90 protein-coding genes and 2 tRNA genes (1 of these 92 running past the window's edge) are annotated in these 115,343 nt (G+C 64.1%); 49 read left to right on the forward strand and 43 right to left on the reverse strand.

Going from position 1 to position 115,343, the window contains the following annotated elements:
• The first annotated feature begins 222 nt into the window (after positions 1 to 222).
• Complete coding sequence (locus V6M50_RS12380; protein ID WP_332818875.1) at positions 223 to 1,026, forward strand: enoyl-CoA hydratase-related protein; 804 nt, start codon at positions 223 to 225, stop codon at positions 1,024 to 1,026.
• Between the two features lie 93 nt (positions 1,027 to 1,119).
• On the opposite strand, the gene V6M50_RS12385 is transcribed toward V6M50_RS12380, so the two are convergent.
• From V6M50_RS12385 to V6M50_RS12395, 3 genes are read right to left on the reverse strand one after another with little or no spacing between them, the layout of a single operon-like run.
• A complete protein-coding gene (locus V6M50_RS12385) occupies positions 1,120 to 1,722 on the reverse strand; it encodes an HD domain-containing protein (protein WP_332818876.1) in 603 nt (200 codons plus the stop codon).
• Between the two features lie 33 nt (positions 1,723 to 1,755).
• Complete coding sequence (locus tag V6M50_RS12390; protein WP_332818877.1) at positions 1,756 to 2,445, reverse strand: hypothetical protein; 690 nt, start codon at positions 2,443 to 2,445, stop codon at positions 1,756 to 1,758.
• 10 nt (positions 2,446 to 2,455) lie between these two features.
• On the reverse strand, positions 2,456 to 3,016 hold the full coding sequence (locus tag V6M50_RS12395) for a hypothetical protein (protein ID WP_332818878.1): 561 nt from the start codon (positions 3,014 to 3,016) through the stop codon (positions 2,456 to 2,458).
• A gap of 148 nt (positions 3,017 to 3,164) precedes the next feature.
• Between V6M50_RS12395 and V6M50_RS12400 the strand changes: the two genes are divergently transcribed.
• The gene (locus V6M50_RS12400) at positions 3,165 to 3,611 is read left to right on the forward strand and encodes an RrF2 family transcriptional regulator (protein WP_056369487.1); all 447 of its coding nucleotides are present in this window, start codon (positions 3,165 to 3,167) and stop codon (positions 3,609 to 3,611) included.
• A gap of 56 nt (positions 3,612 to 3,667) precedes the next feature.
• Here the strand turns inward: V6M50_RS12400 and V6M50_RS12405 are convergent.
• Together V6M50_RS12405 and V6M50_RS12410 are read right to left on the reverse strand one after the other, a co-directional pair.
• Positions 3,668 to 3,743, reverse strand: a tRNA-Ala gene (locus V6M50_RS12405).
• A 121-nt stretch (positions 3,744 to 3,864) separates the two neighbouring features.
• The gene (locus V6M50_RS12410) at positions 3,865 to 4,188 is read right to left on the reverse strand and encodes a TIGR02300 family protein (protein ID WP_332818879.1); all 324 of its coding nucleotides are present in this window, start codon (positions 4,186 to 4,188) and stop codon (positions 3,865 to 3,867) included.
• A gap of 124 nt (positions 4,189 to 4,312) precedes the next feature.
• On the opposite strand from V6M50_RS12410, the gene aroA reads away from it, so the two are divergent.
• From aroA to V6M50_RS12435, 5 genes are all read left to right on the forward strand, one after another.
• Entirely contained in the window at positions 4,313 to 5,641 is a 1,329-nt protein-coding gene (gene aroA, locus V6M50_RS12415) for a 3-phosphoshikimate 1-carboxyvinyltransferase (RefSeq protein WP_332818880.1), read from the forward strand.
• Positions 5,638 to 6,174 (forward strand): hypothetical protein, encoded by a 537-nt coding sequence (locus V6M50_RS12420; protein WP_332818881.1) that lies wholly within the window; start codon positions 5,638 to 5,640, stop codon positions 6,172 to 6,174. The genes aroA and V6M50_RS12420 overlap by 4 nt, the downstream gene beginning before the upstream one ends.
• On the forward strand, positions 6,174 to 6,803 hold the full coding sequence (locus V6M50_RS12425; protein ID WP_332818882.1) for a (d)CMP kinase: 630 nt from the start codon (positions 6,174 to 6,176) through the stop codon (positions 6,801 to 6,803). Before V6M50_RS12420 ends, V6M50_RS12425 begins: the two co-directional genes overlap by 1 nt.
• 275 nt (positions 6,804 to 7,078) lie before the next feature.
• Positions 7,079 to 8,791, forward strand: coding sequence for a 30S ribosomal protein S1 (rpsA, locus tag V6M50_RS12430; RefSeq protein WP_332818883.1), 1,713 nt, complete (start codon positions 7,079 to 7,081; stop codon positions 8,789 to 8,791).
• A gap of 204 nt (positions 8,792 to 8,995) precedes the next feature.
• Positions 8,996 to 9,274 carry an integration host factor subunit beta gene (locus V6M50_RS12435; RefSeq protein ID WP_332818884.1) on the forward strand — a complete coding sequence of 93 codons (279 nt, stop codon included), beginning with the start codon at positions 8,996 to 8,998 and terminating at the stop codon, positions 9,272 to 9,274.
• Between the two features lie 41 nt (positions 9,275 to 9,315).
• On the opposite strand, the gene V6M50_RS12440 is transcribed toward V6M50_RS12435, so the two are convergent.
• Positions 9,316 to 10,083, reverse strand: coding sequence for an ABC transporter permease (locus V6M50_RS12440; RefSeq protein WP_332818885.1), 768 nt, complete (start codon positions 10,081 to 10,083; stop codon positions 9,316 to 9,318).
• On the reverse strand, positions 10,080 to 11,042 hold the full coding sequence (locus V6M50_RS12445; RefSeq protein WP_332818886.1) for an ABC transporter ATP-binding protein: 963 nt from the start codon (positions 11,040 to 11,042) through the stop codon (positions 10,080 to 10,082). The genes V6M50_RS12440 and V6M50_RS12445 overlap by 4 nt, the downstream gene beginning before the upstream one ends.
• Before the next feature lie 91 nt (positions 11,043 to 11,133).
• On the opposite strand from V6M50_RS12445, the gene V6M50_RS12450 reads away from it, so the two are divergent.
• Positions 11,134 to 11,219, forward strand: a tRNA-Leu gene (locus V6M50_RS12450).
• Between the two features lie 5 nt (positions 11,220 to 11,224).
• On the opposite strand, the gene V6M50_RS12455 is transcribed toward V6M50_RS12450, so the two are convergent.
• The 3 genes from V6M50_RS12455 to V6M50_RS12465 are packed head-to-tail and all read right to left on the reverse strand — an operon-like array spanning position 11,225 to position 12,818.
• Positions 11,225 to 11,632, reverse strand: a complete 408-nt coding sequence (locus V6M50_RS12455; protein ID WP_332818887.1) for a GFA family protein — start codon at positions 11,630 to 11,632, stop codon at positions 11,225 to 11,227.
• A gap of 32 nt (positions 11,633 to 11,664) precedes the next feature.
• On the reverse strand, positions 11,665 to 12,060 hold the full coding sequence (locus V6M50_RS12460; protein ID WP_332818888.1) for a RidA family protein: 396 nt from the start codon (positions 12,058 to 12,060) through the stop codon (positions 11,665 to 11,667).
• Positions 12,061 to 12,101: 41 nt separating this feature from the next.
• Complete coding sequence (locus V6M50_RS12465) at positions 12,102 to 12,818, reverse strand: TolB family protein (RefSeq protein WP_332818889.1); 717 nt, start codon at positions 12,816 to 12,818, stop codon at positions 12,102 to 12,104.
• Positions 12,819 to 13,044: 226 nt separating this feature from the next.
• Here V6M50_RS12465 and V6M50_RS12470 point away from each other — a divergent pair, with 226 nt between their 5' ends.
• From V6M50_RS12470 to paoC, 7 genes are all read left to right on the forward strand, one after another.
• A complete protein-coding gene (locus V6M50_RS12470; protein WP_332818890.1) occupies positions 13,045 to 13,914 on the forward strand; it encodes a LysR substrate-binding domain-containing protein in 870 nt (289 codons plus the stop codon).
• A 61-nt stretch (positions 13,915 to 13,975) separates the two neighbouring features.
• On the forward strand, positions 13,976 to 15,484 hold the full coding sequence (locus V6M50_RS12475) for an ABC transporter substrate-binding protein (protein ID WP_332818891.1): 1,509 nt from the start codon (positions 13,976 to 13,978) through the stop codon (positions 15,482 to 15,484).
• Between the two features lie 41 nt (positions 15,485 to 15,525).
• On the forward strand, positions 15,526 to 15,948 hold the full coding sequence (locus V6M50_RS12480) for a DUF4112 domain-containing protein (protein WP_332818892.1): 423 nt from the start codon (positions 15,526 to 15,528) through the stop codon (positions 15,946 to 15,948).
• Between the two features lie 75 nt (positions 15,949 to 16,023).
• Entirely contained in the window at positions 16,024 to 18,138 is a 2,115-nt protein-coding gene (locus V6M50_RS12485; protein ID WP_332818893.1) for a prolyl oligopeptidase family serine peptidase, read from the forward strand.
• Positions 18,139 to 18,338: 200 nt separating this feature from the next.
• Positions 18,339 to 18,980: an aldehyde dehydrogenase iron-sulfur subunit PaoA gene (paoA, locus tag V6M50_RS12490; protein ID WP_332818894.1), complete on the forward strand. Its 642-nt coding sequence runs from the start codon at positions 18,339 to 18,341 to the stop codon at positions 18,978 to 18,980.
• A complete protein-coding gene (locus V6M50_RS12495; RefSeq protein WP_332818895.1) occupies positions 18,977 to 19,927 on the forward strand; it encodes an FAD binding domain-containing protein in 951 nt (316 codons plus the stop codon). Before paoA ends, V6M50_RS12495 begins: the two co-directional genes overlap by 4 nt.
• Positions 19,928 to 19,930: 3 nt before the next feature.
• A complete protein-coding gene (paoC, locus tag V6M50_RS12500; protein WP_332818896.1) occupies positions 19,931 to 22,138 on the forward strand; it encodes an aldehyde oxidoreductase molybdenum-binding subunit PaoC in 2,208 nt (735 codons plus the stop codon).
• A gap of 24 nt (positions 22,139 to 22,162) precedes the next feature.
• Here paoC and V6M50_RS12505 read toward each other — a convergent pair whose 3' ends face one another.
• Positions 22,163 to 22,741 (reverse strand): nucleotidyltransferase family protein, encoded by a 579-nt coding sequence (locus V6M50_RS12505; protein ID WP_332818897.1) that lies wholly within the window; start codon positions 22,739 to 22,741, stop codon positions 22,163 to 22,165.
• A gap of 60 nt (positions 22,742 to 22,801) precedes the next feature.
• On the opposite strand from V6M50_RS12505, the gene V6M50_RS12510 reads away from it, so the two are divergent.
• The 11 genes from V6M50_RS12510 to V6M50_RS12560 all read left to right on the forward strand — a co-directional run bounded on the left by V6M50_RS12510 (position 22,802) and on the right by V6M50_RS12560 (position 37,640).
• Positions 22,802 to 23,845, forward strand: coding sequence for an XdhC family protein (locus V6M50_RS12510; protein ID WP_332818898.1), 1,044 nt, complete (start codon positions 22,802 to 22,804; stop codon positions 23,843 to 23,845).
• Positions 23,846 to 23,909: 64 nt separating this feature from the next.
• Positions 23,910 to 26,132, forward strand: a complete 2,223-nt coding sequence (locus tag V6M50_RS12515; protein ID WP_332818899.1) for a chondroitinase-B domain-containing protein — start codon at positions 23,910 to 23,912, stop codon at positions 26,130 to 26,132.
• Positions 26,129 to 28,291 (forward strand): heparinase II/III domain-containing protein, encoded by a 2,163-nt coding sequence (locus V6M50_RS12520; protein ID WP_332818900.1) that lies wholly within the window; start codon positions 26,129 to 26,131, stop codon positions 28,289 to 28,291. Before V6M50_RS12515 ends, V6M50_RS12520 begins: the two co-directional genes overlap by 4 nt.
• On the forward strand, positions 28,288 to 29,571 hold the full coding sequence (locus tag V6M50_RS12525; protein ID WP_332818901.1) for an MFS transporter: 1,284 nt from the start codon (positions 28,288 to 28,290) through the stop codon (positions 29,569 to 29,571). The genes V6M50_RS12520 and V6M50_RS12525 overlap by 4 nt, the downstream gene beginning before the upstream one ends.
• A 13-nt stretch (positions 29,572 to 29,584) precedes the next feature.
• Positions 29,585 to 30,337, forward strand: a complete 753-nt coding sequence (locus tag V6M50_RS12530) for an SDR family NAD(P)-dependent oxidoreductase (protein ID WP_332818902.1) — start codon at positions 29,585 to 29,587, stop codon at positions 30,335 to 30,337.
• Positions 30,338 to 30,359: 22 nt separating this feature from the next.
• The gene (locus V6M50_RS12535; protein ID WP_332818903.1) at positions 30,360 to 31,199 is read left to right on the forward strand and encodes a rhamnogalacturonan acetylesterase; all 840 of its coding nucleotides are present in this window, start codon (positions 30,360 to 30,362) and stop codon (positions 31,197 to 31,199) included.
• A 115-nt stretch (positions 31,200 to 31,314) separates the two neighbouring features.
• Positions 31,315 to 34,173: a TonB-dependent receptor gene (locus tag V6M50_RS12540; protein ID WP_332818904.1), complete on the forward strand. Its 2,859-nt coding sequence runs from the start codon at positions 31,315 to 31,317 to the stop codon at positions 34,171 to 34,173.
• An 82-nt stretch (positions 34,174 to 34,255) separates the two neighbouring features.
• Positions 34,256 to 35,002, forward strand: a complete 747-nt coding sequence (locus tag V6M50_RS12545; protein ID WP_332818905.1) for a FadR/GntR family transcriptional regulator — start codon at positions 34,256 to 34,258, stop codon at positions 35,000 to 35,002.
• Between the two features lie 19 nt (positions 35,003 to 35,021).
• A complete protein-coding gene (locus tag V6M50_RS12550; protein WP_332818906.1) occupies positions 35,022 to 35,813 on the forward strand; it encodes a 2-keto-4-pentenoate hydratase in 792 nt (263 codons plus the stop codon).
• Positions 35,810 to 36,829 carry a sugar kinase gene (locus V6M50_RS12555; RefSeq protein ID WP_332818907.1) on the forward strand — a complete coding sequence of 340 codons (1,020 nt, stop codon included), beginning with the start codon at positions 35,810 to 35,812 and terminating at the stop codon, positions 36,827 to 36,829. Before V6M50_RS12550 ends, V6M50_RS12555 begins: the two co-directional genes overlap by 4 nt.
• A gap of 55 nt (positions 36,830 to 36,884) precedes the next feature.
• Positions 36,885 to 37,640, forward strand: coding sequence for a helix-turn-helix transcriptional regulator (locus V6M50_RS12560; RefSeq protein ID WP_332818908.1), 756 nt, complete (start codon positions 36,885 to 36,887; stop codon positions 37,638 to 37,640).
• Between the two features lie 551 nt (positions 37,641 to 38,191).
• Here V6M50_RS12560 and V6M50_RS12565 read toward each other — a convergent pair.
• The 7 genes from V6M50_RS12565 to V6M50_RS12595 all read right to left on the reverse strand — a co-directional run bounded on the left by V6M50_RS12565 (position 38,192) and on the right by V6M50_RS12595 (position 49,484).
• Entirely contained in the window at positions 38,192 to 39,484 is a 1,293-nt protein-coding gene (locus V6M50_RS12565) for an Nramp family divalent metal transporter (RefSeq protein WP_332818909.1), read from the reverse strand.
• 87 nt (positions 39,485 to 39,571) lie between these two features.
• Positions 39,572 to 40,405, reverse strand: a complete 834-nt coding sequence (locus V6M50_RS12570) for a sulfite exporter TauE/SafE family protein (RefSeq protein ID WP_332818910.1) — start codon at positions 40,403 to 40,405, stop codon at positions 39,572 to 39,574.
• Entirely contained in the window at positions 40,366 to 41,946 is a 1,581-nt protein-coding gene (locus tag V6M50_RS12575) for a TIGR01244 family sulfur transferase (RefSeq protein WP_332818911.1), read from the reverse strand. Before V6M50_RS12575 ends, V6M50_RS12570 begins: the two co-directional genes overlap by 40 nt.
• 40 nt (positions 41,947 to 41,986) lie before the next feature.
• Positions 41,987 to 42,916, reverse strand: a complete 930-nt coding sequence (locus V6M50_RS12580; RefSeq protein WP_332818912.1) for an MBL fold metallo-hydrolase — start codon at positions 42,914 to 42,916, stop codon at positions 41,987 to 41,989.
• A gap of 99 nt (positions 42,917 to 43,015) precedes the next feature.
• Positions 43,016 to 45,799 carry a M14 family metallopeptidase gene (locus tag V6M50_RS12585; protein WP_332818913.1) on the reverse strand — a complete coding sequence of 928 codons (2,784 nt, stop codon included), beginning with the start codon at positions 45,797 to 45,799 and terminating at the stop codon, positions 43,016 to 43,018.
• A 189-nt stretch (positions 45,800 to 45,988) separates the two neighbouring features.
• Complete coding sequence (locus tag V6M50_RS12590) at positions 45,989 to 47,443, reverse strand: amidohydrolase family protein (RefSeq protein WP_332818914.1); 1,455 nt, start codon at positions 47,441 to 47,443, stop codon at positions 45,989 to 45,991.
• A 241-nt stretch (positions 47,444 to 47,684) separates the two neighbouring features.
• Positions 47,685 to 49,484 (reverse strand): amidohydrolase family protein, encoded by a 1,800-nt coding sequence (locus V6M50_RS12595; RefSeq protein WP_332818915.1) that lies wholly within the window; start codon positions 49,482 to 49,484, stop codon positions 47,685 to 47,687.
• Positions 49,485 to 49,685: 201 nt separating this feature from the next.
• Here V6M50_RS12595 and V6M50_RS12600 point away from each other — a divergent pair, with 201 nt between their 5' ends.
• From V6M50_RS12600 to V6M50_RS12620, 5 genes are all read left to right on the forward strand, one after another.
• Positions 49,686 to 50,972, forward strand: a complete 1,287-nt coding sequence (locus V6M50_RS12600) for a dicarboxylate/amino acid:cation symporter (RefSeq protein WP_332818916.1) — start codon at positions 49,686 to 49,688, stop codon at positions 50,970 to 50,972.
• A 2-nt stretch (positions 50,973 to 50,974) separates the two neighbouring features.
• Entirely contained in the window at positions 50,975 to 51,439 is a 465-nt protein-coding gene (locus tag V6M50_RS12605) for a RidA family protein (RefSeq protein WP_332818917.1), read from the forward strand.
• A gap of 199 nt (positions 51,440 to 51,638) precedes the next feature.
• Positions 51,639 to 54,725, forward strand: coding sequence for a TonB-dependent receptor domain-containing protein (locus V6M50_RS12610; RefSeq protein WP_332818918.1), 3,087 nt, complete (start codon positions 51,639 to 51,641; stop codon positions 54,723 to 54,725).
• Positions 54,726 to 54,816: 91 nt separating this feature from the next.
• A complete protein-coding gene (locus tag V6M50_RS12615; RefSeq protein WP_443030512.1) occupies positions 54,817 to 56,271 on the forward strand; it encodes an amidohydrolase in 1,455 nt (484 codons plus the stop codon).
• A gap of 1 nt (position 56,272) precedes the next feature.
• Entirely contained in the window at positions 56,273 to 57,520 is a 1,248-nt protein-coding gene (locus tag V6M50_RS12620) for an amidohydrolase family protein (RefSeq protein ID WP_332818920.1), read from the forward strand.
• Between the two features lie 28 nt (positions 57,521 to 57,548).
• Here V6M50_RS12620 and V6M50_RS12625 read toward each other — a convergent pair whose 3' ends face one another.
• Both V6M50_RS12625 and V6M50_RS12630 read right to left on the reverse strand, forming a co-directional pair.
• Positions 57,549 to 58,028: an Lrp/AsnC family transcriptional regulator gene (locus tag V6M50_RS12625; RefSeq protein ID WP_187139518.1), complete on the reverse strand. Its 480-nt coding sequence runs from the start codon at positions 58,026 to 58,028 to the stop codon at positions 57,549 to 57,551.
• Positions 58,025 to 59,356, reverse strand: a complete 1,332-nt coding sequence (locus tag V6M50_RS12630; RefSeq protein ID WP_332818921.1) for a dicarboxylate/amino acid:cation symporter — start codon at positions 59,354 to 59,356, stop codon at positions 58,025 to 58,027. The genes V6M50_RS12625 and V6M50_RS12630 overlap by 4 nt, the downstream gene beginning before the upstream one ends.
• 316 nt (positions 59,357 to 59,672) lie before the next feature.
• Between V6M50_RS12630 and V6M50_RS12635 the strand changes: the two genes are divergently transcribed.
• The 4 genes from V6M50_RS12635 to V6M50_RS12650 all read left to right on the forward strand — a co-directional run bounded on the left by V6M50_RS12635 (position 59,673) and on the right by V6M50_RS12650 (position 65,657).
• Complete coding sequence (locus V6M50_RS12635) at positions 59,673 to 60,368, forward strand: RNA polymerase sigma factor (protein ID WP_332818922.1); 696 nt, start codon at positions 59,673 to 59,675, stop codon at positions 60,366 to 60,368.
• 14 nt (positions 60,369 to 60,382) lie between these two features.
• Entirely contained in the window at positions 60,383 to 61,588 is a 1,206-nt protein-coding gene (metC, locus tag V6M50_RS12640; protein WP_332818923.1) for a cystathionine beta-lyase, read from the forward strand.
• Positions 61,589 to 61,664: 76 nt separating this feature from the next.
• Positions 61,665 to 64,139, forward strand: a complete 2,475-nt coding sequence (locus V6M50_RS12645) for a TonB-dependent receptor plug domain-containing protein (protein ID WP_332818924.1) — start codon at positions 61,665 to 61,667, stop codon at positions 64,137 to 64,139.
• Between the two features lie 27 nt (positions 64,140 to 64,166).
• Positions 64,167 to 65,657 (forward strand): CRTAC1 family protein, encoded by a 1,491-nt coding sequence (locus tag V6M50_RS12650; protein WP_332818925.1) that lies wholly within the window; start codon positions 64,167 to 64,169, stop codon positions 65,655 to 65,657.
• A gap of 118 nt (positions 65,658 to 65,775) precedes the next feature.
• On the opposite strand, the gene V6M50_RS12655 is transcribed toward V6M50_RS12650, so the two are convergent.
• The gene (locus V6M50_RS12655) at positions 65,776 to 66,579 is read right to left on the reverse strand and encodes an AraC family transcriptional regulator (protein WP_332818926.1); all 804 of its coding nucleotides are present in this window, start codon (positions 66,577 to 66,579) and stop codon (positions 65,776 to 65,778) included.
• 369 nt (positions 66,580 to 66,948) lie between these two features.
• Between V6M50_RS12655 and V6M50_RS12660 the strand changes: the two genes are divergently transcribed.
• Together V6M50_RS12660 and V6M50_RS12665 are read left to right on the forward strand one after the other, a co-directional pair.
• Positions 66,949 to 67,800, forward strand: a complete 852-nt coding sequence (locus V6M50_RS12660; protein ID WP_332818927.1) for a VOC family protein — start codon at positions 66,949 to 66,951, stop codon at positions 67,798 to 67,800.
• 30 nt (positions 67,801 to 67,830) lie between these two features.
• Complete coding sequence (locus tag V6M50_RS12665; RefSeq protein ID WP_332818928.1) at positions 67,831 to 68,274, forward strand: putative quinol monooxygenase; 444 nt, start codon at positions 67,831 to 67,833, stop codon at positions 68,272 to 68,274.
• Between the two features lie 521 nt (positions 68,275 to 68,795).
• Here V6M50_RS12665 and V6M50_RS12670 read toward each other — a convergent pair.
• On the reverse strand, positions 68,796 to 69,197 hold the full coding sequence (locus V6M50_RS12670; RefSeq protein ID WP_332818929.1) for a nuclear transport factor 2 family protein: 402 nt from the start codon (positions 69,195 to 69,197) through the stop codon (positions 68,796 to 68,798).
• Between the two features lie 90 nt (positions 69,198 to 69,287).
• The gene (locus V6M50_RS12675; protein ID WP_332818930.1) at positions 69,288 to 70,340 is read right to left on the reverse strand and encodes an SDR family oxidoreductase; all 1,053 of its coding nucleotides are present in this window, start codon (positions 70,338 to 70,340) and stop codon (positions 69,288 to 69,290) included.
• 110 nt (positions 70,341 to 70,450) lie between these two features.
• On the opposite strand from V6M50_RS12675, the gene V6M50_RS12680 reads away from it, so the two are divergent.
• Both V6M50_RS12680 and V6M50_RS12685 read left to right on the forward strand, forming a co-directional pair.
• Positions 70,451 to 71,041 carry a TetR/AcrR family transcriptional regulator gene (locus V6M50_RS12680; RefSeq protein WP_332818931.1) on the forward strand — a complete coding sequence of 197 codons (591 nt, stop codon included), beginning with the start codon at positions 70,451 to 70,453 and terminating at the stop codon, positions 71,039 to 71,041.
• Between the two features lie 749 nt (positions 71,042 to 71,790).
• Positions 71,791 to 72,819 carry a LacI family DNA-binding transcriptional regulator gene (locus tag V6M50_RS12685; protein WP_332818932.1) on the forward strand — a complete coding sequence of 343 codons (1,029 nt, stop codon included), beginning with the start codon at positions 71,791 to 71,793 and terminating at the stop codon, positions 72,817 to 72,819.
• Between the two features lie 117 nt (positions 72,820 to 72,936).
• On the opposite strand, the gene V6M50_RS12690 is transcribed toward V6M50_RS12685, so the two are convergent.
• Positions 72,937 to 75,867 (reverse strand): TonB-dependent receptor, encoded by a 2,931-nt coding sequence (locus tag V6M50_RS12690; protein ID WP_332818933.1) that lies wholly within the window; start codon positions 75,865 to 75,867, stop codon positions 72,937 to 72,939.
• Between the two features lie 332 nt (positions 75,868 to 76,199).
• Between V6M50_RS12690 and V6M50_RS12695 the strand changes: the two genes are divergently transcribed.
• A complete protein-coding gene (locus V6M50_RS12695; protein ID WP_332818934.1) occupies positions 76,200 to 78,725 on the forward strand; it encodes a glycoside hydrolase family 3 protein in 2,526 nt (841 codons plus the stop codon).
• A 233-nt stretch (positions 78,726 to 78,958) separates the two neighbouring features.
• Here the strand turns inward: V6M50_RS12695 and V6M50_RS12700 are convergent, their stop codons facing one another.
• From V6M50_RS12700 to V6M50_RS12710, 3 genes are read right to left on the reverse strand one after another with little or no spacing between them, the layout of a single operon-like run.
• Positions 78,959 to 79,417: a cupin domain-containing protein gene (locus tag V6M50_RS12700; protein ID WP_332818935.1), complete on the reverse strand. Its 459-nt coding sequence runs from the start codon at positions 79,415 to 79,417 to the stop codon at positions 78,959 to 78,961.
• A 51-nt stretch (positions 79,418 to 79,468) separates the two neighbouring features.
• Positions 79,469 to 81,058 (reverse strand): aldehyde dehydrogenase (NADP(+)), encoded by a 1,590-nt coding sequence (locus V6M50_RS12705; protein WP_332818936.1) that lies wholly within the window; start codon positions 81,056 to 81,058, stop codon positions 79,469 to 79,471.
• Between the two features lie 13 nt (positions 81,059 to 81,071).
• Positions 81,072 to 83,894: a TonB-dependent receptor gene (locus tag V6M50_RS12710; RefSeq protein WP_332818937.1), complete on the reverse strand. Its 2,823-nt coding sequence runs from the start codon at positions 83,892 to 83,894 to the stop codon at positions 81,072 to 81,074.
• Positions 83,895 to 84,167: 273 nt separating this feature from the next.
• On the opposite strand from V6M50_RS12710, the gene V6M50_RS12715 reads away from it, so the two are divergent.
• On the forward strand, positions 84,168 to 85,481 hold the full coding sequence (locus tag V6M50_RS12715) for an MFS transporter (protein WP_332818938.1): 1,314 nt from the start codon (positions 84,168 to 84,170) through the stop codon (positions 85,479 to 85,481).
• Between the two features lie 101 nt (positions 85,482 to 85,582).
• Complete coding sequence (locus V6M50_RS12720; protein ID WP_332818939.1) at positions 85,583 to 87,307, forward strand: hypothetical protein; 1,725 nt, start codon at positions 85,583 to 85,585, stop codon at positions 87,305 to 87,307.
• A 3-nt stretch (positions 87,308 to 87,310) separates the two neighbouring features.
• On the opposite strand, the gene V6M50_RS12725 is transcribed toward V6M50_RS12720, so the two are convergent.
• The 3 genes from V6M50_RS12725 to kdgD are packed head-to-tail and all read right to left on the reverse strand — an operon-like array spanning position 87,311 to position 90,698.
• Complete coding sequence (locus tag V6M50_RS12725) at positions 87,311 to 88,864, reverse strand: carboxylesterase/lipase family protein (RefSeq protein ID WP_332818940.1); 1,554 nt, start codon at positions 88,862 to 88,864, stop codon at positions 87,311 to 87,313.
• On the reverse strand, positions 88,861 to 89,751 hold the full coding sequence (locus tag V6M50_RS12730) for a LysR substrate-binding domain-containing protein (protein ID WP_332818941.1): 891 nt from the start codon (positions 89,749 to 89,751) through the stop codon (positions 88,861 to 88,863). Before V6M50_RS12730 ends, V6M50_RS12725 begins: the two co-directional genes overlap by 4 nt.
• Before the next feature lie 17 nt (positions 89,752 to 89,768).
• Entirely contained in the window at positions 89,769 to 90,698 is a 930-nt protein-coding gene (gene kdgD, locus V6M50_RS12735; protein ID WP_332818942.1) for a 5-dehydro-4-deoxyglucarate dehydratase, read from the reverse strand.
• 65 nt (positions 90,699 to 90,763) lie between these two features.
• Here kdgD and V6M50_RS12740 point away from each other — a divergent pair, with 65 nt between their 5' ends.
• Positions 90,764 to 90,886, forward strand: a complete 123-nt coding sequence (locus tag V6M50_RS12740; RefSeq protein ID WP_332818943.1) for a hypothetical protein — start codon at positions 90,764 to 90,766, stop codon at positions 90,884 to 90,886.
• Between the two features lie 215 nt (positions 90,887 to 91,101).
• Positions 91,102 to 91,650, forward strand: coding sequence for an AAA family ATPase (locus tag V6M50_RS12745; protein WP_332818944.1), 549 nt, complete (start codon positions 91,102 to 91,104; stop codon positions 91,648 to 91,650).
• Between the two features lie 62 nt (positions 91,651 to 91,712).
• On the opposite strand, the gene V6M50_RS12750 is transcribed toward V6M50_RS12745, so the two are convergent.
• Complete coding sequence (locus tag V6M50_RS12750; RefSeq protein ID WP_332818945.1) at positions 91,713 to 92,066, reverse strand: excalibur calcium-binding domain-containing protein; 354 nt, start codon at positions 92,064 to 92,066, stop codon at positions 91,713 to 91,715.
• A gap of 126 nt (positions 92,067 to 92,192) precedes the next feature.
• Entirely contained in the window at positions 92,193 to 92,549 is a 357-nt protein-coding gene (locus V6M50_RS12755) for a hypothetical protein (protein WP_332818946.1), read from the reverse strand.
• A 727-nt stretch (positions 92,550 to 93,276) separates the two neighbouring features.
• Here V6M50_RS12755 and V6M50_RS12760 point away from each other — a divergent pair.
• Complete coding sequence (locus V6M50_RS12760) at positions 93,277 to 94,206, forward strand: CPBP family intramembrane glutamic endopeptidase (RefSeq protein ID WP_332818947.1); 930 nt, start codon at positions 93,277 to 93,279, stop codon at positions 94,204 to 94,206.
• A 480-nt stretch (positions 94,207 to 94,686) separates the two neighbouring features.
• Here the strand turns inward: V6M50_RS12760 and V6M50_RS12765 are convergent, their stop codons facing one another.
• The 4 genes from V6M50_RS12765 to V6M50_RS12780 form a co-directional block, all read right to left on the reverse strand.
• Entirely contained in the window at positions 94,687 to 97,653 is a 2,967-nt protein-coding gene (locus V6M50_RS12765; RefSeq protein WP_332818948.1) for a TonB-dependent receptor, read from the reverse strand.
• Positions 97,654 to 98,101: 448 nt separating this feature from the next.
• Complete coding sequence (locus V6M50_RS12770) at positions 98,102 to 99,616, reverse strand: glycoside hydrolase family 27 protein (protein WP_332818949.1); 1,515 nt, start codon at positions 99,614 to 99,616, stop codon at positions 98,102 to 98,104.
• A 34-nt stretch (positions 99,617 to 99,650) separates the two neighbouring features.
• Complete coding sequence (locus V6M50_RS12775; protein ID WP_332818950.1) at positions 99,651 to 100,301, reverse strand: GntR family transcriptional regulator; 651 nt, start codon at positions 100,299 to 100,301, stop codon at positions 99,651 to 99,653.
• Positions 100,302 to 100,409: 108 nt separating this feature from the next.
• Complete coding sequence (locus V6M50_RS12780; RefSeq protein WP_332818951.1) at positions 100,410 to 101,324, reverse strand: dihydrodipicolinate synthase family protein; 915 nt, start codon at positions 101,322 to 101,324, stop codon at positions 100,410 to 100,412.
• Between the two features lie 132 nt (positions 101,325 to 101,456).
• Here V6M50_RS12780 and V6M50_RS12785 point away from each other — a divergent pair, with 132 nt between their 5' ends.
• On the forward strand, positions 101,457 to 102,326 hold the full coding sequence (locus tag V6M50_RS12785; RefSeq protein WP_332818952.1) for a glycoside hydrolase: 870 nt from the start codon (positions 101,457 to 101,459) through the stop codon (positions 102,324 to 102,326).
• Positions 102,327 to 102,344: 18 nt separating this feature from the next.
• Here the strand turns inward: V6M50_RS12785 and V6M50_RS12790 are convergent, their stop codons facing one another.
• The 6 genes from V6M50_RS12790 to V6M50_RS12815 form a co-directional block, all read right to left on the reverse strand.
• Complete coding sequence (locus tag V6M50_RS12790) at positions 102,345 to 103,910, reverse strand: family 43 glycosylhydrolase (protein WP_332818953.1); 1,566 nt, start codon at positions 103,908 to 103,910, stop codon at positions 102,345 to 102,347.
• A 1-nt stretch (position 103,911) separates the two neighbouring features.
• Entirely contained in the window at positions 103,912 to 105,627 is a 1,716-nt protein-coding gene (locus V6M50_RS12795) for a DUF885 domain-containing protein (protein WP_332818954.1), read from the reverse strand.
• A gap of 87 nt (positions 105,628 to 105,714) precedes the next feature.
• Positions 105,715 to 108,099 (reverse strand): glycoside hydrolase family 127 protein, encoded by a 2,385-nt coding sequence (locus tag V6M50_RS12800; RefSeq protein WP_332818955.1) that lies wholly within the window; start codon positions 108,097 to 108,099, stop codon positions 105,715 to 105,717.
• 48 nt (positions 108,100 to 108,147) lie between these two features.
• A complete protein-coding gene (locus V6M50_RS12805) occupies positions 108,148 to 109,071 on the reverse strand; it encodes a Gfo/Idh/MocA family protein (RefSeq protein ID WP_332818956.1) in 924 nt (307 codons plus the stop codon).
• Positions 109,072 to 110,052, reverse strand: coding sequence for an AraD1 family protein (araD1, locus tag V6M50_RS12810; RefSeq protein ID WP_332818957.1), 981 nt, complete (start codon positions 110,050 to 110,052; stop codon positions 109,072 to 109,074).
• A 33-nt stretch (positions 110,053 to 110,085) separates the two neighbouring features.
• Positions 110,086 to 111,663 carry an aldehyde dehydrogenase (NADP(+)) gene (locus V6M50_RS12815; RefSeq protein ID WP_332818958.1) on the reverse strand — a complete coding sequence of 526 codons (1,578 nt, stop codon included), beginning with the start codon at positions 111,661 to 111,663 and terminating at the stop codon, positions 110,086 to 110,088.
• 74 nt (positions 111,664 to 111,737) lie between these two features.
• Here V6M50_RS12815 and V6M50_RS12820 point away from each other — a divergent pair, with 74 nt between their 5' ends.
• On the forward strand, positions 111,738 to 112,610 hold the full coding sequence (locus V6M50_RS12820) for an SMP-30/gluconolactonase/LRE family protein (RefSeq protein ID WP_332818959.1): 873 nt from the start codon (positions 111,738 to 111,740) through the stop codon (positions 112,608 to 112,610).
• Positions 112,611 to 112,616: 6 nt separating this feature from the next.
• Here V6M50_RS12820 and V6M50_RS12825 read toward each other — a convergent pair whose 3' ends face one another.
• On the reverse strand, positions 112,617 to 113,957 hold the full coding sequence (locus V6M50_RS12825; protein WP_332818960.1) for a sugar MFS transporter: 1,341 nt from the start codon (positions 113,955 to 113,957) through the stop codon (positions 112,617 to 112,619).
• A gap of 102 nt (positions 113,958 to 114,059) precedes the next feature.
• Here V6M50_RS12825 and V6M50_RS12830 point away from each other — a divergent pair, with 102 nt between their 5' ends.
• Both V6M50_RS12830 and V6M50_RS12835 read left to right on the forward strand, forming a co-directional pair.
• A complete protein-coding gene (locus V6M50_RS12830) occupies positions 114,060 to 115,223 on the forward strand; it encodes an aldose epimerase family protein (RefSeq protein ID WP_443030509.1) in 1,164 nt (387 codons plus the stop codon).
• A 19-nt stretch (positions 115,224 to 115,242) separates the two neighbouring features.
• On the forward strand, positions 115,243 to 115,343 hold the start of the coding sequence (locus V6M50_RS12835; protein ID WP_443030510.1) for an IlvD/Edd family dehydratase. Its footprint extends 1,699 nt past the window's final position; only the first 101 of its 1,800 coding nucleotides appear in the window; the start codon lies at positions 115,243 to 115,245; the stop codon falls past the right edge of the window.

Raw genomic sequence — 115,343 nt, forward strand, 5'->3', positions numbered from 1 at the left:
ATCGCCATCGTCGCGCTGAGCGAATTCGAGACAAGTTCTTCAGTGCGCATAGTCGCTTCCCCTTCAGGAACAGCCCCGCTTTAGCATTAGCTTGGTTGGCGCGGCAACGTCCGCAATCGGTCGTTAGCCGTCCTGCGCCCAAGCCTCTTGCGCTCGCTCGCCAAATGAGTCACAACTTTACGTGAACGTAAAGGTAAAGTTACCGCGAGAGGATTCTTCCCCATGACCGACATCCCGACCTTCGACACGATCAAGCTCGACGTCGCCGACAATGTCGCGACGATCACGCTTAACCGGCCCGACCGGCTCAATTCGATGCCGCCCGCGATGGCCGACGATATTCGGTCGGCGCTCGACTATCTGCCGCTGCTCGGTGCGCGCGCGCTGCTGATCACCGGCGAAGGTCGCGGCTTCTGCTCGGGCGCCGACCTCGGCGGCGATCGCACATCCTCGGCGGTTGGCGGCGGCGCAAACAGCCGCAAGGCGCTTCGCAACCATTACAACCCGATGCTGCTCGCGCTCGCGAACCTCGACATCCCGGTGGTCACCGCGGTCAACGGCCCCGCCGCCGGGGTCGGGTGCAGCTTTGCGCTGTCGGGCGATTTCACGATCGCGGGCAAGAGCGCCTATTTCCTCCAGGCCTTCGTCAACATCGGCCTCGTCCCCGACGGCGGCTCGTCATGGCTGCTGCCGCGCCTGATCGGCGTGCCGCGCGCGACGCAGATGATGATGCTGGGCGAGAAGATTTCGGGCGAACAGGCCGCCGACTGGGGCATGGTCTATAAATGCGTCGACGACGCCGACCTGCTGACCGAGGCGAAGGCGCTCGCGGCGCGGCTCGCGAACGGGCCGACGGTGTCGCTCGGCACGATGCGAAAAATCCTGCGCGACGGCCTCTCGCAAAGCTATTCGGACACGCTCGACGCAGAGGCGAAGGGCCAGTTCATCGCGGCCAACAGCGCCGACGCGGTCGAAGGGATCATGGCCTTCGTTCAGAAACGCAAGGTGGAGTTCAAGGGGAAGTAGGCGCCCCTACCTTTGTTCGTCGTCCCGGCGAAGGCCGGGATCTCCACGGTGAGACCCCGGCCTTCGCCGGGGTGACGAATAAAACGTGGAAAACTACTCCGCCGCCTCCTCGACCATCACCTTCTTGTAGATGCTCGTGCGCGGATAGGCGCAGAGGCGCAGCACCATCGGTTCGAAAAACTCGAGCGGTTCGCTGTCATAATCGGGATCGAACGCCGGCGCGTCATATTTTTCGCAGAATTCGGCGCACGCCGCATAATGCGGGCTGTCGCGAAACTGGTCGCGCATGTCGCGGTCGAGCCCGAGATAGTGGAAGAAATAATGGCCCTGGAAAATCCCGTGGTGCTGGACGATCCACAGATTCTCTTCAGACAGGAAAGGCTTCAGGATCGCCGCGGCGACATCGGGATGGTTGAACGCGCCCAGCGTGTCGCCGATGTCGTGGAGCAGCGCCATCACGACATATTCCTCGTCGCGACCATCCCTGTGCGCCCGGGTCGCGGTCTGCAGGCAATGCTCGAGGCGGTCGACCGGAAACCCGCCATAATCGCCGCCGAGCAGCTTCAGATGATCGAGGATGCGCTTGCCGTTGTTCGGCGCGAACTCCTTTTGCTCGCGCGCGATAATGTCCCAATCTTCCTGCGTCCCGTCGATCATCGAGCGGAATTTGGCGTGATCGTGCGTCATCTCGTTCATGGCAGCCTCTCCTATTTTGGGAGGAAGACTATCCTATTCGTTGTTATTTGCAACGTTATAGCTTTTGACCTCGGCCTGCGTCAGGCACCTTCGCGTCGACTTGTCGTCGGCATTGGCGAGCGCCTTTTGCTGGTACATGACTTCGGTCAACAGCTTGCGCGACACCCCCATGCGAATCAGGAAATCATTGTCCTCGCTCGCCAGCAAGGCGGCATCTTGCTCAATGTCGCCGATCAGCTCGCGCGTCGCGTCGGTCCCCATCGCGACGCTCATGTCGATCGAGCTGCGGTCGCCGGTGCGCGTGAACATATGGACGACGAACAGCCCGCCCGGATCGATCACGCGCGGCTGCCCGCCCATGAAGATGAAATTGCACGCGCTGAAACAGGCCCAGCCTGCGGGGATGCGCGTCGTCAGGCCAAAGTTCGACCGGATGATACGCCCCGCAGCATTGCCCGCGCGTGCATCGCCGCCGGGCGAGCGCAGCCACACCTCGCCGATGTCGGGATTGGCCGCCAGCGCCGCCTTCAGCCGCTCGGGCAGCCCCGCGTCGATCCGCCCTTCGGCGAGCAGCACCTTGGTGCCGCCCTTGACCACCGGGGTCAGCTGCATCGTTGCATTGGTCGACCAGTCGGGCGTCAGCGGGCAGGTCGGGTTCGCGGGGTCCATCCTGACCTTCGCGGCGCCGGTCAGGCTCGCCAGCAGGCCCGCCGCCAGCGCCACGCGAACGATCCTAGGCGGCAAGGACATAGCGCGAGGCACCCGGTCCCTTGCACATCCGCTTGCTGACGCGCGTTTCCTCGCCCTCGACGATGACGATGTCGGTGACGTTCATGCAGCGCGTTCCATCGGCCAGATCGCTCTTCGCCGCCACGGTCGACGATCCGCTCACCTCGGGGCGCGTCGCACTGGTCCAGTTGGATGTCGCGCCGACCGCTTCGCCGCGCGTGACTTCCTCGGTCGCGGCCGCCGCCTGCACCTGTTCGGCAGGGTCGAGCTTGCACGCGATCGCGTTGGTCAACGTCCCGCTGACCTCCGAAATCGGCACATAGCTGTAGACGCCGGCCTTGCTCGCCGCACTGCCGATCGCTTCGTTCAGCACGCCGCCGAGGATGCCTCGGCCGACGCTGCTGCCCTTTTTCCCCTTGGGACAGCCGCCATTATCGTCTTCGCTCGGCTTTGGCGCCGGCGTCGTCACCTTGCGAAGCAGCCCGCCGAACTGCGCCTGCGCCGGCGTGATCGCGAGCATGCACGCGGCCAGCACCGCCGGGGCACCCAAAATTTTACGCATCATCCGCTCCACCCCAAATCGTCGCCAAAACCAGCGCCGCGCGGCCCTTATAGGCCGCGTTCATGCCACCCGCTGTGATTTTCATCAACTCCGCAAGATATGTCATCCAGACAGGTTGAATTAAGGCTGAATATGTCACAGTAACGCCGCCATGCTCTCGCAAAAGACCCGCTATACCATTCGCGCGTTCCAGCACCTTGCCGACCATTGGGGCAAGGGGCAGGTCCAGCTCGCGGATATTGCGGAGGCGCAGAATATCCCGCCCAAATTCCTGACCGTGATCCTGTCGGAAATGGCGCGCGAGGGCCTGCTCATTTCGCAGCGCGGCCGCGACGGCGGTTATCAGCTCGCGCTGCCGCCGATCGACATCAGCTATGGCGACCTTGTCCGGCTGACGCGCGGTTCGCTCGCGCTGGTCCCCTGCGCGGCGCGCAACGCGCACGAACATTGCAAGAATTGCCTGCCCGAATCCGAATGCCGGCTGCGCAGTCTGATGCTCAAGGTCCGCGACGATACCGCGTCGATCCTCGACCGCATCACGCTCGCCGACCCGATCGCGCTCGAACCCGTGTTCGAGAAGGACGAGGCGGCCGAATAGCGGGCGGCCCCGCTGAGCAACAAAAAAGGCCCGCTTTCGCGGGCCTTTTTTGTAAATGGTGGAGCCTAGCGGGATCGAACCGCTGACCTCCTGCATGCCATGCAGGCGCTCTCCCAGCTGAGCTAAGGCCCCGTGCCATTTCTTCGCGTCGCCCTGAGGGGTGCGACCGGGACGCCGCCTTTAGCAGCGCCATCGAGTGATGCAAGGGGCCAAATCATCTTGCGATGCCTTTTTTGGCCCCTCACAAAAATTATCAGGTTTCGACGTCGTCGTCATCCGCAGTCGCGACGCCGAGGTCGTCGTCGCCGCCAAGGTCGACGTCATTGTCCGGCGAATCATTGTCCTCGTCGACATCGACGTCCAGATCCAGATCCTCGTCGACGACGACCTCTTCCTTGACGACCTTGCCGGGCTTTTCGACTTCGAACGGCATCGGCTGCTTCGATTTCAGCACCGATTCCGGGATCCAGTTGTAACCGCAATTGATGCAGTTGATCGGATCATCCTTGGTCAAATCATAGAATCGGGTGGCGCATTTCGGGCAGCTGCGTTTCGTGCCCCATTCAGCCTTTACCATATATGCCTCGTAACCTTCTGGAAACAAAATAAAATTTTTGGAAAGCGACGTCTGCCTGCGCGGCATCCATCAAATCGGCGTGCGCCTTGCCAGATTGCAAGGCCGCTGTCAAAAGCCGCACGCCATGACCGATCAAACCACCACGCCGCGCAGCTTTTCCGCGTCCCTTCCGCTCAAAGGCAAGATCGCGATTCCCGGCGACAAGAGCATCTCGCACCGCTCGCTGATGCTCTCGGCGCTTGCCGTCGGCGAAAGCCGCGTCACCGGGCTCCTCGAGGGGCACGACGTGCTCGCCACCGCCGCCGCGATGCGCGCGATGGGCGCGACGATCGAACGGCGCGAGGACGCCGAATGGCGCATCCACGGCGTCGGCGTCGGCGGATTGCTCCAACCGCAGGAGGCCCTCGACATGGGCAACAGCGGCACCTCGACGCGCCTGCTGATGGGGCTGGTCGCGAGTCACCCGATCACCGCGACTTTCGTCGGCGACGCCAGCCTGTCGGGCCGTCCGATGGGGCGCGTGATCGATCCGTTGAGCGAGATGGGCGCCGACATCAGCGCTTCGCCCGGGGGCCGCCTGCCGCTGATGGTGCGCGGCCTCGCCCCTGCCATCCCGCTTTCCTACCGCCTCCCCGTCGCCTCGGCGCAGGTGAAGAGCGCGGTCTTGCTCGCGGGCCTCAACACCCCGGGCATCACCGAGGTCATCGAACCCGTCCCGACGCGCGACCATAGCGAGCGGATGCTCAAGGGCTTTGGCGCCGACCTCAGCGTCGAATTGGGCGCCGACGGCACGCGCCATATTCGCATTGTCGGCGAGGCCGAGCTGAAACCGCAGACGATCGTCGTCCCCGGCGACCCCTCGTCCGCCGCCTTCTTTATCGTCGCCGCCTTACTCGTCCCCGGTTCCGACATCGTGATCGCCAATGTCGGCCTCAATCCGACACGCGCGGGCCTCGTCGAGATCCTCCAACAGATGGGCGGCGACATCGAACTGCTCGAGCCCCGCGAAGTCGGCGGCGAACCCGTCGCCGACCTTCGCGTCCGCCACAGCGCGCTGCGCGGAATCGACGTCGATCCCGCCGTCGCCCCCAGCATGATCGACGAATTCCCGATCCTCTTCGTCGCCGCCGCGCTCGCAGAGGGCCGAACGACCACTTCCGGCCTCGACGAACTGCGCGTCAAGGAAAGCGACCGCATCGCGGTGATGGCCACCGGCCTCGCGGCGATCGGCGCGCGTGCCCGGGAAAGCGAGGACGGCCTCGTCATCGACGGCACCGGCGGCGATCCACTGCCCGGCGGCGCGACCATCGCCGGCCACCTCGACCACCGCATCTGCATGAGCTTCGCTATCGCGGGGCTCGTCAGCAAGGCGCCGGTGACGATCGACGACATAGCCCCGGTCGCGACCAGCTTCCCCAATTTCGAAGCCTTGCTGAAGGGATTGCAACAATGACGATTTCTCTGAAATCCGCGACAGCGGCCAGCGCCGCGCTGCTTCTTGCGCTTTGCGGCGCGATCGCGCACGCCGACGAACGCATTGCCGACCCCTTCGACCGCGCCGACGCCAGCTTCTCGCGCTATCCGCTCAATCTGCCGAGCACGCCGCAGGCGATCGGGCGGCTGACCAACGGCGACGTCTGCGACGATGAAGGCATTTCCTGCGAATGGCAGGATGAAGCAGGCGTCGTTCATATTTTCAGCGGTGACGTCCTGGCGATCAAGCTGGTCGACGTCGGCGCCGCCGGGACGCACAACCTGGGCGCGCTCGGTATCGGCACCAGCCGGACCCGCAAAGACGTCCTCGCCAAGGTGCGCGCTCTCCTCCCCGAAATCGAAATCGACTGCCTCGAACCCGGCGAAGCCGGTGAAGGCGAAGGCATCGCCTCATGCGGCGGCGCGTTCGAAAACGGCGGCTGGATCAAATTGCTGTTCGGCGCCGACAACCGGCTGACGAGCGCGCGTATCGACGCGTTCCAGATAAACTGATGATCATCGCGGTCGACGGCCCTACCGCATCGGGCAAGGGCACCATCGCCAAGGCGCTCGGCGAACATTTCGGCCTGCCCGTGCTCGACACCGGGCTGCTGTATCGCGCGGTCGGCTATCAGACGCAGCTGAACCATGGCGACGCCGACAATGCCGCCGACGCCTTGGCTGCCTGCGACTTTCCCGACAGCCTGCTTGCCGATCCCGCGCTGCGTTACGAAACCACCGGCGGCCTCGCCAGCCGGGTGTCGATCCACCCACAGGTGCGTGCGGCGCTGTTCCGGCGGCAGGTCGATTTCGCCAACCAGCCCGGCGGCGCGGTGCTCGACGGGCGCGACATCGGCACCGTCATCGCGCCCCACGCCGATGCCAAGCTGTTCGTGACCGCCACCCCGGAAGAACGCGCCCGCCGCCGCCATGCCGAAATGCGCGCGCGGGGGGTCGACGTGGGATTTGAGGCGGTACTCGCCGACGTACACGCCCGCGATGCGCGCGACACCGGCCGCACCGATGCGCCGTTGCGGCGCGCCGCCGACGCGATGCTGCTCGACAACACGCATATGGATCGCGATGCCGCGCTCGCAGCGGCCATCGCCTTTGTCGAAGAGCGCCGGAAGAGCCGCGCCTAGCCCGGCTTTCTGCCTTGCCTTTGCGGGGGCCGCGGACTATATGCGCGCCGTCCGACGGGCTTTTTTGCAGGTCGAGGCATGGACAGACCGCCGCTCAAACCCGAGCGTCGGGCGTGATGGGATGCACCCGTCGCGCCCATTTTGCTTTGCCCATGGCTTGCCGGCAGGAGGTTCGAAGGATGCCGCGCTCCGCATCCGGCGGGCATGGCAGATCGGCCACAAGACCAGCGGAACCAACCGCTTGGCCGGAACAAATGAAGTAAGGAATATCATCTATGGCCACTACGGCTTTCCCGACGCGCGACGATTTCGCCGCGATGCTCGATGAATCGCTTGGTGGTGCCGACGGCGGCTTTGAAGGCCGCGTCGTCAAGGGCACCGTCACCGCGATCGAAAACGACCTGGCAGTTATCGACATTGGCCTGAAGAGCGAAGGCCGCGTGCCGCTTCGCGAATTCGCCATGCCGGGCCAGAAGGCCGACATCAACGTCGGTGACGAAGTCGAAGTCTATGTCGACCGCGTCGAAAACGCCAATGGCGAAACCATGCTGTCCCGCGATCGCGCCCGCCGCGAAGCCGCCTGGGACCGCCTGGAAGAAGAATTCAACAAGGAAGCGCGCGTCGAAGGCGTCATCTTCGGCCGCGTCAAGGGCGGCTTCACCGTCGACCTCGGCGGCGCCGTGGCGTTCCTTCCCGGTTCGCAGGTCGACATCCGCCCCGTGCGCGACGTCGGCCCGCTGATGGACCTGCCGCAGCCCTTCCAGATCCTGAAGATGGATCGCCGCCGCGGCAATATCGTCGTGTCGCGCCGCGCCATTCTCGAAGAAACGCGCGCCGAACAGCGCTCGGGCCTGATCCAGAACCTGGAAGAAGGCCAGATCATCGAAGGCGCCGTCAAGAACATCACCGACTATGGTGCGTTCGTCGACCTCGGCGGCATCGACGGCCTGCTCCATGTCACCGACATGAGCTACAAGCGCGTCAACCACCCGAGCGAAGTCATCAACATCGGTGACAATGTCCGCGTCCAGATCATCCGCATCAACCGCGACACGCAGCGCATCAGCCTTGGCATGAAGCAGCTCGAAAGCGATCCGTGGGAAGGCGTCGCCGCCAAATACCCCGTCGGCGCGAAGCTGTCGGGTACGGTCACGAACATCACCGACTATGGTGCGTTCGTCGAACTCGAAGCCGGCATCGAAGGCCTGGTCCACGTCAGCGAAATGTCGTGGGTCAAGAAGAACGTCCACCCCGGCAAGATCGTTTCGACGAGCCAGGAAGTCGACGTCATCGTCCTCGAAGTCGACAGCGACAAGCGCCGCATCTCGCTCGGCCTCAAGCAGGCCCAGTCGAACCCCTGGGGCGCGTTTGCTGAAACGCATCCGGTCGGTTCGGTCGTCGAAGGCGAAGTCAAGAACGCGACCGAATTCGGTCTGTTTGTCGGCCTGCCGGGCGACGTCGACGGCATGGTTCACATGTCGGACATCGCTTGGGGCATCTCGGGCGAAGAAGCGCTGCACCTCCACCGCAAGGGCGAGGCCGTGCAGGTCGTCGTTCTCGACGTCGACGTCGAGAAGGAACGCATCAGCCTCGGCATCAAGCAGCTTGAAAAGGGTGCTCCTGCCGTTGGCGGCGGCACCGCCGCTGCTGGCTCGGTGAAGAAGAACGACGTCATCACCGTCACCGTCCTCGAAGTCCGCGACAATGGCCTCGAAGTCCAGGCCGGCGACGATGGCGCCACCGGCTTCATCAAGCGCGCCGACCTCGGCCGCGACCGCGACGAACAGCGCGCCGAGCGTTACCAGGTCGGCCAAAAGTTCGATGCGATGGTCATCGGCTTCGACCGCTCGAAAAAGCCGAACTTCTCGGTCAAGGCGATGCAGATCGCCGAAGAGAAGCAGGCCGTTGCGCAGTACGGCTCGTCGGACTCGGGTGCCTCGCTCGGCGACATCCTCGGCGAAGCGCTGAAGGCCGGCAAGAAGGACTGATCCTCCTTCCGCCGCCAGGCAAAAGAAAAGGCCCGCAGAGTGTCCCTCTGCGGGCCTTTTTCTTTCGGTGATATATTTTTGACCGAACCGTGATTCATGATACCTTCCCCGCGCGTTGGGAGGGGTCTCGCGCATAATGGACCGGCAACGACCGGGCGCCTGCTTCGGCGGGAGAAGCGTGATGTATAATAGGGGAAGCAGCACATGATCCGGTCAGAACTGGTTCAAAAGATCGCGAACGAAAACAGCGATTTGCGGCTCGAGGAAGTCGAGCGCATCGTCGATGTCTTTTTCGATTCCATTGTGGACCAGCTTGCCGCGGGTGGCCGTGTCGAACTGCGCGGATTCGGGGCGTTCTCGACCCGTTCGCGCGAATCGCGCACCGGCCGCAATCCGCGCACGGGCGCCTCGGTCGACGTGAAAGCGAAAAACGTGCCCTATTTCAAACCGGGCAAGGAAATGCGCGAGCGTCTGAACGATTGATACCGTGCGCCGTCAGGGACCGGCTGGGGTCGTAACCGACCCTAGTTTTTCAGCCGGTATCCCGTCCGGAACATCCAGAAGATCACGCCCAGGCACAGCGCCAGGAAGAGCGTTACTGCGCCCATGCTGACCTCGATCGCGACATCGCCCTTTCCAAAGAAGGTCCAGCGGAATCCGCTGATCAGGTAAACCACCGGGTTGAACAACGTGACCGTCCGCCACGCGGCCGGCAGCATGTCGAGCGAGTAGAAGGCGCCGCCAAGGAAGGTCAGCGGATAGACGACGAGCAGCGGGATCACCTGCAGCTGTTCGAAGCTCTGCGCCCATATTCCGATGATGAAACCGAACAGGCAGAAGGTCACCGCCATCAGGATCATGAAGGCGACCATCAACAGCGGATGCGCGACCTGGACGTCGACGAACAGGTGCGCCGTTGCAAAAATGATCGTCCCGATGATCACCGACTTCGTCGCCGCGGCACCGACATAGGCGATCACCGTCTCGAGCGGCGATAGCGGCGCCGACAGCATCTCATAGATCGTGCCCGTCCATTTCGGCATATAGATGCCGAAGCTCGCGTTGCTGATGCTTTCGGTGAACATCGTCAGCATCATCAGACCGGGCACGATGAAGGCGCCATAGGGAACGTTGCTGACCTCGGTCATCCGGCTGCCGATCGCCGATCCGAAGACGACGAAATAGAGCGCGGTGGTGATCACCGGCAGCATCAGGCTGGTCCAGAAGGTGCGTCCGAAGCGCGCCATTTCGAAGAGGTAGATCGAGCGGATACCACGGAAGTTCGAAATCATGCCGCCTGCTCCCCTGCGCCGATACTCTCATGGGCGTTGTTCTCGTGGACAAGGCCGACGAAAATATCCTCGAGCGAGCTTTGCTTCGTATGCAGGTCCTTGAAGGCGACCCCGATGTCGCTCATCCGCCGCAGCAGCGACGGCACGCCGGTCGCCTCGGCCTGGCTGTCGAATTCATAGACGAGTTCGTGCCCGTCGCCCGCAAGCTCGAGCTTCCAGTCCGCCAGCTCCGCCGGCACGGCGTCCAGCGGCTCGGCCAGATTGAGCGTCAGCGTCTTGCGCCCCAGTTTCTTGATCAGCGCATGTTTCTCTTCGACCAGGATCAACTGCCCCTTGCTGATCACGCCGACGCGGTCGGCCATTTCCTCGGCCTCCTCGATATAATGGGTGGTCAGGATGATCGTGACGCCGCGCTCGCGCAGCCCGTGCACCATCTGCCACATATCGCGGCGAAGCTCGACATCGACGCCCGCGGTCGGTTCGTCGAGGAACAGGATTTCGGGTTCGTGGGAAAGCGCCTTGGCGATCATCACGCGGCGCTTCATGCCGCCCGACAATTCCATGATCTTCGAATCGCGTTTGTCCCACAGCGACAGGTCGCGCAGCAATCGCTCGATGAACGCGGGGTCGCGCGGCTTGCCGAACAACCCGCGCGAGAAGCTCACCGTCGCCATCACCGTCTCGAACGCATCGGTGTGCAATTCCTGCGGCACCAGCCCGATCATCTTCCGCGCCGCGCGATAGTCGCGGGCATGGTCGTGGCCGGCGACGGTCACCGTGCCCGCGCTGGCGGTCACGATTCCGCAGACGATGCTGATCAGCGTCGTCTTGCCCGCACCATTGGGGCCGAGCAGTGCGAAGATTTCGCCCTTGTTGATGGTCAGGTCGACATCGCTCAACGCTTTGTGACCGCTTTTATATGTTTTTCCGAGGCCGGAAATTTCGAGGACGGCTGTCATGGCATGCCGTCTAGCCGAGTGGCCCGATGACGTGAAGCGCCAAACATCGCTTGACCTCCATGGACCCATCGGCTTGACCGGCTGCGGTTAGGCGGACGTGGCGAAATCGGTAGACGCAGCAGACTTAAAATCTGCCGTCCTAGTGACATGCGGGTTCAAGTCCCGCCGTCCGCACCAACCTTTTACAAGTGCCGGATCTCCTCGGGCGGGTTCCACCAATTGTCATTGAGCCCGTCGCAATAGGTCACCGGCGCTTCGATCAGTTCCGCCACCGGCAAATCGTCGAGCGCCGCGACCCGCACGCCGACATAGTCGCCGCCCATCGCGTCGATCCGGCCATGCCCGTGCGTCGCGGTGCCGCATTCGCGGCAAAAGCGGTGGTGCGTTTCGAACCCTTCGCCGCTGCGCGCATAATCGCCCAGATGCTCTTCGCCCGTCAGCAGCCGGAAATCGCCGGGCTTCATGCCCGCGACGTTCCAGTTGCGCTGCTTCCAGCAATAGCTGCAATTGCATTTGCTGCTGCTGGCGAAATCCATGTCGACCTCGAACTGGACGCGCCCGCAATGACAGCTTCCATGATAGGTTTTCATCACTAAGCCTTTCTCTTCCCTCACGACTTTTGTCACGCGCAGGCGATGACATCAATCTCCAGCAGCCACGCCTCGTCAAAGATTTCCGCGATGATGATCGTGATCGCGGGCGAATGGCCGCCCAGCACCTCGTGCCGGATTACGGTGTTCGCGGCGCGATAATCGCGGCTCGACAGGAAGATATGGACCTTGGCGATGTCGGTCAGCGCCATGCCGGCATCGGCCAGCCGGCGCGCGATATTCGCCCACACCAGCCGGCATTGGGCGTCGAAGCCCTCGGGAACCTTCCCGGCTTCGTCGGCCGGAACCTGCCCGCTGACGAACAGGAGGCGTTGCGGCTGTGTGACCAGATACGCCTGCGAATAGGAGGAACCGCTGGGTTCGAACGCCTCTCCCCGCGGCGCGGCCTCGCCTTTTGAGGGCATCATCGTTGCTCCTGCCACGCCGGCCGCCGAAAATTCGCGCCGCGTCAGCATTTCGGCGGCCAGTCCTCGGTGCTTTGCGGCACCAGCGCGGTCAAGAAAAACTCGCCGGACCGTGCGTCATCGGCCTGCGAGAAGAGGAGTTTCTCGGCACGCGGCGACAGCAGCGGCCCGACCTGGAACACGTCGCCCCGCGCCGCGATGCGCCCCTTTGCCGCCCACGCCCCACCTTCGCGGACAAAGCGATAGAGGTGCGAGCGCCCCTCGCGATCGGACACCAGGATCAACGTGCGGCCGTCGCGCGAGATTTCGGCCTCATATTCATTGGCGCTCGAACTCACCGGCGGCGCCACCGGCTCGACGCGCCAACGCCCGTCCGCATCGCGCGCGGCTACATAAATATCGCCCTGCCCCAGCCCGCCCGGCCGCGCCGACCCGAAATAGAGGTGCCCCGCCAGATCGGCGCGCGGCAGCAGCTCGGCCTGCGGCGAATTGACCGGCTCGGGCAACCGCTCGGCCTCGCCCCAGCGCCCGTCCGCATCCCGCGCGACATGATAGATGTCGAAATCCTCGTTCGCCGGATCGTGCCGCGCCGAGATGAAATAGAGGCCCTTGCCGTCGGGCGTGAAACCCGGATCGGCTTCGATTACCGGCGCGGGCGCGGCAAAGGACGGCGGCCGCGGCGCCGACCAGGCGCCACGCTCGCAAACCGAGCGCAGCAGGCGCCAACCGGCAAAGCCGCTGTCCGCCGACAGATAGATCATCTCGGTGCCATCCGGTGAAAAGCTCGGAGCAGCCTCGTAACCGGCGGTCGCGATGGCGGCAGGGGTCCATCTTGCGGGCGTATCGGCAGACGGCGCCGATGATGCACCACAGAGCCAACTCGTTATTGCGATTATGAGGAGAGGTCTTTTCATTCCCGCGATCTACGGGCTGGATGCACGCTCGCAAAACAATGCGATTGCATGTCCATTTAAAGCTCGGCTTAATATGAACATGCCGGCCCGCCTGCCTTCGCTCGACACGCTTCGCATCTTCGACGCCTGCGCGCGGCATGGCAATTTCTCGCGCGCGGCGAGCGAGCTTTGCATCACGCCGGCCGCGGTCAGCCAGCGCATCCGGTCGCTCGAAACCGAGCTCGGCAAGCCGCTGTTCGCGCGCAACGGCCCGCACATTCGCCTCAACGGCGACGGCGAAAGCCTGTTTCGCCGGACGCGCGAAATCATGGCGCTGGCGCGCGCCGCAATCGACGAATTGCAGACGTTCCAGACCCTCCGGCTCACCGTGACGCCGACCTTTGCTTCGCGCTGGCTGGCGATTCACCTGCCCGGGTTCGAGGCACGGCATCCCGACATCGGAATCGAGATCGATGTATCCGCCGATGTCCGGCGCCCCGGCCGCTATGACCTCGCGATTCGCAGCGGCGAGGGTGGCTGGTCCGATGCCGATGCGACCCCCTTGTTCGCGGTCGAGGCGACGCCGATGCTCTGCCCACAACTGCTGGAGGGCCGAACCTTGACCGCACCGGCCGATCTGGCCGCTTTCCCGATGGTCCCCAGTTCCGACTGGCCGCGCTGGTTTGCCGCGCAGCACCTGCCCGTGCCCGACGCGCGCGCCGCGCGGCGCGCCACCTATCCGTCGCAGGACCTCGCCGCGCAGGCGGCGCTCGAGGGAAAGGGCGTCGCGCTGCTTTCGCCGCGCCTGTTCGCGGCCGAACTGGCAAACCGCCGGCTCGTCCAGCCCTTTTCCTTCACCCTGTCGGGGCCCGATCTTTACTGGCTGGTCGAACCCAAAGCGGACCGAACATCCGCCGCCGGCTCGTTCCGCGACTGGCTGTTCGAAAGGATCGAGGGCGGATGATCGAGGCTTGCCGCCCGGATGCCCACTTCCGGTTTCGCGCGGCATCTCTATGATGGCGCCGATGCCGCCGATACACGACAGACAAAATGCCAGGAAACGGATCGGAGCCGCTGCCAGCCTGCTGCTGCTCGGCCTTGCCAGTTGCGGCCTGTTCGGCACGCGCGGCCCGGTGACCGTCGCCGCCATCGGCCCACTCAACGCCGCCGCCAGCCCGCTGAACGGCGAACTCTCGGCCGCCAACGCCGCGCTGCTCGATGTGACCTCGCAAGGGCTCGTCAGCTACGACGGCGAGGGGCAGATCGACACCGGCCTCGCCGACCGCTGGACCGTCACCACCGACGGGCGAAGCTATATCTTCCGCCTCCGCGAAGCCAAATGGAGCGATGGCCGCAAGGTCAATGCCGAAGAGGTCGCGGCGATCCTGCGATCCTATCTCGCTCCCGCCAGCCGCCACGTCCTGAAGGGCGACTTCCCTGAGGTCGAGACGATCAAGGCGATGACCGACACGGTGATCGAGATCCGCCTGTCGGTGCCGCAGCCCGCGATCCTCGAACTGCTCGCGCAGCCGTCGATGGCGATCGTCAACAAGGGGATGCGTTGGGGCCCGATGCGCGCGCGCAAGATCGGCAAAGCAATGTTGCTCTCGCCGGTCCCCGATCCGCTCGCCGAAGATCAGGAGGCCGCCGAAGCCGCCGCCAACGACCCGGCGGCCTCGATCGAACTCGTCGGCGCTTCGCCCGCCGGGGCGCTCGCGCGCTTCAAGAACGGCTATGCCGATGGCGTGATCGGCGGCCGCTTTTCGACCCTGCCCTATTTCGTCGCATCGAACATCGGCCGCTCGCGCCTCGTCGTCGATCCGGTCCCCGGCCTGTTCGGCCTGTCGTTCGTCCGCGCCGAGGGTTTCCTTGCCACCGATACCAATCGCGACGCGCTCGTGCGCGCGATCCGGCGCGAGCGGCTGGTCGAAGCGTTCGGGCTCTCGGAATGGCAGCCGCAGGTCGCGCTGCGCCCCGCGCTCTACGCCCGCGACGGCGGGCCCGCGCCGTTGATCCCCGCCTGGGCCGAATATGACGAGGCATCGCGGGTCGCGCAGGCAAAGCGCGTTGTCGATGCGTGGCGCGGCGCGGGGCGCGAGATCGAACCGCTGCGTATCGCCGTCCCCGATTCGCCCGGCGGGCGCATTCTCTTCGCCTATATCTCGGCCGATTTCACCGCGATCGGCGTGCCGAGCCGCCGCGTCGCCATGGCATCCGCCGCCGACCTCCGGCTGATCGACGAGGTGGCGCCCAATGACGATGCGCTCTGGGCGCTCCGCCGCCTGTCGTGCCGGCGCGATACGCTCTGCAACCGCGAGGCGCAGGAACTGATCGACCAGGCAATGCGCAACATCGACGTCGGCCAGCGCGCGCAGCAGGTGAGCGAGGCCGAGGCGGTTCTGTCGCGCTACGCACCCTTCATCCCGCTCGCAACGCCGCTGCGCTGGTCGGTCGCGTCGCAGCGTCTGACCGGTCTTCGCGCCAACGGCCGTGCGCAACACCCATTGAATCGCCTGATCGCCGCCCCCAATTAATAGCCGGCGCTTCGCCTTCGAGCGCTTTTGAAAGGACCCAGATGGCCCCTTCGCCCCCCAATCCCGACGCAATCTTCGACGCCCTGATCCCCAATCGGAGCGACCCCGCGGCGCTGCGCAAGCGCGTCGAGACGTTGGAAATCCTGCTCGAACGCAGCTTTGTCATTCCCGGCATCAACCGTCCGGTCGGCCTCGACGCGATCGTCGGGCTCGTCCCTGTCGTCGGCGACATCATCGCCGCGACGATGGGGGCCTATCTGATCTGGGAAGCGCGCAACCTCGGCATGCCGAAGTGGAAAATCTGGCGGATGGTCGGCAATCTTGGCGTCGACACCGCGCTCGGCGCCGTCCCGCTCGTCGGCGACGCCTTCGACTTTTTCTTCCGGTCGAACACGCGGAACCTCAAGATCATCAAGAAGCATCTCGACAAGCATCATCCCGGCACGATCATCATCGACCAATAGGCGTTTCGCCTGCTTCCCTTGGGGTGTCTAATGCTGCTAGCACAGCGCCACCATACCCCAGGGGAGACTTCCACGATGATCCGCGCCAGCCTTGCCGCGCTTGCCCTCAGCTGTTCCTTCGCCGCCGTGACGGCAGCCGCTGCCGAGGACAAGGATCCCTATCTCTGGCTCGAGGAGATCGAAGGCAAGAAGGCGCTCGACTGGGTCAAAAAGGAAAATGCCGCGACCGACAAGTTGATCGTCGGCCGCCCCGGGTTCGAGGCCGACCGCAAGCGCGCGCGCGCCATCCTCGACGACGAACGCCAGATTGCCGAGCCCGGCGAAGTGATGGGCGAAACCATCACCAATTTCTGGCGCGACGCCGCCAACCCCCGCGGCCTGTGGCGGCAAAGCCCGCTCGACGCCTTTCTCGCGGGCAAACCCGTCTGGACGACGCTGATCGACGTCGATGCGCTCGGCAAGACCGAAAAACAAAGCTGGGTCTGGCACGGCGCCGACTGCCTCGCCCCCGACTACACGCGCTGCCTCGTCTCGCTCAGCCCCGGCGGCACCGATGCCGACATCGTCCGCGAATGGGACCGCGCGACCAAAAGCTTCGTCGACGGCGGCTTCACGCTGCCGCAAGCCAAGAGCAGTGTGACGTGGGAAAATGCCGACACCTTGCTCGTCGCGACCGACTATGGCGCGGGCAGCATGACCGCGTCGGGCTATCCGCGCATCGTGAAACGCTGGAAACGCGGCACGCCGCTGGCATCGGCCGAAACCGTTGCCGAGGGTGAGCATGAGGATGTCGGCATGAACGTCTTCGCCCTCGTCGATGGCGACAAACGCTGGCCGATGATCAGCCGCGGCACGACCTTCTACACCACCAAATATCTCATTCGCGGCGTCAGCGGCGAAAGCTATCATTCGACGATCATTCCCGAAAGCGCCAGCCTCCGCGATGTCCTCGACGGGCAGGCGATCGTCTTTCTGAACGAGGACTTCGGCACTGGTTTTCCGGCGGGTTCGCTGATTTCGCTGTCGCTCGAAGACATGTCGGCGGACAGCCAGGTGGCGATCATTCCCGTGATGACGCCAACGAAGGCGCAGGCGATCGAGAATGTCTCGGCGACCGACAATGTCCTGTGGGTGAAGGCACTCGACGATGTCGAGGGCAAGCTGTTCGCGCTGCGCCGCGATCCGGCGACCGGCAACTGGAGCCAGAAGGAAGTTCCGCTCGCCGCCAATGCCACGGTGCAAATCGCAGGCACCGTCGGCAAGCGCGACATCGCCCTTGCGACCGCCGAGACGATGCTGATGCCGCCGACGCTTTACGCGGTGTCCGAAAACAAGGCGCCGCAAGCCGTGCAGAGCCTGCCCGCAACCTTCGACGCCAAGGAAATGAGCGTCGAAAAGCGGTTCGCAACGTCGAAGGACGGCACGCAAATCCCTTACTTCCTCGCCCGCAAGAAGGGCGCGACCGGCCCCGTCCCCGCGCTCATCCACGCCTATGGCGGTTTCCGCGCCGCGCAGACGCCGGGCTATCTCACTGGCCAGCCCTATCGCGCCGGTCCGCTCGGCCTGTTCTGGGTCGAGGACGGCAATGCCTATGTCCTCGCCAATATCCGCGGCGGCGGCGAATATGGCCCCGCCTGGCACCAGGCAGCGCTGCGTGAAAAGCGCCAGAACAGCTTCGACGACCTCCACGCGATCGCCGAGGATCTGGTGAAGACGGGGGTCAGCGCCAAGGGCAAGATCGCCATCTCGGGCCGCTCGAACGGCGGCGTGCTCGTCGGCGCGGCGATGACGCAACGCCCCGACCTCTATGGCGCGGTCATCTCGGGCTCACCGATCAAGGACATGCGCCGTTATGACAAGATGCTCGCGGGTGCGTCATGGGTCGCCGAATATGGCGACCCCGACGTGCCCGAGGACTGGGCGTTCCTGTCGAAATATTCGCCCTATCAAAGCCTCCGGAAGAGCGTGACATATCCGCCGATCTTCCTCTATCTCTCAACCAAGGACGACCGCGTCCATCCCGGCCACGCGCGCAAATATGCGGCACGGCTCAAGGAGTTCGGCAACACCGTCTATTATCACGAATATATCGAGGGCGGCCATTCGGTCGGCGCCGACCATGCCGAGGATGCCGTGCGCGCCGCGATGCTCCACGCCTTCCTGCTGAGGGAATTGGTCGAGAAAAAATAACGCGCAACGCCGTTCCGGCTTGGGGCTCAGCGACGCGACGCGCTTCGCTGTTCGCCGGCCGTTCGATATGGTAGCTTGCGCCGAATCCGAATTTTTCTGCGCCGACGCGGCAAGGATAATAGCCGCGCGGCATTGACTGCCTGTACTGCCCCGCGGGCATCTGCCCGTCGGCAATCAGAATAGAGAATCGGGGACACGCGATGCAGACTCCTGGAGATTTCGACCTGTCGCGGCGCGGCGTGCTCGCCGGCGGCGCCGCATCGATTGCGGCGGTGACAATTGTGCCGACCGAGCCCGCCGCGGCCCGGAGCAAGCCCGCGCCCGCGCCGCCGGCCGCCAAGGTGGCGTTCGAGGTCAACGGCACGCGCCGCGAACTCGAACTCGACACGCGGACCTCGCTGCTCGATGCGCTGCGCGAACATCTGCACCTGACCGGCACCAAGAAGGGCTGCGACCATGGCCAGTGCGGCGCCTGCACGGTCATCGTCGACGGCCGGCGTATCAACAGCTGCCTCAGCCTTGCGGTGATGCACGACGGCGACAAGATCACCACGATCGAGGGACTGGGCACGCCCGACAAGATGCACGCGATGCAGACGGCTTTCGTCGAGCATGACGGCTATCAATGCGGCTATTGCACCCCCGGGCAGATTTGCTCGGCGGTCGCGGTGCTCGACGAAATCAAGGCCGGTATCCCCAGCCATGTTACCGCCGACCTGACCGCGCCACCGCAAGTCACCGCGCTCGAACTGCGCGAGCGGATGAGCGGCAATATCTGCCGCTGCGGCGCCTATTCCAACATCATCGATGCGATTTCGGACGTGGCGGGAGTGAAGGCATGAAAAGCTTTACCTACGAACGTGTCGACACGCCTGCGGCGGCGACCGCCGCCTTCGCGCGCTCGAAGGACGCCCGTTTCATCGCAGGCGGCACCAACCTGCTCGACCTGATGAAGCTGGAGATCGAGACACCGGCGCACCTGATCGACGTCAGCCGCCTCGCGCTCGACAAGATCGAGGCTACGACCGCGGGCGGGCTGCGCATCGGCGCGATGGTTCGCAACACCGATCTGGCATCCGACGAACGCGTACGGCGCGATTATGGCCTGCTGTCGCGCGCGCTGGTCGCGGGCGCGTCGGGCCAGCTGCGCAACAAGGCGACGACCGCGGGAAATTTGCTTCAGCGCACCCGCTGCCCCTATTTTTACGATACCAACCAGCCGTGCAACAAGCGCCAGCCGGGTAGCGGGTGCGCCGCAATCGGCGGTTTCAGCCGCCTGCACGCCGTGATCGGCGCGAGCGAGGCGTGCATTGCCACCCACCCCAGCGACATGGCGGTCGCGATGCGCGCGCTCGACGCGACGATCGAAACCGTCGATGCGGCGGGCAAGGAGCGCACGATCGCCATCGCCGACTTCTACCGCGCGCCGGGCAAGACTCCGCATCTCGAGACCGCGCTCGCGCCGGGCGAGCTGGTCACCGCGGTCACGCTGCCCAAGCCGGTGGGCGGGACGCATGTCTATCACAAGGTCCGCGATCGGGCCTCCTATGCCTTTGCGCTGATCGCGGTCGGCGCGATCGTCCAGCGCGACGGGTCGGGCCGCGTCGCGCTCGGTGGAGTCGGCTATAAGCCATGGCGCGTCGAGGCCGCCGAGGCCGAGTTGCCGCGCGGCGCCAAGGCGGTCACCGCCAAGCTGCTGGCCGGCGCGAAGCCAAGCCATGAAAATGCCTATAAGCTGCCACTGGTCGAGCGCACGCTCGCCGGCGTGCTGGCGCAAGCGAGGGGCTGAGCCATGAAGTTCGAAACGCCCGCCACCACCAACCCGATCGACCAGCTGAAGATCATCGGCAAACCCACCAACCGCATCGACGGTCCGCTCAAGACGACGGGCACCGCGCCCTATGCCTACGAACGGCACGATGTCGCGGCGAACCAGGCCTATGGCTATATCGTCGGGTCGGCGATCGCCAAGGGGCGGATCGCGTCGATGAATCTCGACGAGGCGCGCGCCGCGCCGGGCGTCATCGCGATCGTCACCGCCGACACTGCCGGCAAGCTCGCCAAGGGCGATTTCAATACCGCCAAGCTGCTCGGCGGCCCCGCGGTCGATCATTATCATCAGGCGATCGCGCTCGTCGTCGCCGAAAGCTTTGAACAGGCGCGTGCCGCCGCGTCGCTCGTCCGCGTCGAATATGCGCGCGGCAAGGGAAAGTTCGAGCTTGCCGCGGCGCTGGACACCGCGATCACTCCGCCGACGGTCTTCGGTACGGTTGCCGATACCAGTGTCGGCGATTTCGCCGCGGCCTTCGCTGCCGCGCCGGTGCAACTCGACGCGCGATATACGACGCCCGACCATACCCATGCGATGATGGAACCCCATGCGTCGATCGCCGCGTGGGCAGGCGACAAGCTGACCCTGTGGACCTCGAACCAGATGATCGCCTGGTCGGTCGGCGACATGGCCAAGACGCTCGGCATTCCGAAGGAAAATATCCGCCTCGACTCGCCCTATATCGGCGGCGGCTTTGGCGGGAAATTGTTCAACCGCGCCGACGCGCTGCTTGCCGCGCTCGGCGCCAAAGCCGCGGGCCGGCCGGTCAAGGTCGCGCTGCCCCGCCCGTTCATGACCAACAACACGACGCACCGGCCAGCCACGATCCAGCGCATCCGCCTCGGCGCGACCGCCGACGGCAAGATCACCGCGATCGGCCATGAAAGCTGGTCGGGCGACCTGCCCGGCGGCGGACCCGAGGTTGCGGTGGCGCAGACGCGCCTGCTGTACGCGGGCGCGAACCGCATGACCGCGATGCGCCTTGCCGTGCTCGACCTGCCCGAAGGCAATGCGATGCGCGCGCCCGGCGAGGCGCCGGGGTTGATGGCGCTCGAGATCGCGATGGACGAGATGGCCGAAAAACTGGGCCTCGACCCGATCGAATTTCGCGTCATCAACGACACGCAGGTCGACCCCGAAAAACCCAGCCGGCCCTTCTCACAGCGTCGCCTCAACGAATGCCTGCAAACCGGCGCCGCCAAATTCGGCTGGAGCAAGCGCAATGCAAAGGCGGGACAAACGCGCGACGGGCGCTGGCTGGTCGGCATGGGCGTTGCCGCCGCGTTCCGGAACAATCTCAACGCCACGTCGGCGGCGCGTGTCCGGCTCGATAAATCGGGCGTCGTGACGGTCGAAACCGACATGACCGACATCGGCACCGGCAGCTATACGATCATCGCGCAGACTGCGGCCGAAATGATGGGTGTGCCGCTCGACAAGGTCGTCGTGAAGCTGGGTGATTCGGCCTTCCCCGTTTCGGCCGGATCGGGCGGGCAATGGGGAGCGAACAGTTCGACCGCCGGCGTCTACGCCGCGTGCGCGAAACTGCGCGAGGCTGTGGCACAAAAGCTTGGCTTCAACGCCGCCGATACCGTTTTCGCGGGCGGCAAGGTCAAATCGGGCCGGCGCAGCGTGGTGCTCGGCGAGGCCGCCAGCGACGGCGAACTCGTCGCCGAAGACATGATGGAATATGGCGACCTCGCCGAAAAATATCAGCAATCGACCTTTGGTGCGCATTTCGTCGAGGTTGGCGTCCATGCCGCGACCGGCGAAATCCGTGTCCGGCGCATGCTGGCGGTGTGCGCGGCCGGGCGCATCCTCAATCCCAAGGCGGCGCGCAGCCAGGTGATCGGCGCGATGACGATGGGCGCGGGCGCGGCGTTGATGGAGGAGCTCGCGGTCGACAAGCGGTTCGGCTTTTTCGTCAACCACGACCTCGCGGGCTATGAAGTGCCGGTCCACGCCGACATCCCGCACCAGGATGTGATCTTCCTCGACGAGACCGATCCGACGACGTCGCCGATGAAGGCAAAAGGTGTCGGTGAACTTGGCATTTGCGGCGTCGCCGCTGCGGTCGCCAATGCAGTCTATAACGCGACGGGGGTGCGCGTGCGCAACTATCCCGTCACGCTCGACAAGCTGATCGACAAGCTGCCGGACATCGCATGACCGCGGCGGGATATTGCGGCGGGTTCAGTATCGGCGAAAATCTTCGGGCTGGTCGATGTCGGCCAGTTCGCCGGCATCGGCGGCAACAAGCGCGGCGCCGGTGAGCAAGCCCCTGCCCCCACGATCGCCCCGAGCGGCCTGCAGGCGATCGAACAGCGATCGGCCAAACAGCACGGGCGGCATCGCCGCTTCGCCATTGGTCGACGCCACCGCCGGCGCATCCGAAGGATCGAACCGCGACAGCAGGCTCTGCAGGTGGCCGATGCTGACGAAGGGCATGTCGGCCAGGCAGACCAGCGCCGCCGCCTCAAGACCGCAGGCCGCCGCCGCGATGCCATATGACAGCGATTGCGACAGCCCCCGGTCGGTGTGGGGATTTGCCACGATCTCGAAACCCAGCCCTGCCAGCTGCCGCGCAAGCGTGCCGTCGGCTTCGCGGCAAACCGCGATCCGGCGCCGCGGCGCCAGTTCGACGATCCGCCGCGCCGCGTGCAGCGCCAGCGGTTCGCCGCCGAGCGGAGCGAGCAGCTTGTCGTCGGTGCCGAACCGCAACGACTGCCCCGCGGCGAGCAGGATGGCAGCGGTGTCCCCGGCATCGATCATCGCGGCTCTTCTCCTCGTCGGTCGCCGTCATGCGAGCGCCAGCCACAGCGCAAAACGGGCATGATAGCAACCGCACCTTCCGACATTTTGCGTTTCGCGCTCGACCGGAGCGACGAAGGGCTGGCGACGGTGCTCGTGACCCTCACCGGCATTCACGGCACGTCGCCCCGCGCACTCGGCGCCCAGATGGCGGTCGCGGCGGACGGCCGTTACGCGGGATCCTTCTCGGGCGGCTGCATCGAGGCGGCCGTCGTAGCCGAGGCGATCGGCACTCTCGCCGATGGCCGGGCAAAGCTCGTCCGGTTCGGCGCGGGGTCGCCCTATCTCGACATTCGCCTGCCCTGTGGCGGCGGGATCGACCTGCTTTTCAACGCGCATCCGGACCGTTCTGCGATTGCGCACGCCTTGTCCCGCCTCGACCGGCGCGCGTCGGCGGCGCTGCATTTATCGATGGACGGCGTGCAACCCGCCGACGCCACCGGGGAGGTATCGCCAATCGGCTGGAAGCAGGATCGATTCCTGCTTCGCCTGGCGCCGTCGCTTCGCATCGTCGCGATCGGGCAAGGCGAGGAGCTGACCGCACTGGCGCGCCTCGCGCACGCCTTCGGCGCCGACGTCCACGCGCTTTCGCCCGACCGGGAGAGGCTCGACGACCTTGCGCGACAGGGCATCGACACGACCGAACTGGCAACGCGCACCGCTTTGCCGCCAACGCTCTCGGACCCGTGGACGGCGATCCTCTTCCTCTTTCACGATCGCGATTGGGAGGAGCATCTGTTGCCCGCGGCGCTCAAACTTCCGGGCTTCTATTTCGGTGCAGTGGGAAGCCAGCGCACACAGGAAATCCGGCTCGAGGCGTTGCGCGCTGCCGGGATCCCCGACCAACTCTGCCAATTGCTGCGAACCTCGGTCGGCCTTATTCCCGCGACGCGCGACCCCGCGACACTCGCGCTTTCGGCCTTGTCGCAGATTGTACAAGAATATCACCGCATCGGCGACGCCAGCCGGGCTGCGCAAGAAGATGGCACGGACCCTCTTCATGGCGATGGTCCCGCGAATGATCGCGAGCGCCCAAATTGGTTTGGAGCATCGTCAACCAAATAGGGTTGAAATCGTCATACCACTTATGTAGACCAATGTTCGATAAGACAACATTGGGAGGACGGATATGATGCTGCTGCGGGCCGCTTTGACGGTAGCGATCGGCATTTCGGCGGCGCAGCCCGGCCTCGCGCGCGACATAAAAGTCACCGATCAACTGCAGTTCAAGGCGGCGGTGAAGGCGGCACAGCCCGGCGACTCGATCGTCCTTGGCGACGGCGAATGGCGCGACTTCCAGATCGTCTTCACCGGAACCGGCACCGCCGACAAGCCGATCACCCTCACCGCACAGACCAAGGGCAAGGTTTTGCTGACCGGCCAGTCGAACCTCCGCCTCGGCGGCCGCCACCTCATCGTATCGGGGCTCGTCTTCAAGGGCGGCGCCAGCCCCACCGATCAGGTCATCAGTTTCCGCCGCGATTCGAAAACGCTCGCGCACGACAGCCGCGTTACCGAGGTGGTGATCGACGGCTACAGCAAGCCCGACCGCCGCGCCGAGGACATCTGGGTCGCGCTCTACGGCACCGGCAATCGCGTCGACCATTCGCATTTCGAGGGCAAGACCAACAGCGGCGTCACCCTCGCGGTCATCCGCCGCGCGGGCGATCCGCTCGATAACCGCCACCGCATCGATCATGTTTATTTCGGCCCGCGCCCGCCACTGGGCTCGAACGGCGGCGAAACGATCCGCATCGGAACCAGCGAGGAATCGCTCTCGAACAGCCACACGATCGTCGAACGCAACATCTTCGACCGCACCAGCGGCGAGGTCGAGATCGTCTCGGTCAAGTCGGGCGGCAATATCGTGCGCGAGAATCTGGTCCTCTCGTCGCAGGGCGCCTTCGTGCTCCGCCACGGCAACGGCAATCTCGTCGAGCGCAACATCTTCTTTGGCAAACATGTCCCCGACAGCGGCGGCGTACGCGTCATCAACCGCGATCAGACCGTCCGCTTCAACTATTTCGAGGGGCTGGCGGGCAAGGATTTGAAGAGCGCGATCAGCGTGATGAGCGGCGTCCCGAACTCGGTCATCAACCGCTATCATCAGGTTGCGAACGCCCTGATCGAGCGCAATTCGATCATCGACAGCGCGCGCATCACCTTCGCCGCGGGCGCCGATGCCGAACGCTCGGCGCCGCCGATCGACAGCAAGTTCGAACGCAACCTGGTCCGCGGCGCGGACGGCGCCGACCCTTTCCACGCCGACGGCGAGATCGCGGGAATCGCGCTCGCGGGCAATGTCGAGGTGAAAGTCGCGAAACCGCTGCTGACCAGCGGCGTCGAACAGCGCGCGATCAAGCTCGAGCGCGCGGCCAACGGCCTGCTCTACCCCACCGACCCCGCGCTCACCGACGTCGGCGCGCCGCGCGATCTGGTGCCGGTGAAGCGCGAGGAGGTCGGCGCGTCCTGGTATCGCTCGCCGGCACCCGAAGCCGCGTTCGGCACCGGGCGCACGCTGTCGCTGCAGCCCGATGCGTCGCTTGCCGAGGCGGTCGGCAACGCGCAGGCCGGCGACATCCTCAGCCTCGCGCCGGGCGCCTATGACGTTGCCGCGCCGCTTGTCCTGCGTCACTGGCTGACCATCGCGGGCAAGAAGGGCGCCGCGCCGGTGCTCCGCCTGACCGGCGGTGGGCTGGCACGGATCGATGGCGGCGGCGGACTGCGGCTCGAAAATGTCGAGATCGATGCGCGCACGCTCACCGCCGATGCGGCGCTGATCGCGGTGGGCGCCGGTGCCGCGCCCAATTACGGCATCGCGCTGAATGGCATTGCGGTGCGCGGTCCCGGCAAGGCGGCGCGGCTCGACGGCATCGTCATCGCGCCCGGCACCTTCGCCGACGCGATCGAGATCGAGGGCAGCCGCTTTTCCGATATGGGCGTTGTCGTCGCCGGTGCGGGCGAGCAGGACGCAAAGGGCTGGTATCCGGTCGAACGGCTGACCATCGCGGGCAGCCGGTTCGACCGCGTCGCGATGGTCGCCGACCTGCTGCGCAAAGGGACCGACGAAAGCACCTTCGGCCCGTGGTTCGCGATGAGCGGATCGAATGTTGCCGACAGCGGCGAAAACGGCGCGTCGTTACGCTTGTCGGGCGTTCAGCATGCCGCGATTTCGGGCAATGATTTCACCCGCTCGGCGCCGGTCGTCGTGATCCATTCGGTCGGCACCCCCGACACGCGGATCGCCGGCAATCGTTTCGTCGCCACCCTCGCGCCGCGGATCGAGGAACTCGCCTATAAGGGTCCGCAGCGCGCGGTGCTCGCGGGCAATGCCGTGGAGGCCCGCCCGTGACCCGCACGCTCGCCCTGCTGCTCGCCGCGGCCACGCTTCCCGCTGTCCCGGTGGTCGCCCAGCCGGCACCCGCCGCGTCCGCGCAAACCTACGCGCCGCTCTTCGCCGCCGAAGTCGACCGCGCCAAGCGCGATGTCGACGCCTCGATCCGCGCGGGCGTCAATGTGCCGGTACCCAAGGATCCCGGCGGCGGCTTTACCCACGAGCAGCATAAGCGCAATTATCGTACGATCTTCGAGGGCGGGCAGCTCTACCGGCTGACCGGCGAGCGCCGCTATCTCGACCATGTTCGCGATCTGCTGCTGGCCTACGCCGATCTTTATCCCGGCCTTGGGCCGCATCCGGCCGCCGCCAACCAGGTACCGGGCCGCCTGTTCTGGCAAAGCCTCAACGACAGCGTTTTCCTCGTCAACGCGGTGCAGGGCTATGGCGCGATCCGCGACGCGCTCGCCCCCGCCGACCGCAAGCGCATCGATGACAATGTGATCCGCCCGATGGCGCGCTTCCTGTCGGACGGATCGCCCGAGGTAATCGGCCGTATCCACAATCATGCGACCTGGGCCTGCGCCGGGGTCGGGCTCGCGGGTTATCTGCTCGGCGACCGCGACCTCGTCGACAAGGCACTGAAAGGCCTCGACAAGAGCGGCAAGACGGGCTTCCTGCGCCAGCTCGACCTGCTCTTCTCGCCCGACGGCTATTATGCCGAAGGCCCCTATTATCAACGCTATGCGCTGCAACCCTTCGTCGTCTTCGCCGCCGCGATCGATGCCAACGAGCCCGAGCGCAGGATCTTCGAGTACCGCGACGGCATTGTGCTGAAAGCGGTGCGGACCGCGATCGACGTGACGCACGACGGCTTTTTCCTGCCGCTCAACGACGCGATGCGCGACAAGAGCCTGCGCACCGAGGAACTCTATCACGCCGTCGCCATCGCCTATGGCGCGACGAAGGATCCGGCTTTCCTGTCGATCGCCGGCTGGCAAGGCCACACCGTGCTCACACCTGCGGGCGAAACGGTCGCCACCGAACTTGCGGCGGGTAAGCAAAAACCTTGGCCCTTCGCCTCACGCCTCCTCGGCGACGGCCCCGACGGCAAGCAGGGCGCGCTCGTTCTGCTCCGCAGCAAGGCCGACGCCAGCGGACCGCTGCTCGTGGCAAAGAACAGCGTGCAGGGCATGGGGCACGGCCATTTCGATCGGCTGAATTGGCTCTATTATGACGAAACCGGCGCCGTCGTGACCGACTATGGCGCGGCGCGTTTCCTGAATGTCGAGGCGAAGCGCGGCGGGCGCTATCTTCCCGAAAACGACAGCTGGGCGAGCGCGACAGTCGCGCACAACACGCTCGTCGTCGACGAACAAAGCCATTTCGCGGGCGACTGGAAAGCCGGCGAAAAGGTGCCGACGCGGCAGCTTGCGGCGGCGCTCGACGGCCCGACGCGCTATTCGATCGCCGAAATCGCGGGCGCGTACAAGGACGTGACCTTCCGCCGCGCGCTGCTGATGCTCGAGGTCGACGGCCTCGCCAATCCGCTCATTCTCGATATCCTCCGTGGAACTGGCGGCGGCAGGCATCGCTATGACCTGCCGCTGCATTTTTCGGGGCATATCATCGACAGCGACATCGCGTTCGACCGCAAGCTCGCCGAGCGGCCGGTACTCGGCAAGGCGAACGGCTACCAGCATCTGTGGGTCGACGGCGAAGGGACAAAGGCAGGCAAGGCGCGGCTGACGTGGATGCAGGGCAGCCGTTTCTACAGCTATCATATGGCGCCGCCCGCGGGCACGCGCTTCATCGTGACCGAAAGCGGCGCGAACGATCCCGAATTCAACCTGCGCCGCGAACCCGCGCTGATCCAGCGCGTCGATGGCGCCGCCGATGCCACCTTCGTCAGCCTGCTCGAACCGCATGGCGAATATGACGCGTCGGCCGAAACCACCGTCGCGAGCAGCGCGCGCGTCACCGCGCTCGAGCATCGCCGCGAGGGCGATGCCGCGCTTGTGCTCATCACCCTGATCGACGGGAGCCGCATCGCGGTCGTCGTCGCCGACGATGTCGCGGCGGCCGCGAAACATAGCGTGACGGTCGACGGCCGCGCGCTCGCATGGACCGGCCCCGTCGGTCGCTTCGACCTCGCCAGAACCGGAGCGAAGAAATGAACAATATCAAGGGTCGCTTCCGCTGGTGCGTCATCGGCCTGATCGGCCTTGCCACCGTGATCAACTATATCGACCGCAACGCGCTCGCCGTGATGTGGCCCGAAGTGTCGAAGGACATCGGCGCGACCAAGGAAGATTATGCGCTGCTGGTGACGATCTTCATGATCTTCTACGCCTTCGGCCAGTCGCTGTTCGGGCGCGTGTTCGACGCGATCGGCACGCGCTTGGGCTTCACCATTTCGATTGTCGTGTGGTCGCTGTCGATCGCGGCGCATTCGCTCGTGCGCTCGCTGCCCTTGCTCGGGGTGCTGCGCGCGACGCTCGGAATCAGCGAGGCGGGCAACTGGCCCGGCGCGGCCAAGGCCAACGCGCTGTGGTTCCCCTCGCGCGAACGTGCACTGGCGCAGGGCATTTTCAACGCCGGCGCGTCCTTGGGCGGCATCATCTCGGCGCCGCTCGTCGCCCTGCTTTTCGTCTACTTCGGCTGGCGCGGGACCTTCCTCGTCGTGGGCATCTTGGGCTTCCTCTGGCTCGTCCCGTGGCTCTGGTTCTACAAGGCCGATCCCGAGACGCATCCCCGGCTCAGCGAGGAAGAGCGCGACTATATCCTGACCGGCCGCACCGAGGCGGGCCGCGACGAGGGGCGCCGCATCCAGCTCGGCGAGCTGCTGCGCTATCGCCAGAGCTGGGGCGTCATCCTGTCGCGCTTCTTCCTCGACCCCGTCTGGTGGCTCTTCGTATCGTGGCTGCCGATCTACCTGGCCGAAACCTTCGGCTTCGACGTCAAGCAGATCGGGCTGTTCGCCTGGGTGCCTTTCGTAGGCGCGATGCTCGGCAGCCTGTTCGGCGGCTGGCTGTCGGGGCGGATCATCACCGCGGGCGGCGGGGTGCACAAGGCGCGCACGCTGACGATCGCAATCGGCTGCGCGATCATGCTACCCGCGCTCCTCTTCACCATCGGCGCCAGCGAGCCGCTGACCGCAGTGCTGCTGATCGCGTGCATCCTCTTCGGCTTCCAGATGGCGATCGGCAATATCCAGACATTGCCGAGCGACTATTTCGGCGGCGGCGCGGTCGGCAGCCTCGCGGGGATCAGCGGCACCGCCGCGGTCGCGGGCACGCTGATCACGACGTGGCTCGTGCCCGTGCTCACCAAGACAAGCTACGCACCGATCTTTGCATTGAGCGCGGCGATCGTGCCGATCTCCTTCCTCTGTTTCTGGCTGATCGGCGGACGCGTCGAACCCGTCGTCACCCAACCCCGCAACACCCAAGAATAAGGAAACAAACCACATGTCTCTCCAAGGGAAAACCGCGCTTGTCACCGGCGGCGGCCGCGACATCGGCCGATCGGTCTCGATCGCCCTCGCCCGCGCCGGCGTGCGCGTCGCGATCAATTACAACAGCGGGCACGAAGCCGCCGAAGACACGCTGAAAACCATCAAGGACGCGGGCGGCGACGCCTTTCTGATCCAGGCCGACGTCACCGACAGCAACGCCGTGAAGGCGATGCTCGACGAGGTCGGCATTGCGTTCAGCGGCCGGCTCGACATCCTCGTCAACCTTGCCGGCGGCATGATCGCGCGCAAGACGCTGAGCGAGATGGACGAGGCCTTCTTCGACCAGGTCATGACGCTCAACCTGAAATCGGTCTTCCTCGTCCTGCAGGCGGCGCAGCCCTTCCTTGGCGAAGGATCGGCGGTGGTGAATGTGTCGTCGCTCGCCGGCCGCGACGGCGGCGGCCCCGGCGCTTCGGTCTATGCGACCGCGAAGGGCGCGCTGATGACCTACACCCGTTCGATGGCCAAGGAACTGGGGCCGCAGGGCATCCGCGTCAACGCCGTGTGCCCCGGCCTGATCGGCACCAGCTTCCACGATATTTTCTCGAAGCCCGAAGGACGCGCGGCGACCGCGGGCAACACCCCGCTGCGCCGCGAAGGCCATCCCGACGAGGTCGCCGAAACGATCGTCTACCTGGCCTCCCCCGCCGCGAGCTTCCTCGCCGGGGTGTGCCTCGACGTGAACGGCGGGTTGTTCTTTTCCTGACGACCAAGAAGCGGAGATCGATATGCGTTGGATTGTCGCAGGGATCATGGCGGCGGCGCTCGCCGGCGGAGCGCAGGCACAGGAGCGCGAGCGCAGCGATGCGCCGCCGCTCTCGCCATACAAGATCATCCTTGTCGGCGATTCGACGATGGCGCCGCACAGCGGCTGGGGCGGCGCCTTTTGCGCGAAGCATGTCAAATCGTCGGTCGCGTGCCTGAACGTCGGCCGCGGCGGCCGCAGCACGCGCAGCTATCGCCAGGAAGGATCGTGGGACATCGCGCTCGCCGAAGCAGCGGTCAAAGGATACGGCGCGACCTATGTCCTCATCCAGTTCGCGCATAACGACCAGTCGAGCAAGTCCGAACGCTGGACCGACGAGACGACCGAATTCCCTGCGAACCTCAAGCGTTTCGTCGAAGAGGTGCGCGCGGCGGGTGCGACGCCGGTGCTCGTCACCCCGCTGACGCGGCGCGAGTTCAAGGACGGCAAGCTCAGGAACACGCTGGCAAGCTGGTCCGACCAGGTGCGCGGCGTCGCCAAGGCGACGGGCGTCCCGCTTGTCGATCTCAACGCGCTGAGCGCGGCGCAGACGCAGGAGATGGGCGCCGAAATGGCAACCAAGCTCGCGCAGGAACCGCCGACCGCCGAAGAGCTTGCCGCCGCGAAGGCGGGGACGACACTGACCCCGCGCCCCGCGCCGCCCGAGCCTAAGCCGATCGAAGGCACCGGCGCGCGCGGACAGGTAACGCGCAAGTTCGACTACACCCATTTGGGCGACATCGGCGCCGAAATCGTAGCGCGGCAGGTCGCACAGGCGCTCGCGCAGGCCGTGCCGGGGCTGCGGAGCCAGCTCGTTCGCTGACGCCTGCTTTGGACTGCAAATTGGTAAGGCCAGTTCGGTTTACACAATGGTTGACAATACTGCCGAAATGTCCGACCACATTGGTCATAACAGAATCGACCAAGGGAGAGAGATTGTGAATTCTCACACGCAGACCCGGCTGCGCACGCTGCGCGCCGCCTTCATGACTGGTGCAGGGTCGGCTCTGCTGACGATCGCCATGCCCGCCGCCGCGCAGGACACCCCGGCCCCGCAGGCCGAGGGAGAGGAAGACGCAATCATCGTCACGGGCATCCGCGAGACGATCCAGAATTCGATCAACACCAAGCGCGCGGAAACCGCGATCGTCGACGCACTGTCGTCCGACGACATCGGCGACATCCCGGCGATCTCGGTCGGACAGGCGATCCAGACGATCACCGGCGCGACGACGCACCGCGAAAAGGGCGACGCGTCCGAAATCGCGCTGCGCGGGCTTGGCCCCTTCCTGTCGAACGCGACCTTCAACGGCCGCGACGCAACGAACGGCAGCGGCGACCGCTCGGTCAACTTCAACCAATTCCCGTCGGAACTGGTGAACAATATCAAGATCTACAAGACGCAGCAGGCGAGCCTGGTCGAAGGCGGTGTCGCCGGCACGATCGAAATCGGCACGCTGCGCCCGCTCGATTTCGGCAAGCGCCGCCTGCAGGGCGAGATCAAGGCGCAGTACAACCCCTATGGCGACCGCATCACCGGCCGCGAAGGCGGCGTCGGCTGGCGCGGGACGCTGAGCTATGTCGACCAGTTCGCGAACGACACGATCGGCATTGCGATCGGCGTCCAGCGCAACGATACGAACAACCCCGAAGAAACCTACGCCGCATCGACCACCTGGACCGCCTGCCAGGCCTCGCCCGTCATCGCGAACAACAATTGCGACGAATATACACGCGCCGAATATGCGCAGAACCGGCCCTTTTATCTCGTCCCCAACGCCTACACCTTCCGCCAGATCAGCGAGAGCGACAAGCGCGACGCGGTGTTCGGATCGATCCAGTGGCGGCCGTCGGACCAGTTCAACATCAACCTCGACGTCCAATATTCGGACCGTACCTTCGTCGAGAGCCGCCGCGACCTCAACCTGTCGGAGGGCCGGTTTGGCCTGACCAACGTCGTCTATGATGAAAATGGCATCGTCCAGAGCCTCAATGGCATCAGCTCGCTCGAATCGAACGGATCCGAACTGTCGCGGTCGGAGGAATATCTGGGCGGCGGGCTGTCGGTCGAATGGCAGCCGAGCGACCGGCTGACCGTCACGCTCGACGGCAGCTATTCGCGCACGATCCGCAAGGAGATCGAACGCAATGTCCGCCTGCGCACCGACCCGACCGACGTCAACGGCGTGCGCACCGTGTTCAACAATATGCGCATTCCCTATACCTATTCGATCACGCCGGGCAGCTTCGTGCCGACGATCACGATCGACCCGCGCTTCGACCTAAACAATCACAATCTCTTCTGGGACGACGCGCGCTTCCGCCGCGACGAGAGCAAGCGCCACAACGAAATCTACGCCGGGCGCTTTGACGTCGCTTACGAGATGGACGGCTTCCTCAGCAAAATCTCCGCCGGCGGCCGCTGGTCCGAGCTGACCTTCCGCGATTATGACATCCGCAACGGCGACTTTAACCTCAATCCCGCGATCGCCGAGGATCGCCGCATCAACAATCTGTGCCGCCAGGCCTTTCCGCAAACCGATTTCCTGTCGGCGGCCAAGGGCAACAGCATCAACAGCTGGGCAACCTTCGACGTCGACTGCCTGTTCCGCGAATATATGGGCGCCGAGGACCCGGGGCTTCCCGCCGACACGCGCTCGGTCGCCAACCGCGACGTCACCGAACGCACGCTCGCCGGCTATGTGATGGCCGAATATGATGCCGATCTGGGCAATATGCCGGTGCGCGGCAATTTTGGTGTCCGTGTCGTCAAAACCGACGTCACCTCCGATGGCCTGCGCAGCGACCTCAGCATCGTCACCAATCCCGACGGCACGATCCGCCTCGTCACCTCGGGCGATTTCGACACCGTGACGATCAAGAGCCGGAACACGCGCATCCTGCCCAGCATCAACGCGATCTTCGAGGTCGCGCCGAACACGCTGATCCGCGCCGCGGGCTATCGCGCGATGTCGCGGCCCAATCCGAGCGCGCTCGGCGCCGGACGCACGATCCTGCTCGAGGATGGCACCAGCTTCACCTCGATCGAGGATGCGATCCGCAACATCACCGCCAACGGCAGCCCGCGGCTCAAGCCGTTGATGTCGTGGAACGCCGACCTTGCGTTCGAATGGTATCCGAACAAGGACAGCCTCCTCTCGGCCACTGTCTATTACAAGCAGTTCTCCGGCGGCTTCCAGCCGGTGGTCTTCAACGAGGATTTCACGATCGACGGCCAGACCGTGTCGATCCCGGTGACCCAGACGCGCAACAGCCCCGACAAGTCGCGCATCTATGGCCTCGAACTGACCGCGGCGACGCGCTTCAGCTTCCTGCCCAAGCCGCTCGACGGTTTGGGCGTCAAGGTCAGCTACAATTACGCCAACTCCAACTTCAAGACGCAGGATATTCGGCTCGGCGACGTCTATGATCCCGTAACCGACACGGTGACCCCCGGCATCATCCCGCCGGCGAACCTCTCGGGCTATTCGAAGCATGTGCTGTCGGCACAGGCCTATTATGAACTCGGGCCGGTGTCGCTGCAGGCGATCTACAATTATCGCTCGAGCTATTTCCAGGATTTCGTCGGCGGCAACAGCCAGCTGCGCTATGTCGGGCCCAGCGAAACCGTCGATTTCCGCGCATCGCTCGACCTGATGCCCGGCGTGTCACTGCGTTTCGAAGCGCTCAATATCTTCAACGAGCCGAAGGCGACCTATATGCCGGTCTATGGCAGCAGCCGTCAGTATCATTATTATGGCGCGAAATATTTCGTCGGCATCCGGGCGCGAATCTAGACTAAGTTCGGTCATGGGCTTCAAACTTGTCATACCGGATTGTATGGACTCCATAGCGATCACGCGGGGAGAAGATTGAACCATGGCCGAACGACGCCTTTTCGAAGATGTCGCCGACACGATTCGGCGCCTGATCCTGGACGGAACCTATCCGCCGGGAACGCGGCTGCCCGGCGAGCGCGAACTGTCCGAACGCTTCGAGGTCAGCCGCGTCACGATCCGCGAAGCCGAAATCGCGCTGCAGGCGACCGGGTGGATCCACATCCGCACCGGCGCCGGCGCCTATGTCGAGGCGCAGCTTCCCGGCGCCAATGCGATCCTGCCGCAGGTCAGCGCCTTCGAACTGACCGAGGCGCGCTCGCTGTTCGAGGCCGAGGCCGCGGCGCTCGCCGCCCCGACCATCTCGTCCGAAACGCTCGAAAAGCTCGAGGGCCTGCTGAATGCGATGGCCGACGAAAAGGCCAGCGAGGATGAGATCAGCGCGATCGACCGCGAATTCCACCTGACCATCGCCGCCGCGTCGAACAACAAGGCGATCATCCATGTGATCGAAACGCTGTGGCGGATGCGGATGGAATTGCCCGAAGTGCGGACCAGCCATTCGATGGTGTGCCGCAAGGACAGCAGCGCGCGCCAGGCCGAACATGCCGATGTCGTCGAGGCGCTGCGCAGGCGCGACGCGGCCGGTGCGCGGCTGGCGATGCGGCTCCATTTCAACCGTCTGCTCGAATCGATGCTCGACGAGACCGAAGAGCGCGCGCTTGTCGAGCTGCGCCAGCGCTCGGCCGAGAGCCGCGAACGCTACCTGCTCAGCGCCAAGCTCGCCTGATGGTCCGCGGTCCGCAGCCATGAGCGCGCCGCTGGACGCGCGGGACGCGGTCGCCGCCCTCCTTGAAGCCCGATTGTCCGGCCATGCGCTGACGGGTTTCCCCGCGCCGGTGCCCGCAACGCTCGCCGACGCCTATCGGGTCCAGCGCGCGCTCTGCGCCGCGCTGGGCAGCCCAGTGCTCGGCTGGAAAGTCGGCCGCATCCCGCCTCCCCTGATCGATGCCCTCGGCGCCGAGCGACTCGCCGGTCCGGTCCTGCGCTGCACCGAGCTGACAGGCGAAACGCCGGGCGACGCGCGCGTCTTTGCCGGCAGCGCGGGCGCGGTCGAGGCCGAGGTGATGCTGCGCCTCTCCGCCGTTCCCGGCCATCGCCTCGGCCCTGACGACGACGCGCGCCCCTATGTCGACGACATCCGCGCGGGGTTCGAGATTGCGAGCTCGCCCGCCCCCGACGTCCATGATCAAGCGCCCTTCGGCATCATCGCCGATATTGGCATCAACAACGGCCTGCTCCTCGGTCCGCGCCTCGACCCCGCCGACTTCGACCGGCTCGACGTCGCGACCGAAATCGACGGCGTACAGGTCGGCACCGGACGCCCGTGCGACGTCCTCGACGGCCCCTGGGGCTCGCTGCGCTTTCTCGTCGACCTGCACCATGACGGCGTCATCGGGCTCGAGCCGGGCCAATGGATTTCGGCGGGCGCGGTGACGGGCGTTCACCCGATCGTCCCCGGCCAGTCGGCAAGCGCGCGCTTCGGCGACGCCGTCCGCATCGCTTGCACCGCAATTCCAGAGCCTGGATTCGGATCATGATCGCCTCCGGCAAGACGATCGCCTGCTTTGGCGAAATCGTCATGCGGCTGAGCGTTCCGCACGGCGAACGGCCGCTGCAATCGGCGCGCTTCGATTCCTATGTGGGCGGGGCCGAAGCCAATGTCGCGGTCGCGTTGTCGGCGCTGGGCCACCCTGTCGCGATGATCGGCGCTGTCCCCGCGGGAGCGGTCGGCGACGCTGTTGTCGACCGCATGCGCAGCCACGGCGTCGATACGGCGAATATCTCGCGGCCCGCCGGCCGGATGGGTCTTTATTACCACCTGCCCGGCGGCCCGATGCGGCCCGACGAAGTCGTGTACGACCGCGCCGATTCGGCCTTTGCCACCATGTCTCCCGCCGAATGGGACTGGGATCGCCTGCTGTCGGGTGTCGGCTGGCTCCATGTCTCGGGCGTCACCCCCGCGCTGGGCCAGCGCAGCGCCGACGCGACGCTGGCGGCGGTCCGCGCCGCGCGGGCGGCGGGGATCGGCATATCGTTCGACGGCAATTGGCGCGGCCGATTATGGGAGCGCTGGCATAAGGATCCGGCGGCCATATTGCGGCCGATCGTTGCCGAGGCGACGGTGCTGTTCGGCAACCACCGCGATGCCTCATTGCTCCTCGGCCGCGAATTTTCGGGCGAAGGCGCCGATCGCCGACGCGACGCCGCGCTCGCGATGCTCGAAGCGTTCCCGGCGCTCGAATTCATCGCATCGACCGCGCGCCATATCGTCGACCCGGCGAGGCACGAGCTCGCCGCGCGGATCGATGGCCGCGACGAGCATGCCCAGACAGCGACGGCGCTGATCGCCCCGGTCATCGACCGGATCGGAACCGGCGATGCCTTCGCCGCCGGCATATTGGACGCCCTGTTCGCGAAAGGGACAATGGCGGCGGTGGCGCAAAATGGCCTCGCCGCCGCGGCGCTTGCGCACGGCATGCGCGGCGACTTCGCGCCGCTTTCGCGCGCCCTTCTCAAAGGCGCCTCGCCCACCGCGGGCGATGTGACGCGCTAGCTCGTTTTCGGCATTCCCGCGTGCGGGGCAGAGCGCGGGTGTCTATAGTCACGCCATGAACAGCAAACGCTCCGTCGTCATATCCCCCGAATTTACGAGTTTCGTCGGGCGCGGCCCTTGCGATCTCGCCAGCCTGCCATCGGATGCGGTGCTCCTCGGCTTCGGCGACATCGGCGAGCCGGCGGTCATGATGCTCGCCCATGACGACCTCGGCGACGGCGCCATCGACCATCTGGTCGTGTTCGCGATCAGCCGCGAGGCGTGCCGCCGCCTGTTCGATAGGCTGCCCAAGGCGGAAGGTCGCTGGTATCTGCCCGCCGACCTGCGCGGCCTCGGCCGCGCCGTGGTCGCCGTCGATGGAGACGGCCCCGCGCCGACCATGCTCCGCGCCGCGCGCAGCATGGAATTATTGTGCCAGCTTTTTGCCGCGCTCGAAGCGGATCGCATGGTCGAAGTCGGCGGCGCGACGACGCTGAGCGAACAGGATATTGCGCGCGTCGCGGCGGCCCATCAACTGGTGAACGAGCGCTGGCAGGAGAAGTTGACCGTCAGTACCGTCGCGCGCCGGTGCGGCCTGAGCAAGGTCAAATTGACCCACGGCTTCCGCCAGCTGTACCAGTGCACCGTTCCCGAGGCGGTCAGCGCGCGCCGGCTGGAACATGCGAAGCAGCTTCTTGCCCAGAGCGACCTCCCGATCTCCACCATCGGCTATCGCTGCGGCTATTTGAGCAACGCCAGTTTCACCCGGGCCTTTGCGCGCCGCTTTGGCATGGCACCGACCGAAATGCGGCGCCTCGAAATGACGGCCTGAGGCGCGGCCGGGCCGAAGAAACCGATCTTTTCCGGGGTATTTATCGCCCCTGAAGGCGGTGGTGGACAGGGCTGGATTCGAACCCGTCTGCATCGCTTGTCGATGCGGGCCAGCGAAAAGAAGCTGGTTCGACACGCGATCTTGGAAATGGTGGCAGGGCTTGTATCGAACCCATATATTAAATCATTGATTTTGAATTATTTTTATTTCCAGGAAGAATTCCTGTCCCCACACTCACCCCCACATTTCTGACGGTCTAACGCTTGTTCGATTAACAAAAAAGATAAGCTGGATCTGGTTTGGGGTAAGCCTTGGCCGGCCCAGGCAGGCATTTTCGGGCACAGCGATTGAAGGCTCGGCCCCAAAATCGGGCCGCCTTCAATCCATTCCGCATCGCTCGTTCGCCACCTATTCCGATGGAATGTCGGAAGCGACGAATTGCCGATCAGCACGCCCTCCGAACTCGCCGGGTTGACCGGGCCTAAGAAAACCAGCCGGCGCATCGCTGCGCCTCCTACCCGTGTCCATTGCCCTCCCTCATCCGAAGACGGCTAAAGCATCGACCAAATCTGATGCACGCAAAGGACAACGAACAAGATCGAGGCAAGCGCAAGCAGCAGGTTCGAGAGCCAGCCCGACCGCCACTCACGCGGCACCGCGCGGCCATTGAGGAGCCAGACGAGCGTCAGCGCGAGGAACGGCATGAAGAAGGCGCCGAAGGCGCCATAGGCGATGATGAGCGCGAACGGCTGGCCGAGCGTGAGCAAGATCATCGGCGGGAACGTCAGCCACAGCACGTAAAAGCGGAAGGCGGGGCTCGTCTCAAGGTCGGTGCGGTCCCCCGCCGCATGGGTTCCCCGCAAGTTGCGCACGAAATCGGCGAACAGCAGCGAAACGCCCTGCCATACACCGAGGATCGAAGAAAAGGTCGTCGCGACGAAGCCGATGAGGAAGATGGTCGCCACTCGCGGCCCGAAGCGGTCGGCGAGCACTGCCTCGAAATCGAGCAGGCCGCGGTCGCCGCTCGCGAGGCTGATCTGCGCCGCGTGCAGCAGTTCGGCACCGACAATAAGCATCGCGACGACGAAGATACCGGTGACGATGTAGGCGATGCGGTTGTCGAAGCGCATCATGCCCATCCAGGCAGGCGTATCCCAGCCCTTGGCGTTGACCCAATAGCCATAGGCGGCGAGCGTGATCGTGCCGCCAACGCCGCCGATCAGGCCGAGCGTATAAATGACCGATCCGTCGGGCAGACGCGGCACCAGCCCGTCGATTGCCGCGCCGACATCGGGAACGACGAGGATAGCGAGGCCGACGACGACAACGAACATGATACCGATGAAGAGCTTCATCGCCGCTTCGAAAATCGCATAGCGATTGAGCAGTACGAAGGCGGCGCCGAGCAGGCCGGACAGCCCGCCCCACACCCAGAAAGGCAGCAAGCCCGGAAACAGCGCCGACAGCGGCAGCGCCGTCGCACTCATCGCGGTACCGCCGTACACGAAACCCCAGAGGATGATATAGATGCCGAAATACCAGCTCGTCCACCGGCCGAGCGAGCGCCAGCCTTCGAGGATCGTGGAGCCGGTCGCGAGATGATAGCGGCCCGTCGCCTCGGCAAGCGCGATCTTGACGATGCAGCCGATGACCGCCGCCCAGAGCAGCGCATATCCGAAGCGCGCACCCGCGACGAGCGTCGCGACGAGATCGCCCGCTCCCACACCTGTTGCAGCGACCACGATGCCGGGTCCGACGAGTTTCCAGCGCGCAAGGCCGCGTGGCGGTGCGTCGCGTCCGCTGCCCCAATCGGGCGCGGCAGAGTCAGGGTGGGGCACGGTCATGACAAGGCCTCTCCGTCGTCCGAATGTCGGGGCTGCACGCCTCTACCGCGAAGGCGAGGTGCGGCATGGCGCCGGACCGGTGGGACATCAACCGCCCGTACCGGCAAGAAGCGCACTTGCGCTGCGAAAGAGCATATAGGCCGCGACCGCGAAGATCAGTCCGGCGAAGATCGCGGTCAGCGAGCCGCGGCTCGACAGCGTGCGGGCGGCGCGCGCGCCCGCGATGCCTCCGACGAGCCCGCCGGCGATGAAAACCCCTGCGAGCGTCCAGTCGATCAGCCCCGATACGGCGTAGCTGAGTGCCGTGGTGAGACCGAAGGCGGTCACCGCCACGAGGCTGGTGCCGACGGCGTTGAGGATCGGCATCCGCGTCGATGCGATGAGCCCGGGCACGATCAGAAATCCGCCGCCGATCCCGAAGAAGCCCGAAAATCCCCCTGTGCCGAGACCGTAGCCGAGCACCTTGGGCGCATTGTGACGATTGCAGGCCGCCCCTTCCACCCCGGGATTATTGCGTCTGCGCAGCATCAGCACGCCGACGCCGAGCATCAGCAGCGCGAAGAGGAAGAGCAGCTTCTGACCGTCGATCGCCTTGCCGATCGTCGACCCGGCCACCGCGCCGACAATGCCGCTCCCCGCATAGAGGAAGCCGCAGCGCCATTTGACCGTGCCGGCGCGCGCGTGCTGCGCGAGCCCCGAGGCGGCGTTGGCGGCGACGGCAAGCGCGCTCGTTCCGATCGCCACATGGGGGCTGGCGACGCCGACGAGATAGACCATCAGCGGTACCGCGAGGATCGAGCCGCCGCCGCCGACGAGGCCGAGCGTGAAACCGACGATGCCGCCCGACAGGCCGCCGAGCAAATATTGGAGCGTATCGAGCGTCACCCGCCCGAACCGATCGGCCGCGGCGCCGCGAGCCATTCGCGGCCGCGCAGCATGCCGTGCCAGTAGACGGGCGGCAGGATCTTCGCCTTCAGAAGCCAGGAAAGGCGCGAAGGCCGCGTCCCCTCAATCAGCCATTTGGGGAAGGTCGGGAGCAATTTGCCGCCATAGCCGAATTCGGCAAGCACGATCCGCCCGGCCTCGACGGTAAGCGGGCAACTCCCATAGCCGTCGTAGGCGGCCACCGGCCCCGCGCCGTCGAGCGACGCGAGCACGTTGAGCGCGGCGACCGGCGCCTGCTTGCGCGCCGCCGCCGCGGTCTTGGCGTTGGTGGTCGCCGCGACGTCGCCAAGCGCGAAGACGTTCGCAAAGACGGGGTGACGGAGCGTTGCCTCATCGACCGCAACGAAGCCCGAGGGCCCCGCTAGCGGACTCGATGCGATGAATTCGGGTGCGACCTGCGGCGGCACGACATGGATCATGTCGAAGCGTTCCTCAACGCGGCGAACCGCGTCGCCGCGGCGCTGTTCGAACAGCGCTACCTTCGCTGCGCCATCAATCGCCACGAGCCGCGATTCGAGCTGCAGGTCGATACCATAGCGCGCAATATAGCCCTTGAGCGCCGGCACATAGGCGGCCACGCCGAACAGCGACGGCGTCGCGGTATGGAATTGCACATCGGCCTGCCCGAGCAACCCGGCGCGCTCCCAGCGATGACACGAGAGATACATCGCCTTTTGGGGCGCACCTGCGCATTTGATCGGCATCGGCGGTTGGGTGAAAAGCGCCCTGCCCCCGCGGAACCGGCGCACGAGACGGTCGGTGTAGGGGGCCAGATCATAACGATAGTTGGACGTCACGCCGTCAGCGCCGAGCGCTTGGGCGAGCCCCGGGATGGCTTCCCAGTCGAGCTTGAGGCCTGGGCAGACGACGAGCGCACGGTAGCCGATCACTCGACCGCCGGCGAGCGTGACCCGATCCAGGACGGGGTCGAAGGCGGTCGCTTCATCGCGGATCCATTCGGCGCCCTTGGGGATCAGCCCCGCCTCGCCGCGCCGCGTCGCCTCAGCGGCGAAAATGCCGCCGCCGACCATGGTGAAGCCCGGCTGGTAAAAATGCTCCTCGCTCGGCTCGACGATCGCGAGCGACACGCCTGGACGACGGCGCAGGATGCTCGCGGCCGTCGCGAGCCCTGCGCTGCCGCCGCCTATCACGACGACATCGTAGCGGGCGACCTGGCCGTCCGCGCCACGCGCCGCCGCCATGTCAGCGAGCTGTTCGGAGCGCGCGCCCGAGCGGCAGTAGGCGAGCACCGGCCCCGGAAGCTCGGCGAGCGCGCGCGCCATCGCGGCCGCATCGGTCTCGCCCATGCGGCCCGGCACGACGGGGATGTGCGAGAAGCGAAGACCATGCGCCTCGGCCGCAGCGGCGATGTCGGCGGCCACCGGCTGGCCCGCTTCCTCGCCGTCGGGGCGATTGCAGACGATCGAGCGGACGCCCGACGCGGCGAGCCCGGCGACATCGGCGGGGTCGATCTGCGGCGACACACGAAGCATCGGATTCAGGGTCCTGATAGTCATAATCTCTCCGTTCGCCGGGGTCATGGGGGGCCGCCGGCGCTTACAGCCGATCGACCGGTATCTTGAGATAGGCGACGCCATTGTCCTCGGCGGGCGGCAGACGCCCGGCGCGCATATTGACCTGTACCGCGGGCAGCAGCAGTGCGGGCATCGACAAGCTGGCGTCGCGCGCGCGACGCCGCTCGACGAAGTCCGCTTCGGAAATACCGTCGCGCGCATGGACATTGGCGCTGCGCTGCTCGGCAACGCTGGTTTCCCAGCGATGCTCGGTGCGGGTGGAGGTCAGATAGTCATGGCAGAGGTAGAGTCGCGTCTCGTCGGGAAGTTCGAGGATGCGCCGGAGCGAGCGGAAAAGCTGCGCCGCGTCACCGCCCGGAAAATCGGCGCGTGCTGAGCCGTAGTCGGGCATGAACATCGTGTCGCCGACGAAGACGACGTCGCCGATCGCATAGGCGACGCACGCTGGGGTGTGCCCCGGGACGTGGAGCACGGTGACCGGGAGCTGGCCGATCGCAAAGCGCTCGCCGTCCGCCCAGAGTCTCCCGAAGTCCGACCCGTCGCGGCGGAACTCGGGGCCGGCGTTGAAAATATCGCCGAACACCGTCTGGACGTCGCGGATATGCTCGCCGATCGCGATCGTGCCGCCGAGAATCTTCGCGAGCCAAGGCGCCGCCGAGAGATGGTCGGCATGCGCATGGGTCTCCAGGAGCCAGTCGATCGCGATGCCGGTCTCGCACACATAAGCGACGATCGCTTCGGCCGACGCCGTCGAGGTCCGCCCGGAGGCTGCATCATAGTCGAGGACGCTGTCGATCACTGCGCCGCGCATCGTCGCGGGATCGTGAACGACATAGGAGATGGTCGAGGTCGCGGGATCGAAGAAGCCGCGCACCGCGGCGGCGCCCTTCGCCCCGCCCGATATCTGCTCCCGCGCCGCCGCGAGCGCGAGGTCTGAAACCCGATCGCTCATGACGCTTGCGGCCCGAGATGCGGGCGCGCCGGATCGCAGCGCCCGCGACCGCGGGCGGCGGAGACACCTCCCTCGTCCATCCGTACGCCGGTTGTCGCCTCAACGTGCGCCATGGCTCGCGCCCAGATAGATGGCGTTGAACGGGAACTTGAACGCGCCATGCGTCTGCGCGCGGAGCGCAACCTCGGGGCCGATAAGCACAATCCGGCCCTTGCCGCGATCGACCTCTACGATGGCGGCCGCACCGTCGAGGCGGTCAAGCCCGTGCGCCCAGCCGCTCTTGAGTTTCGGCACGCCCGCGAAGCGCACGGGTACCTGCACGCCTGCCGCGCCAGGCTTCAGCTTCCACACCGGGCTGTCGTCGAAGAAGAGATCGACCTTGTCGGGCATGCCGTAAGCGAAGGGCGAGGCGCGATCGACCAAAGCCTCGACGAGCGCTCCCGGGACATAGAATTTGCTGCGCGGAGGGCGCGCCGTTTTGCCGTCGACCGTCTCGGCGACCGCATCCTCGACCGGCAGGTCCATCGCCTGCGCGAGCGCCTGCGCCGCGCCGCCCATCGCGATCAGCGAGCCGCCATCCTCGACAAAGGTTTTCAGCGCCGGGATCGTCTTATCGGGGGTCACCGTACCGAGCCAAGCGCGGTATTCCGAGGGAATTTCCTCGGGCTTCGGTTGCTTGTCGTCGCCGCGGCCGCGGAACATGCCGTCGCCGCTCGCGCGCGCGGCCTGAAGCTGGAAGGCCGCGTGCGGGAGAATGACGACGTCGAAATCCTTGCGAAGCTTTCCGGCGTCGAGCTGCTTGGGATACACGATCGTGAAGGGAAATTCATGCTGGTCGAAAATCCAGCGCATCCAGCCCGTCGGCATCAGTCCGCCATAGAGATCGACGAGCGCGATCCGCGGCCGCTTCATCGCGTCGCGCTCGCCAGTCGGCGCCGATGCCGCGCGTTCGACATTCAGCCCGAGTTCGGTCGCTGCCGCCTCGACGATGCGGGTCGCCGCCGGGCTCACGGGCACCCAGAGCGCGCCGGGTTCGGCCGCGGCGCCTGCAACGGCCACCGGCTGCGACAACCAGGAGACGGACTGCCCGGCCTTCAGCAGGCGGTTCGAAAGAATGAAGCTGTTGTTCGCGCCATGTCCGACGAGATATCCCGCCTTCCCGTCGCCGACGATCCGTCCGGGGCTAGCCGAGAGCAGAGTCGAAATGCGCTCGGATGGGACATCGAGCGGATCGAGCACGCGCTCGAAACCGACCCCCATCTGGAAGGCGGGGGTATAGCCGGTAGCATCGGCGGGCGGGATCGGCGGGCCGCCAGGATATTCGAAATTCTCCGGATAATCCTGCGGCTCGAACATATCGAGGATATGGGGGCGGTAGGCCTGCGCGGTGCGCACGAAATAGGTGCCAGCGGGCCAGGACTTGCCGTTGGCGGCGAACGGCGCGCTCGCGCGATCGACGTCGACCCCGAGCTTGATCAGCGCGTTGAGGAAGCGGATCGCGGTGGGATAGTCGCGCTGACCGGGATCGATGACATAGGCGCGCGCATCGCGGTTCGCCGGATTCTTCATCACCGCGTCGTAGAAACGGGGATCAATCGAGCTGCTGCCGCGGGTACGCGTCGCGACGGGCTTGGCGCCGGTCGCGGCGGAGGCGGCATGCATTTCGGCGATCCGCGTCGGGGTCATCGTCCAGCTGTCCACGCTGCCGCGCGCGATGGCGTTCGCGCCCATGCGATAGATGTTGAAGAGCAGCTTTTCGCGGTTCGCGGCGGCATAGCTCAGCACCGCGCGGTTGATCGTCATGCTGTATTCGAGCGACTGGCCGATATGCCATTTCTGCGGCGCGATCGGCGCCGGCTGATTGTTGCCCGGCAGCTGGCGCTCGGGGACGAGTTCGATGTCGATCGGCACCGGTTTGCCGATCGTCTCGGTAAGGATACCGATTGCATTGTGGAAATAGGAGATCGAGCGGAGGTTGCCGTTGTACCAGGTGTCGTAATGCGCGCCGTCGCGCGAGGTGCCGCCGCGCTTGCCCTCGGCGAGGAGGCGTGACTGCATCGCCGCCCCGACCTCTTCGAGGCTCGTCATCACGAGCGGATCGAAGTTGAAGTTGAACGGGTCACGGAACGGCGGAATGAAGACGACGGTGCCGGCGGGGCCAGTCTGGTGCTGGTTGAGCACGACCTGCGGGCGCCAGTCGCGAAAGAGGACGCGCGTGATATTCTGCGTCTCGGGCATCTCGGCCATGTAGAAGTCACGGTTGTTATCGTGGCCGACATAAGGGTGATAAAGTTTGGGCAGGCTTTCGAAGCCCGCCTCGCGCTTGGCCGGATCCTTGATCCGCATATACCAGTTGGCAACGAGCTCCTGCCCGTCGGGATTGTTCGCGACGAAGAGCATGATGACATTGTCTCGGATGCGCTTCGCCTCGGCGTCGTCGCTGTTCACAAGGTCGTAGACCTGCTGGATGATCGCCGAATGGGTGAGCGTCTCGCTCGCGTGGATACCGCCATCGACCCAGATCACGGCCTTGCCCTCGGCGGAGAGCGTGCGCGCCTGTTCGTCGGTCAGCCCCTCGGCGCGACCAAGCCGCTCCGAGATATCCTTATACTTATCGAGCATTGCGAGAGTTTCGGGCGAGGAAACGATAGCCATGAGCTGGCGCCGCTTTTCAACGGTCGGGCCGATATCGACGAGCTTGATCCGATCGCTGACCTCGGCGAGCCGCTTCCAGTAGGTCGCTGTCTCGCTATAGCTCGCGACATAGCGGTCTTCGCCCATGTCGTGTCCGAGCACCTCCTTCGGCGTCGGGACGGGGCCCGCGATCGCGGCGCTCGTCGTCGTCAGCCACGCGAAGGCGGCGGCGGCGGCCAGTCGTTTCATAAGTCGGGACCCTCTTGGTTGATTGTCGGCGGCCAGCGATCAAGCGCGGTGGCCTGATCGGGGGCTTTCAGTCGAAGCAGAAAGACGCGCGCGGTCTCGTAAAGCGCCAGTTCGAACCGGCCAGCGTGAGCCTCGGAAGCATCCTTCGCGCGCGCCTCCGCCAGACTGCCGGAAGGGAGAAGCGGCGTATCACTTCACCTCCGCCGGGGGCGAGGGCTTGACCAGCGGGGTCGAGACATGGCGCGGGACAACGAGCACGCCGTCCCGGATCAGCCACTGTCCATTCTTGATGACCTGCTCAACCGTCGCGAGATCGTCGAGATTCTCGTCGGGACGTCCGCCCACGATAATGATGTCTGCAAGCTTGCCGGGTTCGATGCTGCCGAGCTCGTCGCCCATGTCGAGGAGGCGGGCGTTAACGATCGTTCCCGCCTTCAGGGCGTCGGTCACCGAATAGCCACCGCGCACGAACCATTTGAGTTCGGCGATATAGCTGTTCGGAACCATCAGGCTCGCATCGCCGATCGTGTCGGTGCCGACGCCCATGATGATGCCCGCGGCCTTCATCTTCTTGAACTCGTCGAAATTGCCCTGGCTGGTCATGGTGAAGCGGCGCGAAGTCGAACCATAGAAGCCGCCGGCGCGGTCGAGCAGATTTTGGTACACCTGCAAGGTCGGCACCGCGGCGATCTTCTTCTTCGCCATCTTGGCGATCGCGGCGTCCGAGCGCGGCAGCGGATGCTCGATCATGTCGATGCCCGCGTCGACCGCCATCTCGGTGTAGATGGTCTCGCAGTCGCAGGTGACCTTGAGCCCGAGCAGATGCGCTTCCTCGATTCCAGCGCGCACCTCGTCGGGTGCAAAATGGCTCGCGATCTTGATGACGCTCGCGCCTTCCTTGAATGCCTTGCGCACCATGCCGCGCCAGGCGTCGGGACCATCGACCTCCTTCGCATAATCGGGGCCATGGCTGGGGATCACGGGCCGCTCGGTCGCGTGGCCTCCTGTCCCCGTGATGATCCAACCCGCCGCGAACACACGCGGCGCCGGGATCATGTCGGCCGCGCTCCACTGGCTGAGCAGGAACGGCGCGTTGCTGACCCCATTGAGGTCGCGCACCGAAGTGAAGCCGGATTCGAGGAAATACCGGAGATTACGCTGCCCGCGCAGCGTCCCTGCCCCTTCGCTGCCCTGCTCGTCGAACGGCGAGGCGCGGTCGGGATAGGTGACATGGGTGTGCATGTCGATGAGCCCCGGCATCACGGTCTTGCCCGCGGCATCAATGATCTTCGCGTCCGCTCCCCAGCCCGTCGCATCGGGCGGGAGCACGGCCTTGATGCGATTGCCCTGGATTACGACCGTCGCAGGGCGCACGCCGCCACTTACCGCATCGAACAGCCGCCCGCCGCGAATGACGAGCTCGGGGCCGGTCTCGGCCACGGGCTTCATGGGGATGCGGACGGGATCTTCGCTCGTCCGGGCATCGGGCCCGAGGAACGGGCGGCGGTCGTTGAGCTTGGGGACGGGCTCGCCGGCGGGCGCCTGCGCGGCGGAGGCGGCAGAAAGGGAAAGAAGAGCCGCTGCGACCGTGACCCCGAGAGAGGTCCTCGCCAGAGACGGCTGGAGGGACAGTTTCGCTTTCATGGCAGGCGGCGGCTCCTTTGAATTGAGAACGGGCCCTTATTTCGACCGGAAGGAGCCCCCTCGTTGGTTAAGACGCAGCCCGTCGGGATCACCCCACCAGGCATTTTGAGTTTATGCTATTTCTTTGCCATGGTCCCGCGGGGCCGCGCGCGCATGCGCAACGATATCACATGGCGGTTTCACCGTGGCACGCGCCCTTCAGGCACACACCCCGCGCAGGAGGCCCGTCGCGAGCGCCGCGTCAGTAGAAGCCGAGATTGTCGATTTCGCCCCAAGCGCTCGCTCCGGCATCGCGCTGAACGACGACCCCGACCTGTACGAGATCGTCGCCGCGCCAGGATGGCGCGTCGCCGCGGCCGGGCTTGGTCGCGACGAGCGCGCTGAACGGCACGCGCAGGTCGGACCAGCCTTCCTTCGCCTCAATGGGGGCAGTGAACTCGCCGGCGAGCGTGTTGACGACGACGAGATAGCGGCCGGCGCCGCGCATTTCGAGCCGGACGCCTGCAAACTTGCGCGCATCGACCGGACGCACCGAACCGCGGCTCAAGGGCACGAGAACGCCGCCCTCGGGCTTGTCCTTGAGCGACATCTGTACTGCGAAGGCAAGCGCCGAGCCGTCGCCGCCCGCATGGGTGACGCGGTTGGAGACCACCGACGAGCGCTCGACGCCGCCATCCATGTCGGTGAGGCGGAGCGTGTCGAGTGAGCTGCGCCCATCAGCGCGCTCGAAATCGTCGATCAGAGCCGCGGCGGGCACTGCAGGCAGCGTGGTGGCAAGGTTGCCCGCGGGCAGCGTGACGCCGCCGCCATGGACGAGCTTGCCGTCGACATAGACGCGGTCGACCTTCTCGACGTCGCCGATGGTTTCCCAGGGTTTGCCGTCGATCAGGACGAGATCGGCGCGCTTGCCCTTCTCGATCGTGCCGCGGTCACCTGCGATTCCAAGTGCGAGCGCGCTGTTCGACGTGCCCGCGAGCAGCGCGGCCTTCGGCGTCAGTCCGGCCGCAACGAGAAGCTCCATTTCTTGGAGCGTCGAGATGCCGTGCTTTGCGCCGCCGATGCCGGCGTCGGTCCCGACCGCGATCGTGACACCTGCGGCGTGGAGATTGCGGACATTCTCCTCGGCATAGCCGTATTTGCGGATGCGCAGCCGCGTCGCGGCATCGTCCTTGCGTCCGGGACCCATTTCGTCGGGCTTGAGCTGATAGATGGCAAGCGTAGGGGCATAGAAGGTGCCTGCCTTCTTGATCTGGGCGATCGCGTCGGCGTCGAGCACCCCGTCCTGGATGCTGTGCGCGATCACGTCGATGCCGGCGACGGCCGCGAGCTTGCCGCGCTCGACGGTCACTGTGTGGGTGAGGACGCGCTGGCCATGTTTGTGCGCCTCGTCGGCGAGCGCGGCGAGCGTCTCGACATTCATCGAGGTTTCCTCAGGTAGCTGACCGTAGCGCCAGCCGTCGGCGAACGCCTTGATATAGTCGGGACGGTAGGGCTGCAGCGCCTGCACCTCGCGGCGCGCGCTCTCGGCGGTTGCGACCCATTTGGTGGTGTTGGTGTCGCCCCAGTCGGCGCCGTGCCCGCCCGGCGTGCTCATGCGCGCGACGAAATTGACGTGCGGCGCATAAATGTCGGCAAGCCAGGCGCGGCGCGGAGCAAAGGCTTCGGGCTGCTGGTGGAAATCATTCACCGTCGTCACGCCGCTCGCGAGATAGGCGTTGGCGATCTGCGGCAGCGTGCCGGGCGAGCCAGCGGGACCCCAATGGGTATGCACATCGATGAAGCCCGGCAGCAACGCCTTGCCATCGGCGCGCACGACCTTTGCGCCCCTCGGAACCTTGACGTCGGAGCCAACGGCTTCAATCCGCCCATCGCGCAGGACGACGGTGCCGCGATAAGGATCCTTGCCGGTAGCATCGAAAATCGTTGCGCCAGTGATCGCGACGAGGCCGCCGCCCGGTTCGGCGAGCACCGACTGGCCCGCCCAGCCAAGACCGGCGGCGATCGCCGTTCCCGCTACAAGCATCTTCCGAAAACTGGCCACGCGCGTCTCCTCGATTGTCTGGATGTCCCCTGCACTGCATTGACGCAGCGGCAGCGCATATCCCCACCATGTCGTTCGGTCCGCGCCCGCCATGTCGCAACAAAAAGCGCTTGTCGACCGGATTGCCGCTGCGGAACCTCGCCGCGCCTGCGTCTCTGCTTCCTGTACGCCCCCGCCGGGGCGAAGCCGGAACGGACAGACATGAACAGAGTTTTCGCCTTCATCCTCATCTTTGCCATGATCGCCGGGATCGCAGCGGGCTGGTTTGTCAATTCGCATTACCCGGGCGCGCGCGCGGCCGAAATCGCCGAAAATCTTTCGATCCTCACCGACCTCTTCCTGCGCCTGATCAAGATGATCATCGCGCCGCTCGTCTTCGCGACGCTCGTCGCGGGGATCGCGCATATGGAGGACGCCGCCGCGATCGGCCGGGTCGGCGCGAAGACGATGGGCTGGTTTATCGGCGCCTCGATCGTCTCTCTCTCGATCGGGCTCGTCATGGTTCACCTGCTCCAGCCAGGCTCGAGCCTCGCGCTCGCGCTGCCGACAGGCGATGCGGCGGGGGTCGTCGCGACGGGCGATTTCTCGCTCAAGCAGTTTGTCACCCACCTCATTCCACAGTCGATCGTCCAGGCGATGGCCGAGAATGAGATCCTGCAGATCGTCGTCTTCTCGGTGCTCGTCGGCTCGGCGGTGGCGGCGATCGACGACAGGGCGCCCGCGGTGCTCGCGCTCGTCGAGCAGGTCGCCGCGATCATGCTCAAGGTGACGGGCTTCGTGATGAAGACCGCGCCAGTCGCGATCTTCGCCGCGCTCGCCTCGACCGTCGCAACACAGGGTCCCGGCGTACTCGTCACCTATGCCGGTTTCGTCAGCGGCTTTTACCTGTCGCTCGGCGTCCTCTGGCTCGTGCTTTTCCTCGCTGCGCTCGCGATCATCGGACCGCGCGCGCTAAGCCTCTTCCGCGGCATTCGCACTCCCGTCCTCCTCGCCTTTTCGACCGCGAGCTCCGAGGCCGCCTATCCGAAGACGATGGAAGTGCTCGAGAAGCAGGGGGTCAACCGCCGCATCGTCTCCTTCGTGCTGCCGCTCGGCTACAGCTTCAACCTCGACGGGTCGATGATGTATTGCACCTTCGCGGTGCTCTTCATCGCGCAGGCCTATGGCATCGACATGACCATCGGCCAGCAGATCACGATGCTGCTTCTGCTCATGGTGACGTCGAAGGGCATGGCCGGTGTCCCGCGTGCCTCGCTCGTCGTAATCTCGGCGACACTCGCCTATTTCAAGCTGCCCGAGGCTGGGCTGCTCCTGATCCTCGCGGTCGACCATCTGCTCGACATGGGCCGCTCGGCGACCAACGTCGTCGGCAATTCGGTCGCCGCCGCGGTCATCGACCGCTGGGAAGGCCGGCGCATGGCGCGCGAAGCCGCTGCCGGTGACCCGGCCCCCGCCGAACAACACCCCTCTCTCGTTACCAAGGAGTAATCATGTCCAAGATCGAATCCCGCCTTTCCGGCCTCGGCATCGAGCTGCCCGACGTCTGCCCGCCCGTCGCCAACTATGTCTCATCGACCCGCTCGGGAAATATCGTGCAGATCTCGGGCCAGCTGTCGACCCACGCCAATGGCGGGATCAAGGGCACGGTCGGCGACGACTGCAGCCTTGCAGACGGCATCATCGCTGCGCGGCTCTGCGCGATCAACCTCATCGCCCAGTTCAAGGCGGCGGCAGGCGGCGACCTCGATCGCGTCGCGCGCGTGCTGAGGCTCGGCGGCTATGTCCAGGCCGGCTCCGAGTTCTACGACATACCAACCGTTATGAACGGCTGCTCGGACCTGATCGTCGATGTGTTCGGCGAGGCGGGCAAACATGCACGCTCGGCGATCGGCGTTTATCGCCTGCCGTTCAACTTCGCGGTCGAGGTCGATGCCGTCATTGAGATTGTCGATTAAAACAATAGACAATCTTGCTTCGGCTGCTAAGAGCTCTCCGCGAAGAAAATTGCCGTCCAAAGCAACCGGTTGAAACTTTCTGCCACAAATCGGTGGGGAGTTCGACCGGAGTTGCGTCAACGCAGGATGAGATGGGCGCTTAACGATCCATCCGCCTGCATGGAGGACGACTTCGGGTCGACAATAAGGGGACAGTTGCATGCTTTCGATTCACACGCCGCTCCGCCGGGCCTTGCTCCTGGCATCATCGACATTGTGCCTTGCGATGGCGGGCACCGCCTTCGCCCAGGATACCACCGACGGCAGCGAAGAAACGCAGGCGCCGGACTCGGCCGCCTCCGACATCGTCGTCACCGGGAGCCGCATCGCCGGCTCGAAAATCACCGAGGCGCTGCCAGTCACCGTCGTCGGCGAAGAGCAGATCGCGGCGACCGCAGCGGTCTCGGGCGACGAACTCTTCCGCTCGATCCCGCAGATGGGCGACGTGTCGTTCAACAGCAGCAACGGCCAGACGAGCAGCAACTTCGCCCGTGGCGACATCGGTTCGGTCGACTTGCGCGGGCTCGGAGTCGGCAACACGCTCGTCCTCCTCAACGGCCGCCGCGTCGTCCAGCATCCCGGCAGCCAGGCGAGCGCATCCCTCGCGCCCGTCATTACCTACAACACCAACGCGATCCCCGTTTACGGCATCCAGCGCGTCGAAGTGCTGCGCGATGGCGCGGCGGCGATTTACGGCACCGACGCCGTCGCGGGCGTCGTCAACACCGTGCTGCGCGACAACATCAACGGCGGCAGCCTCTCGCTCCAATATGGCGGCGGCGAAGGCACGGGGCTGCGCGAGTTCAACGCCTCGGGCTATCTCGGCAAGGATCTCGGCGAGAATCGCGGCAATATCTCGATCCTGTTCAACTATACGCGGCGCACTGCGCTCACCTCGCAGGATCAGGATTTCACCGCTACCGCCGACCACCGCGCTTTCCCCGATTTCGCAGGCACGGTCTTCGCCGGTAACAATGCGCTGGACGACCGCAGCACGCTGTCGCCGTGGGGCGATTTCACGACGGGCGTGCGCGTCCGCCGGGCGGGCACGAACGTCACGACCAATGCCGGGGTCTTCTCGCTCCAGCCGACCGCCAACGGCGGCTGCTCGGCGACGCTCGCGGGCGACATCTGCATCGACGACGGCACCCGCGCGACGACTGCCGCAGACCGCAACACGCGCTGGGACGGGCAGGCCAATTATCCGATCTCGATCTCGCCGCGGCTCAACCGCATCAATCTGTTCGCGGCGGGTCATTACGACCTCAGCGACACGGTGACCGTGTTCGGCGAGGCAGGTTTCTATCAAGGCAAGACGCGCAGCGTCCAGGATAGCGTCTTCACTATCGGGTCGATCCGGATGTCGATCCCGGCGTCCAACTATTGGAACCCCTTCGGCCCGGTCACTTTTGCCAATGGCGCGGTCAATCCGAACCGCCTCGCGGGCATCGATGCCCCCGCCGCGGGCCTGCCGGTGACGATGACCAACTACCGCTTCACCGACATGGGGCCGACTGTGGTCGACGTCACCAACCGCCAGTTCCGCGCGGTGCTTGGCCTGCGCGGCGAAGCGCTGGGCTTCAACTGGGAGACTGCGGGCGTCTATTCGGAAGCGACGGTGCGCGACGTGCAGGACGGGATCAGCGCGACTTTGCTCCAGCAGAATCTCGCGCTCTCGACCCCCGACGCCTATAACCCCTTCAATGGCGGCAATCCCGTCGATCCGACCGGCATCGACACGAGCCCGAGCAACCAGGCCGCGCTCGACGCGATCCGCATCAAGAGCACGCGCCGCGGCAAGGCGACACTCGCGATGTGGGACTTCAAGGCGTCGAAAGCCGACCTCTTCGCGCTGCCCGCGGGCAATGTCGGGATGGCGATCGGCGGCGAAGTGCGGCGCGATTCGCAGCTCGACGACCGCGACGAGCGCGTCGACGGCACGATCAAATGGACCGATACAGTCACCGGTGTCGTGCAGGACAGCGACCTGTTCGGCGTCAGCCCGACCCCCGACACCAAGGGCTCGCGCACCGTCTTCGCCGCCTATGCCGAACTCGCGGTGCCGCTCATCGCCCCCGAAATGAACATTCCGCTGGTGCGCAGCCTCGAACTGCAGTTCGCGGGCCGCTACGAACATTATTCCGACTTCGGCAGCATCGCCAAGCCGAAGATCGCGGCAGCCTGGGACCTGTTCGAAGGCTGGCGCGTCCGCGGATCTTGGGCGCAGGGCTTCCGCGCCCCCAATCTCGAGCAGACCAATGCGACGGTCGTGACCCGCGGCAACAGCCGCACCGACTATATCCGCTGCGAGGCGGACCTGCGCGCCGGCCGCATCGCCACCTTCGGCAATTGCGCGCAGAGCTTCGTGACCACCGGCCGCCGTGCGGGCAATCCAGATCTCAAGCCCGAAAGTTCGTCGACCTGGACCGTCGGCACCGTGCTCCAGCCACCGATCTTCAACACCGGGCAGGTCCGCACCACCTTCACCATCGACTATTGGCAGGTGAAGCAGAAGGGCATCGTCGGCGTCTATGGCGAGGGCAACGCGCTGATCAACGACTATCTCCAGCGCCTGCAGGGTTCGACCGATCCCAATGTCGTGCGCGCTGCGCCGACCGCCGACGACATCGCGCTGTTTGCCGGTACGGGCATCGCGCCCGTCGGACAGGTTCAATATGTCGACGACATCTATCGCAATCTCGAGCCGCAGACGGTGCGCGGCATCGACTTCGGGTTCAACCTGTCGCTGCGCGACACCGGGATCGGCACCTTCGATTTCAGCGCGAACGCGGCCTATCTGCTCAAATATTCGCGCGATGCCTCGCCGGATATCCAGACGCTGCTCGATGCGCGGGCCGCCGGTCTGATCAACATCGACACGATCATTCCCGAGGGCGGCAACCTCGTTCGCCAGGATGGCCTGCCCAAATGGCGCGCCTCGTCTTCGCTGACCTGGAAAGTCGGCCAGTTCACCGCCGGCGGCTTCGTGAGCTACACAGGAAGCGTTCTCGACAATGATATTTCGGTGAACGGCGAGAATCTTCTGCTCAAGGCCTATACGACCGGAAGCCTCTATTTGCAGTATGACCTCAAGGGCGGCTTCACCGACGGGACGCAGCTACGCGTCGGCGTTCGCAACATCACCAATGCCCAGCCGCCGCTCGATTCGAGCGCCTTTGGCTATATGGGCTCGCTCTATTCGCCGAACCCGCGCTACTGGTATGCGAGCGTGAAGAAGAATTTCTGACGCATCCCCTATCGGCCGCCCCGCCCCGCGCGGGGCGGCCGATTACCGTCCTTCCCTGCTTTCCGGACAAGGTGACCCAGGCGTGACATATCTGCCCTCGGACAATAACCCTTCACCGCGTGGGCACCGCCTTGCGCGGGCCCTCCTTCTCGGCACGGGCCTTGCCCTGCTCGCCGGCTGTTCGGCAGCCGCATCGAGCGCCCGGCCGGCCGACGCGCCGCCGCCCCCCGCCGCCCCGGCAGCCGCCGTGCCCGAGCCCTTCGCGAGCACCTATGCGCCGCGCCCTTCCGCCGACACCGCGATCGTCGGCGCGTCGATCCTCACCGGCACCGGGACGCGGATCGATAATGGCACGGTGCTGATGGCAGCGGGCAAGATCGTCGCGGTCGGCGCCGACATCGCCGTCCCCGCGGGCGCACGCGTCATCGATGGGCGTGGCAAATGGGTCACGCCCGGCATCATCGACGCCCATTCACATCTCGGGGTCTTCGCGGCCCCCGGCGTCCAGGGCCACGCCGATGGCAACGAGAATATCGATCCTTATACCGCGCATGTCTGGGCCGAGCATTCGATCTGGCCGCAGGACCCGGTGTTCACGAAGGCGCGCGCCGGCGGCGTCACAAGTCTCCTCATCCTCCCCGGTTCAGCCAATCTCTTCGGCGGTCGCGGCGTCAGCGTGAAGAATGTGCCCGCGGTCACCGTCCAGCAGATGAAATTTCCCGGCGCGCCCTACACACTCAAGATGGCGTGCGGCGAGAATCCGAAAGGCCGCTACGGCAGCCGCGGTCGTGCTCCCGCCACGCGCATGGGCGAGGTCGCGGGTTTCCGCCGCGCGTGGATCGACGCCGCCGAATATGGCCGCAAGGTCGATGCTTATGAAAAAAAGCGTGCGCGCGGCGAAGCTGGCGAAGCGCCCAAACGCGACCTCGGGCTCGAAACGCTGGCGGGTGTTCTCAAAGGCGACATCCTAGTTCAGAATCATTGCTACCGCGCCGACGAAATGGCGGTGATGCTCGATGTCGGCCACGAGTTCGGGTACAAGACGCGCGCCTTTCACCACGCCGTCGAGGCCTATAAGATCGCCGATCTTCTCGCCAAAGAGGATGTCTGCGTCGCGACATGGGCGACGCGCTGGGGCTTCAAGATGGAAGCCTATGATGCGATCGAGGAAAATGCCGCCATCCTGACGAAGGCCGGCGTGTGCGTCGCGATCCATTCGGACGAGCAAAGGCTGGTCCAGCGCCTCAACGTCGAAAGCGCGGTCGCCCTTGCGGCGGGGCGCCGCGCCGGGATCGACATCCCGCAGGAGGAGGCGATTAAATGGATCACCCTGAACCCCGCGAAGATGATGGGGGTAGCCGACCGCACCGGTTCGCTCGAACCGGGCAAGATGGCCGACGTGGTCTTGTGGAGCAAGAATCCGTTCAGCGTCTATGCGATCGCCGAGAAGGTTTTCATCGACGGCGCGCTGATCCTCGACACGAGCGATCCGGCGACGCGATACAGAAGCGATTTTGAAATCGGCCAACCGGTCGGGGAGGAATGAGATGCAACGACGGCTCCCAGTTTTCGCGGCTCTCGCCCTGGCCCTCGCTGCGGCCGCCCCCACGGCCGCAGCGCAGACCTTCGCCATCACCAACGCCCATATCGTAACCCCCGGTCCGGTGGGCGAAGTCGAGAATGGCACGGTCATCGTCCGCGACGGGCGCATTGCCGCGGCAGGCTCCGGGGTCGCAGTGCCCACGGGCATGCGCACCATCGACGCACGCGGCGCCATGGTCACCCCGGGGCTCATTGCGGTCAACACCGCGCTTGGGCTTCTCGAGGTGAGCTCGGTCGACGGCTCGGTCGACAACAAGACGCATAATTCGGGGATCAGCGCCTCGTTCGACGTCCAATATGGACTCAATCCCGCCTCGACGCTGATCCCGATCGCGCGGCTCGGCGGCGTCACCCACGCCGTCGTGATGCCCGACTATGACGACAGCGAGAAGGAACGCGAGCTGCCCTTCGCGGGCAAGGCGGCGCTGATCTCGCTCGGCGAAGGCGCCAATATCCTGCACCGGCCGGGCGTGGGCATGATGCTCGAACTCGGCGAGGATGGCGCCGCGCGCGTCGGGGGCTCGCGCGCCGCCGAATTCGTGCAGCTTCGCCAGATCTTCGACCTCGCGCGCCAGGCGCCGCGCGACGAATATCCATTCGAGCTCTCGCAGGCCGATATCGCGGCGCTGAAGCCCGTGCTCGCCGGCACGATGCCGCTGATCGTCGTCGTCCACCGCGCCGCTGATATCCAGCAGGTGCTGAAACTCGCGCGCGACTACAGGCTCAAGATCATCTTGAGCGGCGCCGAGGAAGCCTGGCGCGTGGCAGACGAGATTGCCGCGGCAAGGGTTCCCGTTCTCATCAACCCGACATCGAACATCCCGTCGAACTTCGACATGCTCGGGGCCTCGCTGCAAAATGCCTCGATCCTGAAGGCTGCGGGCGTCGAGATCGCGATCGGCGGCAACGACGCCGGTCATCGCGTCCGCGAGATGCGATACAATGCCGGCCTCGCGGTGTCGCGCGGCCTGCCTTACGCCGCCGGCATCGAAGCTCTCACGCTCGCGCCCGCGCGCATCTTCGGCGTCGCCGACCAGATGGGCTCGATCGCTGCAGGCAAGGCGGCCGACATCGTGATCTGGGACGGCGATCCGCTCGAGCCGCTGACCCAGCCAACCGCGATCTTCATCGCCGGCAAGGAACAACCGATGACTTCGCGCGCCACCGAGCTCGGCAAGCGCTACATGCGCTAACGGCCCGCGCCGCGCCCGTCTTGCAGGATCAGGACGGGCGCGCGGTGAGCGGCAGCGCGGTGGTGAACTTGATTTCTTCCATGGAAAAGGCCGAGCTCACGTCGGTAAGCCGGATCGAGCGGATGATGCGCCGGTAGACCGCATCATAAGCGGCCATATTCTCGACGCGCAGCTTGAGAAGATAGTCGACGTCGCCGGTCATGCGGTAGAATTCGACGACCTCGGGAATGTCGCGGATCGCCGAATTCAGCGTGTCGAGCCATGCTTCGCTATGCTCGGAGGCACGCAGGCTCACGAAGACGGTGAGATCGAGGCCAAGCGCGCTCGCGTCGAGGATCGTGACGCGCCGTGCGATCACCCCGCTTTCCTCGAGCCGCTTGATCCGCCGCCAGCAGGCATTCTGCGACATGTTCGCCTTCGCGGCGACCGCTGCGATTGACAGTGTCGCATCCTCCTGGAGTATCCCCAGTATCCGGACATCGGCATCGTCGAGCGAAACGCGCGTCATGGCTTTTCTCCTTCTAAATCCGGGACACCGGCGGCACCCGTCGCAAAAGCGGGCCGCGGGGCGACCTCCCCCTCGCCTGCTGCAAACTCGCCGGCCTCCCGGGCCGGCCCCATGCGGGCGATCGCCGTCGTCGCGGCGACATCCATCGTCACATTACCGACTGTCCGCACGAGGTCGGGGATCATCTCGACCGCGATGAGCAGCGCGAGCGGCTCGATCGGGATGCCCATCGCGACGCAGATCGGCGCGATGGAGGTCAGGAAGCTGACCTGCCCGGGCAGACTAACCGAACCGATCGTCGTGATCGCCGCGACGGCCGCGCCCGCTGCGATCGCCGATGGCGCGAGCGAAATGCCGAGCCAATGTGCGACATAGATGGCAACTGCGAGGTTCATAGCCGGACTCGTCACCCGGAAGATCGCGACGGCGACCGGCAGCGAGACGCGTGCGACCGACCGCTCGACCCCGAGTTCGGCCGACGCTTTCAGCATCGGCGGCAGCGAGGCGAGCGACGACTGGGTGCTGAGCGCCACCGCCTGTGCGGGCGCGACCGCCTTCGCGAAGGCGAGAAGACGAACGCGCCCGCCGAAGACCGCCACCGGATAGGCAAGCGCCCAGGCGGCGAGACCGGCGCTCGACACGATCACCACATAATGGGCCAGTGCGCCGATCGCCGAAGTGCCAGCGCGCGCACCGACGCCGAAGGCCAGCGCGAGGACGCCGATGGGCGCGAGCGCAAGCACCCAGCCGACGATGACCAGCACCGCGCTCGCGATCGTATCGAAGAAGGCGGTGACCGGCTCGCGTTGGGCCGCCGGCAAGCGGGCGAGCGCGATCGCGAAAATCGCGGTGAAGAGAATGAGCGGAAGCAGCGCATCGTTCGCCGCCGCCGCGACCGGGTTGGTGGGAACGATCGAGCGCAGGAAGGCCGCGATCCCCACGGTCGGTGCGTCAACCGGGGCCGAGGTCGACAGGCTCGCTGCGAGCGACCGGGCCGCCTCGGCGGGCATCGGAAACGCGCCGAGCAGCGCGGGGATGAGCACGGCAGCTATCGCTGTAGATATCCACAGGAGGGCGATAAATATGATGACCGAACGCATCGCCACGCGGTCGCCGCGCGCACTGTCGACCGTCTTCGCGATCCCGGTGATAAGGAGCGACACGACAAGCGGAACGATCGTCATCCTGAGTCCGTCGAGCCAGATCCCGCCAACGCTGTCGGCTACGGCCATGGCGTCGCCAAGCCCGCCGAGCCCAAGCCGCGTCCACCCCACACCCAGCGCCAGCCCGGCGACCAGCGCCGACAATATGAGCCAGGTTCTCGCCATGCGACCACTCCTCCTGCCTCCTCGACGCGGGAGGCCCCTTGGCTTTGACGCGGCGCGAACCGAATACCCCATCGCGTAAAGAGCAAAACTGCGAGGAAGTTTCGCGCCCCAGCCGCCATTGTTGCAAATTCAAGGCGAATCCGAGACATATGATTCGACCGAACCTGCGCCGTTCATGCAGGAGTTAGATCATTTGATCGTCTAAATCACGTATTTGTGGTTTATACATCCCAAGATTTGACGATTTTCCGGCAAAGTCGGTGATGAATTCACCCCGGCTCTCATGTCATAAAATGTCGCCATAAGGGGACGCACGATGACATTCAGCGCCTATGGGGCAGATTACGAGAATGAAAACGTCGCGGCAGACGATGCCTGGCACGCATTGGATTTCATCGCCCCGCCCGCGGAAAGGCCCCCGGTCAAGACCGCCGCACCACCAACGGCCACCGACCATCGCCCCGACCGCGTAGAAGCCTTCCTGCCGCATCTCCCCCTGCTCAAAAAATATCTCCGCCGGCGCGTCCCCGCTTCCGACCTCGACGACGTCCTACAGGATGTCCTGCTCAGCATCATCCGCCGCGCCGACGCCGCCGCGGTCGCGCATCCCAAATGCTATCTCTTCCAGGCCGCGCAGGCCGCCCTCATCGATCGCCATCGCCGCCGGACGACGCGCCGCAGCGACTGCCACTGCCAGCTCGACGAACCCGACCATCCCGTCGACGATATGTCGCCGCTGCGCATTCTCCTGGCGAAGGATGAAGTCCGCGCGGTCGAGGACACGCTCAACCAACTGCCCGAGCGCACCCAGGAGATCCTCGTCGCGATTCGCGTCGAGGGGTCGAGCCTCAAGACCCTCGCGAGCCGCTACAATATCTCGACGAGCGCGATCGAAAAGCATGTGACCAAGGCCGCCAAGGCCCTGTCGGTCGTCCGCCGCAGCGATCTTGTCGCGGCGAACCGCAACGGCACTTCGCCGCAGCGGCAGAAACTCCTCTCCAATTCCATCTGAGAAAGAAAAAATACATGACGCTTTGCAGCACGGTTCACGAGCAGACGCGGCTGATCCACGGCGACAGTCCGTGCGACGCGCTCCAGCGGACGCCGGGCCCTGTCATCCAGCGCGGATCGACCGTGCTCCTGCCAAGCTGCGAAGCGCTCTACGATGGCGGCAAGGTGACCTACGGCCGTGTCGGCCTCTCGACCCAGCGTACATTGCGCGATGCCCTGCGCGACCTTGAGAATGCCGACGAGGCGTTCATCTATCCCTCCGGTCTCACCGCGATCACCGGTACCTTGCTCGCGCTGCTGTCCGCAGGCGACGAAGTGCTCGCGTGCGACACCGTCTATAACCCGACCCGGCGCTTCCTTGCCGGTACGCTCGCGCGTTACGGCGTCACCGCACGCTATTTCGATCCCGGCGACAGCGCCGAGACGATCCGCGCGATGATCACGCCCGCAACCCGCGTGATCTTCCTCGAATCGCCGGGCTCGCTGACTTTCGAGATGCAGGACATTCCTGCGATCGCCGCGATGGCGCGGGAGGCCGGGATCATGACGGTGATCGATAACACCTGGTCGGCGGGGGTTTTGTTCAAGCCGCTCGACCATGGCGTCGACGTCAGCATCCAGTCACTCACCAAATATGTCTGCGGCCATTCGGACGTGTTCATGGGACTCGCCGCGGCCAAAGGGCACGCCGCCGACCTGCTCGCAGCGTCGAGCTACGAGACCGGCTGGGCGGTATCGCCCGACGATGCCTATATGGCGATCCGCGGCCTGCGCACGCTCCATACACGCCTCGCCCATCATGGCGCCGCGGCGCTCAAGGTCGCCCAATGGCTCGAGCACCAACCCGAAGTCCACTCGGTCATGTGCCCGGCGCTGCCGGGCGATCCCGGCCACGCGATCTGGAAGCGCGACTTCACCGGCATCTGCGGCCTCATCGGCGCGGTTCTCCACCCCACGTCCGAATTGGCGGTTGCGGCGATGGTCGAGCGGCTCGAACTTTTCGGCCTCGGCTTCAGCTGGGGCGGGTACGAGAGCCTCGCCATTCCCGTCGATCCGCAGCTCAAGGCCCGGACCCACAAGCTCACCTATCCCGGGCCCTTACTAAGATTGCACATCGGGCTCGAAAGGGTGGATGACCTCATCGCGGATTTGCGGCAAGGGCTCGACACCCTTTCGCAGGACACCGCCGCGCCGCAGCGCAAGTTGAGGGCCGCAGGATAAGCGCCGAAACCGGCGGAAAACGAAAAAACAGCAGGTTCAATCGGGGGAACATTTTACCGTGTTTAGGAGCAAGACCATGAAAACATATACGAGACTGCTGGTCGGGGCGTCCTATGTCGCCGCAGCCATGTCCACGCCCGCTTTCGCGCAGGATATCGCCGCCGACGACGCCGGCGATTCGGCATCCCAGTCCGAGATCATCGTCACCGGCACCCGCGGCCCTGGCCGCACCGTGATTTCGAGCCCGACCCCGATCGACGTGATCGGCGGCGAAGACCTCGAGAAGCTTGGCGGCGGTATGCAGCTGCGCGATGCGCTGACCCAGCTCGTGCCGTCCTTTCAGTCGACGACGGTCGGCAGCTCGTCGTTCAACAGCCTGACACGCCCCGCCGGTTTGCGCGGCCTCTCGGGCGTTCATGTGCTCGTGCTCGTCAACGGCAAGCGCCGCCACAATAGCTCGATCATCGACTTCAACTCAGGCGCGACGTCGCAAGGCGGCAACCCGGTCGATCTCGATCTCATCCCGTCGAGCGCCATCGAGCGCATCGAAGTGCTGCGCGACGGTGCCTCGGCGCAATATGGTTCCGACGCGATCGCGGGCGTGATCAACGTCATCCTGAAGACCAACGATTCGGGCGGCAAGGCGTCGATCGAGGCCGGCCAGCGCTATGGCCGCGATGGCAGCGGCAGCGACGGCGAGACGATCTCGGGCAGCGTCTCGCACGGCTTTGCGATCGGCGACGGCGGCTCATTCACCCTCTCGGTCGAAGGCAAGAAGGCGAAGGCCGCCGTCCGCAACACCGACGTCACGGGCGCGCTCTACTTCCCGCTTCCGGGCGGCGCGGCCGATCCGCGTGAACTCACGGCCAACCGCCGCACTTATCTCGGCGGTCTCCCCGACGTGAAGGACGTCAAGGTCGCGCAGACGCTCGTCCTGCCGCTCGGCAATGTCACATTTTATTCAGACGGAACGTTCGGTTATCGCGACGCGAGCGTCGGCCAGGCCGGCCGCCGACCGAACAGCAACCAGAATATCATAGAGATCTATCCTGACGGTTTCTCACCCTTCTACACGCTGAAGGAAACCGACTTCCAGTTCACCGGCGGCCTGCGCGGCGAAACTGCGGGCTGGAACATCGATCTCAGCAGCACCTATGGGCGCAACTATGCCGAGAATGGCGCAGACAATACGCTTAACGCATCGATCGGCCCGTCGAGCCCGACCGAGTTCAAGACCTTCAGTTCGGCGTTCGACCAGTGGACGAACAATCTCGACCTCACCCGGCGGGTCGAATTCGGCGGCGACACGGCACTGCAGGTCTCGCTTGGTGCTGAATATCGCTACGAATCCTATGTGACCAAGCCGCTCGACGTCGACAGCTACCGGAGCGGCGGATATTTCTATCCGACCGGACCGCTCGCCGGGCGCCCGGCGCAGGTCGGCGCGCAGGGCGCGATCGTCGTGACTCCCGAAGATGCGGCCAATATCAATCGCAACATCTGGGCGGGCTATGTCGATCTCGCGCTCGACGTCAGCCCGCGCTTCCTCGTCACCGCAGCAGGGCGCTTTGAGCACTTCGACGACAGCTCGGGCAGCGTCTTTAGCGGCAAGGTGAGCGCGCGTTATGAACTGACCGACTGGCTCGCGCTCCGCGGTGCGTTCAGCAACGGCTTTCGAGCGCCCTCGCTCGCGCAGCAGGACTTCGCGCAGACCTCAACGTCGATCAATCTTGTCGGCGGAGTCTATATCCCGGTACTCACCAAGATCGTGAAGACGAACTCGGCGGTCGCGCAGGCGCTCGGGGCGCAGCCGCTCAAACCCGAAAAGTCGAAGAACTTCAGCCTCGGCTTCACGTTGACGCCGGCGGCGGGTCTCTCGCTGTCGGTCGATGCCTATCAGATCGATCTCGACGACCGCATCACCCTCACCGGCCTGTTGTCGGGAACGGGTATCCGGAATATCCTGATCGCCAACGGCTTTTCGGGCGACCAGTCGGTGCGCTTCTTCACCAACGCCGTCGACACGCGCACGCGGGGGGTCGATGTCGTCGGCACCTATGCGTTCGACGTCGGCAGCGCCGGACGCCTGCGCACGAGCGTCGGGTTCAATTACAATGATACCGACATCAGGAAGATCGCCGCCAACCCGAGCCAACTCGCGGGCCTCGGCCTGACCCTGTTCGACCGGCGCACGCAGGGCTGGTTCACCTCGACCCCCAAGACCAAGCTCATCCTCGGCGCCAACTTCGAGTCCGGGCCCTTCACCATCAACGTGAAGGAAACCCGCTACGACAAGTTCAAGTCGCTCGACAATCTCGTTGGTGGCCTTCCCGTCAACGACCAGAGCTTCGGCGCCAAGTGGATCACCGATCTCGAAGTGTCCTATGGCGTGACCGAGAAGTTGCGGGTCGCCGCGGGCGCCTATAACATCTTCGACGTCTATCCCGACCGCACGACCATCGCCAACACCATCGGGCTCGCGCCCTATGGCGCCGGACCGTTCGGACAATATGGCGGCTACTATTATGGCCGGATCTCGCTCGATTTCTGACCTGGACCAACCACTGGAGTCCGTATCATGCGCGATGAACTGATGCGGATCCTGTCCTGGGCCGTCCTGTCGACCGGCATTGCCGGCGGCGGGGCGGCCGGGACGACCGAACCCGCCTTTACGCCGGTGCAGCCGGCGGACTTCAGCGTTCCCGGCTCGTTGTCGAACAGCTGGGCGGATTTCGACCGCGATGGCGATCTCGACCTCGCAGTGTCGATCAAGACCGGCGAGATTCGCCTCTACCGCAATGATCGCGGCATCTTCAGCAACATCGGACCCACAGTGGGTCTTCCTGTCTCCGGCGCCGAGATGCGCGGGCTGTCGTGGGGCGACTATGACGGCGATGGCTGGTTCGATCTCTATGCCGGCGCCACCAAAGCGACCGAAGCCAACCTCCTGTTTCGCAATGAGAGTGGCCGCCGCTTCGTCGCCCAAGATCTCGATCCCGTCGCGCCCGGCCGTTCGGCGCGGCAATCGAGCTGGGTCGATTATGACAATGACGGCGACCTCGATCTTTTTACGGCCGATCGCGCCGGCCCCAATGCGCTGTTTCGCCAGGATGCGGGCCGTTTCGTGCGAGTTGGCGCCGATCTGGCGGGGGACGACGCGCGGCCTACCGTCGGCGCGTGCTGGTTCGATTATGACCGCGACGGCGATCTCGACCTCTTCCTCGCCAACCAGGCCGGCGCGACTGACGCCCTGTGGCGCAATGACAGCGACCGCTTCGTCGACGTCGCTCCCGCGCTCGGCATGGACCGCCCCGGCCGTCCAGTCGAAGACGGTAGCGTCGGCTGCGCGGTCGGCGACTATGACAATGACGGCGAACTCGATCTGTTCGTCACCAGCTACGGCGTCAACATCCTCTACCGCAACAAGGGCGACGGCCGCTTCGAGGACGTCGCACCGCTCCTCGGTCTCGCCGAGGACAATCATGCCGTCGGCGCCGCATGGGGCGACTATGACAATGACGGCTGGCTCGATCTTTTCGTCACCGCCTACACCGGCAAGTCGGGCGCGCAGCAGCCCGCGAACCGCCTCTACCGCAATCTCGGCGGCAAGGGGTTCGTGAATATCCTGCCCGCCGGGTCAGCGCTCAACGTCGCCGATCATGGCGTACAGTGGATCGACTATGACCGCGACGGCGCGCTCGATCTTTCGGTAACGCGCGGATACACCGCGACCGGCGGCCATTTCCTGTTCCACAACGATCTCGGCAAAGAGGCCGCGCGACGCAGCCTCTCGGTCCGCGTGCTCGACAAGGCCGGGCGCTTCTCCCGCATGGGCGCCGAGGTTCGCCTCTACGACGCCGCCGGCAAGATCCTTGCGACGCGCCAGGTCTCGACCGGCGACGGTTATAATTCCCAGGGCACCCAGCCGTTGCATTTCGGTATCACCTCGGCGGTCCCGGTAACCGTCGAAGTGACCTACATGACCGCGGCCGGTCGCAAGACGCAACGGGCTCGCTCCGTGCGCCCAAGCAGCTATTTCAGCCGCACCCTCGCGATCATCGAGAAATAGCGACGCAACGACCACCAATGGACAGGACGTGAGCGGCTAGGTGGGCGCCGGATTTGGCCGCTTTCGGACGGGCAGCTTTCAGGTTCAAAACGGCGAGCAGCTGACGTTCGCTGGCGCGTTACCGAACGCTGTGGCGGTATTGAAGGGGAGTTACGCCATGGCAACGCCGGAACGCGGTGGTCATGTGAGCCTGACTCGAAAAGCCGCACACAAGCACAACATCGACAAGCCGATCGGCGGTATTTCTCAGCAGCGCGCTGGCGCGTTCGACCCGCCGTATCAATATGTAGGAATGGGGCGAAAGACCTACGGTTTCGTGAAAGCGGCGGGCAAAATGATAGATACTCATGCCCGCGACAGCGGCAAGCGATGCCAAGCGCAGATCCCGGTCGATATGCCCCTCGATATAGTCGACCACGCGGGCAATTCCGCGTGCAGGTAACCTGCCAAACCGCGCGGTGCCGCTTCGCTCGCCGTGGCTCGACAGCCCCCGGACCAGTGCCTCGGCCAGGATCAGCGCCCAACTGTCGAGCAGGAGGTTGGTCGGCTCGATCAGCAAAGTCGAGTGCCGAATACGCTCCATCTTCCGGTACAGCTGCGCGTCATGCACGTCGGCGGGCATGCGGATATGGTCGTGGGTCAGTTCTTTCTCGAACATCGCCGCACAGACCATGGCCATGAGATCGAACGGCAGATGGAATTGCGTGAAGCTGACGGGTTGTTCGAAGCACCATTGTGCGCCCTCGAAAGGCAGCATCGAGATGATACCCGAAGGCGCTTTGTCGCGCCACGCCGTCGCGGCGCTCGTCCTGAGAGACGCGCTCACGAAATTGGGATCGCCGACCTGGGGCGAGTCCTCTACCGTCGAATACCAATCGCTCATCTTGAGCGATGTTGCGGTGTCGGCGCCGATGGTGCGCACCGGCGCAATCAGATGGTCGGTCCAATAGACCGGGACATCGCGGGAGTAAGCGGCGCGATACGCCGAGAGGCCGGGACCGCCATCCTCGCGCGGGTCGCCGTGACCCGAGTGCTTCCAAGCCTCATCGAACCTCAACCGCCCGCCCTCCGGCTGGCGCGCCGCATTTTGCGACCCGCGGTGAACACGAACATTCCGGGGCGACCCGCTGGGAAAAATAGCAAGATTCTGAAATACGCACCAGCCACCGGGGCCGCATCTCATTGCAGACATTTTTTGCGCGCGGACCCTTTCCGTCGAGCCCCGGGGGCAACGCGTCCGTGGGCAAGCGGCGCTTACAAGGCACGGCGGGCAAGAGCAGGGAGACGGAAAATGGGCGAAGGTGCGGGACGAAGTTCGGATGGCGTCGATCGCAGGGACGCGCTGAAGACTGCGGGCGCGGTGCTCGCGGCCTCGATGACCGGCATGTCGGCGTCAGCCGACGCGCAAGGGACGCGATCGGCCGCGTCCGCCAAGCCCGACAAACTCCCCCTCGGCCTTCGCCTGCAGGGCGTGCAGCATTTTGGCCTCACGGTGCAGAATATGGAGCGTGCCTTCAGCTTCTACACCGAGGTGCTCGGCGGAACGGAGGTGATGCGCGACGGCGATTTCCAAGGGGAACGCATTCACAATACGCTTCTGACCGGCCAGGAAATCGAAGCGCGCACGCGCGGCGTCAACCCGCGCACCATGGGAATCCCCGATCTTCGCGGCGGCGCGCAAAGGCTCGACGTGCGGTTCATCCAGTTCGACAATGTCGTGATCGAGCTTCTGCAATATCGCGATGCCGACCAGCCGATGGGCGGGCCGCGTGCCTTTGCCGAGCCGCTCGATCATATGAGCCCCGCCTTTCCCCGCATGATGCACATCTGCTTCCACATCCGCGACGACGTCGATTTCAACCGCTTCATCGCCGATCTCGAAGCGGAATCGGCGCGGCGGGGGATGACACATGTCCGCGCGAACCGCGTTCTGCCCGTCACGAGCGAGGACGAACGCCGCGCTGCCCCGCTCGGCGCCAACTCCAACCCGATCACAGAAGGCAAGTCGGATGGCTGGCGGCTGATTTACTGCACGGGATCGGAAGGCGAGCAGCTTGAATTCGTGCAGGCGCTGGGTCCGGTGAAGCGCACCTTCGACGGAGCGCTCGAAGCCCGGCGTAAAATCGTCGCAGCGGCGCGCTGAGCGGAGAGCAAGCCAGGAAGGACTTGAATCATGTTACGAAAGTTTCTGTCCGGTATCACCATGGCAGCGTTGGGGGCCGCGGCATTTTCATCGGCATCGGCCGTCGCGCGTGACACCGGCGGGCTGCGTTATGCCGATGTTCCCATCGACGCATACGCGGTCGTTGCACAGGTCCGCGCCAAGGCGGGCAAGGAGGATGCGCTGCGAGCTATCACCTTACCGCTCGTCGAGAAGGTCCGCGCAGAACCGAATAATCTCCTCTATTTTCTGCAGGAGAGCCGCGAGACCCCTGGGCATTTCATCTTCTATGAAATCTTCGCGACCCAAGCCGATTTCGAAGCCCATAATCAGACGCCGCACGTGCAATCATGGTTCGCGCGTCTGCCCGAGCTGGCAGATGGCGGCGTGACTGTGACGCGCATGGCGATCCTTGGAAACATCGTGCGGCACGTTGATACGAAAGCCGCGGACTGAATCGCCGCTGCTCTCCTGAGCGGGCTACCGAATTCCGTCCAGTCGATGGAGCCCAGCAAACTTGACGTCGCGACCGCAAGCCATTCCGCCGACGGCGAACTGGTAAAAAATTAAAGCCGAAGGTGACGAGGCCCGAGGCGGACAATCTGGCTCCCCTATTGCATTAGTGGCCGCTTTCGACCGGCGGCTTTGAGGCGCAAATCCAAGATAACCGACATTCGCCGGCTTCTAGCGCGGACAATGTGAAGCGACCGAAGCAAGACGTCCAGAAATGGTAGTCGCATATCCAGAAGCAGTCGTTCACAGCGTTCGGACGGCTGCAACAATGCCCCTGTCGACGATCGGCACCAACATCGATCTTTGTAGAAGGTTCCTAGATGGGCCTCTTTTACCGATGGCGGCGCCTCGACCTCATCGGTTGGCAGCCGTTATCGATAACCTGTGCGCCGCAACGTTGGTGCTTTTCGAACAGCAGCGCTTCGATCCGTCGAAAGCGTCGCTATGGCCAGCAAGACTTCCCGCTAATTGATGCTGGTCGCCTGTGACCAGACGACCAGCCATTGTCCATCGCGACGCTCATAGACATCGGTGTGCCAATAATCATGGAGAGGGACTTTGTGGCCGCCGAAGATGACTTCCAATTGGGCGCGATATCGAATGACCGCCCCATTGGTGTATAGGCGCACAGCGATGTCGGCGGGCTCCCACGTCAGGTATCTGATTTGCCCGGACGCAATCGCACCCAGATATTCTTCCTTTGAAAGCGTGGCACCGATCGGCGTTATCAATTGAAAGTCTGGAGCATGAAGCTGTCGTGCCCGAACAATATCCGCGCTGACGAGGGCGTGCAGTCTGGTGCGTTCCGCTTCGCGAAGAAGGTCGGCGTCATTGGTCGTGCAGGCGGCGGCCGCAAAGAGTGTCATGCGTATTCTCCATTTGGAAACGAGAGATCGCTCGATCTCCGGCTAGACGGTCACTATGCGCGGGCAGAAGTGCTTGAGAGCATGGTGGATTCAGATTGCCGGTGCGCGCACCAATCCCAGGTCGATGAGGCTTTGGGCGCTCGCGCATATGGCCTCCTTCTCCGGGCGCGAGCGCCAGTTCAGGACGCGCTGGGCTTTTGCTGCACTAACACTCAGATCTTGATTGAGTTCGTGGACGATGGTTCGTGCGTCGGGGTCCGATTGCGCGATGGCCTTTACGACCTCATCGGAAATTTCGCCTGACGGAAGCCGGGCGCCGTACTCAGGAAAGCAAGCCGCAAGAATGGCCACCAATTCCTTGAGCCAGAAGAATCGCCCCCCGACAATGAAACGTTGGCTCTTCGCCGCGGGATTGGTCATCGCTCGAATATGGGCGTCTGCGACATCGCGCACATCCACAACAGAAAAGCCGAAGCGTGGAATACCCTCGAATTTTCCTGTCATCAGATGGTGGACCAGGCCGACGGACGTCCCGAAGTTCTCGCCTAGTAACGGCCCAAGGATCATGCTCGGGTTGATAACCGCCAGGTCGAGGCCAACCTTCTCCGCAAAGATCCAGGCTGCCCGCTCGGTCAGGGTCTTCGACTTGTAGTAGGGCGTCGCCCGTGGGCCTTCCGGGTCGGTCCAGTTTTCTTCGGTGAAGGGCGCCTGCCCGTCGCCATGATTGGTGGCGGCTATGGAGGAGGTGAGCACCACACGCTTGACGCCTGCGCGGTGCGCCGCGTCGAGCACCCGCAACGCACCGTCACGAGCCGTCTGGATCAACGCATCCTCATCTTCGGGAAACCCTGGAGGAAAAGGTGACGCCGTGTGAATGACGTAGCTGCATCCTTCGACAGCCGCAGTCCAGCCATCTTCGCCGTCGAGGTCGGCCTGCACAAAGCTGAGGCGCTCCAGAGCATCCTTGTGGGTATGAGCGCCAAGCTGCCTATGTACGGCATCGCTCCTGCCAATGAGGCGCAGGCTGCCTCGAACCCGATACCCTTGCTCAAGCAACTGCAAGGCGATGTGCCCGGCGAGAAACCCGCCAATGCCTGTCACCAAGACCGCTACAGTTGTGGGATCGTCTTTCGCCGTGTTCATCGAATTTCCTTGTGACCGCGTCCGGGCGGCTCCGCCAATTAGACACTTATGCAATTCACGTCTAATTGTCTTTTGACAAGGTGAACTCAGAGTGTCAATATGTCCACAAGATGCAAGCCGAGCAAAAAATAACGCAGATTCTGGACGCGGCTTTGCCCGTGTTTATACGCTTTGGCTTCCGCAAGACCTCGATGGCGGACATTGCGCGCGCTGCGGGAATCTCGCGCGCCTCGCTCTATCTGAGCTTCAACAGCAAGGAGGAGCTGTTTCGGGCCGGATCATTGCGAGCGCATACCCGGACACTGGATGAAGTGGCATCAGTGCTGGCGGGCCAGGGGAGTGCCTTAGACCGGATGGAAATGGCCATCATGGTCTTTCAGCGGGAGTTGATCGCCCCATTCGGCGGCAGCACCGACGCAGAAGAATTGTTTGCTGCCAACATGGCATTGGCCGCAGATATCACGCTCGACGCGCGGACAAAACTCTTGAGCATGCTGACGCAGACATTGATCGCCGCCGCAGAGGACAAGGAAATCGATCTTGAACCGCTGCAGGCCCCGCCCACGCAAGTGGCCAATATCGTTGTGGCTGCAATGGATGGGATCAAACACGTGCAAAAGGACGGCTCCAGCCTTGAGGACGACACAAAGCTATTCATGCGCCTCCTGCGGGCGGCCGTGACGTCGAGGACCAGCCAGTAGGCGCGTTTGCGCCCCTTCGAAGCTACGGGTATCCGCTTTTAACTGTCAAACAATCGGGGCGGTCGAGCCGACACCGGCCACGTATAGGCAATCGGATCAACGTCAATTCTGTCGGCGCTCGTCCAAAAAGAATTTTTCGCTTCTGGCCGCTTTCCGCCGGTCCGCTTTTAGATTGAATCCGGCAAGATCGGACATTTGTGGCGTTCCGAGTGAGCTTGTCCGCGAGGCGAAAGTCTATCGGGCGCCCCCGTGCGAACGAATTGCGCGCGCTATTCGGTACGCTGCGTGCGACGCGCGCGCCGCTGGATCATGAAGAACGACGACCTTCATCTCTCATCCGTGAACATCGGTACGATAGAGCATCTTTTGGCGCTGTCGTACAATTATCGGTCGGCCCGCGACGCTATCCGCGCCGTGCGACCCAGGAGAGCTCTTCCTTTCAGGAAACAGAGATCTTCATCTGACGCCCGCCCGGTTTCGATCGGGCGGGCGTCTTTTTTTGGCGCTCCGTCCAATCGCTGCTCGAACCGTTAAAATAGAGCTGACCACCGCCGACCCTTATTATGCCGCTGCGGCGGAGCTCGCGCCGGCTTTGGCCGATTGCGGTCAGACAGCTTGGAGATCTGAAATCGTGAAAGCGGACATTTCCGGATGCATGCATCCACACCGACCAGCCCATCAAGTCGGGCCTCCGCGAGGCAGTAGCGTCCAATTGACAACGAAGGACAATTTCGCCACGACCTGAAGGCATGGCTCACGGAGAAAAACGCTCGACAAGCATTGACGTCGCCAAGCTGGCTCAAGTGTCACCTAAAAGCGTATCGCGCGTCTTCAATAATGAACCGCATATTTCGCCCGCGTTGCGTAAAAAGGTGCTCCGCGCGGCCAAGGAACTAAATTATCACCCCAATGTCCTCGCACAGGGCCTGGTCCGGAGACAATCCTACCTCATCGGTTTGATCTATGAAAAGCCGAGTCCAAGCTATGTGGTCGAATTGCAGCGAGGCGCGCTCGAACGATTGCATGGCGGACGCTATCGTCTGATCGTGCTGCCCGTGGAATCGGTCATGGACCGTCCGCTCGAAGTGGTCAGCCTCGTGCGCTCCGCAGCATTGGACGGCGTCATCCTCGCACCGCCGGCGTCGGACCATCCCGACATTCTCGATGGACTTTTGGATGCGCGCATTCCCTTCGCCCGGATCGCGCCCCAGTCCAAGCTTGATGTCGGCCTGTCGACGGCAATGGACGATGTTGCAGCCGCGCGCGAGATCGCCGAGCATGTCATCGGGCTTGGGCACCGGACGATCGCGATCATCCTGGGCGATCCGGTCCACGCCGCCAGTTCCCAGCGCCTGATCGGCTATCGTCAGGCATTCGACGCCAACGGCCTGCCGCCGCTTCCCGATCTGGTCGAAACCGGCGATTTCAGTTTTGAATCGGGATATGAAGCGACCAAGCGCCTCCTGTCACGCAAGCTGCGGCCGACCGCCATATTGGCACAGAATGACGATATGGCGGTCGGTGCCATGTCGGCGGCACGCGAATTGGGATTCGATGTTCCCGCCGATCTGACCGTCGTCGGGTTCGACGATTCCGAAATCGCCCGCGTCGTGTGGCCGCGCCTCACGACGATCCGCCAACCGGTCATGGAAATGGCCAAGACCGCGACTGACATGCTGCTGCGCGAACTGGCGGGCGATGATCCCGGCGGAATGGTCATCCATGCGCATCAATTCGTCGATCGGCTGACCGCCGCACCGCCGCCGGCTTTATCATAGCCTACACCGCTTGATTGAGGTCGCGTTCGACGGGCCTCGGTGCAACATGCGTATCGGAGAAAAGGACAGCGGCCCTTCACGAGAAGAGCCGCTGCCATGTTTCGGCGGGCGCCGAAATCAGAAGTTGAATTTTACCCCGCCGTAAATCCGCCGCGAGCCCGATTCATAGCGGAAGGGCAATTCGGGGAATTGCAGGTATGTGCTGGCATTTGCCTTGGTGATGTTGATCGCCTCCGCAAAAACCTCGAAATTGTCGGTGAGTTTGTAACTGATCTGGCCATCGAGCTGGCCATAGGATTTTTGGTAGATCCCCAGATTGCGCGTCGTAGCCCCGTCGGCGAACCCGAAATTCCCGAGATATTGCTTCGAGCGCCAGCTGTACGAAGCTCGCGCGGCAAAACCATATTTCTCGAAATATATCTGGCCGTTCGCTGAATGCTTCGACACGCCCGGCAAAGGCAGCTTGTTGCTGAAATCGGTGCTGAAGTCGGTGCTTGTGTCCGAAAAGGTGTAGTTGGCGGTAAAGCCCAAGCCGAAGTCGAGGGCATATTGCGCCGCGAGTTCGAACCCTTTCACCCGGCCGCCCGATCCGTTCGCGGGCTGCGACACGGGCCCCAACCTGCCGCCGCCTTGGTCATTCACAAAAACGGCAACGGTTTCGTTGACGATGAAGCTGTCGACTTCCTTCCAGAACAGGCCGGCGGACAAAAGTCCTTGGTTGCCGAAATAATGCTCGAAGCCGAGGTCGAATTGATAGGCGCGGAACGGATCGAGCTCGGCGTTGCCGCGGCTTCCGTTGGTGAATTTGAACAGATCGTCCGCCGGGTCGCGTGTAAATTGAGTCGCAAAGCCCTGCCCCAACGAAACAAGCGGCTGGCGGGCCACGACACGCGCTGCCGAAAACCGGACTTTATCGCCTTCGCTTATGTTGAAGACCGCATTCACGCTGGGCAGAAAGTCCGTGTAGCGGCGAACGACCCTGTTCGTGGTGAAATCGCGCAGGACGCCGTTCCAGCTGTCGGTTCCCCAATAGCTGGGATCCGCGCTGGCCGGCTGGTTTTGATCGATCGTCAAGCTGGTGTTGACGATGCGAAGGCCGACGTTGAGGTGATAGGGATCGTCGAGCCCGCCCATGTCGGCCATCACATATCCCGACTTCGTCTCCTCCTTGACCCGATAGGTCTGCAAGGGGTCGGCAAAGAAAGTGAACGGCGTGTCGGGATAGAGCGACTGAATCCATTGGAGGGCGTTGGTCATCTGCGACCGGTCGGCCACAAGAACCGTATCGCCCGCAACATGGCCACCCCCTGCAAAGTTTTTGATCGCCTCGACGCGCTCGGGGTTGCTGGTCAAGGTCTGATAAGGCGTGATTAGTGCCGGCGAATTACCGAAGCGAGTGCACCCGGCAAAGGCCGCAGGCTTGTTCGCTTCGGGCAGATCGCAAATCTTGTAACCAATCGCCCCATCCTGGAAATAGCCGTAGGGCGTCCAGTTGTACGAGAAGCCGGGAACCCGGTTGGCGGCTGGAATGGCGGTCGCATCGAGTTCGCCCTTGCCGCTATAGTCGGCGAGATAGCGGCCCGAGGTGAAGTCGACCGTTCGCTGGCCATAGCGAAAGCCTGCACTCAACGTGATCGTATTTGTATCGCTGTTGTCCACGTCATAGCCAAAGTCGGCGCGGATCGAATGCCCTTTGATGTCGGACCGGTCGCCAAAGGCCCAGTGCGATTTGAAGAAGCCATAGGCCGGATTGCTGAACAGGTCTTGCGGGCTGCCCGGTGCGATGCCAAAGCTCGGGAAATCACCGTTCTTATAGGTGAAATCGAAGGTCGGCGGCGCCGCTGTATTGGGTATGAACCCCGGCTGCGGCCCCGACGTTCCCGGACCGCGCACGCCATATTCGGTGTAGCGCACGTCATTGTTCGCGACTTCGCGGCCCATCTTCGACGATGAATAGTCGGCCATGATCGATGCACGGAAGTTGGTGTCATTGTCCCAGTCGATCCCGAACTGGAGATTGTCCGACTTGATCTTCGAGACATCGACGAACGAAATGGCCTCAGCCGATTGCGCGCGCACGGTTCCGTCGGTCAGGACGCCGTTCTCGTTGATGTTGTAGCTTCCCACCAAGCCCTGCGATTCGCCCTGCCCAAACGGAAATTTGACCGAAGCCTCGCGCGTGTCGATCTTCAGATCCGAATGGAAATATTGCGCGCTGACCTCAAGCTCGTCGGTGGGCCTGAAGTTCACCCCGAGCGACGCGCCCCAACGCCGGCGATACTGGTCGCGGTCGGTGATATAGCGATATTCGGGTGCATAATAGTTGGTCGGGACGGTCGCGGTGTCGCGGCGCCCCCCGGCAAAGGCCCAGTTGCCGCGATTGTCACCGCCCAAAGCGTTGACGTGCGTGTTGGTCTGCTCATAGCTGAACGACGCGATGATCCCGAGACGATCGTTGAAATTATAGCCCAGAACCGCCGCACCCGCAGGCTTCCATCCGCCGATCTCGCTGCCCTTGCTCATCTTGAAGTTGCCGGCGACCGTCAGGCCGTCCTGTAAATCGAGCGGATTGCGGGTTTTCAAATTAACGATGCCGCCGAGACCGCCTTCGAGCAGCGAGGCATTGGGCGACTTGAAAACCTCGATGCCGCCGATCAGCTCTGACGGCACGCCCTCGAGACTGTCGTTGCGGTTATAATTTCCCTCGCCAACCTTGTAGACTTCGAGTCCGCTGACAAAGAGCTCGCCGTTCAGCAATGTCACATTCTGCTCAAGGCCGCGGATCCGGACCTTTGAACCCTGTCCATTCTCGCGATCGATCTGGATGCCGGGAAGGCGTTGCAGGGACTCGGCAACATTCTGGTCGGGGAATTTCCCGATATCCTCTGCCGTCACCGATTCGATGATCAGGTTGGAATCGCGCTTTGCGTTCAAAGCATTCTCAAGCGATGCGCGAAAACCGGTGACGACGATTTCGCTTTCCGTACCTTCGCCGGCGACCTGTTCGGACTGCGCAAATGCAGGCGAAGCGGCGAATCCCAGTGCCAAGACCGAAGTCGCAGCAAACAGCATCCCCCGGTGGCTTAAAGTCCCGCTGATCATTTCCATCCCTCCCAAACCGCATCTTGGCGTGCGGACATGAACATCTTTTTCACGCGGGGCGGACCGACTCAGCGAGACCCGACAAGCAGACTCGGAGCCGCATAACCCTGCGCTCCATTTTTGTTGCATAGTCTTGTCAACGTTGTCAAATAATGTTTGGAAATTGCCGCCATATGGACGATTATCCAATCTATTCCTGTCAAGGTTGACAGATAAATTGGATCGCAAAATGGCAAGAGCCGCGACGCACGGGAGAGGATTTTATGCCATTTAGAACAATGCTATATACTGCCGCGTTTTCGCTAACCGCTGCCTCGACCCCGCAAGCGCTGGCGTCGCAGAACGACGCCGCTTCCGTAAACCCGTCAGGCGCGGTCGATACCGGACAATGGCCAGAAGTCGCCTATCCGCGGATCGTCACGGCCGATGGCGAAGCCCATGTCCAGGCGCTGCTGGCCAGCATGTCGGTGGAACAGAAGGTCGGGCAAATTATCCAGGCCGATATCGGCAGCGTGACGCCCGAAGATGTGCGCAAATTTCATCTGGGTTCGGTGCTCAACGGCGGCAACTCGGGGCCAGGCGGCAATGATCTTGCTCCCGCGCGCGACTGGCTCGCCTTGGCCGACGCCTTTTACGCGGCATCGATGGATCACGCGCCCGGCGCGCCGGCGATTCCGGTCATGTGGGGCACCGATGCCGTGCATGGGCATAGCAATATCGTCGGCGCCACTCTGTTTCCTCACAATGTCGGGCTGGGCGCCGCGCGCGATCCCGGGTTGATCGAGCGCATCGGCCGCATAACGGCGATAGAAATTCGCGTGACGGGTCAGGAATGGACCTTTGCGCCGACGGTCACCGTCCCGCAGGATTATCGCTGGGGACGCGCCTATGAAGGATATTCATCGGACCCCGCGCTCGTTGCTTCCTACGTCGGCAGCATGATCCGCGGGTTGCAAGGACCGCCATCGACCGCGCCCATTCTTGCGGGGCCGCATGTTGCCGCAAGCACCAAGCACTTTCTCGCCGACGGCGCCACCGTGGACGGCAAGGATCAGGGCGACGCGACCGTTTCGGAGCTCGAATTGCGCCTCGTTCACGGAGCGCCCTATATTCCCGCAATGGAAAATGGCGTGGCCACCGTCATGACCAGCTTCTCGAGCTGGCAAGGCGTGAAGATTGCCGGAAACAAGGGGCTGGTCACCGACATATTGAAAGACCGGATGAACTTCGGCGGTTTTGTCGTCACCGACTGGAACGCGCACGGGCAGGTTGCGGGCTGCAGCAACGCCAGCTGTCCCGTCGCCGCCAACGCCGGGATCGACATGTTCATGGCCCCCGACAGCTGGCGCGCCCTTTACGCAAGCACGCTGGCCCAGGTGAAGGATGGCACGATTCCGATGGAACGGCTCGACGACGCCGTGGCGCGCATCTTGCGCGTCAAGCAGCGCCTGGGCCTGTTCGAGGCGGGCAAGCCATCCGCGCGCGCCTATTCGGGCCGCTACGACCTGCTCGGCGCACCAGAGCATCGGGCTGTGGCACGCGAAGCGGTTCGCAAGTCGCTCGTCCTTCTCAAAAACACCGGCGTGCTACCTCTCAAGCCGCAGGCCCATATCCTCGTCGCGGGCGACGGCGCCGACGACATCGCCCGCCAGTCAGGCGGCTGGACCTTGAGCTGGCAGGGCACGGGGCTGGACAACAGTGATTTTCCGGGGGCAACCTCGATATGGCGCGGCATTGAGCAACATGTCGCGGCAGCCGGGGGCAGCGCCGAACTCGCGCCCGACGGCCAATTTAAGCGACGACCCGATGCGGCGATCGTCGTTTTCGGCGAAACGCCTTATGCCGAATTCCAGGGCGACATCGCCTCGCTCCAACTACGCCCCGAGTTGCGCCGCCCGTTTGCGACGGTGCGCAAGCTGAAAGCCGCAGGAATCCCCGTGATTGCCGTCATGATCACCGGGCGGCCGCTTTACGTCAACGAGGCACTGAATGAGGCCGATGCCTTCGTCACCGCCTGGCTCCCGGGATCCGAGGGGACCGGCGTCGCCGACCTGCTTTTCGCCAGCAAAGTGGGCGAAAAGGCCTTCGATTTCCAAGGGCGCCTCCCGACCGCTTGGCCGGCGACGGCAAGACATGGCGGGCCAACGCTGTTTCCTTTTGGCTATGGCATGACCTACGCTGACGGCCCGCAGCCATGGCACGCGCTTTCGCAGGACAGTCAGGTCGCAGACGACGGTAGCGGCGCGGGTGTCTACTTCGACAAAGGCCTGGCGACGGCCTCTTGGTCGCTGACGGTATCGCGAACCGATGGCGGCGATCCGTTGCGCGTGACCACGGTTCCAGCCACCGGCCTGTCGGGTCGGGCAACCATCAGTGCGGCCGATCATACGGTCCAGGAAGGCGCGCGGCAGTTCGTCATTGCCGCCGGTCCCGGGGGCACAGCCATCGAGATGAACGCGCAGAATGCCGTCGACCTGTCGCGAGAGACTAACGGCGACGTCATGTTGCTCGCAACCATGCGCCTCGATGCACCGCCCTCAGCGCCTGTTTCAATGTCGGTTCGTTGCGCCGGCTCGGCTTGCGGTCGTTCGCTTCGCATGCTCGAATTTTCGACACTGGTACCCGGACAGTGGCGCGTACTGGGAGTGCCGCTGAAATGCTTCGTAGCGGCTGGCGCTGACATGACACGTATCACCGCCCCATTTCGTGTCGACACCCGTGGCAGCCTGAATATTAGCCTGTCACGGATCGCCTTAGGCAGCGGCTCGGAAGCCGACGTCGTCGCGAAATGCGCCTTGGACTGACCATATTTTGTCAATGGTCCCAATCCTTTCGGTTGCCACGTGCCGCGCCCGCTCACGGAGGTGGATAATCAATGCGAGCGTAACAACGGACAGCATCCCGGCGCATATCGATCTCCCGCGACAGCGTAATAGTCTGGCGCCGGATCTGGCCGCAAGCGGTCGGGCAGCTTCTGGAAATCGAACGGCGCAAGCAAACATCGGGACCGCATCTCGCATCCAGTGGCGATACTCTATCAGTCGATGATATCCGCGAGTCCTGATGCTAAGTCGGCACGACGTTCGGTCCGGCCGCCTCTGATTTCCAGCTTGTTCGGATAGGCTATTATGAGAATCAGCGGTTCGTTCCCTGTCTGGCGGATGCCAACGTCAGCACCTTTGTAAAGCCAGGCCGCCATGCCAGGCCCCAGCCGCCGTTCGTCGCCGTCCGAGTGGACCGCGCCGGTGCCCGACAGCACATAATAGATTTCGTCATGGTCGATCGGGTGGATCCCGATTGCCGCCCCGACGTGGAGCGCGCGCTTTCTGAATTCAAAGCTGCGCGGCGCAGGAACCGCGTCGCTGATCCGCCACGCGGTCGATTGGCCGATCTTGCCGTGCGGCGCGGGCCCTTCCTGCACCGTATCCGCTTCATCGATGACAACCATCGGCATTGGTTGATTGCCCGCGAGGATCAGGGCGAGAATGATGCTCATGGCGCGCCTTCCCAAAGAATGAGGTTATGCTCGTCCGCAGGGAGTATCTGCCTAAGCATTGGGCTGCGTCGCAACGGCTGGCGCCCGCAGCTCGCCATCGATGCGCCTCGAAAGACGCCATGGATTGCCATCCCGAAGCGCTGGTGGCAGCATTTCCTCCGGAAGATTCTGAAAGCACACCGGACGCAGGAAGCGCGCGATCGCAAGCGGCCCGACCGAGGTCGACCGGGTATCGGACGTCGCGGGGAACGGCCCGCCATGAACCATCGCATGGGTTACTTCGACCCCCGTTGGCCAGCCGTTGACCAGACGACCTACTTTGTCCGCGAGCAGCGGCGATAATGCCTGCGCGGCCTCCATGTCGCCGTCGTCCATATGGATCGTCGCGGTCAGCTGCCCTTCCATGGCGGAGACAGTGGCCGCAACCTCGGCAAGGTCGCGGCAGCGGACGACGATCGCCGCGCTCCCGAACACTTCCTCGCGGATCGATGCATCCCTGACATAGGCTTCCGCCGTCGTGTCGAACAGCGCCGGAGCGCAGCGATTGTGGCTGGCGCCGTGGATATCCGAAGCGCGTTCAACCGCGGGATTGCGATCGAGCGCTGCTACGCCTTCGCGATAAGCCTCGGCGATGCCGCTGTTCAGCATCGTGGCGGGCTCTACACCGGCCAGGGCATCGGCCGCCGCGCCGACGAATATGTCGAGCGCAGGACCGTCGACCGCGACGATCGTTCCAGGATTGGTACAAAATTGGCCGGCGCCGAGTGTAAGGGAGGAAGAAAAGGCGCCGGCCAGTTCAATACCGCGACCAGCAAGTGCGCCCGGGAGGATGATTACGGGGTTCACGCTGCTCATCTCGGCATAGACAGGGATAGGTTCTTTGCGCTTGCGCGCGATATCGACGAGGTGAAGACCGCCCCCGCGCGAACCGGTGAAGCCGACCGCCTTGATCCGCGGATCGGCGACCAGCGCCGCGCCCAGCTCGTGCGATTTGCCAGGCAGATAGGAAAACACGCCCTCGGGAAGGCCGCAGGCGGCAACCGCCTTTTGGACGGCCCGCGCGACGAGCTCGCCCGTTCCGGGATGGGCGCTGTGTCCCTTGACAACCACCGGACAGCCGGCGGCAAAGGCCGAAGCGGTGTCACCGCCCGCGACCGAAAAGGCGAGCGGGAAGTTGGACGCGCCGAAGACCGCGGCGGGCCCGACTGGCCGGTTCATCCGCCGCAACGCAGGGCGCGGCGGAACGCGTTCGGGCAGCGCGCTGTCGAGCGTCGCGTCGAGCCAGTCGCCCTGCCGCACGACCGATGCGGATAATTGCAATTGACCGATCGTCCGGCCGCGCTCGCCTTCCAGACGCGCGCGCGGCAAGCCGGTCTCCGCCATAGCGGTTTCGATCAGAACATCGCCGATCGCGGTGATGGCGTCGGCCACCGCTTCGATAAAGGCAGCACGCACGGTGGGACCGAGCGACCCGAAAGCTTCCGCAGCATCCGCAGCGAGCGCGCAGGCGTCGGCGACGTCCTGTGTGCTCGCGATACTGAACCCGGGACCGACGACAGCGCCGGTTGCCGGGTCATAGGCACGGAAACTCTCCTCGCTCCGCCGCGTCCCCTGCCCGATCAATATGCTGCCGTCGATCACCGATTGCCTCCAATTACAGGCTGTAGCGCAGGCCGAAATTGAACTGGCGGCCGCTGTGGGTGAGCACGTTCAGGCGGTTCGTCTCGTCAACAAACTGATCATTCTTCTCATCGGTCAGGTTGATCATTTCGAGGCTGAACTTCAGCCGGTCGTTCACATTGTACGAAAGCTGCGCATCGAAATTCAGCGTGCTGTTGGTGCCGTTCCACGCATTGCCCTCGGTTCCCGGGACCGCAGTCAGATATTTGGACCGGTAGGAGGCCGATCCACGGATCGAGAATTTCGAATCTTCGTAATAGAGCGTCGCGTTCGCCGCTTGTTTCGACAGGCCCACCAGCGGCGCACGGACCGAGGTGCTGCCGTTCGCGGCGGTCAGATATTCGATATTCGAGCTGACATAAGTATAGTTTGCGAGCACGCCGAAGTTCGAGAGGAAGCCGTCGAAAAAAGTAAACGGCTGCTGGATGTTGATCTCGAAGCCCTTGAGCTTGCCGCCACTCGAATTCACCGGCTGGCTGACGATGAAAACGTCGGTCGGCGATGCGGTGGTGCCGGTCAGCAGCGACGCCGGCAGGCCGAGATCGGCAAAGGGCACCGAGGTGCTGAGCGACTGAACGAAGGTCCCGATGTCCTTGTGGAAACCCGAGACGGCATAGATCGCCCCGGGGGTCGGATACCATTCGATGCCAACGTCGAGGTTCGTCGAGGCGGTCGGTTTCAGGTCGGGGTTGCCCGAGCTGAAGCTGCGGTTGCCGCCCGACACGTTAAGGTTGCCGCCCGGGGTCAGCGACGCGATGCCGGCGCGTGCCATCGTCTTGGCCGCGGCGAAGCGCACGAGCAGATTGTCGGTGACGTCGAACACGAGGTTCGCCGACGGCAGCCAGCGATTATAGGACCGGTCCGCCTCGACCAGGTTGATGGCCGCGCCCTGGCTCGCATAGCCGGTCGAGCTTTGCTTGGTATCGACATAGCGCACGCCAACATCGCCGCGCAGCGGGAAACCGGCGCCCTCGAGGTTGAATTCGGCCATGCCCCAGGCGCCGATATCCTTTTCCTCCACCGTGATGAACGAGCCGCGCGCGGTGGCATTTTCGATGCCGCCGGTCGCATAGGTCGGATTGCCCGACGCGTTGATCGCCGCGAGGAAGGACGGCAGGTCGGGGACCAGCCAGCTGGTGATCGTGCCCGACGGCAGGTCGAGGCCGCGGCCGAAACCCGAATAGACGGTGGTGAGGCTGGCCAGCTGCGCGGCGGTCAGCGGCGTGACGACGGTCTCGCCCAGCAAACGGCGGCTCTCGGTCGAGTCATAGGTGAAACGGCGCCAGTCGACGCCGGCTTTGAGCGTGAAAGCGTCGCTCGCCTCCCACGCCAGCGCGCCCTTGGCCGTCGCAAAGCTGTTGTCGACCGTTTGCGGGCGGATGCGGACTTCCGATGTGCCGTTGGTGAACGCGAAGGTCGCGGGGTTGGTGACGTCGACGCCCGGCTTGATCGTCGGGAAACGCGTCGAGAAATCATAGAAGAAGCCGTTGGTATTAGCGGCATCGATCGTGACCGTCGTCTGCACCGGGTTGCGGAACGCCGATTTCGAATAGCCGACGAGACCCGTGAATTTCAGCTTTTCGCCGAACTCCTGCTCGATGTTACCGGTGAGTTGGTGGAAGTCGGTCTTCAGCACGTCATAGCGCGACTGGGTGCGCAGATCGACGTTGTCGAACGTGCCGCTGATGATGTTGTTATTCTCGTCGACCACCCCTGAACGGATGATTGTCTGCGGCTTGCCGGTGCCCGAGCGGCTGAAGCTGATCGCCTGGAACTGGCTTTCGGCGCGGGTGCCGTCGAGGCGCGAATAGAGGCCGTCGATCGAGATCAGCGTGCTGTCCGCCGGGCGGAACTGTACCGACACTGCGGCGCCAAGACGCTTCTGGTTGATGTCGTAGCTGACGAGGCCCGGGATGCGCGGATGGAATAGCGCGGTGTCGAGATCGGTGCTGTTGTTGATCTGGGCGGCCGTATAGCCCGGCAACGTCGAGAGCGGGCTGAAACCGCCATTGAAACCGCCATGGGTCCAGCGCGTGATGTTCGCGCCTTCTTCGCGCAGGCGGCGCTCTTCATAAGCCAGCGACACGAGCACGCCGAAGGCTTCTTCGGGGTTCGAAACGGTGACCAGGCCCGAAAAGCGCGGCGTCAGCTTGCGCGCGAGATCGTTGTAGCTTCCCTGGACGGACAGCACCGCGGTCGATTTTTTGAAATCGAAGGGACGCGCGACCTGGAGATCGACCGTCGCGCCCAGAGATCCCTCCTCGACATCGGCGCTCGCGGTCTTGCGAACCGCCAGGCTGTTGAACAGGTCCGACGAGAAGATGTTGAAGTCGAAACCGCGGCCACGGTTGACGCCGCCCGAATTGTCGGTGCCGCCGCTGGTGCCGATCGCTTCCATGCCATTGATGCGGACACGCGTATATTCGGGGCCGAGGCCGCGAACCGAGATGTTGCGGCCCTCGCCATTCACGCGGCTGATCGCGACGCCCGGAATACGCTGCAGCGATTCGGCGAGGTTGAGGTCGGGGAATTCGGCGATGTCTTCGGCCTTGATCGCGTCGATCGAAGCGGTTTCGTTGCGCTTCATATTCAGCGCGCTGGTCAGGCTCTGGCGAAAGCCCGTGACGATAATTTCTTCGCCGGCACCCTCTGGGGCGGCCTCGGTAGCGTCGGCAGATTCGGCCGGCTGGGAAGCGGCAGCATCCTGCGCTTGGGCGGCGGCCGGACATACGAGCGCCACGGCTGCAGCCCCTGCAAAAAGGCCGACCTTGATGTTGCGCGGTGCGGAAGTTGCCATCGGTAATCCCCTCTCCTGCTTGCCGTCGCGCGGCAAGTCGTGCGGTTTGAATACAAAAGGGCTAACGCCAGAAGACCCCATAAGGCCAACCTCAATACGGCATGGATCATTGCCGATCGCGCACCGATTTCGCAAAACGGCGTATCCCGATCGCGATCCAGCCATGGATTGGCTGGATTGTTCCAACTTTCGGCTTGGACCGGAAAAGATGCAGTCGCTAGCGTCCTGATGACCGCAAAAGCCGCGAGCGCTTCCGGTCCACAGGAGAGGGTCATGGTCGATAACGCCGAGAAACCGACAAGAACGCGCTATTGGATCATCGCGCTAATCTTTGTCATCACCACGATCAACTATGCCGATCGCGCAACATTCTCGATTGCCGGCGAGGAGGCATCGCGCGAGCTGGCGCTGAGCCCGATCCAGACCGGCTACATCCTCTCCGCCTTCGCCTGGGCCTATGCGCTGGCGCAGATCCCGGGAGGCGCCTTGCTCGACCGTTTCGGCACCAAGAAAGTCTATGCGTCGGCGATCCTGATCTGGTCGCTGTTCACCGCGGCGCAGGGCTTCGTCGGCTTTGTGCCCGGGCTGGCCGCGGTCACCACGCTGTTTCTGCTGCGCTTCCTGGTCGGCTTGGCCGAAGCCCCGTCCTTTCCCGGCAACGCCCGCTTGGTCGCCGCCTGGTTCCCCAGCGCCGAGCGCGGGACGGCCTCGGCCATCTTCAACAGCGCGCAATATTTCGCGCTCGTCGTCTTTGCTCCGCTGATGGGCTGGCTGGTTCACGAACATGGCTGGCGTTCGGTGTTCTGGACGATGGGCGCGCTGGGTGTCGCCGCAACGCTATTGTTCATCAGCCAGATTCACGGACCCGACCGGCATCCACGCGTCAATCAGGCCGAACTCGACCATATCCGCGACGGCGGCGGCCAGATCGGGATGGAAGACCGTAGCAAGAGCGCGGCCGCCTTTTCCTGGCCTAATTTCCGGCTGTTGCTGTCGAGCCGGATGATGCTGGGCATTTATCTCGGCCAATATTGCATCAATGTGCTGACCTATTTCTTTGTGACCTGGTTCCCGATCTATCTGGTCAAGGAACGCGGCCTCAACATCATGGAGGCCGGCTTCGCAGCCGCATTGCCCGCCGCCTTCGGCTTTGCCGGCGGCCTCGCCGGCGGGGTCATTTCCGACCATATTCTCAAACGGAGCGGCAGCCTGGACAAGGCGCGCAAGACACCGCTGGTCGTCGGCATGCTGCTGGCGACAACGATCCTGGCGTGCGTCTGGGCCGAGGAGGAATGGCTGGTCATCGCGCTGATGGCGGTCGCCTTTTTCGGCAAGGGCGTCGCATCGCTCGGCTGGGCGGTCATGGCCGACGTCGCGCCCAAACAGCTCGCGGGTCTTTCGGGCGGTGTGTTCAACATGTTCGGCAATATCGCCGGCATCGTAACCCCGATCGTCGTCGGCTATATCGTCGCAGCGACCGGATCGTTCGACCTCGCGCTCGCCTTTGTCGCGGTCCACTGCCTGCTGACGATCGTCGCCTATGTGTGGATCGTCGGCCCGATCCGGCGTCTGGAACTCGTTGCATGACCGTATCGCGCCGCGCGTTTCTGACAACAAGCGGTGCAATTCTGGCCGCACCTGCGGCGTTCGCAAAGTCCCTGACGCGGCCGATCCGCATCGCCAGCCCGATGACGCCTCCCGTGTGGGCGACGTTACAGCGCCGCCTGCTCGCGGCGAATATGGCGGCCTGCGAAACGTTTTACGCCAAATATGTCGATGCGAACGACGCGCTGAAAGTCTTTGTGCGCTGGGGCGCAAACGATGGTCCCGACGATGCCGCCGAGGCGACGAACGACTGGGTGACGCTCCATGCGCTGGGCGCGCCCGACCGGCTGCTGACGCTGGCGCAGCGTTTCTGGGACGGCCATATCCGGCAATATACCGCCGCAAAGACCGTCGACGTCGCGGTCGCCCGGCAAGGCATGTATTATCGCGAATTCCCGGTCCAGATGGACTGGCAGCATAATGCCGAAGGACTAACGACGTTCAACGTCATGGGAATGAGCGCGCCGCGCGACCGGAAACTTCTGGCGCGCACCCGCCGGTTCGCCGATTTCTACACCGGCCGCGACCGCAGCGCCCCCAACTATGATCCGCGCCACCGGGTGATGCGCAGCATGATGAACGGCAGCCGCGGCCCCGCGCTACAGCCGGTGACCGCGCTCGAATGGGCCGGCGATCCGTTCGACGCCGCGCGGTTCCACCTCGAACATGGCGAGGATGATTATAGCCAGTTCCTTGCCCATTATGCCGAATATGGCGATGTCGTCGGCGACAACCCGCTGAACCTTCAGGCGACGACGCTGGGCCTCAATGCTTACGCGCTGGGCGGCGGCGAGAGGTTCCGGCGTTGGGCGCTCGACTATCTGGGCGCCTGGGCCGACCGGGCGCGGGCGAACAACGGCATTTTGCCCAGCCGCGTCGGCGCCGACGGCACAGTCGGCGCCGACTGGTGGCAGGGCGTCTATGGCTGGGGCTTTTCTCCTGTCGTGCCGCAGACCGGCGAGCGCGAAAACCGCAACCGGGTGCCGCGATCGATCACCGCTTTTTACAACGCTCTCCTCTTGTCCGGCGACCGCGACTATCTTCGCCTGTGGCGCGACATGAATGTCCGCATCAACGAACAAAGCAAGCTGGTCGGCGGCGTCATGTCGGCGCCGACGATGCACGGCGCCGACGGCTGGTATGGCTGGAAGCCTGGATCCTACCGCACCAACGGCTTCGAAATCTGGTATGCGACGCAGGAGGCGGCCGACCGCGAGGCGGCAGGCAACCACCCGTGGATCGATTTCCTCGAGGGGCAAAATCCCGACTATCCCAAACAGGCGCTGCAAGCCGACTTCGACCATGTCGCCAAACGGGTGGGCATCACCAAAGCCGATAAGACGCGGCCCGACGAGCGGCTGGCCGACTGGACGCTCGGCATCAATCCCGCCGCGGCCAAGGCGCTGATCCAGACGATGACCGGCGGCCTCCACATCGCCCGCCCGCCCTGGTCGCCGACCACCGCCCCGCAGGGCGGCGTGCCGCTCCATTGCCGGCTGCGTTACTTCGATGCCGACCGCCGCCGTGCCGGGGTGCCCGACGACGTCGCGGCGCTCGTCCACAGTCTGGGCGACACGGCGACCGAGGTAACGCTGATCAACACCGGCACCGCGCCGCGTACGTTGGTCGTCCAGGGCGGCGCCTATGCCGAACACCGGATCGATACGGTCGCATGGGACGGCGGCATCGAACGCGTCGGCGGGCGCGATTTCACGCTGCGGCTAGAACCGGGATGCGGGACGCGGATGCGACTGACGATGGCGCGCTATGCCAATCGCCCTACCCTTTCCTTCCCTTGGGATCGCTAGGATTCAGCCACCCGGCTTGATATAGGGCGCAACCGACAGTAGTTCGCGCTCGGCGGCGCGCGGATCGTTTTCGACGCGAATGTCGCGGTCGAAGATCATCGTCGCGCGCTTTTCGAGATCATAGTGCGGCCATGTGGGCAGCGATCCGCCGTTGGGGTCGCCGGTCCGCGCGAGGCGAATGAAGGCATCGGCCATCTGGCCCGCCAACGCGCGCACTTCCGGCGTGTTGCCAGTACGCGCGGCGTCAAGCTGCACATTATCGAACACCAGCCCGATATCGAGCGTGTGAAACGCGCCGAGCACGCCGCCCTCCTCGGGCGACGGAAAATCGAGCTGGTACATCCAGGTCGATGCCCCGATCCGCGCGCGCTCCTCGGCCTGGATCAGATGACCGGGCCATGATCGCGCGGCGGTTGAGGCAGCGAGCAATATCTGTCCCGGCGTGCGGCCGGGATAAAGCGCGCGATAGCGCTCGATCAGCCAGATCGGGTCGACATCCTTGACGATCTCGCGCGCCAGCCGCATCGGCAGATTGTTCCAGTCGGTGTCGCCGCGCTTCAGCGTCTCGGCGATCCACAGCCCGGTTTCGTCATGTGTGTTACCGACGATCAGCGGAATCGACGCGGCCTCGTGCGGCGCTCCAGGATAGAACGGATGGCGTTTCAGCACATGATGATCGAGCGTCGAGGTGAAACTGATCTCGCCCTTTCCTTCCAGCGGATCGGTCATCGCCATCGCCTCGACCAGCCGTTCGATCGGCAGGTCGCGCAGTTCGCCGAACGACGCCGCGCCGGCCTTTGCCATCCACGCCTTCGCCCGCTCGGTCGCATGGTTGGGGCCGGCCGCGGTGACATGCTGGCCGCTCATCGTCGCGGCGCTGTGGAACAGCGGTCGCGCCGCCTCCATCGCCATCAGCGTGACGACCTTTGCGCCGCCGCCCGACTGGCCAAAGATCATCACCCGCCTGGGATCGCCGCCAAAGCCGGCGATGTTGTCGCGCACCCATTGTAGCGCGAGGATGATGTCGAGATTGCCGACATTCCCCGATTCCGCCGGACCGCCGAGCCGCGCGAGATAGGCATAGCCGAGCGCCGCCAGCCGGTGGTTGAGCGTGACCACGACGACGTCGCCGCGCCGGACCAGATTGCCGCCGTCGTAGAGCGGATCGGACCCCGATCCATGCGCATGCGCGCCGCCGTGCAGATAGACCAGGACCGGTCGCCGCGCGCCGTCGAGCGCCGGGGTCCAGATGTTGAGGAACAGGCAGTCCTCGCTCGTCCGTTCGGTGGCCCTGGTCTGCGGCGCGGCAGCACCATAAACGGTCGCATCGGCAATGCCGCGCCAGAGCGTCGGCGCCAGCGCCGCCTGAAAGCGTCGCGGGGCGGTGTCGGCGCCGTAGCGGACGCCGCGAAAGGCCAGCACATCTTGTTCGCGTAAACCGCGCACCCGGCCATAGCGCGTTGGCGCCAGCGGGTCGCCCTTGCCGCTCGCCAGTCCCTCCACCGGCAGCAGCATCGCCGCCCCAGCCCCTGCCATCAGGTGGCGGCGGCTGATCACGCCGCCATGACCTCCATGCACAGGCGCCGCATCGGTTCGGTCGCCGGATTGGCGTTGTCGCGGCGCCATGCCATATACAGTTCGACCGGCTGTTCGGGCGTCGTCGTGAGTTCGCGAAACTGCACATCGTCGGGATGCAGCCCCATTGCCGAGCGCGGCACGACCGCCGCGGCCAGCCCGGCGCGAACCAGCCCCAGCATCGAATGGATCTGGGTCACATGCTGAATATAATGCGGCGACACCCCGGCCTCGTCGAAAAGGCGCGCGAGCAGATCGTGGAAATAGCCCGCGCCCTGACGCGAATACATGATGAGCGGCTTGTCATCGAGGTCGGCGGGAAGCAGCACCGATTGCGCCTGCCGCGGGTCGCCGAGCGGCAACGCGACGACGAGCGGCTCGCTGAGCGCGAGCACGGAATTGAATTCGCTGCGTACGACCGGCGGGCGCACGAAACCGATGTCGATCAGGCCGGTGAGCAACGCATCGGTCTGGTCGCTCGTCACCATTTCGCGCAGTTCGAGTTCGATATTGGGCAGCGTCGCGCGCGCCTGCGTCACGATGCGCGGGACAAGCGTATAACCCGATACCGCGGTGAAGCCGATGCCGACCTTCCCCGCATCGCCTTTTGCGACGCGCCGGGCCGACAGCGAGGCGCTTTCGGCGAGACGGACGATGCGCCGCGCCTCGATCAGGAACACGCGCCCGGCAGGGGTCAGCGAGACATTGCGGCTCGTCCGTTCGAGCAGCGTGACGTCGAGGATCCGCTCGAGTAGCTGGATCTGCCGGCTGAGCGGCGACTGGGTCATGTTGAGCCGCTGCGCCGCGCGGCCGAAGTGCAATTCCTCGGCAGCGGCGACGAAACAGCGGAGTTGGCTGAGTTCGAACATGGCCCAGCCTATCCCGGTCAGGCGGCCACCGAAAGGGCCTTTGGCGACGCGCGCTCGATCAGGTCGCGCAGTTCCTGTTCCTCCGCGGCGCTCATGTCGGTCAGCGGCGACCGGACCGGACCGGCGTCGCGGCCGACGATCCGGCAACCCGATTTGACGATCGATACCGCATAGCCGCGGCCGCGATTGCGCAGCGCGATGTAGGGCAGCACGAACTGGCGCAGCTGGTGCAGCACCTCAACCTGGTTACCGGCGCGCACCGCCTTGTAGAAATCGAGCGCCCAGTCGGGCATGAAGTTGAAGATCGCCGACGAATAGGTGGTGACCCCCATCGTCAGATAAGGCGTCGCATAGGTTTCGGCGGTCGGCAGCCCGCCGATATAGGTCAGGCGGTCGCCCATTCGGGCATAAATGCGGGTCATCAGTTCGATGTCGCCCACCCCGTCCTTGAAGCCGATCAGATTGGGGTTGCGGTCGCACAGCCCCGCCAGCGTCTCGTCGTCGACGATCGCATTGTCGCGGTTATAGACGATGACACCAAGTCCCGTCGCCCGGCACACCGCCTCGATATGCGCGGCGAGCCCTTCCTGCTTCGATCCGACCAGATAGGGCGGCAGCAGCAACAAACCATCGGCGCCCGCCTTTTCGGCGCCGCGCGCGATATCGACCGCAATGGCGGTGCCATAGCCGCAGCCCGAAATGACGGGCACCTTGCCCCGGCCTTCGGCCACCGCCGCACGCACCACATCGACGACTTCGCCCGGCGTAAGCGAAAAAAACTCCCCGGTTCCGCCCGCGGCGAACAGGCCGGAAAGTTCGTGATCCAGCATCCACGCGCAATGTTCGCGATAGGGCTCTTCATCGAAGGCTCCGTCCGCGTCGAAATGCGTCACGGGAAAGGAAAGCAAGCCCTCGCCCAACTTCCGCCCCATTGCTACCGGATCCATCAAGCCTCTCCTTTGCGACCAACGCATAGGGCCGCCATCCGCGGCCTTATTGATACGCGTTTTAGGTGAACCGCCTGAACCGATCCAAACCAAAGGCGCGCTTGATCGATGCGCAGATTAGCTCAGTCGATCGCGAGGCGCTGCTGATGACCGCTTTCGGGCCGCTCGACGCAAGACTGTACGCCTAGAATGAGGTGTCGCTGTGACCTCTCTTAACGGCCGGCGGCTCTACGGCCTGCGCTGGCCGATTGCGGACAGGCAGCTTTTAAGCGGAGATCAAAAAAGCGGACATATGCCGCCGACCCAAATCAAATGATAGGAACGACCACTTTTTGACATTCAATTCCCGCCCATCCAAACCTAGGAGCGGACGCCGAAGTGTTAAGCTGAGGGGACGAGACTCATGTTCGTGATGATTTCCGGGTGCTCTGGAGGAGGTAAATCTACCCTGCTCTCCGAGCTTGCACGACGTGGATACCCAGTAGTCGAAGAGCCAGCATTGCGTGTTGTCGCGGATGAGCGGCAGGGTGACGGAAGAGCCCTGCCCTGGGTCGATGCAGCGGCATTCGGTCAGCGAGCCCTCGCCATGTCCATCGCAGATCATTTAGCGTCGCGGGGGCTCACGTTCTTCGACCGCGGCGTCGTCGATGCAGGTGTCGCGATCACCGCGCAAGGTGGCAAGCCACCGAAGGACGCCTTAACGCATTACCGCTACGATCTGGTCTTCCTCGCTCCTCCTTGGCCGGAGATATACGAGGTCAACGAAGATCGCCGCCACAGCCTCGAAAAGGCTTTACGTGACTATGAGCGGGTTCGAATCGCTTACCTGCAGGCAGGATACGATCCCTTCGTACTGCCTCGCGAAACCGTGACCGCTCGTGCAGATTTCATTTTGACGAAAGTGCCATTAATCGCTCTTGATCTGGAGCCGTCGCCTCCAACTCTGCCTTGATAATGTCAGCTTCTACCATTGGCGTCCCACTAGCCGACGGACAGCTCCCACCCCCATATTGGTCATTCACACCCGACACCATCGCCATCGCGGTCAAGGTGTGATCCATAGCCCGGGTCACCTGCACGAACCGGGGCAGCTCCGGCTGCGCGTGCGTGCGAGCAATTGCGAAACGACCGACGGCCAAACGCGGTTTGCGGCTCGTCGGACACGAAATGGTGCGGAGTAGTTTCGACCGGCTCCGGGTCAGCATAAGTCCAAGCGGACTGTTGGTCGGTTTGGGCGGGGCCTATGAATGCCTGTGGCGCATCTTCAAATTCAGGCTTGGAATCATCATCGGACAGTTTGCCGATTGCAAACGCCACCAACGCAACGATCACAATTGTCCCGATGTTGCTGTTGCCCCTCTTCCCCATGAGCGCAGACTGCCATGGCAAATGCGAAGAGTCGAATCAGCGACAGTCTCTCATCGGCATTTGTGGCCCCGCCAGTACCGGTCCCATCGCTCGGCGTATCCATCACGCACCATGGCGCAGGAAATATCACCCGACTTGGGCGAATTGCAGAACGCTGCGGTGCGATTGCCGCCAGCGCTGCCGGCTGATCGGCAACGCATAGTCGGGGCCCGCCACCTTTATGTGGCCAGTGCGCAGCGTGCCGGTCGGCGTGCCTACCAGTCGGGCGAGATAATCCCGGGCCGCACGGGCGTCCACATTTGGGCAAGGGTGACCCGGTTTACACGTTCCGTCCATTTCGCGAGCGGCAATACCCGACAGGCGAATATGCGGGCCCTCTTCGCACCAGATCGGGCCGTCACCATCCCACACTGCAATAGGCGTGCAATGGAACGATTGGCCCGAAGGGACGACGATTGCAGTAATCAGGAGCGCGAGGATCATCCGCGCCTCCTAGCTCGCCGATTGGCTTTTGCACCATGTAAAACGCCCCGTCGAGGTGGGGGCTCGACGGAGCAAGGTTGCTCTCTGGATCGCTAAGAGCCCGCGCAGTTTAGAGGGGTGTCAGTGAAGATGGAGTGAATCGAGAGATCCAACCCCGAAAGCCTATAACACCTAATCTAGATATCGCTGGGATTGGCCGCTTCGGCCATTCTGATTTTGGATCGGAATTCGACGAAAGCGGCCATGGGGCGTCGGATCTGTATCCGCAAGCGTCTCAATCTGTCGATCGACGGCGCCACATTGATTGTTCACAAACAATAGCACGTCGGCAAGTGGCTGGTAGCCGTCGGTATGCATTGCACGAGAATGGAGAAAAAGAGAGCACCGCCGTCGCGCGAACTGCTAAGTAGCCGCCAGTTTCGGACGACATCACCATCGGTGAAAAGACGCCAACCGCGATCTTGGATTTGAACCTGTTAGCCTTCCGCCAACATACGCTTTCCGTTTCCTATGTCTCACCGAGCGTGGCGCAGGAATCCGACCCGATACGTCCAGGCTCGAGAAGAAGGGAGGTCGAACTGAGGTCGTCGGGTGAGTCGCGACGAGCTGAATTTCTGTCGTTTATCGATTACTAGCGCGCATATCGTTGTAATCTGTGGCGATCTTTGCCTAAGCGTGCGGCGATTGCCACCAACCCCGCGATTGAACTTGTTGAAGGACTCCCTCCGTGCCCCACGCCAAGAACTGGAGTCGGCCGATTGACCTCGGCGATCGCCGCATTCTTCGGCCCGGACCGCTTCGCTGGCTGCGCGCGCTCGGATGGATGACTGCGCTTTTCTTCCTGATCGTTCTCACAGCATATCCGCTGACCGATTTTCTGGGGCGCCAGCTCCCGGACAAGGGTGTGTGGCCGTTTCTGGTTCACAGCGCCGGCGCGATCGTCGCCATCCTCGCCTATACCATTGCCGTCTGGCTGGCTGAGGGCCGGCGTCCGACGGAACTTGCGCCGAGACCCGCGCTATTGCACTGCGCCGCCGGTCTCACCATCGGCGCTGCGGTCTTCACCGCCGTGATGACGACGATGATCGTGTTCGGACTTTATGAAGTGACATTGCAGGGCCCCGTCCCCGCGTGGCGGGCAGCCGGCTTGGCAATCGAGGCCGGAGTGATCGAGGAGATCATGGTCAGGGCCGTGGTGCTGAGGCTTTTGTGGAGAGCCTTCGGACCATGGGCTGCGTTCATCGTATCGGCAGCAGTCTTTGGCGCCAGCCATTTAGGAAACTCGGACTCATCGCTATTTGCCGCCTTCTGCATCGCCATCGAAGCCGGAGTGATGCTGGGCGCCTTCTATGCGCTGACAGGGCGGCTCTGGGTCTCGATAGGCGTCCATGCCGGCTGGAACTTCACGCAGGGCTATCTCTTTGGGGCGGCCGTGTCGGGCAATGATTATGGCCCGGCTTTGGCCAAAAGCGTCGCCCTTCAGGATGTCCCGGCCTGGCTGACCGGCGGAACATTCGGTCCCGAGGCATCCTTGCCTGGATTGCTCATCTGCGCAGCGGTTGGCTGGGCAACGGTTTGGGCGGCCTACAAGCGTGGCCGATTCACTCGGCCACAATCCGCCTCGCCGCTCAGTTCTGATCTTGAACCCTTGCCCTGAGCCCAGGCCGCATCGAGGAAGCAGCAGACGCGCGCAGCCTCATCTTGGCGGACCGTCCAACCACCCACGTTCAGAGGGAACGCGGGCGATCGCTTTGGGCGATGTTGGCAAATTCACCTGCGCAATCCGGACTACCCGTTCCGAAAGGTCCGCTGAATCCGCTTCCTACCCCTGCTCGGATTTTACTTTGCCGCCCCGCCACTCTCCGCGCAAACCGCCGGAGTTGGCCGCTTGAAGACTGTCCGCTTCCGAGCGTAAATTTGGGAAAGCAGACATCGGATCTCTGATCGTTCCAATAGCCGGAACTATCGGCGACCCTGATCCGCGGGATAAATCTGCTCGATGGAATTCTTGTCGGCCTGCCTCATCCCGAGATCATTTTGGTGTCGTGCGATAATCGAGCCGGCTTCTCGTTCCTTCACTTCCCCGGTCGGTTGGACGATCGAGATGAAGTTCGAGAAGCCGGCGCCGTTTCAGCCTTTAGAATTTCGCGGTCAGCCCCACGAAGATCATGCGGCCGAGCGGGTCATATACGCCCGGGTACGTGTTGCCATTTCCGAATGAGCTGAGCAGCCCCTGTGCGATCGCCGGAGGATCCTTGTCGAAAAGATTGTTGACCCCTGCACGCACCGTGAAGTTTTCCAGCACGTCGACCGTCCCGGCAAGGTCGAAATAGCTATATGCGTCGATCTTGCTGTTGATGACATAAGGCGTGCCTGCGAGGAATTCGTTGTCGGTATTGCTCGACAGCTTCGCGCTGCCGAAATAGCGCCAGTTGAGCGAGAGCGTCGCGTTCGACCACGGCATCTGCCAAGTCGTGCGCAACTGATGCCGCCAGCGCGGCGTCGGCTGGCCGCAGGTCGGCCCGAACAGCCCCGCGCAGTCATAAGTTCCAAGTCCCGGAAGCGGCTGGACCTGATGCTTGTCGAGATAAGTGCCGACGAGTTCGAAATTGAGCTTGCCGCCGTTGGCCAGACCCAGTGTATCGAGCCCGAAGCTGTAGCTTGCCGTGGCGTCGATACCGGCCGATTTCAGATAGCCGGTATTGAGCGTGGTCGCCGTGATATAGCCATTGGTCCCGAAGATGACGCCCGTGGCCGGATCGCGGTTGAACAGGTCGCAGAAGAACGGATTGCCCGTCTGGATGCACTGGTTGATCGTCAGGAACGGATCGACGGTGCCGATATAATTGTCGACCTTGATGTCGTAATAATCCACCGAGACCATCAGGTTGGGAATAGCCTGCGGCGTCAGGATGAAGCCCGCGGTATAGGTGTCCGCTTCTTCGGGCTTGAGCGCCGGATTGCCACCGCCCTGAGTGACGCAGGTTTCCGCAGGGCATTCGGGGATGTTGCCGTACAGCGCCTGCGTCACCCCGGTGAGCGCGCAGCGGTCGAACGATGCGATCGGCGTGGCTCCGGAACAAGGATCCTGTCCCTGCACATTGCCCAGACCGCGCGCCGCGAACAGTTCGGCTACATTGGGTGCGCGGATCGCGTGGTTGTAGCTCGCCCGGAAACGGATGTCGCGCGATGGCGCATAGTCGAGCTCGGCCTTGTAGGTGGTCGCGCCATAGCTGGTTTTCGTGCCGTCGAGGCTGTCGTTCGTATAGTCCGAATAGCGCAGGCCCAGATTGATGCTGAGCGAATGAGCGAAACGCATGTCGGAGAGGATCGGCAGTTCAAGTTCGCCGTAGACTTCCTTGACCTTGATCCGGCCCTGCGATTCCAGGGTGCCCTTTTGCTGCGCGAGCGCATCGGCCCGGAAGTCCAGCGTCTCGATACGCTGCTCGACGCCGATCGCGAACCCGAGTGCTTGCGACGCCCACGGGCTCTTGATGCCATAGGCGCCGAGTTCGCCGCTGATGCCCGCGTTGAGTACGGTGAGCTTCTGCTCGCCGCGCGTGAAGGTCGGGGCATATATATAGTCATAGACGTCGGGGTCGATTTTGCCGAAACCGAACACGTCCATCGGCACGCAGTCGGGATCGCTGCCGTCGACAACCGATTTGCAGGTTGCCACGCCGTTGACGTTGACGACCTGAAGCGCCTTCTTTGCCTTTACCGGATCGATATCGTTCTGATAGTTTTCGTTGAAGATCGAGACCGAGCGCAACGCCCCGACATCGTAGCGGATTCCCGGCGCGATCTCACCACGCACCCCGCCCTGAAAGCGATAATCGGTATGACGCAGGTCGTCGCGGCGCGGCGCACTGCCTTCGCCGGTCATGCGATAGCCGATGAACGTGTTGCGGCTGGTGTCGGTGCCCGCCGCGGCGCCGCAGAGCGCCCCGGCCTGCTGCGCGCTCATGAACGGATTGTCGCAATTGATCGAATAGACCTCACCCTGGAACAACGCCGACGGCGCGGCCTGCGAAAAGGTGTGATCGTCCATGAACATGAAGCTGCCGTAGAGTTCGGCGGCCTTGGAAAGTTCATAATGGGCAAAAGCGCCGGCCGTATAGCGGCGGTCCGACCGCTGCATATAATTGGTCGGCGCATAATTATAGCGGAAGCTGCTGTTGTACGGCACCCAAGTCTTATTGCCGTCCTTGGTGTTGTTATAAGTGACGGGCGACCCCGAAACCGGGTCGGCGAGAACGGTGAACAAGCCGAATTCATTGTTGCTCGAACCACCGCAGACAAAAGCGGTGCGGTCATTATTCGGGTCGAGTGCGCAGGCCGAATAGTCGCGCGAGCCTTGCAACACCGGATTGACGCGGCGATATCCCGCATAGGCGGTGACATTCCCGCGGCCTTCGGCAAAATTGGTGCCGACGGCGAAGTTCACGTCCAGCTTTTCGCCATCGGTAACGGATTTAGGCGCGTTCTGATAACCGTTGCTGTCTATGAGATCGCGCAGCGTCCCGTTGTTATTATTGTGCTGGTAAAAGCTGTACTGGGCATCCGCGCGGACGCCATCGAGGTTCTTGCGCAGGATGAAATTCACGACGCCCGAAATCGCGTCCGATCCGTAAACCGCCGATGCACCGCCCGTCACGACATCGACGCGCTCGACCAGCGAGGATGGGACGAAGTTCACGTTGATCGCTTGCGTCGGCAGCATGCGCTGGCCGTCGATTAGGACGAGCACACGGTTCGAACCAAGGTCGCGAAGATTGACGTTCGACGTGCCATCCGACCCGTTGGAGACATTTTCATTAGCATCGGCGGTAAATTGGGGAAGCCGGTTGAGCACCGATTCCACCGTCGTCGCGCCCTGGTACCGGAATTCCTCGTCGCTCACGACGGTCATGGGGCTGTTGCTGTCGAGGTTCGGCCGCCGGATGCGGGTACCTGTAACGACAATCGCCTCGCCTTCGTCGCTCGTCGCAGCCGGTGAGGCGTCCGCGGCACCCTGAGCCATAGCCGGCGTAACGAAAAAGATCGTTGCTAACGCGCTGGCGCTTACCCCCAGCAGATAGCGGGTGAGTGCGTCCTTTGTCATTTTAACCTCCCAAAAAGCTCTATCGGCCCTTGCCCACGGCCTCGTGAGCATGTCTGACAATTTAGAGCATGTCTGACAATTAAAAGTCAAATACATTATACGATTTTAGAAATCCGGTTGCGCCCGGGGTTTAAAATGCCGTCGAGCCACCGCAAATTGCTCCCGAACGCAAGCGAGGGATTTCGAGACAAAAATTTGTAAATACTGGATTTTCTACTGCTCTACGGCGCGTTTCCACGCGGTCATCGCATTCAATCGGTCTGCGAAAAACCGTCACGAGCTCGGCCGCTGCCTCGCTCGTCGCCGGCCAGACCCAGCGCGGCCAATACCGGTGCGGCGTTGATATAGCCGACGCCGTTCACGCCGCCGGCGAGCTTTGGTCTTCCGTCTCGATGACACCGAGGCACCGCTTTCCCGCCCTCGATCGAGGGCGGGAAAGTGGTTGCGATCAGATCGAATCGCCCTTGACCCGCAACATCACCGCTCCATGCGCAGGCACGACAAAATGCAGCTCCTCGACAGCAACCGCCGCGCCGCGCCACAGGTCGCGCGCTTCGGTCAGCCGCGCCAGATTCGCGTCGGCGGCGGTCGGCGCCATTGGGGCCGGTGCCTCTCCGCGGTTGAAGAGCGCCAGCGCGACCGACCCATCCGCCAGTTCCTTACGCCAGATCTCCAGCTTGCCGTCCTCGCGGACCGCCCGGCCCTGAACGCCCTTGGCGTCCTGATCGATCGCGATCACGTCGCGGTTCGTCAGAAGGCGCAGGGCATTTTCGGATGTCTGCCGCAGGTCGTGGCCCATGATCAGCGGTGCGGCCTGAATCGCCCACAACGTCAGATGGGTAATATATTCGTCTTCGCTCATACCGCCGTTGCCGACCTCGAGCATGTCGGGATCGTTCCACCCCCCCGGCCCGGCGTGGCCGAACTTCGGGTTACGTTCAAAACCGATGTCCGACATTGTTTTGTAATCGTCGGTGATATCGCCGGTGGTGCGCCACAAATGACCGCCAACCGATCGCCCCCATTCGGACACGTTGAACCGGCCATATTGGCACAGCGAATAGAGCATCGATCGCCCCGTCGCTTTCAGCGCCAGTCCCATTTCATAGTAGCTGCGCTTCACCTTGTCGGCATCGTTGTAGAACCATTCGCCCGAGCACAGATCATGCTTCAGATAGTCGAAGCCCCAATCGGCGAACGTCTGGGCATCCCTCTGGATATGGCCGTAGCTTCCTTCATAGCCGGCGCAGGTCCGCGGCCCTTGCGACGTATAAATACCGATCTTCAGCCCCTTCGAATGGACATAATCGGTCAGCGCTTTCATGTCGGGAAACTTCGCATTGGGTTGCAATACGCCGTTTGCGTCGCGCTTGCCCTGCCAACCATCGTCGATGTTGACGTAAAGATAACCGGCGTCGCGAAGGCCCGTTGCGACGAGTGTATCGGCCATTGCACGGACCGTCGTGTCGTCGATCTTGTCGCCGAACTTGTTCCAGCTTGACCAGCCCATCGGCGGCGTCGCAGCCAGCTTATCGGGTGCGATCGTACCCAGCGGCGGGAGGTCGGGGGCAAAGCGGAAGGCGCGCGCTTCCGCATCCTTCACACCGCCCCGGCGGCCGTTCTGTTCGACATGTGCGTACCAGATGTCGCCGGTCAATTTGACCCCCGACGGCGTAAACTGTGCCGTCCAGCGGCGGATGGGGTGCGCGTTGTCGTTGATGTTACGCAGGTCGAACGTCAGCGTATCGCCCTCGACCCGACCATTTTCGAAAGTCATCGGCCCATACCATTCGGTCGTTACGCTGCCGCTGATCGCCCCGGCGTCGTTCGCTACCTCGAGCATGGTAACGCCCGGATAGCTCGGCGCGTTGTCGAACAGCCAGACGCCTTCGGCCGCGGAGCGTGCCTGGGCGGGGACCTGTAACGCAAAGATCAGGCACAGCGCGACCAACAGAAATCGCATATCATTTTCCTTTGAATGGGGCGGACCGCGTGGGTCAGGCCGCAACTTTGAATTGCATTTTCAAATCGGCGAGCGTCGCTTTGATATGTTCGGTCAGCAAGCGCTCTACGGTATCGCCATCGCGCGCCATCCACGCGTCGAGCAGTTGCCGGTGTTCGATATGTGCTCGCGACCCGCGCCCCGATGGTTCGAGTTGCGCGACCACATAACGTTCCGAAAGGATCGAAAGCCGTTCGACCAACTGGGTCGTAATCGACCGGTCCGCGGCACGCACAAGCGCGGTGTGGAATTCGCGATTGCACACCGCAACGTCGGCAAGATTATCGCTGGTGGCGGCGTCCAGACGTTCGAACACACGCAGGGCCTCTGCGCGCGCGGCGTCGTCGGCGTGAACAGCGGCGAATGCTGCCGCGGCCGGTTCCAGCACCAGACGCAGGGCATAGATTTCGTCCGCCTCGGCCGTCGACATCGGCCGGACGATGTAACCGCGGTTCGGATGGCTGATCAGCAACCCTTGCTGTTCGAGCCGCGCGAGCGCCTCGCGCACCGGAATCCTGCTGACTCCCAATTCCACGGCCAGCGCATCCTGACGGATCGGTATATCGGTCGCCAGTCCCCCGACGACAATCTGTTCGCGCACGATATCGAACACGCGCTCGGACAGGGTTCGGACCACAATGTTCATTTCAAATGCTCCAGCGGGGTGGAGCGCGGGCTATCGATACACCGACCCCCGCGCTATTTGACATGAAATCCGGCCCGGCGGTCCAGACGAGCCGGATTCCCCGCAGATTCAGGCCGCTTTGGTAGTGGCGGCAGCGGGACGGGTCGCGGCCGCCTTTTCGACCATCGCGATCACCTCTGCGCGGCGCTCGCCGACCAGCGGCAGGCGCGGCGGCAGCACTCGCTCGGAGCCGCGCCCCATGACCTGTTCGGCAAGCTTGATCGACTGAACCAGGTCATGCTCGGCGTCGAGGTGAAGCAGCGGCATGAACCAGCGATAGATTTCCATGGCCCGCGCATGGTCACCACGCTCGAACGCTGCAACCAGTTCGACCGATTCCTTCGGAAATGCGTTGGTGAGGCCGGAAACCCAGCCCTGTGCACCGAGATACAGCCCCTCTAGCGCGACATCGTCGAGACCGGCGAACAGAACGTAGCGATCGCCGAACGTGTTGCGGAAATCGGTGAAACGACGCGTGTCGGGAGCCGATTCCTTGACCGCGACGATATTCTGGACATCGACCAGCGCCTCGAGCACGGCCTTGTCGATCACCGTGCGATAAGCCGGCGGATTGTTATAAAGCATGATCGGCAGCCCGGTCCGATCCGCCACGCCCTTGAAATGGGCAATCAGTTCGTGCGGCTGCGGAACATAGACCATCGGGGGCAACAGCATCAGACCGTCGGCACCCGCTTTTTCAGCAGCGGCAGCGTAGCGCGACGCGCGACGCGTGTCATATTCGGATACCCCGGTGATCACCGGCACGCGACCCGCCACCACTTCGACGATCGCCGACAAAACGGCGATCTTTTCATCATATTCGAGCGAGTTATTCTCGCCGACCGTGCCGAGCGCGATCACGCCCGTCACGCCGTCGCGAATCAGGTCGTCGACCACGCGCTGCGTGTCCGCCAGATCGATCGACAAATCTTCACGCAGCTGCGTCGTTACTGCCGGGAAAACGCCCTTCCAACCAATTGCCATGTTACATCCTGCTCTTGAACTTGCATATCGTATACTGTAGATAGTCCGACAATACAAGAAAAGGATCGTTGTGCAGATGACAATCACCTGCTGGGTCGCGGAGCCTCGGCATTCGATCGATCGGCTGTTGGCGTGAGATACCTGCTTGTCGCTGGTTGCCTGCTTCTTGCCGGCTGCGCCGAGACGCGCCCCGTCATCGGTCCGCCGCCGCCCGCGCTCGCGCTCGATCCGTTCTACACCCGATCGGTAACCGCCGCAGGCATCCCGATCAGCGCCTCCGACGCAGTGCCGGACGAAGCGCTGTTCATCGCGCGCCGGATGGTGCTGGCGATGCTCGAAAAGCGCCCCGACCTCGCGCGGTCGCTCGAGGCGGCCGGACAGCGCGTGATGATCATGAGCGTCAACGAGCAGACCACCGACGTTCCCGAACAGCGCGACTGGAAAAAGCCGGCGATCGACGATCCGCGCCTGACGCTTTGCGAACGCAAATTCTATGCGGAGCGGATCGGCAGGCTGTCCGACAGCGAATATTGGAACAAGCGCGCCCGCGGCATGGGCGGCCTTCTGACCAGCGGGGCGACCGAAAATCTTCTGGCTAGGCCGGGGACGCGATATTTTGGCGAAACCATTTTGGTCCACGAATTTTCGCACGCCATCTTCGACGCGATAGAGAGGACCGACCCTGTCTTGTTCGCGCAAGTCCAGAAAGCCTATGCAGACGCGATGTCGAAACATCTGTGGGACGGCCAATATGGCGCGACGACGGCCCATGAATATTGGGCGGAGGGAACCCAATTCTGGTTCAATTCCAACAAGCTCGCGATCATCGACGGCAAGCGCATCCTGTCCGACGCCGACCTCAGCGAACACGACCCCGCGCTCGCCGCGGCACTGAAGGCGGTTTATGGCGACCGGCATCGCTTGCCCGGCGATCCGTTCTACCGCCACCGCGCGCGCGTTCCCGACGGCCCGCCATCCCGGAGCACCGGCGAGGCTTGCTGATCGCCACTGATCGCGGGCTCAGCTTTCGCAGGGCGCAGCGGTTCCGTCCGGCTTGGCTGACGGAACCGTGGCGCGGGGCGCCAGGGCTTCCCACTCCTGCACGCCCACTCCGGCGTGGATGTCGTCATCGCCCGACGCATCGAACACGGCGCGCAAGCAGCGTGTCGTGACGGCCGGGAACTCGACCGCCTGAAACCGTCCGGGGACGGCGCCATAGCCGCTGGCGCCGCGAACGCGCTGCCACCCCTTGTCCCAATATTCGAGGTGCCACACGCGCGGCGGCGCCACACCGACGCTCGCGCCCACAGCCTGGTCCGCAAAGAACCAGATACGGCTGCCGGACAATGTCACGGGACGGCGCCAGCGATATTCGATCCACGGCTGCGCGGGGTTCTTGCCGGTCCAGCTGCCCCACATTTCGGGCGGCAGCGGATTTTCCCGCACCTTGCCGTCATTCAGCGCCCGGATCCAATATTGGACCGGAATCGGCTGGTTCGACGCCGCGGCTGTCGCGGCGCCCGCGACGTTGCGCGTCGCCGCCGCTGCTGGCATCGGCGTGCGGGTAGGCCTGACGAGCCGGATCGCCGCCGGCGACACGCTGTCGTCCCATTCGAGCCGGTCGAGTGCGACCGATCGGCGAAAATGGCCGCCGTCCTTGGCGTCGGCGGTATGATAGGCCAGATACCATTGTCCGTTGAATTCGACCGCACCGGCATGGCTGGTGGTCGATGACACGGGCTTCAACACCACACCCCGCCAGGTCCACGGCCCCATCGGCGAGCTGGCGGTGCCATAGGCCTGGCAGGCGTGATAGACGGCGGGCGTGCAAGGGCTATCTGGACCGGCATTGTTGCCGGCGTAGAGCATGTAATAAACGCCCTTCCGTTTCATAATCCACGGCGCTTCGAAGAAACCCGTCAGCCCCTTGATGACATGCTCGGGGCCTGCGGCGGTGACCATATCGCGCGCCAGTTCCATGCCGCGCAGCTGCCCGAAGGTGCCCCAGTAAATATAGGTCCGGCCATCGTCGTCGATCAATACCGTCGGGTCGATGTTCTGGATATCATTCGCTTGCGGCACCCGCTGCGAGATGATCGGCCCCGCAGGATGCGCGTCGCGCCAGGGGCCGAGCGGCGTGTCGGCGACTGCGACGCCGATGGCGAAGCGGTCTTTCGCGCCGCTGTCCTTCTCGAGCACCGAGGCATAGAAATAGAAGCGCCCGTCCCCACCCTTTACGACCTGCCCGGCATAGGCGCGGCCGGGTTCGGCCCAGGCGAATATGGAGTCGGGCCGCATGGTCGCGGGATAATGCTGCCATTGGCCCGAGGCAGGGTTCCGCGTCGCCAGCATCTGCCACTCGTTCATGATGAAGTCGTTGACGTCCGGCGCCGCTTCGTCGCGTCCGGCCAGGATATAAAGCGTATCCCCGACCACCAGCGGCGCTGGGTCGGTGGAGTAATAGCGGCCATCAGCAAGGATCGGGTTACCCGTGCTGGCGATGACCTCCGGCTCCGGCGTCTTTTGCGCCAAAGCGACCGACGACGCAGCCAGCGTCAGGCCTGCAAGGAATAGGCCCTTCCCCACTTCATTTCTCATCGGCGTAGGGGCCCTTTCCGCCGTCGGCGATCAATTGATCGACGCGACGATCGATTTCGGAAATCGGCACCGATCCGAGCGACAGCACCGCGTCATGAAAGGCTTTCAGGTCGAACTTTGGCCCCAGCCGCTGTTCGGCGCGCCGGCGTGCGTCGATGAATGCGAGCTCGCCGATATAATAGCTGAGCGCCTGTCCCGGCCATGCGATGTAACGGTCGACTTCGGTCTCGATCTCGTGCTCGGCGAGCGCGGTGTTATCGTGCAGATAGCGCTGCGCCTGCTCGCGGCTCCAACCCCTCGCATGGAGCCCGGTGTCGACCACCAGCCGCGACGCGCGCCACGCCTGATAGGACAGCATCCCGAACACCTCATAAGGCGTCTGGTACATGCCCATCTCTTCGCCCAAAGTTTCGGAATAGAGCGCCCACCCCTCGCCATACACCGACAGATAGGTATCGCGCCGAAACGCGGGCAGGTCGCTATTTTCGGCCGCGAGTGGCATCTGGAAAGCGTGGCCCGGAGCGCTTTCGTGCAATGTCAGCGCGGGCAGCGAATAGAGCGGCCGCGAGGGCAGGTTCCATGTGTTGACCAGATAGATGCCCGGCCCGCCGCGACCGCCGGTATAAAAGGGCGCGAGTTCATCGGGTACCGGCTCGATCGCAAAGCGGCTGCGCGGTAAACGTCCGAAATATTGTGCCGCCTTGCCGTCGAACCGCTTCGCGATCCACGCCGCGCGATCGAGCAGGTCCTGCGGGGTCTTCGCATAGAATTGCGGGTCGGTACGCAGGAAATGCAGAAACGCGGGTAGATCGCCCTTGAACCCGACCTCGTCCATGACGTCCTGCATTCGGGCTCGGATTTTCTTCACCTCGGCCAGCCCGATGGCATGAACCTGATCGGGGGTCAGATCACGCGTGGTGAACTCAGCGATCTTCGACTGATAATAGGCGTGGCCGTCAGGCAAATCATAAGCGGCGAGGCTTTTGCGCGCACCGGGAATATATTCGTCGCGCAGGAAGGCGAGCAGCCTTTCATGCGCCGGAACCACCGCCTCGCGGATCGCCGCCACGCCCTCGGCGGTCAAGGCGGCACGGTCCTTCGCCGGAATGCTCGCCGGCCATTGGCGGAACGGGGCGTAGAAGGGAGATGCGTCGACCGACTTCGCCTCAGTGACTTCGGCAACACCGATATCGCGCCCCTTCAGCGTGATTTGCGCAGGGGTGAAGCCGCGCCGGAGACCCGCGCGCATATTGACGATCTGCTGGTCGAAATAACGCGGCATGTCGCGCAGCATCGCGATATATTGGCGATAGTCCGCCTCGCGCTCGAACGGCGCGCGCGCGCAGCCGACGACATCACCCCAAAAGCTGGAATCGGAATTGAGCGGCTTTTCGAACTCGCGATATCGCTGCTCGTTAAGCAGCGCCGCAATCTGCTGCTTATATACGATATAGTTGACCTGCTGGGCGGGCGACAATTTGCCGCGGTCGATCGCTTCCAGCGCCTCGGCCGTCCTGGTCCAGCGTTGCAACCGTTCGGCCTGCGCAGCGGGGCCGACGTCGGGCAGCCGCCGCGGGGCGCCCTTTGCGCTATCCTCGTCCGGCGCCTGTTGCGTCTCGCGCCATTGATACTCGGCGCTGGAAAGCGCCTCGAACTGACTGTCGACGTTGGTTTCCGCCGCCTGGACATCCGTCGTCGCCGTCATTGCCATTGCCGCTGAGATTGCCAACCACGTATATTTCAAGTCATTCTCCGATCCACGCGGGTTCGCCATACTCGTCGGCGTTCACGCTCATGTCGTGGCGCTTGGCTTTGCCGTGACGAGACGGATGCCAAAGACCGGCCCCGCGGTGCTGCGATCATGCGGCACGACGCGCACCCGGACCGACGCCTTGCCCTTGGTCAGCGCCGTGGGCACGGGATATTCGACGTCGAAGAATTTGCCCGGCGCATCATGATCGAGCCGCTGGGTCGCGACCAATTGGCCATCGATCAGGATATCGAAGGCGCGCGGACGCTCGTCGCCCCAATAGCTGGCCTGCAGGATCAGCGGCCCCGGCTTCACCTTCATGTTGAATTCGAAGAAACCACCCGAGCGAGCGTCGCGTCCCTGGCGGCCGCGATAGGTGACGGGGTAGCTGATATCGCTCGTCAGATCATGGTCGCGTTCCGGCTGCATCTCGCCCAGGAACATGACATCGACCGAACGCGCCGCGACATCCTTCAGTCGCGCCTGTTCCGCATTGTAGCCCGCCTCCTCGCTTTGCCACGCCGCTTCGGTGAAGCGTTTGAAATAGATCGCGCTGCGGCGTTCATACTGGCGATAGAAGGGTACGAAGTTCAGATTGGCGGGCCGGATCACGCCGCGCGTTTCGTAAATCGCCTTGTCGGCAGCGACCGCACCGAAACCGCCGAGCAGGTCGGCACCGACGAGCGCCGGATCGGCGCGTTCCCATTTCTGCTCCTTTGATCCAAGGTCGGCGGCGAGCACCAGCGGACCGCAGAGCACCGAGACGACGCTCTCGTCCCCCGGCGTCGCTTCGATCCGCAGGTCGAGCGGCAGGGTTATCGCGACCGTATCCCCGGCCTTCCAGCGCCGCGAAACAACCGCATAGCCCCGAACGAACGCGGGCGTCACCGCTTCGCCATTGACGGTCACCTCGGCCTTGCCCGCGGCCCAGCCCGGAACGCGAAGCGCGACCTGGAACGTCCCCGAGCGGAGCTTGTCGAACCGCACCGTCGAGTTGGGCCCATAGGGATAGGTGGTATCGAGCGTCACCGCGGCCTTGCGCGCCGCCCATTCCAACGCGGCCGGGATATAGAGATTGACGTAAAAGGTCCCGTCCTCGCCTTCCCAGAAGATCGAATCGCCATGCTTGGCGTGGCTTTCCATCCCAGAACCGACGCAACACCAGAATGCATCGTCGTCGGTCGACGAATAGCCGCGATCGGTCCCCGACATCAGCGGCGTCATATAGGTAAAGCCGCCGGTGGCCGGGTTCTGGGCGGCCATGACATGATTGAGATGCGCCCGCTCATAATAGTCGAACAGGGCGCCGTCAGGCTCCCACGTCCACAAATGCCGCGTCAGCTTCAGCATATTATAGGTGTTGCAATGCTCGCACGTCGCCTCGGTGATATGTTGCGCGGTCGTGTCGGGTTCGAAGAAATACTCACGGTCGGCGTTACCGCCAATCACATAGCTGTGATGGTGAACGACGCGATCCCAGAAGAAGGAAGCCGCAGTCGCCTTTGCCGGTTCGCCTGTCAGTTCGTGGATCCGCGCAAGACCGATCAGTTTGGGAACCTGCGTATTGGCGTGGAAATTGGCGAGCTTGTCCTCGCGCGCGGCCAGTGGATCGAGAACACGCTTGTCATAGAAAAGCTCGGCCATCGCCAGCCAGCGCTTGTCGTTGGTGCGAGCGTAGAGTTCGGCGAAGCTTTCGTTGATCCCACCATATTCGCAGGCCAGAACCTCCTGCACCTGTTCCGGGGTCAGCGCGGTGAAGACGCCCTCGAAATAGCCGCCGAGCCCGGTCGCGACATCCAGCGCCTTGCGATTGTCCCACGCGCCGTGGATGTTGAGCAGGCCGGCGAACAATTTGTGGACCGTGTAAAGCGGCGCCCACGATCCATTGAGGTCGAAGCCGCCCGAACGGATATCGCCTTTTTTGATTTCGTCGAAAATCTCGATGCCGTCGACGATCGTGCCGTCCTTGCGCTTACGCCCAAGGCCGCCGAAATAGCCGTTGCCGCGCGCCGCCTGCGTTGCTGCGAGCTCATCGACGATATAGTCCGCGCGCCGGCGCATTTCGGGGTCGCCGGTCTGTTGCCAGGTCAGCACCAGCGCCGTCATATAATGGCCGAGCGTATGCCCCGCGATCGTGTCGCTTTCCCAGCCGCCATAGATCGGCGCCTTGGGTTCCATCCCCGCATAGGCGCGGAAATTATGGAGCAGGCGATCGGGGTTGAGGCGGTGGAGATAGGCGCGGTTCACCTCGACTGCCGTCGCATAATCGGACGACTTCAGACGCACGGCGCCGAGCGGAAGCGGCCGCGCCTTGCCGCGCAGGTTGGCCGGGCCGCTCGCCGCCAGCGCCCCCGGCGCATGTGCCAGAATGGCGAGTGTGCCAACGCCGAACATCAACTGCCGACGGCTGGTTTCCCGAAATGACATAATCCGCTCCTCAATATTATCGTATACAGTCATACAATATAATGACTGTCAATCTTCGAAAGGGTCCGTCCCGATCTGGCGGCAGCGCATGAAGGCGTCAGCGACGAGACGGAGCGGGGTCCGGTCCACATCGCTGCTCTCTTCACCGATAAGGCGCGCGAAACGCGCGTAAATTTCAGCATATTCGCGTTCGGGGCCGACATCGCGGGTGACACCATCGATCGCCAGCCGGGCGCCGCCCGCGCCGAGGCAGAGCGTGCCGGCGTCGGTTTCGGCGGTGATGTCCCACGTCTGCGGCCCCCGTTGGCGCCAATCGAAAACGGCGTGGACCGGGGCGCCGTCGATGCCGACCATATCGAGCTCGGCGGCGATCGGCGCAGCGCGGTTGGCCGGGATTTCCAAGCAGCCGTCGCGCAGATAGAAATGCCGCGGCAGGATGTGCGTGGCGATCGACAGCGCATTGATGCCGGGATCGAACACGCCGAAGCCGCCGGGTTCCCATATCCATTGCTGGCCCGGATGCCAGCGGCGGACGTCTTCTTTCCAGACGATATCGACGCGACGGATATCGCGTTCCGCCAGCCAGGCGCGCGCCGGCTCGACACCGGGAGCGTAACGCGAATGCCACGCAGCGAAGAGCGTCGTGCCGGCGGCTTCGGCGAGCCTCGTCAGCGCCTCGACTTCCGCCAGCGTGGCGCCCGGGGGTTTTTCCAGCAGCACATGCTTGCCCGCGCGGATCGCTTTGGCCGCGGCTTCGAAACGGGCCTGCGGGGGCTGGCACATGGCGATCGCGTCAATTGCGATCCCCGCGTTCAACAGCGCGTCCACGGTCTCGAAGACCGGAACCCCGTCGATCGTGCCGGCAAGGCTCGCCGCCGCGACCAGTTCGAATTCGTCCGACGCCGCGATGGCCGGAATATGTTGATCATGCGCGATCTTGCCGAGACCGACGATGGCGATCCGAATGACCATCTAGAGGACTTTCACTTCGGTGGCTGGCGATACTGCCCGGGCGATCGGATTACGGACCGGCAGCGTGAAGGGCGCGGCCTCGATCTCGAATATATCGCCCTCGCGCGTTTCGACCCCCTCGCTGAACGACAGCGTCGCGGTGCCGAAAAAATGAACATGCACGTCGCCCGGACGCCGGAACAGGCCATATTTGAAATGATGATGTTCGAGGTTGGCCATGCTGTGCGACATATTCGCTTCGCCCGACACAAAGGGCTTTTCCCATAAAGTCTGGCCATCGCGCACGATGCGGCTGACCCCTTCGACATGCGCCGGCAATTCGCCGACGAGCAGTTCGGGACCGAGCGCCGCGGGGCGCAGCTTCGAGTGGGCGAGCCACAGATAGTTGCCGCGCTCGGTCACATGGTCCGAAAATTCATTGGCGAGCGCATAGCCGAGACGGACGGGCGTGCCGTCGCCGGCAATCAGATAGATGCCTGCGACCTCGGGCTCTTCGCCCGCATCGAGTGCAAAATCGGGCGACGACAACGGCGCGCCCGGCGCAACGAGCGAGGATCCGTCGCCCTTGTAGAACCATTCGGGCTGCGCTCCCACGGCACCGTCGGCGGGCTTGCCGCCTTCGACCCCCATCAGGAACATCTTCATCGAATCGGTCTGATGCGCAGCGTCGTCCATCGAGCGATGCATCTTGTCGCGGCCTTCGGCCGAACCGAGGTGCGTCAGCCCGGTGCCGGTGAGCAACAGATGCGCCGGATCTTCATGGTCGATCGGCGCGAGCAATTCGACCGATGCAAGGTCGATGGGCGCCCCGTCGCCGAGCGCCGCAACAAGGGCTTCCAGGGTGGCTCCTTCGGCCAGCGCACGACGGGCGAGCGCGAGCGTGCTCGATACGCCGGGAAGCCGCGATGCCGCTGCTCCGTCGCGGATCACCGCCACGCCCCTCTCGCCGTCGGCGCCGCGAAATTGCACCAAACAAATCATACTATCCTCTCCTTATCGCATTCCGTGGTCGCCTCAGGCGAGCGTCAGCACCCCGTCGATGCGCCGCGCAACGCCATAGGGATTGTCCTGCCGCAGCGCGGTCGGCAGCAGGCGGTCGGGCAGGTTCTGGTAACAGACGGGGCGCAGGAAACGCATGATCGCCAGCGCTCCAACCGATGTGGTGCGGCTGTCGCTGGTAGCGGGAAACGGGCCACCATGGACCATCGCGTGGCATACTTCGACGCCCGTCGGCCAGCCGTTGGCCAGAATCCGCCCGGCTTTGCGCGCGAGCAACGGGATCAGCGGAGCGACCAGTTCCTCATCGGCTTCGTCGAACAGCAAGGTCGCGGTCAACTGGCCCTCAAGGCTGCCGACAAGCTGCGCGATCTCTGCCGGATCGGCGGCGCGAACGACGATCGAAGACGATCCGAATACTTCTTCGCCAAGCGCTGCATCATGCGTGAAAGCCGCTGCGTCGGCACCAAAGAGCGCCGCCTGCGCCTGATTTTCGCCATCTCCCGCAGGCCCGCGAGCAACGGTTTCGACCGCGTCATTCGCGCTCAACGCGCCAACGCCCCGCTGAAAAGCCGAATGGATCGCCGGGGTCAGCATTTGCTGCGCGGGCAACTGGCCGAGCGCCGTGGCCGCCGAGGCGACAAAGGCATCCAGATCGCTGCCGTCGAGCGCGATCACCAAGCCGGGGTTGGTACAGAATTGGCCCGCGCCCATCGTCAGCGACCCCGCATAGGCTTCGCCAAGCGCAGCGCCCCGCGCCTTTGCCGCGGCGGGAAACAGAATGACCGGGTTGATGCTCGACATTTCGGCATAGACCGGGATCGGCTCGGCACGCTCACTCGCGATGCGAACCAGCGCGAGGCCCCCGCCGCGCGATCCGGTGAAGCCGACCGCCTTGATGCGCGGATCGGCGACCAGCGCGGCGCCGAGCGCATGGGTCGTACCGGGAAGATAGGAAAACACCCCTTCGGACAAGCCGCAACGCTCCACCGCGCGGCGAATTGCGCGCGCGACCAGTTCGCCGGTTCCCGGATGCGCGGGGTGACCCTTCACGATCACCGGACAGCCCGCAGCGAGAGCCGACGCCGTGTCCCCGCCCGCGACGGAGAAGGCGAGCGGAAAATTGGACGCACCGAACACCGCGACCGGTCCCAGCGCGACGTTGCGGCGACGAAGGTCAGGCCGGGGCAGCGGCGCGCGATCGGGCATGGCGGGATCGATCGTCACATCGATCCATCCGCCTTCGCGGACGATCGACGCAAAAAGGCGGAGTTGGCCGATCGTGCGCCCACGCTCACCCTCGAGCCGCCCGCGCGGCAGGCCGCTTTCGCGCATGGCGCGTTCGATCAGTATATCCCCGATATTGGCGATCTCTTCTGCGATAGCTTCGAGGAACAGCGCCCGTGCCTCAAGCGCAGTTTCGCTGAACGCAGCAAAGGCCTGATCCGCCAGCGCGGCGGCATCGGCAACGTCGACGACGCCCGCATCGTGGAAATCCGGGCCCATGGCCTTACCGGTCGCCGGATCGATCGCGGCGAAGCTGGCCTCGCTGACGCGGTCCGCGAATCCCAGAAGGATGGCGCCTGTAATTTTCATCGTGCACTCCAATAAGTCGGACAGTATACTATTATTCCCCGATTGCAGATTGGCGGGGCAGCGTCAAGGAGAGGATGATGACAATCACGGCCGTTTCGCCCGCCGGAGCGAAGCTTGGAGAAGGCGCGTTATGGGACCCCGATCGCGAAATCCTGTGGTGGGTCGACATCAAGGCGCGCGCACTGCACGCCCATCATGTCGCGAGCGGCGCTAACCATCGGCAAGAATTACCCTTCCGGCTTACCGCGCTCGGACTGGCGCGCGGCGGGATGCTTGTCGCCAGCGGCGATCTCGGTTTCGTACGCCTTGCGGTCGCCGATGATCTTTGGGTTTCCGTCGACAAGGTCATCGCAACGATCGACGAACCCGCCAGCAATCGTTTTAACGACGGCAAGGTCGATGGCGAGGGCCGGTTCTGGGCCGGAACGATGGACGATGCCGAACAGGTAGCGCGAGGATCGCTGTATCGACTCGATCCGGGCGGAACCGTCACGACGGTCCGCAGCGGCATCATGGTGCCCAACGGACCCGCGTTCCTTGCCGATGGCACCATGCTCGTCACCGATTCGGCGGCGCAGCGGATCACCGCGGTCACGCTGGACGCAAGCGGGGCCGCCGTTGCCGAAAGGCCTTTTGCGTCCTTCATCCCCGAGCAGGGCTATCCTGACGGCATGGCGGTCGATGCCGAGGACCATGTCTGGATCGCTTTTTGGGACGGATGGTGCCTGCGCCGCCTGTCGCCCGATGGCCGGATCGTGCGAGAAATTACCCTGCCCGTTCAGCGCCCAACCTGCCCGACGTTCGGCGGCCGTGATATCGACCGTCTCTATATTACCAGCGCCACCGTCGGCCTGACTCCCGATGCGCTGGCACAGCAACCGCTCGCCGGCGCGCTGCTGTGCCTGACCGGCGAAGCGGGTCGCGGTCCGACCCGCTTCGCCGGCTGAGATGCGTCAAAGGGCGCTGGTCCCAGCGGCCCCCGGCGGCTCGACCGCTGCCGGGGCCTCGCCCGAGACGACGGGCTTGGATCCCCACAGCGCGTAGAAGAGGACATAAAGCTCGCACGCCGCGGTGAGCAGGAAGGACATCTGCAATCCATAAAGGTCGGCAAGCCAGCCCTGCACCACGACAAGCGCGCCGCCCGCGATCGCCATGATCAGCAGGCCGGATCCTTCCTCGGTCAACGGACCGAGGCCCCGGATGCCGAGCGCAAAAATGGTCGGGAACATGATCGAATGGAACAGGCCGACAAGGATCAACGACCACATAGCGACCGGGCCGTGGGCAAAGACCGTCACCAACATCACGATGAAGGCGCCGATCGAAAATGTCGCAAGCAATGTTTCGGCGCTGATCCGCTGCATGATTGCCGCGCCCGCAAAGCGTCCGATCATCATCCCGCCCCACAGGAAGGTCAGGTAGTTGCCGGCCTGTTCATGCGTCAGATTCGCGATGTCCGGCTGACTGACGAAATTGACGAACAGGTTGGCGACACCGATTTCGGCGATCAGATAGATGAAGATCGCGGGGATACCCCACACGAGATTGCGGTGCCGCCACAGCGAATGACGCTTGCGCTCTTCGCGGTCGACGCGGCTGGTCGCCGTCCCCATCGCAGGAAGCGGGAAGCGCGCAATGATGACCGCGAGCACGAGAAGCGCGGCGGCGACGAGGCCATAGGGAAGGATCACAGAATGCGCGTCGGCCAACCGCTCAGCCTGCGTCAACACGGTGCCGGCTTCGGCCGTGCCGCCCTTGGACCGGCCGAGAATCAGGTAGGCGCCGAACATCGGTGCGAGCATCGTGCCGGCCGAATTCATCGCCTGTACCAGGTTGAGGCGCGACGAGGCCGTTGCCGGATCGCCGACCACCACGACATAGGGATTGGCGGCAACCTGGAGCAAGCTGATACCGCAAGCGATGACGAACAGCATGACCAGCGTCACGCCATAGGACGGAATGCTGGCTGCGAGCATCATGCCGAGCGAGCCCACCGCCATGATCAGGAGCCCGACCACCAGCGACCGCTGGTATCCAATGCGCTCGATCAGCTTGGCGGAAGGAATCGAGGCCACGAAATAGGCGATGAACCACACCGACTCGATGAGGGTCGTCTGCGTGTAGCTGAGGTCGAACACGCTGCGCAGGTGCGGCAGCAACGTGTTGTTGATCACGGTGATAAAGCCCCACATGAAAAAGAGGCTGGCCAGTAGCGTTAGCGCCGCCGTGTAGCTCTGCGCCGGGCCGACCGTGGGGGTCCCATAGCTTATGGGGGCGCCGGATGGGGCGGGCATGAAGATTTCTCCCTTTTTTTCGCGCCGACAGCAAGCGGTCGCTTTACAATTTGTCTGACTGTATACTATCTTATGCAATCGTCAATCGGTGAGGAGAGGTCCATGTACGTCGTTAGCAGCAGGAAGACGGTGGCGAGTCTGTTTGCGACATGCACCATTATCGCCGCAATGGCCGTCGCGTCGAACGCTTATGCGACCACCGCCGAACGAACCGAACTCGGCAAATTGGCCGACGGCCGCACCGTCGAAACGATCACGCTCACCAATGACGCAGGCGTGAAGGCGCGCATCATCAGCTATGGCGCGACGCTTCAGGCGCTCGAAGCGCCGGACCGCGCGGGGGCCGTCGCGGACATCATTCTCGGCTATGACGACCTCGCCGGTTATGTCGACAAACCCAATTATTTCGGCGTCACCGTCGGCCGCTATGCCAATCGTATCGCAGGTGGCCGCTTTACGCTCGACGGCCGACCCTATCAGCTTCAGCTCAACAACGGCGCCAACTCGCTGCACGGCGGCACAGTGGGTTTCGACAAGCGCCTGTGGACGATCGCGTCGGTCAAGAGCGGCCCGACCGCCAGCGTCACCCTGACGCTGACCAGCGCGGCGGGCGACCAGGGCTACCCGGGCACGCTCGATACCAGTGTCACCTATTCGCTCGACGAGGCGGGGGCGCTGACGATTGATTTCGGCGCAAAGACCGATGCGCCGACGATCGTCAACATGACCAACCATGCGATTTTCAACCTCGCCGGCGAAGGCGGGCCACGCGGCATCCTCGATCACAAGCTGACCCTCGCGGCGCGGCGCTATACGCCGGTGAACGACGCCCTGATCCCGACGGGCGAGTTGAAGCCGGTGGCGGGCAGCGTGTTCGACTTCACCCGGGGACGGGTGATCGGGGACGGCATCCGCGACGGTCGCGATCCCCAGATCGTCGCCGGCCGCGGATATGATCATAATTTCGTGCTCGACAAGGGCGCCACCGCCCAGCCCGAACTGGCCGCCCGACTGGAAGATCCGGAATCAGGCCGCGTGCTCGAGGTGCTGACCACCGAGCCCGGCGTGCAGGTCTACACCGGCAACTTCCTCGATGGCACGCTCGTCGGCAAGCACGGGCATCTTTATCGCATGGGCGACGGCATCGCGCTCGAACCCCAGAAATTCCCCGACACGCCCAACCAGCCGGCCTTCGGATCGGCACGGGTCGATACCGGCAGGCCCTATCATCACCGCATGATCTATCGCGTCTCGACGACGCGCTGATCGCAGGAGCAGAATGTCCATGTCCAACGCCCCGGTTCCCCCGAAGCTTCGTAGCCGCGCCTGGTTCGCGAACGACGAGAATATCGACATGACGTCGCTCTATCTCGAACGCTACCTGAA

The sequence above is a fragment of the Sphingopyxis sp. genome (genome assembly GCF_036675685.1).
In the GTDB taxonomy this organism is placed as follows: Bacteria; Pseudomonadota; Alphaproteobacteria; order Sphingomonadales; family Sphingomonadaceae; genus Sphingopyxis.

What these genes read in the sequence shown, in the direction of transcription:
- V6M50_RS12525 (WP_332818901.1), top strand. Translation starts at nt 28,288, where the DNA reads ATGAACAATATCAAGGGTCGCTTCCGCTGGTGCGTCATCGGCCTGATC.
- V6M50_RS12630 (WP_332818921.1), bottom strand. Translation starts at nt 59,356, where the DNA reads ATGGCGAGAACCTGGCTCATATTGTCGGCGCTGGTCGCCGGGCTGGCG.
- V6M50_RS12600 (WP_332818916.1), top strand. Translation starts at nt 49,686, where the DNA reads ATGAACAGAGTTTTCGCCTTCATCCTCATCTTTGCCATGATCGCCGGG.
- V6M50_RS12505 (WP_332818897.1), bottom strand. Translation starts at nt 22,741, where the DNA reads ATGATCGATGCCGGGGACACCGCTGCCATCCTGCTCGCCGCGGGGCAG.
- V6M50_RS12475 (WP_332818891.1), top strand. Translation starts at nt 13,976, where the DNA reads ATGCCGCCGATACACGACAGACAAAATGCCAGGAAACGGATCGGAGCC.
- V6M50_RS12485 (WP_332818893.1), top strand. Translation starts at nt 16,024, where the DNA reads ATGATCCGCGCCAGCCTTGCCGCGCTTGCCCTCAGCTGTTCCTTCGCC.
- V6M50_RS12575 (WP_332818911.1), bottom strand. Translation starts at nt 41,946, where the DNA reads ATGACTATCAGGACCCTGAATCCGATGCTTCGTGTGTCGCCGCAGATC.
- V6M50_RS12620 (WP_332818920.1), top strand. Translation starts at nt 56,273, where the DNA reads ATGCAACGACGGCTCCCAGTTTTCGCGGCTCTCGCCCTGGCCCTCGCT.
- V6M50_RS12780 (WP_332818951.1), bottom strand. Translation starts at nt 101,324, where the DNA reads ATGGCAATTGGTTGGAAGGGCGTTTTCCCGGCAGTAACGACGCAGCTG.
- V6M50_RS12570 (WP_332818910.1), bottom strand. Translation starts at nt 40,405, where the DNA reads ATGGCTCGCGGCGCCGCGGCCGATCGGTTCGGGCGGGTGACGCTCGAT.
- V6M50_RS12830 (WP_443030509.1), top strand. Translation starts at nt 114,060, where the DNA reads ATGTACGTCGTTAGCAGCAGGAAGACGGTGGCGAGTCTGTTTGCGACA.
- rpsA (WP_332818883.1), top strand. Translation starts at nt 7,079, where the DNA reads ATGGCCACTACGGCTTTCCCGACGCGCGACGATTTCGCCGCGATGCTC.
- V6M50_RS12460 (WP_332818888.1), bottom strand. Translation starts at nt 12,060, where the DNA reads ATGATGCCCTCAAAAGGCGAGGCCGCGCCGCGGGGAGAGGCGTTCGAA.
- V6M50_RS12670 (WP_332818929.1), bottom strand. Translation starts at nt 69,197, where the DNA reads ATGACACTCTTTGCGGCCGCCGCCTGCACGACCAATGACGCCGACCTT.
- V6M50_RS12720 (WP_332818939.1), top strand. Translation starts at nt 85,583, where the DNA reads ATGACGCCTCCCGTGTGGGCGACGTTACAGCGCCGCCTGCTCGCGGCG.
- kdgD (WP_332818942.1), bottom strand. Translation starts at nt 90,698, where the DNA reads ATGGATCCGGTAGCAATGGGGCGGAAGTTGGGCGAGGGCTTGCTTTCC.
- V6M50_RS12510 (WP_332818898.1), top strand. Translation starts at nt 22,802, where the DNA reads ATGATAGCAACCGCACCTTCCGACATTTTGCGTTTCGCGCTCGACCGG.
- V6M50_RS12800 (WP_332818955.1), bottom strand. Translation starts at nt 108,099, where the DNA reads ATGTCATTTCGGGAAACCAGCCGTCGGCAGTTGATGTTCGGCGTTGGC.
- V6M50_RS12470 (WP_332818890.1), top strand. Translation starts at nt 13,045, where the DNA reads ATGAACATGCCGGCCCGCCTGCCTTCGCTCGACACGCTTCGCATCTTC.
- V6M50_RS12730 (WP_332818941.1), bottom strand. Translation starts at nt 89,751, where the DNA reads ATGTTCGAACTCAGCCAACTCCGCTGTTTCGTCGCCGCTGCCGAGGAA.
- V6M50_RS12745 (WP_332818944.1), top strand. Translation starts at nt 91,102, where the DNA reads ATGTTCGTGATGATTTCCGGGTGCTCTGGAGGAGGTAAATCTACCCTG.
- V6M50_RS12440 (WP_332818885.1), bottom strand. Translation starts at nt 10,083, where the DNA reads ATGATTTCGAACTTCCGTGGTATCCGCTCGATCTACCTCTTCGAAATG.
- V6M50_RS12625 (WP_187139518.1), bottom strand. Translation starts at nt 58,028, where the DNA reads ATGACGCGCGTTTCGCTCGACGATGCCGATGTCCGGATACTGGGGATA.
- V6M50_RS12650 (WP_332818925.1), top strand. Translation starts at nt 64,167, where the DNA reads ATGCGCGATGAACTGATGCGGATCCTGTCCTGGGCCGTCCTGTCGACC.
- V6M50_RS12565 (WP_332818909.1), bottom strand. Translation starts at nt 39,484, where the DNA reads ATGACCGTGCCCCACCCTGACTCTGCCGCGCCCGATTGGGGCAGCGGA.
- V6M50_RS12515 (WP_332818899.1), top strand. Translation starts at nt 23,910, where the DNA reads ATGATGCTGCTGCGGGCCGCTTTGACGGTAGCGATCGGCATTTCGGCG.
- V6M50_RS12580 (WP_332818912.1), bottom strand. Translation starts at nt 42,916, where the DNA reads ATGAGCGATCGGGTTTCAGACCTCGCGCTCGCGGCGGCGCGGGAGCAG.
- V6M50_RS12435 (WP_332818884.1), top strand. Translation starts at nt 8,996, where the DNA reads ATGATCCGGTCAGAACTGGTTCAAAAGATCGCGAACGAAAACAGCGAT.
- V6M50_RS12550 (WP_332818906.1), top strand. Translation starts at nt 35,022, where the DNA reads ATGAGCGCGCCGCTGGACGCGCGGGACGCGGTCGCCGCCCTCCTTGAA.
- V6M50_RS12495 (WP_332818895.1), top strand. Translation starts at nt 18,977, where the DNA reads ATGAAAAGCTTTACCTACGAACGTGTCGACACGCCTGCGGCGGCGACC.
- V6M50_RS12605 (WP_332818917.1), top strand. Translation starts at nt 50,975, where the DNA reads ATGTCCAAGATCGAATCCCGCCTTTCCGGCCTCGGCATCGAGCTGCCC.
- paoC (WP_332818896.1), top strand. Translation starts at nt 19,931, where the DNA reads ATGAAGTTCGAAACGCCCGCCACCACCAACCCGATCGACCAGCTGAAG.
- V6M50_RS12530 (WP_332818902.1), top strand. Translation starts at nt 29,585, where the DNA reads ATGTCTCTCCAAGGGAAAACCGCGCTTGTCACCGGCGGCGGCCGCGAC.
- V6M50_RS12665 (WP_332818928.1), top strand. Translation starts at nt 67,831, where the DNA reads ATGTTACGAAAGTTTCTGTCCGGTATCACCATGGCAGCGTTGGGGGCC.
- V6M50_RS12815 (WP_332818958.1), bottom strand. Translation starts at nt 111,663, where the DNA reads ATGAAAATTACAGGCGCCATCCTTCTGGGATTCGCGGACCGCGTCAGC.
- metC (WP_332818923.1), top strand. Translation starts at nt 60,383, where the DNA reads ATGACGCTTTGCAGCACGGTTCACGAGCAGACGCGGCTGATCCACGGC.
- V6M50_RS12400 (WP_056369487.1), top strand. Translation starts at nt 3,165, where the DNA reads ATGCTCTCGCAAAAGACCCGCTATACCATTCGCGCGTTCCAGCACCTT.
- V6M50_RS12795 (WP_332818954.1), bottom strand. Translation starts at nt 105,627, where the DNA reads ATGACGGCGACGACGGATGTCCAGGCGGCGGAAACCAACGTCGACAGT.
- V6M50_RS12420 (WP_332818881.1), top strand. Translation starts at nt 5,638, where the DNA reads ATGACGATTTCTCTGAAATCCGCGACAGCGGCCAGCGCCGCGCTGCTT.
- V6M50_RS12480 (WP_332818892.1), top strand. Translation starts at nt 15,526, where the DNA reads ATGGCCCCTTCGCCCCCCAATCCCGACGCAATCTTCGACGCCCTGATC.
- V6M50_RS12805 (WP_332818956.1), bottom strand. Translation starts at nt 109,071, where the DNA reads ATGGTCATTCGGATCGCCATCGTCGGTCTCGGCAAGATCGCGCATGAT.
- V6M50_RS12410 (WP_332818879.1), bottom strand. Translation starts at nt 4,188, where the DNA reads ATGGTAAAGGCTGAATGGGGCACGAAACGCAGCTGCCCGAAATGCGCC.
- V6M50_RS12455 (WP_332818887.1), bottom strand. Translation starts at nt 11,632, where the DNA reads ATGAAAACCTATCATGGAAGCTGTCATTGCGGGCGCGTCCAGTTCGAG.
- V6M50_RS12675 (WP_332818930.1), bottom strand. Translation starts at nt 70,340, where the DNA reads ATGAACACGGCGAAAGACGATCCCACAACTGTAGCGGTCTTGGTGACA.
- V6M50_RS12695 (WP_332818934.1), top strand. Translation starts at nt 76,200, where the DNA reads ATGCTATATACTGCCGCGTTTTCGCTAACCGCTGCCTCGACCCCGCAA.
- V6M50_RS12535 (WP_332818903.1), top strand. Translation starts at nt 30,360, where the DNA reads ATGCGTTGGATTGTCGCAGGGATCATGGCGGCGGCGCTCGCCGGCGGA.
- V6M50_RS12590 (WP_332818914.1), bottom strand. Translation starts at nt 47,443, where the DNA reads ATGAAAGCGAAACTGTCCCTCCAGCCGTCTCTGGCGAGGACCTCTCTC.
- paoA (WP_332818894.1), top strand. Translation starts at nt 18,339, where the DNA reads ATGCAGACTCCTGGAGATTTCGACCTGTCGCGGCGCGGCGTGCTCGCC.
- aroA (WP_332818880.1), top strand. Translation starts at nt 4,313, where the DNA reads ATGACCGATCAAACCACCACGCCGCGCAGCTTTTCCGCGTCCCTTCCG.
- V6M50_RS12660 (WP_332818927.1), top strand. Translation starts at nt 66,949, where the DNA reads ATGGGCGAAGGTGCGGGACGAAGTTCGGATGGCGTCGATCGCAGGGAC.
- V6M50_RS12545 (WP_332818905.1), top strand. Translation starts at nt 34,256, where the DNA reads ATGGCCGAACGACGCCTTTTCGAAGATGTCGCCGACACGATTCGGCGC.
- araD1 (WP_332818957.1), bottom strand. Translation starts at nt 110,052, where the DNA reads ATGATTTGTTTGGTGCAATTTCGCGGCGCCGACGGCGAGAGGGGCGTG.
- V6M50_RS12610 (WP_332818918.1), top strand. Translation starts at nt 51,639, where the DNA reads ATGCTTTCGATTCACACGCCGCTCCGCCGGGCCTTGCTCCTGGCATCA.
- V6M50_RS12755 (WP_332818946.1), bottom strand. Translation starts at nt 92,549, where the DNA reads ATGATCCTCGCGCTCCTGATTACTGCAATCGTCGTCCCTTCGGGCCAA.
- V6M50_RS12775 (WP_332818950.1), bottom strand. Translation starts at nt 100,301, where the DNA reads ATGAACATTGTGGTCCGAACCCTGTCCGAGCGCGTGTTCGATATCGTG.
- V6M50_RS12380 (WP_332818875.1), top strand. Translation starts at nt 223, where the DNA reads ATGACCGACATCCCGACCTTCGACACGATCAAGCTCGACGTCGCCGAC.
- V6M50_RS12395 (WP_332818878.1), bottom strand. Translation starts at nt 3,016, where the DNA reads ATGATGCGTAAAATTTTGGGTGCCCCGGCGGTGCTGGCCGCGTGCATG.
- V6M50_RS12585 (WP_332818913.1), bottom strand. Translation starts at nt 45,799, where the DNA reads ATGAAACGACTGGCCGCCGCCGCCGCCTTCGCGTGGCTGACGACGACG.
- V6M50_RS12445 (WP_332818886.1), bottom strand. Translation starts at nt 11,042, where the DNA reads ATGACAGCCGTCCTCGAAATTTCCGGCCTCGGAAAAACATATAAAAGC.
- V6M50_RS12425 (WP_332818882.1), top strand. Translation starts at nt 6,174, where the DNA reads ATGATCATCGCGGTCGACGGCCCTACCGCATCGGGCAAGGGCACCATC.
- V6M50_RS12645 (WP_332818924.1), top strand. Translation starts at nt 61,665, where the DNA reads ATGAAAACATATACGAGACTGCTGGTCGGGGCGTCCTATGTCGCCGCA.
- V6M50_RS12700 (WP_332818935.1), bottom strand. Translation starts at nt 79,417, where the DNA reads ATGAGCATCATTCTCGCCCTGATCCTCGCGGGCAATCAACCAATGCCG.
- V6M50_RS12555 (WP_332818907.1), top strand. Translation starts at nt 35,810, where the DNA reads ATGATCGCCTCCGGCAAGACGATCGCCTGCTTTGGCGAAATCGTCATG.
- V6M50_RS12560 (WP_332818908.1), top strand. Translation starts at nt 36,885, where the DNA reads ATGAACAGCAAACGCTCCGTCGTCATATCCCCCGAATTTACGAGTTTC.
- V6M50_RS12820 (WP_332818959.1), top strand. Translation starts at nt 111,738, where the DNA reads ATGATGACAATCACGGCCGTTTCGCCCGCCGGAGCGAAGCTTGGAGAA.
- V6M50_RS12770 (WP_332818949.1), bottom strand. Translation starts at nt 99,616, where the DNA reads ATGCGATTTCTGTTGGTCGCGCTGTGCCTGATCTTTGCGTTACAGGTC.
- V6M50_RS12715 (WP_332818938.1), top strand. Translation starts at nt 84,168, where the DNA reads ATGGTCGATAACGCCGAGAAACCGACAAGAACGCGCTATTGGATCATC.
- V6M50_RS12635 (WP_332818922.1), top strand. Translation starts at nt 59,673, where the DNA reads ATGACATTCAGCGCCTATGGGGCAGATTACGAGAATGAAAACGTCGCG.
- V6M50_RS12765 (WP_332818948.1), bottom strand. Translation starts at nt 97,653, where the DNA reads ATGACAAAGGACGCACTCACCCGCTATCTGCTGGGGGTAAGCGCCAGC.
- V6M50_RS12750 (WP_332818945.1), bottom strand. Translation starts at nt 92,066, where the DNA reads ATGGGGAAGAGGGGCAACAGCAACATCGGGACAATTGTGATCGTTGCG.
- V6M50_RS12680 (WP_332818931.1), top strand. Translation starts at nt 70,451, where the DNA reads ATGCAAGCCGAGCAAAAAATAACGCAGATTCTGGACGCGGCTTTGCCC.
- V6M50_RS12685 (WP_332818932.1), top strand. Translation starts at nt 71,791, where the DNA reads ATGGCTCACGGAGAAAAACGCTCGACAAGCATTGACGTCGCCAAGCTG.
- V6M50_RS12710 (WP_332818937.1), bottom strand. Translation starts at nt 83,894, where the DNA reads ATGGCAACTTCCGCACCGCGCAACATCAAGGTCGGCCTTTTTGCAGGG.
- V6M50_RS12385 (WP_332818876.1), bottom strand. Translation starts at nt 1,722, where the DNA reads ATGAACGAGATGACGCACGATCACGCCAAATTCCGCTCGATGATCGAC.
- V6M50_RS12825 (WP_332818960.1), bottom strand. Translation starts at nt 113,957, where the DNA reads ATGCCCGCCCCATCCGGCGCCCCCATAAGCTATGGGACCCCCACGGTC.
- V6M50_RS12465 (WP_332818889.1), bottom strand. Translation starts at nt 12,818, where the DNA reads ATGATCTATCTGTCGGCGGACAGCGGCTTTGCCGGTTGGCGCCTGCTG.